The following is a 115,343-nucleotide window of genomic DNA, read 5'->3' as shown; positions in this document are numbered from 1 at the left end:
GGCCATCATCCAAGGGCGTCTGACGGCGGGAGACTACGACGAAGGCTATATCCACTTTGTGATTTCCTCGGTGCGCGCCCAGGTGAAAGCCGGCAAGGTGAAGAAAGAAGGCGGGGCAGTATTCAAAGCCCTGACTGATGGGTACCTGCTGCCTGCCTACCAAAAAGCTCAGCAGGCCCCGGTTAAGGCCAAGCTCAAGCCCGCCGCGCTGGCCAAGTACAAGAAGCTGGAAAGCCAACTGGACGATGCCCGCATCAGCTTGAACTTCGTGCAAACTGCCGTTATCTACAACGACGAAACCCGTCCCCCCGCCGTTGAGCGTGTGCAGCTCATCATTAGGGACCTGGAGCAACAGTTGGCACAGTTGGTCGCTTAGCCACAGGTTGTAAGTTAGCTTTAGGTATTACGTGCTAAATTGCTTTTAAAGAATCTCATAAGGTAGAAATATAGGTGGCTGAATTCTCTTCCCAAGTTTAGTCGTCGCCTGCCACACTGGGCTGCAGCGTCTGGACGGTGTGTTGAATGACGGCATCCATCGCAGCCTTGCGAGTGGCCGGATACTCCCACAGGAAGGTGGTAAGCGTGTTGTTTTTGAGCACCGTTTTCTCGTAGAAAATCGTGCCCTGCAGCTGTCCGGAAAGGACGTAGCCCGTGCGCGTGAGCTGGTCGAGGGTGATGGTGGCGTGCTTCTTCTGCCAGCTCTGCCGGGCTATTCTTCGGTCTGCGGCCAGGCCTTCATCCAGAACGTTGTAGCCGGCGTAGGCGCTGAGCACGGTCTGCCCATCGGCCGACACAAAGCGACGACCGTCGCCGTTGCCAGCCTCGGGTTGGGGGCGGAGGTCGGCCGGGTAGTCAATGCGGTAGCCAAAGCGCTGGTTATAATAGGTTTTGTAGGTAGGCGGAGCCAGGCTGGTGAGTGCCAGAGTGACCCCTAGTAGGAGGAGCTTATGCATCAGCAGCTTTGTAGTTGGAAGGAGATGGTGGCGGGGTCGTGGCCATCCACACAGAAATAAAGCAGGCCGGAATCGCCCCAGGCAAAGTCCTCGGTGCTATCGAATTGCAGCCAGAATGTGCCCGTGGGATAGGCTCCTTGCAGCCATTTCGCGTAGCCGCCCACCCAGGAACCCAGGTCGGGCTCCCCAGCCAGTTCCGTTACGGCTTGTTGATAGGCCTTGCGCCAATTTTTGGGGCGCAGTTGCTCACATAGGGCCTTCAAAGCAGGGGAGATGTCTTCCAACTCGTCTACGTCGGGTAGGGAAGGGGCTGCCTGGGTGCGGATATGGCTGAATTCAATGGGCGGCAGCGCGACGGGCCGGGGTACCTGAATCAAGTGCTCGGGCCGAATGCGGGGGTAGGTTTTTACGCGGAAGTTATGCGGGTCACCATCATCAAACGGCAGTTCGCCCCAGTGGTAATTCTGGTAGAATTGCACTACCTGCGCTTCAAATGGCCAGGGCATGGCCCCATCAGGGTTCACCAGTTGAAAGATGAGTTCCAGGGGTTGGGCGGTATCGGGGTTGGTGGGCCAGGTTTCGCCGGTTTCAAAGTAGGGGTCACCACCGATGTGCGAAAATAACTGTGAAGCGGCTGGGCGTTCGGCCGGCGCTATCTGTAGTTGCTGCTTAGTAAGCAATAGGCTTTGCAATTGGGTGCGGAGTTGTTCGCTCAGAAGGGTTTCGGGGGACATATAGCAAGGCTTGAAAAAGCTCTGATGGTATGAACGTGTGGGCTTTAATGCACGTGCCGACGAGGTGCGGAACTTGCCTAAAAGCTACCCTGAATAGGAAGGTTATTTAGCCAGCTAAAGTAACGCTGTGGTTTTCGATGCAAATGTATGCCGGTCATTTGGCGGCGTTATGCCCGTGGCTCATTTCGATTAGCAAAGGAAAGGCGGCTTATTAACACTAGCAGGTCTCAGCTGCGGCCCGTGCTGTATTCCCGCGCCGTATCGCTCAGCACCAGTTATTGCTGTGGTCAGTTGCGCCGGCGCAACTGACCACAGCAACAATAGCATCGCTCTAAAGAGCCACTCCAGCAGTCTTTTTAATTTGCAAAATTATAAATACATTAATTTTTTAAATAATTTTGCTCAGAATTAAACCTGGGCCGGAGCCCATCGGGTATACACGGCCGTATCCAGAAATTGGCCCCCGAAGTAGATGTTTTCGCGAAACAGGCCTTCGCGAACAAAGCCGTGCTTTTCCAATAGCCGGATAGAGGCGTCGTTCCCCGGGTCCAGATGCGCCTCGATGCTATGCAGCTTCATGGTCTCGAGGCCGAAACGGACCACGGCGGCCATTGCCTCACTCATCAGCCCCTGCCGGCTGTGCACCGGGTGCAGCCCATAGCCGATTTCGGCCCGATAATTTTCGGGCTGCAGGTTCCACAAACAGATGGTACCCAATAGGTCCGGCTGGTTGGGCCAGCTCAGTCCCCATGTAATAGATATGTTGTTCGCCCAATTATCGTGCAACAGTTGGATATGCTCTTGGGCCTGTTGCATGGAAGGTTCCGGCTCGCGGGGCACATAGCGCAGGAATGCTGCATCGGAGCGAAAGAACTGCACTGCGGGGGCATCATCGGGAGTGAGCTGCCGCAGGATGAGTCGCGGCGTGTGCAATACCGGAAACGGCGTGAATTGAATAGCAAGCATGGGAATTTACGATGCGCTGTTTACCATCAGCTACGACTGTGTAAACAAGCAGATGGAAGCTTCCAAACCGGTGGTGCTACCCCGGATTAGCAATATTAGCGTGTGCCCGCCAGCAATGCGAGTGTCGGCCCAAAAACCACCCTCCCAAGCCTGCTGCCAAGGCCAATTTCTTCTGATGCATTAGGTTGCAGCTGGCGCCCCGTATGTGTGGGCCGGCTACATAACTCAGCATGCTCAGGTCAGAAAACAGAAAGATGGCGGTAAATAACTGCCTGCCACAGGTCAAATCGGTGAACCAGGGTAGGCCAGTAGCATTCCCGCTAACTCTTTGCATTAGCGCACACCTGTGATGCCTCATGAGTAACAGTAGGCAATTAAACCAGGTCTAATTGAGCAAGGCGGTGGTTCAGAAGGGTGTGAAATTGCTCCTTGAGTTTCTCCGGCAAAAAGCTAATGTCGATAAACTCCTGCCAAGCTGGTTTTGCCTTGGTAAAGCGCGTGAGCATACCGGTCACCACTTTATCATCAATGCCGGCCCGCTGTGCGGCCTGCCGGAAGTCTGACTGCCGCAGCCGCTTCTTCTTGCCGTTGAGGGTGAGGGCCAATTCCTCTGTGTCAGTGGGGTTGACCAGCGCGGTGGCCACCAGGTCATAGGCCGGGGCCAGGCCATAGCCCAGGCCGGGCGTTTGGAGCAGCGAGAAATTCTTCAGGTGCATGTCGGCATTGCCGGTCAGAAAGCAGAAAAGCACCAGCTCGTAGTAGTTGACTACGTCCAGGCCGGGGTTAGCCGAGTGCTTCAGAATAACTTTGGCCACCTGTTCGTGGGAGCCGTCGTACTTATTTTCCGTCAGGCGCTCGGTGAGTTGGCACATGTCTTCCATGGCCAGTTTGCGGCCCTTCTGCCGGTCGATGCGGCGCGTGACATAGGCCAGCGCTCCACCTTCGAGGCGCAGCAGCCCGTGGGGTACCGTATGCAAGCGGGCCAGCGTGGCCAGGTGCATGGTCAGGTCTTCCACTTCGGGCAGGTGCGGGTAGCGGGCCGTGGGCGGCTTAAGAATGTATTCGCCGTCGAGCGCCCCGACAATGGTGAAGCGGCCGGACTGCCCGGCTGCTCCCGCCGGCGCTACGGTCAGCGAAAGCTTGGGCTGCACGCCCGTTACGGTGATGTGCTGGCGCACAACGGCTTCGGCCAGGGCTAGCATCTCGGCCTCGGTGTAGGGAAACGCTGGCGGCAGGGCTCTGCCAAATAGTTTGCGACTGCATGCCGAATGGTACGCGGGGCTGTCGGGGGCGGGCAGGGGCTGGTAGCAGTAAAGGCAGCGGTTCATGCGTCGGCGGTTTCGAGCGGGTAAATACTCACTGCCCCGATGCAGTCGCGGCAGCAGGCCAGCAGCAGGCCCATGCGGTCGCGGGCGTTGAGCTTCCAGTTCTTCTCGGCCACTTCCAGCAGCCAGCCTTCGGGAATCAGCCCATCAAAAAAAGGAAACAGCACCCGCTCTACGTAGGCCGCGGAGCGGAGCGGCAACGTCAGGCTCACCGGCTCCGGAGCGCTGGTGAGTAGGTAAAGAGGCGAATAGGCGAAGGTGTAGCCTTGCTCGTCCTGAGTAAGGTGCCCCGCCAGCTGCCCGTGCAAGTGTACTTCGGCCTTTTTCATGCCTCTTGGATAAGATGAGTACGGTCTAGTGGAGCAGGAGCCAACTCATGGCCAAACAAGCGCAACACCAGGTTCACTTTATCCAGCCGCAACGTGGCTTTGCCCTGTTCCAACTCCCGCACGAACCGCAGGCCTACACCAGCTTTAGCAGCTAGGTCCGGTTGGGACAATTGGAGCAGCTTGCGCCGCTGCTTGACGAATGCAGACAGAGGGTTGAGCATAATGTATACCCGAACGGGGTTATTTAGAACGCAAATGACTTTATAGCACCCGTTCGGGTATAAATATACGTCATGGCATTGACCTTATACCCGAACGGGTAGCCTTGATGCATGTATCACCGCTAAGTAAAGGCAATTCGAAGCTTTTCGTGCGAAGGAATACTTTACTTATACTCAACAAACACACGCTATTTGTTAACAGACAAACAACGTGCTCACAACAGCAGACGCTTTGCATAAACCCAACTTTGTGGTTCCAAAGCATTAGCAATCAGCCGGTATTTTGAAAAATGCTGGCGAGCTGGTGCCTTCTTAATTACCGGTTCGCTCACCATGGCCAAGCTTCTGCTGCATACCCCTTTGCAACGTTGGCAACTGCGCACGGCCGCGGGTTTGTTTGTGGGCTACAGCGCCTATTACCTGTGCCGCTCGAATCTGGCCGTGGCCGCTCCGCTGCTCATCCGCGAGTTTGGTAGCCAGGGGCTCAATAAGGAAGTGATGGGGCAGATTGCCTCGGTGGGGGTGCTTTTTTATGCCGCTGGTAAGGTGGTAAACGGGGTGCTGGGCGACTTCCTAGGCGGTAAGAAAATCTTCCTGCTCGGCATGGTGGGGGCCGTGGCCGCCACGGTTGCATTTGGGCTGGGGCAGGGGGTGGCGGTGTTTTTTGTGGCCTGGGCGCTCAATCGGCTGGTGCAGGCAATGGGCTGGGCGGGCCTGGTCAAAATCACGGCGCACTGGTTTTCATACCGCTCCTACGGCAAGATAATGGGTCTGCTCAGCCTTAGCTACTTAGTGGGTGATATTGCCGCCAAGCTGCTGCTGGGCCAGCTGCTGGTGCTGGGTATGGGGTGGCGGGGGCTGTTTGGGGTAGCGGCAGCTATCCTGGCCCTGGTAGCGCTGGCCAACTGGTTTACGCTGGCCAGCACACCCGCCAGCGTGGGCCTAACGGCACCACCCAGCAACCCGGACAGCCTGTTCGAAGCTGGCCTGGCGGCTAAGCAGCCGGCTTCACTCGGGGCACTGTTGGGGCCTTATTTCCGCAGCCCGGCCTTTTTGCTGTTGCTGGTGCTCTCATTTGGCCTCACTGCGCTACGAGAAGCCTTTAGCTTCTGGGTGCCGACTTATCTGGTGGAAGCCGCACACCTCTCCGAAAGCGCGGCCTCGCAGTACAGCGCGCTGTATTCGGCCTTTGGGATGCTGTCGATTCTAGGTGCAGGCTACCTCTCCGATACTTGGCTGCGGGGGCAGCGCGGCCCCTTGCTGCTGGCAGCCTGCCTAGGGCTGGTGCCCGTGCTGGTGCTCATGGCCCAGCCAACCAGTGGCGGCCTGCTACCGCTGGTGCTCATTTCGCTCGTTGGGCTGCTTTTGTTGGGTCCCTACTCTTTTTTGGCCGGGGCCATGGCACTCGATGCGGGCGGGCGGCAGGGCGCGGCTACGGCGGCGGGCCTGGTCGATGCCGTGGGCTATGTGGGCGGCACGGGGGCGCTGTGGCTCACCGGCCGGCTGGCCGAGCACCAGGGCTGGAGCGGAGCCTTCCTGGCATTGGCGGCACTAGCGGCAGCAACGGCGGTAGCAGCGCTGGTTTTCTATAGCACCCAGGAAAGGCCGCTAAGGCCGTCAGCAGCCAATGTAGCAGCTGTGGTCGTTGACCTATATGAAAAACCAGGCTACAATTAGGTAACGATTTGGTGATTAATCAGCGACACGCGCCACACAGTTGGCGCAGAACTTTGCCAGCAGTTAGCAGAGCCTCTCAGACGGCTGATTAATGCTGATTTAAATAACGGCCTCCTCCCACCCAGCCGTTTTTCGCTGCCTGCGGGCTGGCATGGCTACAGCACTGCGCTGCCCCCTACCCGCTTTTTGGATACAGAAATGCTCGTGAAGGGCTTACCTGGCTTTTTCCAACCTCATTTTTTGCGGCATGATTGCCAAACAGTTACTCACTCCTAAACAGGCAGTGGCGCAGGTTTTCGGCCTGTACCAAACCTTGGGCCACGCCGACTACATCGGTGAGCCCGTGTCGCAGCTGGAGCACATGTGGCAGGCAGCGGTGCTGGCCGAAATGGCTGGGGCCGACGACGAGGTGGTGCTGGCTGCCTTCTTCCACGACCTGGGCCACCTGTGCGCCGCCCAACAGGCCGACTCGATGGATGGCTACGGAGTGGTGAACCACGAGAAGCTGGGAGCCGACTACCTGCGGGAGCTGGGCTTTTCGGAGCGGGTGACCCGGCTGGTGGAAAGCCACGTGCAGGCCAAGCGCTACCTCACGCACAAGTACCCCAGCTACCTGCGCCAATTGTCGCCGGCCAGCCTGGCCACGCTCGCTTTTCAGGGCGGGGTGATGAGCCCGGGCGAAGCAGCGGCCTTCGAGCGAGACCCGGATGCCCACCTCATGCTGCAGTTGCGGCAGTGGGACGAGCAGGCCAAGGAAACCAACCAGCCGGTGGGCAGCCTCGGCTACCTCAAGGAGCTGGCCCTGCGGCACTTGCTGCAGCAGCAACGCTAGCCCCTTCGGTCAATATCATGCGTGACCAACTGGTGCGCTTTTCCTGATTTTCACCCATCTCTCCTTACTCATGAGAAGTATTTACAGGCAATTCCAAGTGCTAATGTTGGTGCTGCTGTTTGGGCTGGCCCCCGGAATAGCACGGGCACAAAATCCCATCAGCGGCGTCGTGACCGACGATAAAAAGCAGCCGCTGCCAGGCGTGAGCATTGTTATCAGGGGCACCAGCCAAGGCACATCGACTGATTCGGACGGCCATTTTACGCTGAATACCAAGCCCGGTGATGTGTTGACCATCAGCTTTTTGGGGACGGTGGCGCAGGAAGTGACCGTGGGCAGCCAGAGCAGCCTGACTGTGGCGCTGCTGCCGGATAATAAGCAGCTCGACGAAGTAGTGGTGACTGCGCTAGGCGTGAAAAAGGAGACGCGCAAAATTGGCTATGCGGTGCAGGAAGTAAACGGCGAGGACATTGTGAAGGCCCGCGACCCCAACCCCATTTCGGGCCTCACGGGCAAGGTAGCAGGCCTTTCGGTAGGCCCTTCGGCCGAGCTGTTGCGGGCACCCAACGTGCTGCTGCGCGGCGGTAGCGTGTCGCTCTACGTGGTCGATGGCTTCCCGATTAACACAGATACTTGGAACATTAGCCCCGATGATATTGAGACCTATACGGTGCTGAAAGGGCCAGCGGCAGCGGCGCTCTACGGCAACCGCGCCTCGAACGGGGCCATTCTGATTACCACTAAGAAAGGGAACAGGAACAAGAAGGGCTTCACGGTGGAAGTGAACAGCAGCAACGTCATCCAATCGGGCTTCCTCGCGTTTCCGCGCTTGCAGGACTCGTACGGTGCGGGCGAAAACACGCAGTATCAGTTTGTGGATGGCAAAGGTGGCGCCCCGGGCGGTGTAGATGGCGACTACGACGTGTGGGGACCCTACTTCGCGGGCCAACTGATTCCGCAATACGACTCGCCCATTGTGAATGGGGTGCGCCAGGGGACGCCCTACGTAGCACGGGGTGCCAACAACCTGAAGAACTTCCTCCGCACCGGCTTCCAGACCAACAACAACATTGCGCTCAGCGCCAATGGCGACACCTATACCACGCGCTTCTCGGTGTCGCAGCAAACCCAGAACAGCTACATCCCCAACAACGGGCTCAACATTATCAACTTCAACCTCTACGGCGCTTTTAATCCCACCCCGCGCTTCCGGGTGGAAGCCAATGTGAACTTCAACCGCCAGTTTACCGATAATTTTCCGGACGTGGATTATGGTCCTAATAGCCTCATCTACAGCTCGGCGGTGTGGACCGGGGCCGACTGGGACGTGAATGCACCCGACATCCGGGGCATCTGGCAGCCGGGGCAGGTGGGCGTGCAGTCGGTGTTTGCCGAGTATCAGCGCTACCACAACCCTTGGCTGATGGTGGAAAAATGGACGCGCGGCCACTACAAAAACGACACCTATGCCTATCTAACCGGCAACTTCAAGATTGATAACCACCTGAGTGCCACCCTGCGCACCCAAATCAGCACCTACGGCCTGCTCCGCACCGAGAAGATGCCATTTTCGGCTCACCCCTACGGCCGCGAGGGTAACTTGGGCGACTACCGCGAAGACCGCCGCAACTTGTTCGACAACAATGCGGAGGGCTTTCTGAACTTCAGCTATGACTTGGGCGAAAACAAGTTTCTGAACTTCTCGGGCCTACTAGGTGCCAACGTGCGCAACATGACCTACAACTCAAACTGGACGTCGACCGACTACCTAAACGTGCCGGAGGTGTACGCCTTCAGCAACTCACTCAACCCGGTGCAGTCCACGAGCTTCAACTCGCAGATGCGGGTGCTGAGTGCTTATTACTCGATTGATGCTGCCTTGGGCCGCTACGCCACGCTGTCGTCTACGGGGCGCGTCGACCGGTCGTCAGCCTTTCAGCAGGCCACCAATTACTTCTACCCCAGTGCCTCACTGGCCACAGTGGTATCGGACTACATTGGCCTGCCCCACGCCATTTCTTTCCTGAAGCTGCGGGCTTCCTACGCCAACATTCGCACCGATGCCACGTCGCCCACCATCGGGCCGGCTCCGTTCAGTTCCATCACGGCGCTGGGTGGCAGTGCAGGCAACTCCCTCTTCACCAATCCGCTCGGCTACGGCAATACCTACCTATCGCCCTACAACGGCCCCGATTACTCGCTGCAATCCAACTACTCAACCAGCAAGCCTTACAACAACCAGACGGCCGGCTACGGGACCAACAACCTGCTCGCGCCCGGTCTGAAAACGTCGACCCGCGTCAACTACGAAGAGGGCATCGACGTCAAGTTCCTGCAAAACCGGCTGGGTCTGAGTGCCACCGCTTTCCAGTACATCGATGGCCCTACGATACTGCCTAACCCACTGTCGTCGGCTACGGGCTACACCACGGAGTACATCAACGCATTGAAAACGACGCGGACCGGCTATGAGGTCAGCCTGACTGGTTCGCCGGTGCAAAACGCCAACGGCTTCGGTTGGGACGTGCTCGTGAACTGGTCGACTTACAAGCAGGTGTACAGCGAGCTGCCGCCCGGCCAGGAGGTGTACCAGACCTTCTACAAGCAGGGCGACCGGACGGACAAGTTCTACGGAACGGCTTTCGTGCGCAACGCTAACGGCCAAATCATCAACGACGCGGCTGGCAAGCCCCTCGCCAACCCGGTGCTACAGTACCTGGGCAACCTGAACTCGGACTACAACTGGAGCATCTACAACAAGGTCCACTATAAGTCGCTGAGCCTAGGCTTTCAGTTCGACGGCGCGGTGGGCGGCGTCACTACCGACTACATGTTCAACAAAACCATGCGCGGCGGCCGCAATGCTCTCACCGCCGAGGGTGCCTTGGGTGAGGCCCGCTACCAGGACTGGCTGAATTACGGCAAAACCGGCTATAGCGGCTCCTACGTGGGCGAAGGCGTGGTCATCACCAACGGCGGCAGCATCAACTACGACTCCCAGACGGGCGCAATTCTTAACGCGGAAGCCTTGCAGTTTGCCCCCAACACCACGGCCACGTTTGTGCAGGACTACGTGAGCAAGTACTACAATGTGCAGGAATCGAACCTGATGAGCAAGACGTTTGCCAAGCTGCGGGAAGTTACCATTGGCTACGACGTGCCCAGCTCACTACTTGGCAAGGGCTTCATTCAGAAATTGTCAGTGTCGGTCGTCGGCCGCAACCTGCTCTATTTCTACGGCGACAAGCGCTTCAAAGACGTGGACCTGGACCAGTACAACGGCGCTATTTCCGTCACGGGCCTGCAATCGCCCACCGTGCGCAGCTACGGCCTTAACCTGAACGCTACTTTCTAACCGTTACCGCCCCAATTCGGATGAAAAATATCTTTAAAACCGGCGGCTTGCTCGTGGGCCTCGCCCTGGCCAATACGGGCTGCAACAAGACCCTGGACGAGCTGACCATCAACGAGAACAAGCCCAACAGCCTGCCCGCTTCCTTGCTCTTCACGGGCATCCTCAACGATGCCTACGAGGCACCCAACGGCAGCTATGAGTACTGGGACCAGTACTACCTCAACAACTACGACTACTATGGCAACAACCGCTACGACTTCGGCAGCGGCACCATCTACTACACCACCCTCAAAAACGTGGGCCTCATGGAGCAGCAGGCCACCAAGGCCGGCTCGCCCGCTGTGAATCCCTACGAGGCGCTGGGCAACTTCTTCCGCGCCTACCTCTTCACCCGCATGAGCCTGGAAATGGGCGACCTTCCGCAGGCGCAGGCCTTGCAGGGACTGGGAGCCATCACGCCGGCCTACGACCCGCAGAAAGCCATTTTCGTGCAGTCCTTTAAGTGGCTGGAAAGCGCCAATACCGACCTGGCCAGCCTCATTGCAGGCGGGACCACGACAGTAGCCGGCGACATTTACTTCAATGGCGACCTGCGGAAGTGGCAGCGTGTGGTGAATACACTGCGCGTGCGCCTGCTGCTGAACCTGAGCAAGAGAACGGGCGACGCCGACCTCAACATCGCTGGGCAGTTTGCCGACATACTGAGCAACCCCACCAAGTATCCGCTCATGACCAGCGGCGCCGACAACATGCAGTATGTGTACGTGGCGACCACCAACAACTTCTACCCCAACAACAACCGAAACTTCGGCCAGGACGGCTCGCGCAAAAACATGTCGGCTACCTACGTGGGCTTGCTCACCCAGCTCCAGGACCCGCGCGTATTTGCCACCACCGAGCCCGCCCGCTACTCCGTCGACAACCTCAACCAGAGTCCCACCAGCTTTGCCTCTTTCATCGGAGCCGATGCCGGCCTCGACCTGGGCGTGATGTACAACAACGCTGGCCTGCAGAAATATTCGTTTCTGAACCGCAAGCGCTATTTCTCCACCCTCATTGGTGAGCCCACCATCCAGATTGGCTACCCTGAGCTGTGCTTCAACATCGCGGAGGGCATCAACCGGGGCTGGGCCACCGGCAACGCCGAAACCTGGTATACAGCCGGTATTCAGGCCTCGATGGGCTTCTATGGCATCCCCGCCAGTGGTACCTACGTGGCTTCGTTCTACCGCCCCGGCTCGACGGACGTCACCGCAGCTTCGAACTACGACACCTACAACATCCCCGTCAGCTTTACTACCTACTATGCCCAGCCCAGTGTGCAGTACACGGCCGACGCGGCTGGCCTGACCCGGATTTTGCAGCAAAAATACCTTGCCCTGTTCCGCCATTCGGGCCTGGAAGCCTACTACAACTTTCGCCGCACCGGCGTGCCTACCTTCACCACCGGGCCCGGTACCGGCAATGGTGGCCGCATTGCGCAGCGCTTCCAGTACCCCACCTCCGAGCGCACGGCCAACACCGCCAACTACCAGTCGGCGTTGCAGCGGCAGTACGCCGGCAACGACGACATCAATGGCCTGATGGAAGTGCTGAAGTAGCGGATTATTGGTGCAGCGCCAGCATTTCCTGCAACTAGTCATGCCGCCCGAAAGGCTTTGGACTGCTTATACAATTACGTTTTAAGACGGGCTCCCGGCCCTGCTGCTGTGCTTCGGCTAAAGACTGGGAGCCCGTGCATTACTTACTCGCTTTCTCCATGCGTCCACTCACTGGTTTTCTCACTGCTTGCCTGACTGGGCTGGCCCTCACCGCCCCGGCCCAAACGCCCAAGCTCCGTACCGAAAACGTGGTGCTCATCACCCTGGATGGGATGCGCTGGCAGGAAGTATTTGGTGGGGCCGATACGGCGCTGTTTCGCCAGACCAAGCAGTACTACACCGACCGGAAGCGCTTACAAAAAGACTTCGGCCAGGGGACGCCCAAACAGCGCCGCCAGACGCTGATGCCCTTCCTCTGGAATACCGTGGCCAAACAAGGGCAGCTCTACGGCAACCGCCCGGCCGGCAGCCTCGTGAACGTGACCAACACCATGCGCTTCTCGTACCCGGGCTACAACGAAATCCTGACCGGGGCTGCCGACGACGCCCGCATCCACAGCAACGACCCGCTCGACAATCCCAATGCCTCGGTGCTGGAAGTGCTCAATCAGCAGCCCGCTTTCCGGGGCAAGGTGGCGGCCTTCGGCTCCTGGGATGCCTACCCGTACATTCTCAACGAAAAGCGCAGTGGCCTGCCCGTCAATGCCGGCCAGCGCCAGGCCACTGGTGCCCACCTAACGCCCGGCGAGATACTGCTTAACCAGTTGGAAGTGGCCTCGCCCAGCCCGTTTGGCGAGGAGCGGCTCGACGCTTTCACCTACGGCTACGCGTTTGAGTATTTGAAGAAAAACAAGCCCCGCGTGCTCTACATTGGCTTCGGCGATACCGACGACTGGGCCCACGGCGGCGAGTACGGGGCCTATCTGCACGCCGCACAGTACACCGACGACTTCATTCGTCAGCTCTGGGCCTACCTGCAAAGCGACCCGCAGTACCGCGGCAAAACCACGCTGCTCATCACCACCGACCATGGCCGCGGCATAGAAGGAACCCAGTGGCAAACCCACGGCCGCGATGTAGTCGGGGCCGACCAAATCTGGATGGCTGCCCTCGGCCCCGATACGCCCGTCCTGAGCAAGCTCCCTACCGGCCAGCTCTACCAAAATCAGGTGGCTGCCACTCTGGCCCAGCTGCTGGGTCAGACCTACACGCCCACGCCCGCCACTGGCAAACCCGTAGAGGCTATGCTAGGGCGGAAATAGGGTAGGAGGGTGTAACGCGCAGAATGCTTGGCATGACCATTTTATTTATGAAAATTCAACTTATGTTTCTGCTGGGCCTGCTAAGCCTTGGCGCAGCGCACGCGCAGTCGCGCAGCCGCAAGGTGGTGTTCATTATTGCCGATGGCATCCCGGCTGACGTGCTGGAAAAGGCAAATACGCCGAATATCAAAAAAGTTATTGCGGCCGGCGCCTACCTCCCGGCCCACGTTGGCGGCGACCTGGGCACCTACACCCAGACGCCTACCATCTCAGCCCCCGGCTACATGGACCTGATTACCGGCACCTGGGGCTACAAGCACAACGTGTGGGACAACGACGTGAAAGCGCCTAACTACTCCTACCAGAATATCTTTCGTCTGCTGAAAGCCCAGCAGCCCCAGAAGAAAATCGGCATCTTCTCCACCTGGCTCGACAACCGCACCAAGCTGGTGGGCGAGGGCCTGCCCGCCGCTGGCAACGTGAAATTTGACTTCAAGGCCGATGGCTATGAGTTGGATACAGTGGCTTTTCCGCACGACAAAGGCAGTCTCTATACCCACAACATCGACGAAAAAGTGGTAGCCGAAGCCACAAAATGTCTGGCACAGGATGCTCCGGACCTTTCGTGGGTTTACCTGGAATATACCGACGACATGGGCCACCGCTACGGCGACAGCGAGCAGCAGCAACGCGCCGTGGGCTACGTAGACGAGCAGGTGGGGAAAATCTGGGCCACCATCCAGGCCCGTGCCCAACACCATCCCGAAGACTGGTTGCTGGTACTCACTACCGACCATGGCCGCGACGCGAGTACGGGCCGCGGTCACGGCGGGCAGTCGCCCCGCGAGCGCACCACCTGGCTGGTGCTGAGCGACAAAAATATGAATGACTACGCCCAGCGCAGGCAGGCCAGTATCGTGGATGTACTGCCCACCATGGCTCGCTTTATGCAGCTGCCCCTGCCCCAGGCCACCCAACGCGAGCTGGATGGTGTGCCCCTGATTGGCCCGGTATCGCTCATGCAGCCCAAGGTGTGGGCCACCCCCGACAGCCTGCATCTGAGCTGGACCGCCCTGGCCAGCAAACCTGAGAAGGTGAAAATATGGGCGACGACGACCAATAATTTCAAAACTGGCGGCGTGGACAAATACGTGCTGCTCGGGACCATGCCGCTGGCCCGTCAACGGGCGGCATTCAGCCGCAGCGCCTATCCGGCTCCCTTCTACAAAATCGTGCTCGAAGGGGAGCACAACACCCTAAATTCCTGGCTGATGCCAACTGGTGTACCCAAGCCCGGCAGCACCGAGTAGGAACGGATATCCAATAACATCACGCCCGGAGCAGTGCCGGTTGGTGTACGGTTTGGCCGGGTTCGACTGCGGACCCAGCCCGCCAATCCTCAAGAGCGGTTCCAGCACCTTGTGCATCGCGGAGCGAAGCAGGTCGAACTCAATGAGCCCCACTAGGTCAACACCAGCTCCTTTTCCAGTAGCTGCTGCAACTCAGCCAGCGAGGCCAGCAGGCCATCGTTCGGACACACCGCCAGCTGCTCGCGAGTGTGGGTGCCATTGGTGAGGCCCAGGCTGTACCGACAGCCCGCCTGACGGCCCGATTCAAGGTCAGATGGTGTATCGCCCACGTTGATAACTTGCTGCGGGTCAGTGATACCAAACACCTGCATGGCTTTTTTAATCATCAGCGGTGCGGGGCGGCCGACAGCCACTTCATCGCTGGCAATTGAAAGGTCGATAATGGCGTGCTCGTTGCCCCGGTACTGTGCGTCGAGGCCCTGGTCCCAGCCCAGGCGATGCAGAATAATATCCGTCACCTTCCGGTAGAAGCCCGTGGTGAGGGCAATGCGAATGCCCCGACTTTTGAGAAACGCCAGCAACTCCCGGCAGCCCTGGGTGGGCAGCACCGGCTGGGTGCGGTAGTGGGTTTCCAGAACGTCCTGGAATATCTGGTACGAGTGGTCCACGCAGGCCGTCAACTCTTCTGCCTGGGCAGCTGTGCCCAGCTGTTCCAACCAGAGCTGCTCAAACACAGCACGCTTGGCCTGGCCTTGCGCGGCCAGAATGCGGCTGGCCGTGGCCTGTAGGCCGGTAGCGGCGGCAGCCTGGGCAAAGCAGGCTTCTACTTCGTGCTGGTCGCGCACGGTGGTACCGGCCATGTCCAATACCACGAGTTGCAAAGGGCCCATAAAAGCGACGGTGTTTTGTTGACTAATATGCAACAAAGGTAATCATGCGAAAACCCGCTTCCTGTTCTCTCCAACCTCACTTTTACGTTATGGTTTTATGCCGAACTTGCTCCCATGAAGCACGATAAGTTGAGTTTAATCGGCCTCCGCATCCTGGAGTTGCGCAAAGCCAAAAAGATGAGTCTGCGTGAATTGGCTAAACGTAGTGGCTTATCGGCAGGCCTGCTATCTAAAATCGAAAACTTCCGCACCGTGCCCTCGCTCTCTGTACTGGTCGAAATTGCCAACTCACTGGAGGTTGACGTGTCGGTGCTGGTCAAGAATATCAACGGCGACCCGGCTACGCCCTACCTCCTGGTTCGGGCTGGCGAGGGCCGCCCCGAACAGCGCGACGACTCCAAGGGCCTGCTTTATAACTACCTGCTCTCGCAAAACCTGGCCAATTACACGTTGCGTGTCAACGAAGTCCACCTCAGCCCACAAACGTATCGCAAGCCCCTTTCCACGAATGCCCTAGAGCTAGTGCATGTGCTGGAGGGCGTGGTGCAATACGGCTTTAAAGACGAGGAAATAAGCCTGGCTCCCGGCGACACCTTGTACTTCGATGGTTTGGCTGCCCACTCAGTACGCAACGATACTACCCAGATTGCGCGCCTATTTAAAGTGTACCTGTTACGCCATACCGATTAATTTCTGACGGCCGGATTCCGGCTTCGTTGCCCTCAGAAGTAACGCAGTCATAACGGCTATGCGGTTTCATTGGCGGCAACACTTGGCTAGGTTTGCAGCACGATATAAGACCAGCGCAACCGCCATGCACAACTCGTACGATTTAATAGTAGTGGGCGCTGGCGCCTTAGGCACTTTCCACGCCTATTTTGCCCTGCAACGTGGGCTGAAGGTGCTGTTGCTCGAAAAGGATGCCCGCCCGATGGAGGCCACCGTGCGCAACTTTGGTCAGATTATTACCTCGGGAATGGCCGAGGGCGAATGGTTCGACTACGCCCGCATAGGCCTCGAAACCTACCAACAGATTCAGGCCGAATATGACATTTCCATCCGGCAAAATGGCTCGCTTTACCTGGCTTCGACAGCCCTGGAAATGCAGGTGCTGGAGGAAAAGCATGCCCGGTACCAAGCCATTGGCTACCCGTCACGGGTACTCACAGCTGTGCAGTGCACCCAGCGCCTGCCTGCAGTGCGCGCCAGCTACTGCGTGGGCGGCCTCCTGTTCGAGCAGGAAGTGACGGCCGAGCCCGACCAGCTCATTCACCGGTTGCTGGCCTACTTGGTGGCCCGCTACGAACTCGACTACCGCCCGGCTACCCCGGTGCGCGAAGTCACGGCCGGCGCAACGGGCGCAACCGTTGTCGATGCTCGCGGCCAAGTCTACACGGCGGCCCAGGTGCTGGTGTGCAGCGGCCGCGACTGCAAGCTGCTCTTTCCTGAAGTATTCGCCCAGAGCGACTTGCAACTGTGCAAGCTGCAGATGCTGGCCACCTACCCGCTGCCTCAGGTTGCGTTGCCGGGCTCGGTGCTCACGGGCCTGAGCCTGCGGCGCTACGCGGCTTTTAAGTCGTGCCCGTCGTTTGGCGAGCTGCTGGCCGAGCCGATGGTTGCTGATTTGCGCGAGTGGGGCATTCATATCCTGTTCAAGCAGGCCGTGGATGGCTCCATCATCATCGGCGACACCCACGAATATGCCGACTTAGCTCAGGCCGACAACCTGGACTTCAACAACGCCGACCAGCTCAACCAGCTCATGCTCCGGGAAGCCCGGCGCATCATCGATTTGCCCGACTGGCGTATTCAGCGCACTTGGAACGGCTACTACACCCAAAGCAAGTCGCGGGAAATCTTTCAATATTCGCCCGACCCGCGCATTCACCTCGTCACCGGCATCGGTGGCAAGGGCATGACCAGTGCCTGTGGCTTTGCCAAGCAGCACCTGACGCAGTTGGGGTATCAGGCCTGAATAGGCAGCGCGGACCCATCATAACAAGTAAGCCCCAGTGGAGCGGCACCCGTTTGATGAGTGCCGCCCTACTGGGGCTTAATTATAAATGCTATGGTCTTAATTACTTAATCAGCAAGCTTTAGCCAAAGCCAAAGAGGCGACTAGCGAGTGGTGCTACCCGAAGTGCTGCCACTGGTTCCGGAGCCGCTGGTGCTGCCCGAGGTGCTGCCGCTTGAGCCCTGGCTATGGCTGCTCTTACCACGCCGGCCACCCGAACTGCTGCCGCTGGTAGAATTGCCCCGCGAGCCTGAAGTGCTGCTCGTGGAGCCGGAGGTACTGCCCATGGAACCCGACTTAGAGCCGGCTGTCGACCCCGTCGAACCGGAGGAGCCGCTCATTGAGCCCGAAGTACTGCCGCTGGTTGAGCCGGCGGTGGTGCCCGAAGAACGGCCACTGGTCGTGCCCGAAGTGCTACCAGAGGTACTGCCACCGCTAGTGGTTTGACCATAGGCAGTGCTGGTGGCCAGGCCTAAGCCCAGCAAAAAGGCCGCCGTCCGCAACGGCTCTAAAAGGTGCTTTTTCATAAGTTATAGAGAGAAAGGATGGGAAAAAGACAGTTTATCAACTAGCTCTTATTGGCCTGTGGTACCGCTCGTGCTGCCACCCGCGGTAGTGCCACCGGAAGTAGTGCCGCCCGCCGTAGTGCCTCCAGTGCTGCCGCCGGATGTAGTGCCGCCAGCGGTGCTGCTGCCAGAGGTATCGCCGGTAGTGCCGCCCATAGAGCTGCCCGTAGTGGCTCCTCCGCCTGTGCTGGTGGCCGAGCTGGCAGTGCTGCTGGCGTTGCCCCCATCAGTAGAACCACCGCCACCGCTCATCTCACCGCCGCCAGCCGTTGAGCTGCCGCTACCGCTCATGTCGCTGGTGGTATCAGCGCTGGCTTCGGTGCCGGAAGCGGGAGAGTCGCCGGCCGTATCAGAGCCTTTGTTGTTGCTGCATGCGGCTAGTTGGGTGCCAACAAGTGCCAGGCCCAGCAAAGCGAGCCGAAAAGATGATTTGTGCATGGTATGCTTAATAAGTAAGGGGAGATGTGTGAAAGGATGTTTGGCTATTATACGATTGACAATGAATGGGAAGCGGCGGGAATACCACGTATTTTGGCAAGGAAATACGTAAGGAAAAACACGGTAAATGCATCTAAGTAACCGTGCCTATTCACACTGCACTGCTGCCGCTAGTCCCTGCTTTGAATTGGAAATCCTTTCCTGTCGCCTGCCCATCGCTCTTGCGTGGAGAGCTGCGCTCCGCTTGCGCGAAAACTGCTGATTCGGGAGTAACTAACGCGTATTTGCTTACTGCGTATTTCCTACGTATGCCCGGTTGGCAAGCGAGAGGCAAAGTGCTCAAATATTTAATAGTCAATAATCTATCGGTCTTATAAAATGCGTTGAGTAAACCAGGACAGGCATTGGCACAATTAACATCGCCGCAAACAAGGACGTATGAAATGAGGCCGATAGCACCAGGATATCCTGGCAATCTGCTCATTTTCCACCCTTTCTACTCTCCTTATGTTTGACAAACTCGAAACCCTCGACGACCTGTTTGAAATGCAGCTCAAAGACCTGTACAGCGCCGAAAGCCAACTCATAGAAGCCTTGCCCCTCATGGCCGAACGCGCCAAGGACGGCCGCCTGCGGGCGGGCTTCACCAAGCATTTGCACGAAACAGAAAAACAACTTCAGCGCCTCGAAAAAATTGGCGAATCCCTGGACCTTGACCTCGACGGTCACACCTGCCAGGCCATGAAAGGCCTTATTGCCGAAGGCCAGGAAACCATGTCGGAACGTGCGACCGAAGAGGTGATGGATGCGGCCCTTATTGCGGCCGCCCAGCGCATCGAGCACTACGAAATATCGGGCTACGGCACTGCCGCCCACTTCGCCGAGCGTCTTGGCCACGACCAGGCTGCCGAACTGCTACGCCAAACCTTGGACGAAGAGCAACTCACCGATACCAAGCTCAACGACTTGGCAAAGAACTACATCAACCAGAAAGCAGTGTAACTAACACTCATTCAACACAGTATTGCCTTGAAGAAATAGCTTGCGCTATACTTATTCCTGTCCACGGTATTCTATTGTATCAGCTATAAAAATGCCCGCGCTAGCGGGCATTTTTAGTTAAACCCCTGCTTACGGCTTTCCCGATTTGCGATGAAAACGTGCGATTCCGACCTTACCGCTGCCCGAGTTAAGCGCCAACTGGCGTCGCTCCGGCACCTTGATTTGCAGCAGCACACCATCGATGACTTGGTGGGGCGCGTGCGCGAACTGCTGGAGGGCCACCCACTGCGCTGCCTGGAATTTGCCCCTGGGCTGTTGCTCTACCGGGGCATTATGAGCGAGGGCCTGCCGGCGCGCCTCGCCGATGTGTCGTACCCGCCGGCCGACCGGGTGCGTCACGACCAGCGTGCCAACCGGGCCGGCGTGCCCATGTTCTATTGCAGTGCCACCTGGCACCCGCCCTTTTTCGAGGCCCACGTGCAGCCCGGCGACGGCATAGTTATCACGCGCTGGCAAACGCGGCAGCCGCTGCGCATCCTCAGCTTCGGCTGCGCCGATACCTGCGCCGACGACCCGCACTCGGACCGCGAAACGGCTCTGCGCAACGCTTTGGCCCAACTGCCGGACGAAACGCGCAGCATTGCTGCCTTCCTCACCAGCACCTTCACCAAAACGGTGGCCGACGACAACCAACACCACTACCGCCTGTCCATTGCCGTGGCCGAGGCCTGCCAACTAGGCCAGGCTTTCGATGGCTTGCTGTACCCCTCGGCTGCCATGGCCTCGCCGGCACATAACCTGGCCCTGCACCCCAGCTGCCTCGATGCCGGCAAACTGACGCTGGATTACGTGGAGCACCTGCGTGTTAACCACGTTTCGCCCGACACAGATGTGCTGGACGTGCGTTCGCTCGACATTGCCTACGGCGCCGGCCCCGATGGCCGCTTGCACTGGCAGGGCCGCCCCGGCAACTGGGTGCTGCGCGAGGGCAGCACCGCCACCGACTGCTGGCTTGAAGACGGCGAATGGCGCTGCTAGCACCCACCCTACAGGCGGCTATCCAGGGCGAACCGCTCGAACGCGGCCGTCACGGAGCCCGGGCCTTGCGCCACTAGGCCCACGCGTACGCCCCGGTCCCAGGGCGGCAGAAACTGGCCGCTGATGGCGCCGTTGTTGGCCAGCGGGTTGGTCCAGGATTTCCCGTCGGCGCTGTAGGCGAAGCGGTATTGGTTGCCCTCGCTCACCTGCACCCGTAGCTGCAGGGTGTTGGCAGCGCTGGTCGGCAGGTTAGTTTCGGCCAGGATGCGCTGCTTGCCTTCGCGCCGCTCCCAGAGTTGGAGCTTGCCGCCGCCTACAGTGAGCGCCAGCGTGTTGTTGGGGTCGCCGATGGCGGCCAGCCCGGCAGTGCTGCCGGCGGGTAGTGTGCTGGCAGCCAGCAGGGTGGTGCTGGCTGTGTAAGTAGCAGTGTAGATGGAGCGTCCCAGCGCGGCCCCGCCTTTGTCGGGGTGGGCGGTGAGGTGCAATTGGCCACTGCGCACGGCAAACTGCGGTTTGTCTTCTACCGGCCACTGCCAGCCCAGGGCCAGTGTTGGGCTGGTAAACTCGTCGGCAAAGGGCTGCGCGGCGGCCTTGTTGATGGCGGTGGGCTTGCTGTCGGTGGGCAGGAATTCGGGCCAGCCGGCAGTGTTCCATACAAACTCACTTAGCACGCCCTGGCGCCCCACATTCTCGAAGCTGCTGCCGGAATAGGCATGGTGCAACATAAACCAGCGCCCGTCGAAGCCCTGCGTAACGGTGCCGTGACCGGGACAGCGCCAGGCCGTGCTGGATTTGATAAGCGGGTTGGCAGGGTCTTTTTCCCAGGGACCGAGCAGCTTTTTGGCCCGGGCCACGCCGGCACCGTAGGTGCAATTGTGCCCGCAGCAGCCATTAGCGGCATAAAAAGCGTAGAAATAGCCGTCGTGCCGTACCACACTTACCCCCTCTACCAGGTTGCCCTCCCACGGTACGGAGTTGCGGAACAGCTCTGTTTTTTCGCCGGTGAGGGCAGTACGGTCGTCGTTCAGCGGCTGCGCCCAGATGGGCGTGGGCTGGTTCACGCTGTTGCCGTCTTCCTTCCAGATGAGGTAAAGCTTGCCATTTTCGTCGCGCATCGGGAAGGCGTCAATCGAGCCATCGGCCTGACCCACGAGCGGGCCGTGGTCACGGTAGGGGCCCTCGGGGCGGTCGGCACTGGCCACGCCCACAGCCAGGTTGCCGCCCTTTTTGTGCGCACAGTAGAACACGTAGGTTTTGTTGCCTTCCTGGGTTACTTCCGGGGCCCAGAAATAGTAGTCGGCCCAGTCGGGCAGCTTGTCCGGAAAGACGTAGCCGGTCAGCTGCCATTGGGTCAGGTTTTTGGAAGTGAGCAACGGGAAGACTGGACCCCAGTTCGACGACGTGGCCGACGCCCAGTACGTGTCGCCAATCTTGGTTACGGATGGGTCGGGGAAGTCGCCGGGCAGCACTGGATTAGCCAATACGAAGGCCGGTGGCGCGGCTGGGTCGATGACGCGGGTACCCTGGCCGGCGGGGTGCTTGGTAGGGTTGGCGGTTGGCGGCGCCAGTGGCTTACGAGCTTTTTGGGGTTGCTGACAAAGGCCGGGCTGGCTGGCTACCAAAGTGAGCAAGAGTATTTTATAGGCGAGTCGAAGCACAGGCGAAGCGTTTGGGGTGGGATTCTGGGAAGAGCAGTTTAGCAAGCGCTACATTTTCTATTCGCCACCCGGCCGGGGCAAAGCCGTGCCAACGGCTACCGGAGAGCCGAAGTCAGGCGTACCGTCGGCGCGGTAGGTGAAGGGCTGCATGCGGGGGCTGCGCAGGTCGCCGCAACCCTGACCGGTGAGCGGATTGGCATGGTAGAGTATCCAGCTCTGTTGGCCGTCTTTCGAGGTGAAAAAGCTGTTGTGCCCCGGGCCGAAGGCGTTGCCAGCCGTGTTCTTAACGAATACCGGCGTGGGCGACTTGCTCCAAGCCGCTGCATCCATGGGGTCGGCGGTGCTGCTAGCCGTGAGCATGCCCAGCGCATAGTCGTCGGTGCTGCAATGGCTGGCGGAGTAGATGAGGAATGTTTTGCCGCCGTGCTGCAGGATTTCCGGTCCCTCATTCACTTTGGGCGTCCCATTCAGCTCCCAGGCTAGCTGGGGCTGGCTCAGGCGTACCCGCGGACCAGTGACGGAAGAGGGCGTACTGAGGCGGGCGATGTATAGGTTCTGCTGCTCCGAGCCCACTTCCTGGCCCGACCACACGAGGTAGCGCCCACCGTTTTGCTCCAGAATAGTGGCATCGATGGCCCACAAGTCCTGGCCGGGCACAGCGAGCTGGCCTTTGTCGGTCCAGGTGCCGGTGGTGGGGTCGGCATTGGCGTTTTCGAGCACCCACAGGCGCTGGCCGCCGCAGCAATTGCCGGGACCGGCCGTGTAGTACACATACCACTTGCCATCCAGGAAGTGGAGTTCCGGCGCCCAAATGTCGCGCGAGTTAGGGCCAGTGGCCGGCGGCGTCCAGATAACCTTGCTCACGGCCGAGCCTAGCTCACTCATCCTGGCCGTTTTCCACAAGGTCAGGTTGCGGCCCGTGGTGTGCATGTAATAGTAAATGCCATCCTTCTGAGTCACCCACGGGTCGGGCCCGGAAGACAGCAGCGGGTTGGTGAAGGTAATGGCCGTGGTGGGCGGCGTCACCGGCGGATTTACGGCTGGCTCGGCGGCTTTTTTACAGCCGGCGGCGCTGAGCAGGAGCCAGAAAATCAGCAAAGAGCTGCGAGATAATAGCATGAGTGGGGGATTTAGGGGCCGCTTAATAAGGAACTCCCCTGGCTCCTAAGCAGAAAGGCGCCAGGGGAGTATTTTGCGGCTAGTAGCTAGGGTTTTGCTGAAGCTTGTTCAAATCAACTTCGGTCTGGAGTAGGGGTAGCAGGCGGGATTTGCCCACTACAAAATTGTTGAAGTCTGGGTCGTGGGCTTTGAGCATGTTCACGTCGGTTTGGTTCTCGAGCAGTCCCCAACGCTGCAGGTCAAACCAGCGTACACCCTCGCCGGCCAGCTCGGTGGCGCGCTCGTGCATAAGCTGGGTATGCAGCGTGGTCCGCGTGAAGCCCGAAGTGCTCAGCGGCGCTAGGCCCGCCCGCTGGCGCACCCGGTTGATGAGTGGCACGGCCGTGGCGGTCTGGTTTTGCTCATTCAGTGCTTCGGCTTGCAGCAGCAGGATGTCGGCGTAGCGAATCACGCGCTGGTTGATGGGCGAGTCGAAGTCCTCGAAGGTGCGGTAGTAGTCGGTCTGGTACTTGCGCCAGTAAACCCGCCCCAGGTTGCGTGAGTCGCGGCGGTAGCGGGTCACGAATCCCACGCCGTACACCGCAGTGTCGGCATCGATGGGCTGGGAGGTAGGGAATTGAGTCTGGTCGCGGCGGTTGTAGAACACAGTGGCCGCTAAGCGCGGGTCGCGCTGACCAGCGGCGGTGGGTTCCTGCAAGAACTCGCGCACCACCCAGGGCCGCACTTCGCCGTCGCCAAAGCCCGCCCCCGGGAAGCCCGTGCCGGGCTGGCCCGGTATTTCCGCAGTGCCGGGGATGCCCCAGAACTGCGAGCGCTGCCCGCCCTGCGACGACGTGGCATCGGGGCCGTTACCTGAATCATTGCCGCCCTTGTTCATATCCGAAAACTGCACCTCGAAAATCGACTCCTGGTTGTTTTCCGTCGTGTGGCGGAAGTTGTCGGTGTAAGCTGCGGTCAGGCCATAGCCGTAGGTTGGGGCATCAATGATTTTGGCAAACTGGGCCTGGGCATCGGCCCAGCGGTGGTTTTGCATGTAGGCTTTGCCCAGCAGCGCAATGGCCGCGCCTTGGGTGGCCCGGCCCACATCGGCGCCGGTGTAGCGCGCCGGCAGGTCGGGCTGGGCTGCCTGCAGGTCGCTGATGACCTGGGCCCACACCTGGGCTTCGGTGCCCTGGGGCGGCACCACGTTGAGGTCAGTGGCCGTGGCGAGCACCAGCGGTACGTTGCCGTAGAGCGAGGCGAGGTTGTAGTAGCACAGAGCGCGCAGGAAGCGGGCTTCGGCCAGCACCCGCTTTTGCAGCGTGGCATCCATGCCCTGAATGCCGGGCACTTTGTCTAGAACCTGGTTGCAGCGGAAAATGGTGCGGTAATGGTCGCGCCAGATGTTGTTCGATACCTCGAAGTCGTAGTTAACCTGGATGAAGTGCGTGAAGTCGGCCAGTTCGCCCCAGGGGCTTTGGCTGAAGCCGATGTCGTCGCGCAGGTCGAAGGCAAAGTTGAGCCAGCGCCGGTACATGCCCAGCCCTTGCAGACCAGCGTAGCAGGCGGTGGAAGCCCTCACCGCATCGTCGCTGGTTTTCCACGCCGATTCCGTGGTGGGCAGGTTGGGGTTGGTTTGGTCGAGCAGGTCTTTCTCGCAGGCGGTAGCGCCCAGCAGCAATGCGCCGGCCAGCCCCAACCTTGTCAGAAACGTAACTTTCATAGCAAAAGCGAATTAAAGTTGGAAGGAAAGGGCCTAGAAGCCCGCCTGAATGCCCAGCGTGAACGAGCGCAGGTTGGGGTAGGAGCCCTCATCGACGCCACGAGCCAGGTTATTACCCAAGGTGTTGAAGGCGCCGCTGCCTACGGTTTCGGGGTCGTAGCCGCTGTAGTCGGTCACCGTAAACAGGTTTTGGGCGGTGGCCACAATGCGCAGCGAAGCCAGGTACTTGGTGGCTTCGAGGGCAGTTTTGGGCACGGTATAGCCCAGTTGTAGGTTTTTCAGGCGCAGGTACGAGCCGCTTTCCAGCCAGCGCGTCGAGTTGAAGCGGGCGTTGTTGCCGGCCGCGTCGCCATTCTGCGGGCCGCCCGATTTAATGGCCCGCGGCGTGGTTGTGGAGGGATTATTGGGCGTCCAGGGGCTGAAGTCCGCGCGGTAGTTGCTGTTGTCGGCGGTGTTATCGGTTAAGAACTTCGAGAGGTTCATTACATCGTTGCCCTGCACGCCCTGGAAGAAGGCCGTCAGGTCGAAGCCGCTGTAGCCCAGGTTCAGGTTCAGGCCATATTGCAGCTTGGGGAACACCCGTCCCACGTGGGCCCGGTCCTTGTCATTGATGATGCCGTTGTTGTCCAGGTCCTTATAGCGCACGTCGCCCGGGGCCAGGCCGGCCGGAATGTTGGCATCGCCGGTCTGGTAAATGCCGTCGAATTGGTAGAGGTAGAACGAGCCCACCTCGTAGCCCACTTCGGTGCGGGTAATATCGCGCGGGCCGCCGTTAAAGAAGTTGGCCGCGCCGCTGCTTTCGCCGCCAGCGGTGCCCAGGTCCAGCACCGTGTTTTTGATGGTGGTGAGGTTGGCCGTGGCGCCGTAGCGGAAGGGATGGCGGTCGTCGTTGTAGCCCAGCAGGAACTCAAAACCTTTGTTTTCCAGCTTGCCCAGGTTGCGAAACGGGTTACCACCGGCGTTGCCGAAGGTGAGGGGCAGATTGGGATTAACGAGGGCATGATAGGTCTGCGACACGTAGTAGTCGGCCGACAGCGTCAGGCGGTCCGATATAAAGCCAGCGTCGAAGCCCACGTTGGTTGTGCGGCGGTCTTCCCATTGAATGCCCGTGCTGGCATAAGCCGTCTGAATGGCGCCGTTCTGAACGCCCCCACCCAGCACGTAGTTGGAGTTGGTGTTGATGAAGCCCTGTGTTAGGTAGGAACCCCCGTAAGCGCCCGCTAGTAAGTCGTTGCCCAGGCGGCCGTACGAAGCCCGCAGCTTGAGATTGGAAACGCTGGTGATGCCCTCAAAGAAAGCTTCCTTCGATATCCGCCAGCCCACCGAAGCTGCCCCGAAATTACCCCAGCGGTGGGCCGGCTCGAAGCGGGAGGAACCATCACGGCGGAAAGCGGCCGTAAGTAGGTAGCGCTGGTTGTAGTCGTAGGTGGCCTGCGCAAAAAATGACTGCTTGGCCCACTCGTATGACGAGCCGATGGCCTGCGGCGTCTGGCTGCCGGCATCCAGCGCCCAGTAGTAGGTGGGCCCGGTGCCGTAGCCAAAGTTCACGGCCCGCGTAAACTCCTGGCGGAAGCGCTGCTGGCTGTAGCCGCCCACCACGGTCACGTTGTGGTTGCCAAAGCTCTTGTCGAAGGTGAGGGTGTTTTCGGCCATGCCGAACAGCTCGTTGCCCTGGTCTTCGCCAAAGTTGGACAGTTGGGTGATGTCGTTCTGGCGCCAGATGCCGTATTTCCGGCGCTGCTGGTCGTGGAAGGCGTGGAATTCGGTGGCCAGGTTGAGGCGGTAGCGTAGGAAGTCGAAAATCGACACCTCGCCATACACGTTGCCTTGCAAGCGGTTCGAAGTGCCTGTATCATTCAGCAGGTCCTGCGACGCGATGGGGTTCAGCCCGAAGGTGCTGGCGTTGCCATTGCCGATGCCAAAGCCGCCCGGCACCGTGGGGTCGTATACGGGGTTCACGGGCAGCATCTGCACCACGTTGTAGAAGGGCGAGCCGTAGCTGGGAATGACGTTCAGCCGGTTTTGGTTGGTGCGCGAGAGCATGGCATTTTCGCCGAAGCGGAAGCGCCCGCGGTTGAAGCTCGTGTTCACCCGGAAGCTGTAGCGCTCAAACGTGGGACCCTGCACCGTGCCCTTCTGGTTGAAATAGCCGCCCGATACGTTGAATGTCGAGTTAGGCCCACCGCCCGAAAAGCCCAGGTTATAGTCCTGAATCGAGCCTTGCTTGAAGAATTCCTTCTGCCAATCGGTATCGATGCCGGCCGGGAGGTTGGCGGCGTAGGGCTGCCGCGCAATGCCGGCATTGTCGTACGCCTGATTGTTAACGGCCGCCCACTGCGCCGCATTCATCAAATCGAGGCGCCGGACCAGGTTTTGCACCCCGCCATTGGCGCTGAAGTTGATGGCCGTGGTGCCCGCCTTCCCTTTCTTCGTCGTAATGATAATAACGCCGTTGGCTCCCGATGCGCCGTAGGGCGCCAGCGAGGCGGCATCCTTCAGCACCTGCACCGACTCCACGTCGGCCGGATTGAAGTCGCGCTGGCCCCCCTGGTTCTGCACCCACAGCCCGTCGATGACGTAGAGCGGGCCGCTGCCGCTGGCAATGGTGCCCAGCCCCCGAATGTTGATATTGGGCGCCTGGCCCGGCTGCCCGGAGTTGGTCACCTGCACGCCCGGCAGGCGCCCCTGAATGGCCTCGCCCACGCTGGCCACCGGCGCCCGGCGCACGTCCTGGGCGCTCACCGTCGCCACTGAGCCGGTCACATCCTGTCTGTTTTGGGTGAGGTAGCCCACCACCACCGCCTCGCCGAGCTGCTGCACGTCCTGGCGCAACGTCACGGTCACGGGGCCGCCGGTGAAAGCCACCTCCTGTGCCACGTAGCCCACCGATGAGAACACCAGCGTGGCGCCCGTCGGTACATCCAGCGTAAACTCCCCGGCGGTGTTGGTGGAAGTGCCGTTGCCGGTGCCCTTAACGAGGACTGTCACGCCGGGTAGGCCTTCTCCTTTTTCATCGAGCACGCGGCCGGTTATTGGGGCTGCTGGGTGGGCGCCAGCGGTGGGCAGCAGGGTCGGGGCCGGGCTAGCCATCAATTGCTCTGGCGAGAAGCCGAGCAGCGCTGGCAGCATGACCCCCAGCGCAGCTCCCCTTAGTAAGTTGTTTTTCATGGAAGAGAGTGGGAATGGTTTTTAGTAAAACTAACCGCCATTTTATCTCTCGCAAACGTTTGTGGTAATGCGTCGCTTTATGGTTGAGGTTGCTATTTTGTCATTATTAAGGATACTTGATTCGAGTTAATTTCAGAATCTGTCAATAAGCCAAATATCAACTAGCTCAGCAATAGATTCTATATAGCATAAAACCATAAATGCTTGACAAATAATGCGAGGCTGATAACATCATCAGCAAGCTTATGCGTCAGCCCCGGCTTCAGAACCGCCTTCTATTAGCGTAATTAGTAAAATAACGGGGCAATGGTTTTTGAAAGAAAATCAACAAATTTTTCTATTCACCATTGATTACCCCGATTTTGCTCTGAAATTCAGCAATCGTTTGCAGGGCATGGCACTACCACCAGGCCTCTTTTTCCTGTTAACTGAGGACATCATGCTTAGGTGCTTTGCTTGACAGCTCAATGGCTGGATTGTCGTAGCAATGATGCCTGCTTTAGCGGCCACTCAGCTTTTTAATCAGCTCCGTTTCATCGCGGCGGTAAGGGCTGCCATCACGGCGGAACACCTCGTGGAACCACTCGTTGGGCTCGCTGCCATCGGCCAGCGGAGTTTCCCAGGCGTACTTGGTATTGGTCTTGCCCTCGACCAGGCCCCAGTTGATGGCACCCACATTTTCCTGTTTCAGCAGCGGCATGGTGTTAACAAAGCGGCTGTTGCGCGGGCGGGCCATGTACTCGGTGCAGAGCAGGGGCCGGCCGTGCGTGCGGAGCAGCTGAATGAGGCGCAGGTGCGTGGCCACTTCGTCGTAGCAGTGATAGGTGATGATGTCAGAATGCAGGGCTTGGTAGGTGTTCAGGGACCCCAGGTCCCAGGCCCAAAGGCCCACGCTCAACGGCTGCTCGGGGTTCACGGCGCGGGCCCAGGCGAAGACGTTGCGCAGCAGCGGTAGGGAAGTCAGGCGCTTCTCACTATTGCCCGGTTCGTTGTACAAGTCCCAGAGCAAGATGCGCTTGTCGTGCCCAAACCGCGTAAGCACCGCCTGCACATAAGGCTTAAGCGCTACGAAGGTGGCCGAGTCGCGCGAGGCCGGGTCGCCGGGGTCCTGCACCCAGCCGGAGTTGTGAATGCCGGTTTTTGGTGCGGGCTGCGTGCCGGGCTGGGGCCCCTTGTTCCAGCAGTCGTCGAAGAACACGAAGATGGTCTGGATGTGGTGCTTGTCGGCGATGCTCAGGTAGTTGTCTACCCGTTGCACGAAGCCAGCCGGGTCCTGCTGCCAGGCCATGCTGTGAAGAAACACCCGCATGGTGTTGAAGCCGATGCCCTCGGCCCAGCTTAGCTCCTGGTCGATGGTTTGCGGGTCGAACGTGGCGGCCTGCCACATTTCCAGCTGGTTGATGGCTGTGCTGGGAATAAAGTTGGCCCCGCTCATCCAGGGGTGAGCCCGGTACCAAGCATTGGCCTTTTCAATGGACCACACCTGCCCCGCTGGTTGCGTCTGGGTTTTGGTCTTGGTTTTTTGCCCGTGGGCCAGCGGGGACAACAGCAACAGCGCCCCAAGTAGTAGGTGTTTGATAGCCATGGCGAAGGCAGCGTAATGAACGAGCTTGACCGAGCTTCAGCCAGCTAATTCGGGTGGGAAAGGAGCTGGAAGGTAGGCTGTAAGCACTTGCTGATAAAAGTATTGGGATGATATTTATCCCGCTCGCAGGCCGCCTCAATCTCTGCCGCGGAGCGGAGATACCAGTTCTGCACGAATGGCTGTATCGTGAACTTCATGAGTTCGTGTGTTACGAAAGCTGCCTTCAAGCGCGGGGCCGCAGCGTCCACAGAGCAGCTCGCCACACTCCCCTGACGGTGGGGTTACCCGCAAGCACAATGCGTATGACAGTCAAGACATCTCCCTCAATCCCACCCATCTCTTGCCCATGAATCACTCGATGCTGCTGCCCAACCCCGCCGTTTCCCGCCGCAACTTCCTGCGCTATTTAGCTGCTGGTGGCCTGCTCACGCTGCTGCCGGCCGGCCCGGCGCAAGCTGGAGCCCGCACCTACATCAACCCGGTGCTGGCCCGCAACTTCCCCGACCCATTTGTGCTCAAACATGACGGCGTTTACTACGCCTTCGGCACCACCGGTGAGCACCGCACGACCGATGGCCTGATATTCAGCGTGCTCACCTCGCGCAATCTGGCGGACTGGAAGGATGCGGGTGGGGCCCTCATGCCACCGAAAGACAGCGAGGGCGCACAGTTCTGGGCGCCCGAGGTGGTGCTGCACGAAGGCACGTTCTACATGTACTACTCGCGGGGTGGCGGGGCCATTGCGGCCACCGTGGGCCACCGGCTTCACGTGGCCACCAGCAAGACCCCGCAGGGCCCTTACACCGAAATAGCCCTGCTGGACGTGCCGCAAAGCAAGTTTACTATCGACGCCCACCCCTTCCGCGATACCGATGGCCAGTGGTATCTCTTCTACGCCCGCGATTTTATTGACACCGACAATGGCTACCTACCCGGCACTGGCCTGGCTGTGGACAAGCTCACGAGCATGACCCAGCTGGCTAACCAGCCCCACACCGTGATGCGCGCCCGCCACCCCTGGACGCTCTTCGAAGCCAACCGCACCATGCCGCTCTACGACAACCGCACCTTTACGCAATGGCACACGCTGGAAGGTCCGTTTATGCGGCGGCACAACGGCAAATACTATTGCTTCTACAGTGGCGCCAACTTCCTGACCGAGCGCTACGGCGTCGACTACTGCGTGGCCGACAACCTCCTCGGGCCATATTCCGATGCCGGGGCCGAAAAGGGAGCCCGCGTGCTGCACGCGGTATCGGGCCACGTGCGCGGCCCGGGTCACCATTCCCACGTCCTCGGGCCCGATGGCAAAACCGAATACCTCGTCTACCACGCCTGGAACAAAGCAATGACTGAGCGTCAGCTCTGCATCGACCCGCTGGCCTGGACGGCGCAGGGCCCCCGCTGCCAGGGCCCGACGTACACGCCGCAGCCATTACCAAAATAACCGACCTTGTACCCCGAATTTCCAATTCGGCACGCGTTACGCAGGTAATTCAAACGCGAGCCAATTGAAAGTTCAGCCCAGTGGGCCAGGGAGTGGTCAGGTTATGCCCCCAGCACTGCGGGCTGCCACTCCCGTGCCTCGCAACGGGAGCAGTCTGCCGCCGGGGGGTGCGCGCTGGCCTGCAGGTGTCCGCAACTGGCACAGGCAAACTGGCCGTCAGCCTTTTGCTGCTCGTTCCGAAAGGCCTCGTCCACAGCAGGTAAAATGGAAAGGCCGGGGCGGAGCTGTTCGTCATCGAAGGTGAGAATGGAGAAGTTGCCGTTGGCTTCCTGATAGGCGCGGCGCACTTGGCCCAGGTTGCCCACGCTCTCTTTGCGTAGCTGGGCAAATAGCTGATTGCGGGCCAGCACAACTTCCTCCAGCTTGTCGAGGTTCAGACGTCCGTCTTCCACCAAAATGGCCATGTCGTCGAGCAGGGCACTTTCGAAGCGCTTGCTGCGGAAGGCTCGCCAGGCAATGAAGCGCTGGTAGGCAACGACAATAATGGCGATGACGACCACCGGCAGCAGGCCCCGGTCGGCGGCCATAAGGGCCACCCCATTGGCTGCCGCCAACGACACCATGGCAATCATCTCGTTGCGGGTCAGGGGCGAGCCCATGCGGTTGCCCATCAGGCGCATCGACACGACAAGCAGCAGGTAAATGAAAACGATGCGGAAAACGGCCTCGATGTAGAAACTGCCGGGCACTTCGCCCACCAGAATGCGCATCCAGTCGCTGAGGTGAATGTCTTCGGGCTTCATGACAATGCGGGTTCAGGTTGGGGCTGGGCTTCTTTGCGGGGCTGTTTGAGCTGCACGGCCTTGGTCCAGGTGCCACTGTCGCAGCGGGAGCAGTTGCCGGGGTGCTGGCCGGTGGGCTCGGTATGGCCGCAGCGCTCGCAGGCTTGCTGCTGCATATCGGCGGGCTCGGCAAAATGCAGGGCCGTATCCTTATCAGGCAGCACCGAGAGGCCGGGCTTAGGCGGTTGCTGCTGGTAGATGCTGAACTCGCCGTTGGCTTCCATGTACACGCGCTTCACCTGGCCAAGGTGCTGGATTTTGGCCTTGCGCAACTGGGCAAACAGCTGTTCGCGGGAGAGCCGGGCATTGGCCATGGCTTTTAGGTCCAGCTCGCCATCGGCAACTACCTGTTCCAAGTCGCCCTGCACAAGACGCTCGACGGTTTGGTTTTTGAAAGCCAGCCAGTTGATGCCGCGGTAGAGCACCAGCATGCAGCCCAGGGTCATGATGCTGTGGAGCAGGCCCCGGTCGGGCAGCTGCATGGCCACCGATACAATGCCCCCAAGCATTATCATCACCGATAGCTCCACCACGTTGAGCTGGGCGTTCATGCGCTTGCCCATAAAGCGCATCAGCAGTAGCAGAAACAGGTAGATGACGATGGTGCGAATGGCAACCTCCAGCAGAAATTCGCCGGGGTTGTTGCCAATGAACAAGCGGTGCCAGTCACCGAAGTGAATTTCCTCTTTTTTCATACGTAGCAGGTTGTTATGTGCCTTTGGCGGCGTTTTCATCCCGGTTTGCCAACCCACCTCAATCCTGAAGCGGAATGCCACGCCCGGCCCACAATGAGCGGTTCCGGAGGGCAATGCCTGATTTACCCCATTGCCAGACAGAGGGTTATGGAGGGGCTTAAGCCTGCTGAAGTAGAATGATGAAGCGGCATCCAGCTAATAACCAGCTGGTTGGATGGAATACTCAGAGGGGCTTCCGTAGAAGTACGGAGAAAACTAAGTGCTGTCAACGCGCTAAAATCCGTGTTTTTTTCACCGCTGCCAGAACCTTGGGCACCGTTAAAAAGCCTGACCTCTCTTCCCATGCCTAGCTATGAATCCCGAAACAACTTTGGCCGAGGCAGCCGTGCTGACCTTGCCCTCCGCGACCACGTTTGCCGTGCGTCGCTCCACTGAAATACCCGGCTACCACGAGCTTTCCCTGGCCGACGACCACGGCGGCTGTGCTCACTGGGTCATTACGCAGCCCCTCAAGCAGCTCAACAAGCGGCCTGTGCTGCTGTGGCTGCTGGCGGCCTCGCCCCTGATGGGGTCCCTGTCCTGCGTCGAAACCGGCACCACGCAACTGGCCCCGGCCCGACTCGGCGCCACCACCGACCTCAACACTGAGCTGAAGCATGGGGTGCTCCGCCTAAATTTCAACGGCCAGCTGCTGCGTGGCTACTACCGCCTACAATGCCTGCCCACCGGCTGCGGGCAGCTCTGGCAGTTTACACCCATTGGCCACGTATAAGTATGAGCACCTACGCCCTTGTAATTCACGGCGGTGCCGTGACGATGAAACCCGGCGAACTGAGCCCGGAAGAAGAAGCTGCCCAGCGTGAAGGTTTGGCCCAGGCCCTACAAGCTGGCTGGGAAATCCTGCACCGTGGCGGTCCCGCCCTCGATGCCGTGGAAGCTGTCGTGCGTAGCCTCGAAGACAACGAGCACTTCAACGCTGGGCGCGGCAGTGGCCTCACCCAGCAGGGCGAGGTCCGGATGGATGCCGCCATCATGGATGGCCGGAACCTACAGGCCGGCGCCGTGAGTGCGGTGCCTTACGTGCAAAATCCCATCAGCCTGGCCCGCGCCGTGATGCAGCGCAGCCCGCACGTTTGCCTGTCCGAAACGGGCGCCTTGGAGCTAGCCCTCGAACAAGGCTTGGCGGTGAAGCCCCCCAGCTATTTCCTAACCGAGAAAACCCAGCAGCAGTGGCTGGAAATCGTTCAGCAGGAAGGTACTGAAGCCATGCACGACACCGTGGGTGCCGTGGCGCTCGACCAGGCCGGCAATCTGGCCGTGGCCACTAGCACCGGCGGCATTGAGGGCCAGTTGAAGGGCCGCGTGGGCGACAGCCCCATTCTGGGGGGCGGCACCTACGCCAGCAACGACTCGTGCGCCGTGTCCTGCACCGGCGACGGCGAGGTCATCATGCGCGGCGCACTGGCCCACGAGGTTTACGCGCTGGTCAAATACCAGGGCCTGCCAGTGGCCGCCGCCTGCCAGGCCGCCCTTCAACTGCGCGACGACGAGCTGAAGGGCGACAAAGGCATGATTGCCATCGACAAAGACGGCAACATTGCTTTGGAGTTCAACACCAACCTCATGCGTCGTGCCTACCGCGTGGGCGATGGCGAGCCGGTGGTAGCCATGTGGCGGGATGAGTAGAAGGGAAACCGCTTCCGCCTCCTGAATACGCACTAACCGAAAGCCAAAATCCGTATTTCTAGCACTTCTGGGCCTTTTTTGGCGCCGTAGAAAACAATTAGCTTATCGCTGCCAGCCTACAGTTAGGGCGGCGGTGAGCGGGGCCTTTTGCGGTATTCTACCTGCTGCTTTGGCCCCACTTACTTCCACACACGCTCCGTTGGGGCGTGTGGGCCGGTTAACGCCGGGACTTTCTTCATTTTTCCTTCCTTTCATGCCCAATACATTCCCCACACCTAAAGGCAAACTGCTGGTTATTGGCGGCCACGAACAACGCGAGAAAGACGGCCCCTCGCACGAACAGTCGCCCGAGTTCATTTTGCAGCGCTTCGTCGACGAACTGCACAAGAAGGATACCATTGTCGTCATTCCTACTGCTTCGGAAGAGCCCGACGAGGCCGCCCAGGATTACGTGAACGTTTTCTCTGACCTTGGCATCAAGCACGTCGAAGTGCTCAACATTCAAAGCCGGGAACAAGCCAACAGCATCGAAGCGCTGGAAATGCTTAACCGCGCCGATGGCGTGATGCTGACGGGCGGCGACCAGCTGCGACTAACGGCCATACTCGGCGGCACGCTGGTGCTGGAGCGTATGACCGAGCGCTACCAGCGCGAGCCGTTTGTGGTAGCGGGCACCAGCGCGGGCGCCACGGCCATGAGCACGCCCATGATTTACCAGGGCCGCAACGACGCCGGTTTCCTGAAGGATGAAATCCACATCACCACCGGCCTGCAGCTGCTGCGCGATGTGGCCATCGACACCCACTTTATAGCCCGTGGGCGCATGGTCCGCATGGCCCAGATTATTGCTACGAACCCCGGCTGCATTGGCTTGGGCCTGGAAGAAGACACGGCCGTGCTGGTCACCAAAGGAGCCGAGCTGGAGGTAATTGGCAACGGTATTGTGGTGCTGCTGGACGGCCACGAGTGCACCGGCAACACCATTTACCAGGTGCAGCCCGGCGAAGTCTTCTCTATTCGCGACCTGCGCCTGCACCTGCTTGCCAAGGGCCAGCGCTTCACCTTGCCTGGCTTCGCCTCAACCAAAGCCCCGCTGGAAAAACCGGAGTAAACCCCACTCCTGGGGTGACGGCTTCGCTGATTTTTTCTATCAGTATCAATCCATGTCCAGAACCATTATTATTTCTAACCGCTTGCCCACCAAGGTGCAGCGAACGGCCAGTGGCCTCAGCTTCCAGCCCAGCGAGGGCGGACTGGCCACGGGCCTGGGCTCCATCTACCGGGCCGATGGCAACGTGTGGGTGGGCTGGCCCGGCTTGTTCGTGGACGACCCCGCCGAGCAGGCGCACGTCACCGAGCAGTTGCAGGCCGACAGCATGGCCCCGGTATTCCTGACTGAGGCCGAAATCCGTGATTTCTACGAAGGGTTCAGCAATGGGACGCTGTGGCCCACGTTTCACTATTTCAGCGAATTCTCGCTGTACGAGCAGGCCCATTGGGAGGCGTATGTGGCCGTGAACGAGAAATTTTGCCAAGCCGTGCTGGCGCTGGCGGGCCCGGAAGACACCATCTGGGTGCACGACTACCAGCTGCTACTGCTGCCCGAAATGCTGCGCCGCGAGCGCCCGGAAGCCACCATCGGCTTCTTCCTGCACATCCCCTTTCCGAGCTACGAGCTGATTCGGGTGCTGCCTTGGGGAGCCGAGCTATTGCGCAGCATGTTGGGGGCCGACCTCATCGGCTTCCACACGTACGGGTATATGCATCACTTTCTCAGTGCGGTAGCCCACCTGCTGGGCTTGCCCAACCACAATGGGCAGGTGGAGACGCCCGACCGCACGGTGCTCGTCGATGCCTTTCCGATGGGCATCGACTACCAGCGCTACGCCGAAGCCGCGGCCTCGGAAGTGGCGCAGGCCCACGAGCGCACCTACCGCGAATACCTGGGTGAGACCCGCGTGATTCTGAGCATCGACCGGCTTGACTACACCAAGGGCATTGCCCAGCGCCTGCGGGCCTTTGAGGTGCTGTTGCAGCGGCATCCCGAATGGGTAGGCCAGGTCAGCCTGCTCATGATAGTGGTGCCCTCGCGCGACCAGGTGGCACAATATGCGGGGCTGAAGATGGAAATTGACGAGCTGGTGGGCCGTATCAATGCGCAGTACCGCACCATTAGCTGGAACCCGATTCTCTACTTCTACCGGTCTTTTCCGTTTGAAGAGCTGGCGGCTTTTTACCGGCTGGCCGATGTGGCGCTGGTCACGCCCGTGCGCGATGGCATGAACCTCGTAGCCAAGGAGTTTATTGCCAGCAAAACCGACCAGCGCGGGGTGCTCATTCTCAGCGAGCGGGCCGGCGCGGCCCAGGAGCTGGCCGATGCCCTCCTCATCAACCCCACCGATACCGGCCAGCTGGCTGAAGCCCTGCACGAGGCCCTGCAAATGCCGCCCGAGGAGCAGGCCAGCCGCATGGTTGCCATGCAGGCACTGGTGCGGCAATACGATGTGTTCGCCTGGACCGAGCTGTTTATGAACCGCTTGGCTTACAGCAAAATCAAGCAGGAAACCCTGGCCACCGACGCTCTCAATGCCAACGCCCAAATCCAGCTGCTGGCTGACTACCAGGCCGCCCCGCGCCGCCTGCTGCTGCTCGACTACGACGGTACGCTGATGCGCTTCAGCCCCAACCCCCAGCGCGCTCAGCCCGATGCCGAGCTGCTGGAGCTGCTGGCTGCGCTGGCCGCCGACCCGCAAAACCAGGTCGTCATCATCAGCGGCCGCGACCGGGGCACGCTGCAAACCTGGCTGGGACACCTGCCGCTTGACTTCATTGCCGAGCATGGCGTGTGGCTGCGGCGGGCCGGCGCGGAGTGGCGGCTGTTTCAGGAAGGGTTGCGGGCCGACTGGAAGCGGGACTTCAAGCCGGTGCTGGACCTGTACGTGCGCCGCACGCCGGGCTCCTTCATCGAGGAGAAGGACTACTCGCTGGTGTGGCACTACCGCCGTGCCGATGCCGAGCTGGGCAACGTGCGTGCCCGCGACCTCATGAGCCACCTTACCTTCATGACTTCCAATACCGACCTGCAGGTGCTGGAAGGCAACAAGGTGCTCGAAATCAAGAATGCCGGCCTGCACAAGGGTACCGCCGCCACCCGTTGGCTTACGCCAGAACCGCCCGAATTCATCCTGGCGCTGGGCGACGACCGCACCGACGAAGATACCTTCGGCGCGCTTCCGCCCACGGCTTACACCGTGAAGGTGGGGCGCGGCACCCGCTCGCTGGCCCGCTTTTCCCTAAGCACTGTGGCCGATGTGCGTCGGCTGCTGCGGAGCCTGACTGCCACCGAAGACGAGGCCCGCAATCAGCCACGGCATTCGGTGGCAACAGAAAAAGAACCTGTTGAGGGGTAAACCGTGCCTACGGCAGCTTTTTCTTTTGGAATTGCAGGTCGCTGCTCATGGCCTCGTGTTTCATGATGGAATCGTGCACCACGCGGGCCTGCTTGCCGGTCTGCTCGGCTTTGCGGGAAAACAGGTCGGCTACTTTCGGCTCCTGGTTCTTGGTAAAATAATCGGCGAGGTTGTTTAGCAGCATCTTGGTTTCTTCCAACCCGCGCATGCTCTGGTAAAGCATGCTTTCCACCGATTGGGTGACTTCCGAGAGCAGGGCGTTGACGGTGTAGGCGTGGCCGGTGTGGCAGCGGTACCGCAGCATTTTGCCTTCTACCAGCTGGGTGAGGGCACCGTGGCAATCGGGGCAGGTGAAGGGCGTCAGCTCGCCTTTTTTGATGATGCCCATTTCGAACGCATTGTCGTGCTTGGCAATGGTCAGCTCAATTTGCAGCAGGTCCAGCTCGCTTTTGGTGACGTGGGGCTTGGCCGGAGCTGGCTCCAGGGTCAGGCGCGTGAGCAGGGTACTCATTTCGGCCAGCGGCACTACGTGGTCGGCTTTCACGAACTCCAGCGCGTTGGCAGGCATGGCGGGGGCTTCGGCATCGTGCGGGTCCTGCACCACCGTCACGCCGCCCATTCGCTGCACCGACCACAGCCCCGAAGTGCCGTCGTCGAGGTAGCCGGTTAGCACCACACCAATCACGCGGGGCCCGTACGTATAGGCCGCCGAGCGAAACAGCGCGTCAATGGACGGCCGGAACCGGTTTTCCTTGGGGCCCCGCGTCACGAGCAGGGTGTCGCCTTCCATGAGCAGGTGATGGTCGGGTGGGGCGATGTAAATGGTACCGGGCTCAATGGAGTCGCCATCCTGCGCATGCCGGGCTTTGAGCGGCGATACCCGGCTGAGCAGCTGGGGGAGAAAGCTCTGGGCATAGGCCGCCACGTGCTGCACGATGAGAATAGGAGCCGGAAAATCGTGCGGCAGGGCGGCTACCAAGTCGAGCAGGGCCGTGACGCCCCCGGCGGAAGCACCAATAACAACGATGTCCCGGTGGTGGCTTTGGGGGTGGTGCTGCGTCATGTTGGGTGCCAGTACATAAGAGGCCTGACCAAAGCAAATACGGTAGAAACCCCATTGAGTAACGAATACCGGCCACCAGCCTGCCGCTGCACTACCCCGGCGGCCGGATAGCCAAATTCAGTGTAAAGACCCAGTCAACTACGTAGAAGCCTGCATCATACCATTTGCAAAATCCGTATAAATCACCCTGCTGACGGGTAAGTTCCAACCGTATAAACAGGCAGGGCAGGCTCAAAAAGTCGTTCGATAAGCGGCTTGCCCGCCGTAGTTCCGCTGGAATTTCAGCTCCGTTATTCCTTCCGTTCCTCGTTTTATCTACCAGTAAATCACACTCCTTCATTCTTCGCCTATGGAAACCAAACCGACATCTCTGCCGCCGCAGCACCAAGACCAGCAGCCCGGCCTCGAAACCGAAATGACGCCGCAGCCGGAATACATCCGACCCAATTACCGAGGCAGCGGCAAATTGCAAGACAAAGTGGCCCTCATCACGGGCGGCGACTCTGGCATTGGGCGGGCCGTGGCCGTGCACTTTGCCCGCGAAGGCGCCGATGTGGCCTTCACCTACAAGCCCGAGGAAGAGGAAGACGCCTACTCTACCCGCCAGCTGGTGGAAGCCGAAGGCCGCCGCTGCCTGACCCTGGCCGGCGACCTGCGCGAGCTGGGCTTTTGCGAAAGCATTGTGAGCCAGACGGTGCAGGAGCTGGGCAAGCTCAATATTGTGGTGAGCAATGCCGCTGAGCAGTTCGTCAGCACCGACGTGGCCGAGCTGTCCAATGAACAGTTTGAGGACACGTTTCAGGTCAACTTTTTTGCCATGGTGCGGGTGGTAAAAGTCGCCCTGCCACACCTGAGCGAAGGCGACTCCATCATTGCTACGTCTTCTATCAATGCCTACCGGGGCAACCAGCAGCTTGTCGACTACACTGCCACCAAAGGGGCCATCACGGCCTACATCCGCTCCATTGCGCAGCAGCTGGCGGAAAAGAAAATCCGGGCCAATACGGTAGCGCCCGGCCCCATCTGGACGCCGCTCATTCCAGCCAGCTTCCCACCCGAAAAAGTGGCCAGCTTTGGCAAAGACACCACCATGAAGCGCCCCGGCCAGCCTTCCGAAGTAGCGCCCGCTTACGTGTTTCTGGCCTCGGAAGATGCCTCCTACATCACCGGTCAGGCCATTCACCCCAACGGCGGCGAGGTGCTGAACACCTAGCGCCCCAAACCCATATCGCAATGGAACGCCCAACAAACGTAGAAATCTGGGGCGGAGTGGAGTGCACCTGCCGGCGGGTAGGCGATGACTATTCGGACCAGCTCACGCGCAACGGCCACCGCCATCGACTGGATGACCTGGACCGCTTTGCTGAGATGGGCCTGCGCACCCTGCGCTACCCGGTGCTCTGGGAGCACGTGGCCCCCGAAAGCCTCGACCAACCCGACTGGCAGTGGTCCGATGAGCGCCTGGCCCGACTGCAAGCCCTCAAAATAGAGCCCATTGTGGGCTTGGTGCACCACGGCAGCGGCCCCCGCTACACTTCCCTGGCCGACCCTGGCTTTGCTGAAAGCCTGGCCCGCTACGCCGGCATGGTAGCCGCGCGCTACCCTTGGGTACGCTACTATACCCCCGTAAACGAGCCCCTCACCACTGCCCGCTTCAGCGGCCTTTATGGCCTGTGGTATCCGCATGGTACCGATGACGCCACCTTTGTGCGCCTGCTCTACAACCAGGTACGGGCCACCAAACTGGCCATGCAGGCCATTCGGCGCGTAAACCCCGCCGCCCAGCTCGTGCAAACCGAGGACTTGGGCCAGGCCCACAGCACGCCGGCGCTGGCCCGGCAGGCTGAGTTCGAAAACCACCGCCGCTGGCTCAGCTTCGATTTGCTGAGTGGTGCCGTAACCGCACAGCATCCGCTGTGGAACTACCTGCGCACCAACGGCCTCAGCGCAAATGAACTGGCCGAGTTTCGCTTTGACCCCTGCCCACCCGACATACTGGGCATCAACCACTACGCAACAAGCGAGCGGTATCTGGACGAGCGGCTGACGCACTACCCCGGCCTGGGTGCCGTGCCCGCCACCAGCCGCCGCCCCGCCTACGTGGATGTGGAAGCCCTGCGTGTGGCCGGCGTGGCCACCCTGGGCCTCGAAGGCGTGCTGCGCGAAGCCTGGACGCGCTACCGCCGCCCGTTGGCCGTAACGGAATCGCACCTGGGCTGCACCCGCGAAGAGCAGATGCGCTGGCTAAACCAGGCCTGGGCCGTCACGAACCGGCTTCGCGCCGGCGGCATGGACGTGCGTGCCCTGACGGTGTGGGCGCTACTGGGAGCTTTCGACTGGGACAGTCTGCTCACCCGCGACGGGGTTTCCTACGAGAGCGGCGTGTTTGACGTGCGCGCCGGGCAGCCCCGGCCCACGGCCCTGTTCCGAATGGTGCAAAACCTGGCCCGGCACGGCCACCACGCGCACCCTGTGCTGCAGGGGCCCGGCTGGTGGCAGCGCGACATGCGCTTTTCCTATTTCCCACCTAAGCAGCTTGCATGAAAAATACGCACTCCACCTCCGAACCGGCCCAGCTGCCTGCCGCACCGCCCTTGCTCATCACGGGTAAAAACGGCACGCTGGGCCAAGCTTTTCAAACCCTTTGCCAGTTGCGGGGCTTGGAAGCTGTATGCCTAAGCCGGGCCGAGCTCGACATCACGGATGAAGCGGCCATTGCCCAGGCCCTGCGCCGCTATCAGCCTTGGGCTGTGATAAACACCGCCGGCTATGTGCGGGTCGATGACGCCGAAACCGACGCCGCCCGCTGCTACCGCGAAAACGCCACCGGCCCTGCGCTCCTGGCCCAAGCCTGTGCTGCGCAGGATATCCCATTTCTCACTTTTTCTTCCGACCTGGTTTTCGACGGCGGCCAGGCCCGCGCCTACCTCGAAAGCGACCGGGCCCACCCGCTCAACGTGTATGGCCACAGCAAGCTGCTGGCCGAGCAGGCGGTGCTGACGCGGCACCCCAGGGCGCTGGTGGTGCGCACCAGCGCCTTTTTCAGCGCCTGGGACTCGCATAATTTCGTCCATCATGCCTTGGCGGCTGCCCGTAGCGGCCAGCCCTTCGCGGCCGCCGACAACGTGGCCATCACACCCACCTACGTCCCCGACCTCGTCAATACCGCCCTGGATTTGCTGCTGGATGCTGAACGGGGAATTTGGCATCTCACCAACCAGGGCACCTACACTTGGGCTGAGCTCGCCCGCCTAGCGGTTGGCACTGCCGGCCTCGATGCGGCCTGTGTGGTGCCAAGGCCGTTAGCCGCCTTCGGCTGGGCTGCCACGCGGCCCCACTACAGCGCGCTCAGCAGCCAGCAGGGGCTGCTGCTGCCCACCGTCGAGAGCGGCCTGCACCGCTATCTGGCTGATGAGCAACGCTTGCGCACCATCGAGCCCATTGCTGCCCTCGTGGCGTAGGAGCCTAAAAATCAGAAAAGAACGTCATGCCAAGGGTAGCCGGGGCATGACGTCTCTTTTTCTGGGCTACCGATTAGCGCATGATTTTGCCCCGGTTGTCCCAGTGGCTGGATTTTACTTCCAGGCTGCCGGGCTGGCGCTTGATGGTGCGGGTGTAGCGCTCGCCGGCAATGAGGCCATCGGGGCGGCGCTTGCCGAAAAACAGGGTCACGGGCTCGCCGTGCTCATTGGTTACAAAGGTGATGTCGTAGCCTTTGAACACATCATCGATGCTGGTTTTAGGCTCAAAGGTCTTGCTCAGCTTTTTGTCTAGTTCCGGATGCAGGGGCATAGTTTTAGGGAAATAGTGAGGCCGGGGCTAATTGCTGGCAACAGCCGCATCTGGCCCAGCGGCGGAGTGATTATCAACTGGGCTTGCCCAACTCAGCGTAACGTTCTTATCACGACGTGGCTTCTTTCCCGTTGCCGTGCTGGGCGGCCCGGGCCTGGATGATTTGCAGGTCGGCCTGGTCGAGGGGCTTGTGCAGCAGGCGTTCGACCAAGGGGTATTGTTGCGCCCGGGTTACGTCGAAAGGAGCCAGCGAAGACGTGAGGATGTAAACCGAGCACCGCCCCAGCAGAGCAGCTTCCAGGGGCTTGCATGCTTCCAACACGTCCCAGCCGCTCATCAGCGGCATGTTCAAATCCAGCAGGATGACCTTTGGCGGCGTACCAGCCTGCACTTGCCGCTCCAGAAAGTCAATTGCCTCGGCCGGCGCTTGAAAGCAGGTAAGGGCCTCGACCAGGCCAGCGCGCTCAAAAAGGCGTTCGGTAAAAAAGACAATGGTGGGGTCGTCGTCGATGAGCAGCGTGTGCATAGCCGGCGGGGAAAAAGCGTAAAGGATTAGGGCAGGAAAATGGAAAAGCGCGTGCCTTCATCGACCCGACTTTGCACACTAATGTGCCCGCCCATGCTCTCCACATGGGTTTTGACCAAGTATAGCCCCAGCCCGCGGCCCGGGTGGTTGGGATGGAACCGCTTGTAAAGGCGAAACACGTCGGCCCCGGCCCGCTCCTGGTCGAAGCCCGAGCCATTGTCGGCCACACTGATGCACTGGCCCCTTTCGCCTTCGGGCTCGGCTGTGATTTCCACGCGCAGGGGGCGCTCGGTGGCGCGGTACTTGATGGCGTTGGTGAGCAGGTTGAGGAAAATGCTGTGCAGGTAGGCGCGGTTGGCGCGCACCCGCGCGGTGGCCGGAATAGCTACCTGCACCGTGCCACCGGCCTGCGTCAGCACGTCGGCCAGACCGTGCACCACCTGCTGCACGGCCTCGGCCAGGGGCACAGCCTCGGCGGCCCCGAGGTGCTGCTGGTCGCGGATGGTGAGAATGGTGTTCATGTCGCGCAGCACCTGGTCGAGCTGCTGCAGGTTCTGCTGTAGGTGGGCGTGGGTCGGGGCAAAGTAGGGCGAGTCCGGCGCCTCGGTGCGCAGCAGCTCAACCAGGCCCAGGGCGTTGGCCAGCGGCGAGCGCAGGTTGTGCGAGACAATGTAGGTAAACTGCTGCAGGTCCTGGTTTTGAGTGAAGATTTCCTGCTGGTTTTTCGTTTTCTCGGTAATGTCCCGGGCAATCATGTGCACCCCCACCACCCGGGCCTCTTCCCAGAGCGGCAGCTTCACCACATCCCAGTGCCGCGTCTCGCTGGCTCCCTGCGAGGTGGCCATGTCGAAGCGCACGGTTCGGCCCGAGCAGGCTTCGCGGAGCTTGTCGCTGAACATGGGCCGGACTTCGGGGGGCAAAAACTCGTTGTATTCGCGCCCAATCACCAGCTCTTTGGGCAGCTCGACCAAGGCCAGAAAAGCAGGGTTTGCATCGAGGATGGTACCTGCTTCATTTTGGTAAAGAATGATTTCCGGGGTGTTTTCAAACAAGGACCGGAAGCGGATTTCGCTGGCGGCAATGGGTGCATCCGAAGCCATACGGGACAACTGCAATGGGGAACAAGGGCGGGCGGCGGCCTCGCACACGCGGTCCACCTGGCAACTCGTCATACGGCCCTTTCCGGCCCGAGGATGGTCATTTTGCCAGCAGCAGAACGGTAAAAAGAGCCACCTGCCGCCAGATAAGGTTCTTTTTTATTTAACAGAATCAGCCAACCGCAACCCCCTGCTTTGGTGGTAGGCGCACAGCCCGGCCCTAGCGGCTTACGTTTTACGACGCGGCCCATTGCTCGCGTTGGTTTAAGCAGGCAGTCGGGCAGCCGCCATCTGCCTGCCGGGAGCAGTTCGCGGCATACAAGTAATTCGGCCAGCCGTACAAGGGGGGCGTTTGAATGAGCCGGTAATTTTGCCGAGAGCGCTGCCAGTCCGTATTCGGGCTGGTAAACGGGGCAGGTTCTGCTTCTGACCATTCATTTTTTACGACTTACACCAATGGATAAAATCGCACTTGTAGTGGGCGCCAGCGGCATTGTGGGCAGCAACCTGGCCCGCGAGCTGCTGGCTACGGGCTGGACTGCCTACGGCCTGGCCCGCCGCCCCCAAACGGATATCGTGGGCCTGCGCCCGGTAGCCGCCGACCTGCTGGACCCCGCCAGCCTGGCAACGGCTCTGGCCGATATCAACCCCACGCACGTCTTTCTCACGAGCTGGCTGCGCAACGACACCGAGGCCGAGAACATCCGCGTCAACGGCGCCATGGTGCGCAACCTGCTGGCTGCGCTGGCCCCCAGGCACTCGGTGCAGCACGTGGCACTGGTCACGGGCCTCAAGCATTACCTGGGGCCTTTCGACTCGTATGCGCAAGGCAATGCGCTGCCACCCACCCCACTGCGCGAAGAGCAGCCCCGCCTCGACCTGGAGAATTTTTACTACGCCCAGGAGGATGAGGTGTATGCTGCCGCGGCTCGGGATGGCTTCACCTGGAGCATTCATCGCCCGCACACCATCATCGGCAAGGCCGTGGGCAACCTCATGAACATGGGCACTACGCTGGCCGTGTACGCCAGCATCTGCAAGGAAACGGGGCGGCCTTTTCGCTGGCCCGGCTCGCAGGCGCAATGGGAAGGCCTTTCCGACGTAACCGATGCGCGCGTGATTGCCAAGCAGCTGGCCTGGGCCGCCACCGCCGAAACCGCTCGCAACGAAGCCTTCAACATCACCAACGGCGACTACTTCCGCTGGAGCTGGCTGTGGCCGCGCCTGGCTGCCTGGTTTGGTGTTGAGGCCGCGGGCTTCGATGGCACGGTACATCCGCTGGAAACTGAGCTGGCCGACAAAGCCCCGCTTTGGCGCGACATCGCCACCCGTCATCATTTGGCTGAGCCCGACCTCGACCGCCTGGCCTCGCCCTGGCACACCGACCTGGATTTGGGCCGTCCGATTGAGGTAATGACTGATATGTCGAAGAGCCGCCGAGCCGGCTTCCACGTGTACCAGCGTAGCGACGAGTCGTTTTTCGACCTGTTTGCCCAGCTGCGCACCGACCAGCTGATTCCTTAAAAACCGCCACTATGCACTATTTTCAGGCAAAACAAAGCCCATCCGGGTCACGGATGGGCTTTGTTTTGCCTGACAGAAAACGCCGCTAGATTTCGGGTTATTTCGCAGCCAGTTTGCTGGCAATCTCAGCCGTATGCCGACCCTGGAAGCGGGCGCCTTCCAGTTCGTTTTCACTGGGCTGGCGCTCGCCCTGGCCACCGGCCACGGTGCTGGCGCCGTAGGGCGTGCCGCCGGTTACTTCGCCGTGGCCCATCTGGCCCTGCCAGGCGTAGGGCAGGCCCACAATAACGAAGCCGTGGTGCAGAAGCTCGGTGTGGAAGCTGCGAATGGTGGTTTCCTGGCCGCCGTGCTGGGTGGCCGTGCTCACGAACACGCCGCCGACTTTGCCTACCAGTGCCCCCGTCGCCCACAGGCTACCGGTGCTGTCCATAAACGCCTGCATTTGCCCGCAGAGGTTGCCGTAACGAGTGGGCGTGCCGAAGATGATGGCATCGTACTCGACCAGCTCGCCGGGTGTGGCAACGGGCACGTGGGCGAAAGCCTGCTGGGCCCCGGTCGCGCCGGTTTTATCCAGAACGTCCTGCGATAGTGTTTCGGGCACGCGCTTCACCACTACTTCGTTACCAGTTACTTCACGGGCGCCTTCGGCAATGGCTTCGGCCAGTTTCCATACGTGGCCATAGGTGGAGTAAAACAACACAAGAGTCTTCATGAGAAAGGGAATAGATGGTTGCCGGGCCCGGCAGTACGCCAAGCGCTACGGCTTAGCGCTAAATACGTAAGAGCAGCCCAATTGTCACATATTCCCCAAATCTTAGCCTGCATGGAATACTCTGAGTGAACGAATGCTCCCACAAAGCATACTTCGCTAGTACAGCTTCCAAAATAGACTCTGGCAGTACCCGCTACTCCAAGAACAATAATCGGCCTTTCCCCAATAGCTGCCAAATACTAGGCCTGCTTGGCTATGCCATCACCGGCTCCGGTTTCAGCCAGTCCACGCCCTGCCGGAGCCACTGCTGCGACGCTGCTTCCGGCGAGTCGGGGGTGGGCTCCAGGTTGTAGTGCCACTCGGCCTGGGGCGGCAGGCTCATGAGGATGGATTCGGTGCGGCCGCCGGTTTCGAGGCCGAAGCGGGTGCCCCGGTCGATGGCCAGGTTGAACTCGGCGTAGCGGCCGCGCCGCACCAGCTGCCAGTGCTTTTCGCGCTCGGTGTAGGGCAGGTCGGCATTCTGATGCATAATGGCGCTGTAGCTGCGGCCGTAGAGCTCGCCCACGTCCTGCACGAAGGCAAACAGCTCCTCAAACAGGCCGTCCTTGCCCACGGTGAGGCGGTCGAAAAACAGGCCCCCCACACCCCGCGTCTCGCGGCGGTGGGGCAGGTAGAAGTAGTCGTCGGCCCACTGCTTGAAGCGCTGGTAGTAGCTCCCGTCGTGGCGCTGGCACACCTCGTGCAGCTGCTCATGAAACTGCCGGGCCTGCACCACATCCACATAAATGGGCGTCAAGTCGAGCCCGCCGCCGAACCAGGCCTCGCCATTGCCGGCCTCGAAATAGCGCACGTTCATGTGGGAAATGGGGACGCGGGGGCTGCGCGGGTGCTGCACCACGCTCACGCCGGTAGCAAAGTAGCGCCGGTCGGGCATGAGCAGCTGGCGGGCGGCGGCCTCGCTCATCTCGCCCCACACGGCTGAGAAGGCGACGCCGCCCTTCTCCAACACATCACCCTGCTGAATGACGCGGGTGGAGCCGCCTCCGCCGCCCTCGTGGTGCCAGTCGTCGCGGCTGAAGCGCACGCCGCTGCCGTCGGCCGCCTCCAGCCGGTGGCACAGCCAGTCCTGGAACTGACGCATCCAGTGTTCGACCACCGCGCGCGCTGGGGCAATGGGTAAGAAAGTTGAGCTAGTCATGTCCGTAAAGCAATTGCAGTGAGAAATCAGGCAAAAAAGTGGCCCGCGCTATGCTGGCAACGCGGCGCGGTAAGCAGCTGGCAACTGGCTGGTTTGGGCTTCGCGGCTCAGACGCTCAGCGCAGCGGTCGCAGCAGGACGTGGTGGGAGCGGGGGCGGCCGACCGCACCACCAGCAGCGGAATGCGGGTGTGGTAAGCACTGGTGGCCCGGTAGCAGCCATCGAAGTAGCGCAGCAATTCGGCCGTGCTGCCGGGCGCAATGACCAGCAACTGAGCCTGCACCCGGGCGCAGAACTCGCCGATGCCTTCCAGCGGCGCGTCGTCTTCGAGCAGGTGCGAAGCTGTGGTGGTCCAACCAAGGTGCGATGAGGCGCGGCGCAGCCCTTGCAGCAGTTGCCGCCGACGGGGCCGCTCAGTGGGCGCGTAGAACTGCACCAAATCCAGCGGGGCCGGAAAAGCCGCTTCCAGGGCTGCCAGGCGGGGCAGGATATTCAGCCCCAGCGTAGTGAAATTGGCACAAAAGGCCAGGCGCGTGGGCAGGCTGCGGCGCCCGGGTGGCACCACTAGCACCGGGCAGCTCACGCGCTCGGTGATGGCGGCGGCATGGTTGCCAGGGGCTTCCTGCCGGTCGCAGTCGATGTGCTCCAGGCCCATCACCAGCAGGTCGGCGGCGCAGGTCAGGGCTTCGGTCTGCACGTGGTCGTGCAGGCAGCCGGCTAGCACCCGGTAGCGGTAGCGAATGCGGCGCCCGTCGTGGCGGGTGAGCTGCTGGTAGCGCAGGCGTTCCACCAGGCTGCTGAGGCGCTGCTCCTCGAACATCAACACGGCCGCCGACGCTTCGGCATCGGGGTGGCAGTAGAGCACCACGATTTCGGCCGGCCAGCGCACGGCCAGCTTGTTGGCATAGGCCAGGGTTGCTTCGGCGGCGGTGTGGTCGAGGGGAACGAGGATGGTTTTCATGAACAAGGGAAGTTGCGAAAGAGAGATTGGTATTAGGCTGATTTAATGGCAGTAATGAACGGTGAGAGGCGGACGCTTTGCAGGAACAGCTGTTGCACTTAGCTGCGGGCTCAGGTAGGGAATGCCCAGCCCGAGCCCGCGGACAATGAACAGCACCGCCAGCAGCGCCGCCGTGTAGGGCACTGCCTGCCGCATCCGGGTGCGCCAGGCCAGCGGCACCAGTCGCCCGCTCAGGCTCAGGCCCAGCATCAGGGGTAGGGTACCCAGGCCGAAGCAGGTCATGTAGGCCGCCGCGCCCGCCACGCCTGGTGCACTCAGCGCCCCAGCCAGCGCTAGGTACACCAAGCCGCAGGGCAGCAGGCCGTTGAGCAGGCCCGTGGCGTACATGGCCCGGTTCGAGGGCTGCTGAAACAGGCCGGCCAGCGTGGTTTTCACCCAGGCCAGGGGCCGACTCAGGCCAAGAGTGGCGGCCAGCCGGCTGCTGTAGCGCTCCGGCACGGCCACCAGCACCAGTATCAGCACGCCCGACGTCATGGACAGGCTTTGCTGCACCCCGGCCAGCCGCAGCCCTTGCCCCAGCAGCCCCGCGCCGGCGCCGAGGGTGGCGTAGGTGCTCACGCGGCCCAGCTGGTAGAGTAGGCGGCCGCTGGCCTGGCCGGGCAGTGCCAGCGCCAGGGCCCCGCACATGCCCACGCAGTGGAAGCTACCCAACAACCCAAACAGAAAGCCAGCCCAGAACATAGTTTTACTTGATAAGCAGTTCTTTTTCGACGAAATAGGCTTGCTCGCCAGCCGTGAAATCGAGCCGTACGCGCCAATAGCCGGGCCGCATGGCAGCGGTGCTGAGGCGTTGCTGTAAGTCGGCACTCAGCTGCAAGGGCAGCAAGAAATCCAGCTCCTTATCCGAAGGCCGAAAAAAGTGGAACTGACCCTGTACGGCTTGGCCGGCCAGGGCAGCGGGTAGCTGCAGCTCCACCTGCCCGGCGGCATCCTGAGTCAGCTCCACTGGCGCGGGCAGGGCGGCGGTGCGGGCCACACTTTTCATGCGCTGCCCGTAGGCCAGCTCCTGCTGGTAATAGTCGGTGCTCACCAGGTCGACGGTCGTGCGCATGGCCTGCTGCACCATGTAGCCGATGTAGCCGGCGAAAAGCACGAACACGGTAATGATGGCATAGGGCCAGGTAGTGCGGGTGGGGGAAGAGGGAGTCATTGGGGAATATTTCAAAACGTCATGCCGGGCGCAGCCGAGGCATCTCGCTCGCGCCGTTTGACTCGGTATTGATTAGTTACAGCACGCGAGATGCCTCGGCTGCGCCCGGCATGACGGTCTGTTTTTGGACCGGGCATTACTGCACCGGTCCAAGGAACTTGGTGGTGGTTTCGGCCACCAACTGCCCGTTGCTGAACAGGCCGATGCGAATTTTCTGGTTGGTGCGGTGCAGGGCCAGGCGGGGCAGCTCGGCAAAAAACACGCCCTCCGTAATGCCCTGGGCGGGCAGCGTGAGGCCGGTGCTGCCCACCAGCGAAATGCGGCCCTGGGCCGGCTCTAGCACGCGGAGGTTGATAGGGTAGGGCCGGTTGGTTTTGTTGATGACCGAGATGTTGTAGAGGTTGGTGATGGTGCCGTGGCTGGTTTTCTGGAAAAGCTGGCCGGGGGTGCGCAGCACCGTGGCTTCTACATTGGAGCGCGACACCAGCAGGCCGGTGAGTACCAGCAGCAGCGCGGCCAATACCCCCGAAAGCGCCTTCACGCGGCCGGTGAGGCGAAACTTCGTGCCGGTGGCGATGCTGTTGACCGTGGCCGGACGAATCAGGCCTTCGGGCTTGTTGATGAGGGCCATGATGTTGTTGCAGGCATCAATGCAGGCGGTGCAGTTGATGCACTCAAGTTGGGTGGCGCCGTTGCGGATGTCGATGCCGGTGGGGCACACCTGCACGCACTGCTGGCAGTCGATGCAGTCGCCGGCGGTGCGCGCTTGGTTCTTACGCAGCTTCTCGCGGGGCTCGCCGCGCTGGTAATCGTAGGCCACCACCAGGCTGTCCTTATCCAGCAAAACACCCTGCAAGCGGCCGTAGGGGCACACAATGGTGCATACCTGCTCCCGAAACCGGGCAAACACGGCGTAAAAAACACCCGTGAACACCGTGAGTGCCGCCAGCCCGCCCAAGTGGGCTGCGGGCGTGTCCGTCACCAGCTTCCCCAACTCCTCCGAGCCGATGATGTAGGCCAGAAAGGTGTTGGCAATCAGAAACGAGATGAGTAGGAACAGCGCGTGCTTGGTGGTTTTGCGCCAGAACTTGTCCCAATCCAGCTTGCGACGGTCGAGGGCCTTTTGCTGGGGCGCGTCGCCTTCCAGCCAGTACTCGATGCGCCGGAACACCATCTCCAAAAAGATGGTCTGCGGGCACACCCAGCCACAAAACGCCCGTCCATACACCACCGTGAACACGATGATGAACACCAGAAACGTGAGCGTGGCCAGCAGCAGAATGAAGAAATCATGGGGCCAGAAAATCTGCCCAAAGACGATGAACTTCCGCGCCGGCAGGTTGAGCAGCAGCATCGGCAGCCCGTTAATCCGCAGCCATGGCCCGGCAAACAACAGCGCCAAAAACCCGTAGCTGAGCCACTTGCGACGGTTGTACAATCGGCCGGCAGGCTTTTTGGGGTAGAGCCACACCCGCGCGCCAGCCGCGTCTATCGTGGCGATAGAGTCGCGGTAAGAATCATCGGGTTTGAATTGGGTGGCGGACATGGTAGGCATTGTGGAATGGCGCGAGCGGGGGAACCTCACCCCCGGCCCCTCTCCCTAGGAGAGGGGAGCCACGGCGGCGCGGATATTGGTTGAAAGTGGAGTGTAGAAAAGTCGTCAGGCTCCCCTCTCCTGGGGAGAGGGGCCGGGGGTGAGGTTTCCGGTGGCTGAGCCCGTTTGCTACCGGCTGGCCAGCGTCTTGGCTGGGGCTTCCTTCTCGCCTTGCGGTGGCTTGGCATTGGCCGGCTTTGTGCCTTGCAGGCTTAGCACATAGGAGGCCACCTGCAGAATCTGCTTGCCCGAGAGCTTGCCTTTCCAGGCCACCATGCCCTTGCCATTCACGCCGAACTTGATGGTTTTGTAGACGTGGTTGACTTCGCCGCCGTGCAGCCAGTATTCATCGGTGAGGTTGGGGCCGACTTTGCCCTCGGCGCTGGCTCCGTGGCAGGGGGCGCAGTTGGTGGTGAAGAGGCTTTTGCCGCTGCTTAGCTCGGCTGGCGTATTCAGCACAGTGTAGGTGGTGAGCTTGTTGGGGTCGTCGGGGGTGGCGGCGATGAGTAGGGCGGCTTGCTGCATTTCCGTAGCGTATTCGGCCCCTTGCAACTGGCCGGTTTTGGCCACGTGGTAGTAGCTCACGTAGCACACGGCGAATATGGCGGTGAGCACGAAGCCGTATTTCCACCAAGGCGGCAGGTCATTGTCGAATTCGTGGATGCCGTCGTAGTCGTGGTCCAGTAGCTCGTCGCGCACCTCGCCTTGCACCAGGCGGGCATCGCCCACCAGCAGGCCCAGCACGCGGCCGCTCCAGGTGTTGTGCACCGTGGGCAGGTCGTAGAGCTGGCGCAGCTGCGGCCGCATCCAGGCAATCAGGGCCACAAAAAACACCCAGAAAACTAGCATCACAAGCAGCAGCGTGCTCAGTAGAAACCACAGCAGCGGCAGTTTCGGGTCGGCGGTGGGGGCGCTGGCCTCGGCAGTCTGGGCCAGCGCCGGGTGGGCGGCTAGCAGTGTCGCGCCGGCCGTGTACAGCGCTTGGCGGGCAAGTCTCATGCGTAAACGGCTTCCTGAGTGGCGATTTTTTTAGGGGTAGCTTCAACAGGTGCGGCGGAGCTGAAAACCGGTTCGGGAGCTGCGGCGGGCGTGACCGGCTCGGCCTGCTGCGCCAAGTAGCGGTGCTGGGCCGCTGACGTCACCGAAGCGCCAGTGATGATGGCCATAAGCAGCACCACGCCGGCCAGCCACCATACCACCCAGCTCAGAACGGTAGTGGGCGTGGGGCCGGAAGCAGCAGATTGGGCAGCGGCCGCGAAGCCGGTGAGCAGGCCCAGAAAAGTCAGCGAGAAGGAGCGGAGAGTTAGCATAATATGTCGTGGTTGAGGGTGGATTTGATAGTGGCTTTGTCGTCGAGCAGCGGCAACTGGCTCATGGTGTTAATGTGGTGGCGGTTGGCGACCAGCACGTACACCGCCAGGCCCAGGAAGAAGAGAAAGAAGATGGCGAAGGAGATGACGGGGTAAATCGCGACGCCGTCAATGGATTGCAGGACATTCTTTTCCATGGTAAGTAGCGTGGACTTTGTGAGTTCGCGTGGTTGGTGGTTGACAGTCATCTGGGCACGGACTCGCCGCGTCCACGCTACTGCGCTGCGGCCGTGGCGGCCTGCTCTGGTTTCACCTTGATGTCGGTGCCCAGGCGCTGCAGGTAGGCAATGAGAGCTACAATTTCCTTGTCGGACATTACCTCAATTTCCTCCTTTTTTAGCTCGGCCACAATGCCTTTGGCTTGCTGCCGGGCATCGTCCACGGCCACCTGGTCGAAGCCGGCGGGGTAGGGTGTGCCCAGGTTGCGCAGCACCTTGATTTTCGAAGGCAGGATGCGGTAGTCGATGTCCTGCTCGAACAGCCAGGGGTAGGGCGGCATGATGGAGCCGGGCGACATGCTGGTCGGGTCCATCATGTGGTTGTAGTGCCAGGAGTGCGGGTATTTGGCTCCCACGCGCTGCAAATCGGGCCCGGTGCGCTTGCTGCCCCACAGGAAGGGACGGTCGTACACGTACTCGCCGGCTTTGGAGTACTCGCCGTAGCGCTCGGTTTCGGAGCGGAAGGGGCGCACCATCTGGGTGTGGCAATTCGAGCAGCCCTCGCGGATGTAGAGGTCGCGGCCCTGCAACTCCAGCGGCCGGTAGGGCTTGACGGAAGTAATGGTGGGCACGTTCGACTTCACCAGGAAAGTCGGAATCATCTCCACCGCGCCCCCAATTAGAATGGCCACCGTGGCGCCCACCGCCAGCTGGAAGGGCCGGCGCTCCAGCCAGCGGTGCCAGTGGCCGCCGTGGGCGTGCGCATCCTGCGCCTCAGGAAGCAGCGCGGGGGCTTGGGCCTTTTCATTCACCAGCAGCGAGCCCGCCTTCGCAGTCTGGTAGAGGTTGAACATCAGCAGGAATACACCACTCACGTAGAGTAGTCCGCCAATGCCGCGCATGTAGTACATGGGCACGAGCTGCAGCACCGTCTCCAGGAAATTGGGGTATTGGAGCATGCCCTCGGCGTTGAACTGCTTCCACATCAGGCCCTGCGTGAAACCGGCCCAGTACATCGGAATGGCGTAGAACAGGATGCCCAGCGTGCCCAGCCAGAAGTGGGTAGTGGCCAGTTTTTTCGAATAAAGCTCGGTGCGGTAGAGGCGCGGCCAAAGCCAGTAAAGCACAGCGAAGGTGAGGAAGCCATTCCAGCCTAGGGCGCCCACGTGCACGTGCGCCACAATCCAGTCGGTGAAGTGCGCAATGGCATTCACGTTCTTCAGCGAGAGCATGGGGCCTTCAAAAGTGGCCATGCCGTAGGCTGTGATGGCCACCACCATGAACTTGAGCACGGGCTCCTCGCGCACCTTGTCCCAGGCGCCGCGCAGGGTGAGCAGTCCGTTTATCATGCCGCCCCAGCTCGGCGCAATCAGCATCACGGAGAAGGCCACGCCGAGGCTTTGGGCCCAATCGGGCAGGGCAGTGTAGAGCAAGTGGTGCGGCCCGGCCCAGATGTAAATGAAAATCAGTGACCAGAAATGGATGATGCTCAGGCGATAGGAGTACACCGGCCGGCCGGCAGCTTTGGGCAGGAAGTAGTACATCAGGCCCAGGTAGGGCGTGGTGAGGAAGAAGGCCACCGCGTTGTGGCCGTACCACCACTGCACCAGGGCATCCTGCACGCCGGCGTAGGCCGAGTAACTCTTCAGGAAGCTCACCGGAATTTCCATCGAATTGACGATGTGCAGCACCGCAACCGTCAGGAACGTGGCAATGTAGAACCAGATGCCCACGTACAAATGCCGCTCGCGCCGCCTGGCAATAGTGCCGAACATGTTCCAGCCAAATACCACCCACACCAGCGTAATGGCGATGTCAATTGGCCACTCCAGCTCGGCGTATTCCTTGCTGGTGGTAAAGCCCAGCGGCAGCGTGGCCACCGCAGATACTATAATCAGCTGCCAGCCCCAGAAGTGAATTTTGCCCAGGAAATCGGAGTACATTCGGGTTTTGCACAGGCGCTGCAGCGAGTAGTAAACGCCGGTGAAAATGCCGTTGCCGACGAAGGCAAAAATCACGGCGTTGGTGTGTAGCGGCCGGATGCGCCCGAAGGTGGTGATGGCTGTGCTCATGTTGAGCTCGGGCCGGGCCAGCTGGAAAGCGGCCAGCACGCCCACCAGCATCCCGATAATGCCCCAGATAACGGTGGCAATGCCAAAGTCGCGGACAATCTTGTTGTCGTAATAAAAGGTTTCCACCCGCTGCTCGGGCACAGTGGGAATCAGGGGCGTTCGGGGCGCGGCAGCGGGGGCGAGGGGTTCGGCCTGCATCGTCGGAGAAGTAGATTATTTACTGCTCCAAAGGTCCGGAAAGGCCTTTTCAGGGTATCTGACGAAAATCAGACGGACAACTGATTGATGTCAGGCGCGGGGGCGGGGCCCGGTTTCATCTGAGGTCAATTCGTCCTCAAACAGCATGCGCACCGAGGGCGTGTAGTCGTCCTCGTACTGGCCCGAGCGCACCGCCCATAGGAAAGCGCCTAGGAAAGTAAGGGCCACAACTAGGCTGATACCGATGAGCAGAAAGATGATAGTCATTATTGGGATGGCTTTAGCGGATGGCGCGGGCCTGAGGCCCGTGCCTATTATTAGCGGGCCTCCGGCCCGCGCCATTAGTAACGATATAAATCAGTTTGTACAGATGCCGCAGGCCGGAGGCCTGCTAGTAGACGGCACGGGGCGCAGCCCCGCGCCATCCGTTCGGTTTTAAAGGTCTCGCCGCCACGCGGCCAGCCGTACTAGCAACGTTGCCAATACCATCACACTTAGCGAGCTAATGGGCATGAGAATGGCTGATACGATGGGCGTGAAACGGCCTTGCACAGCCAGCGCCAGGCCAATACCATTGTAACAGAACGACAGCGCGAACGTGGCCAGCACGATGCGCAGACAGGCGCGGGAGAACTCCAGAATGGTTGGCAGCCGTGCCAGCGAGCCGGCTTCCAGGATGGCGTCGCAGGCAGGGGAGAAGTTGGTGAGCGAATCAGTGAGCGCAAGGCCAGCGGCAGCTTGCTGCAGCGCGCCCGCATCGTTCAGGCCGTCGCCCACCATCACGACGGTGCGACCCTGCTGCTTGAGGCGAGCAATGTAATCGAGCTTAGCCTGCGGGGTTTGGTGGAAGTGAAGCTCAGCCGCTGGCCCGAAAAGCACTTGCAGTCGTTCCCGCTCGGCGTCGTTATCGCCCGAGAGCACCGCTAGCTGGTAGCGCTTGCTGAGCGCAGTCAGGGTTTCGTGCAAGCCCTCCCGGTACACGTTGCGGAAGACATAATGGCCCCCGAACCGGCCATCGAAGCTGAAGTAAACGCGCGATTGGTGGACCTCCGCTGCTGTATCAGTGCCATCCGGCAGCCCCACGAAAGCCGCCGCGCCCACCGCCACGACCACACCCGCCACGGTGCCGCGCAAGCCCTCACCGGCCACTTCAGCAAAGTGAGCAACGGGCAGCTGCGTAGCCGGTAGCGCCGTGACTAGGCGCTGACTAAGTGGGTGTGTGGAGTGGCGCACCACGGCCGCCAGCGCCTCCTGCTGCCATTGGCTAAGCGCGGGGCCAACGTATTCTACTTCGGCTTGCCGCACATCGGTGAGGGTCCCGGTTTTGTCGAACACGATGGTATCGGCGCGGCCGAGGGTTTCGACTACGGTCGAGTTTTTCAGGTAGAATTTCCAGCGTCCCAACACCCGCAACGCGGCCCCCAGCGCGAAAGGCGTGGCCAGCGAAAGAGCACAGGGACAGGCAATGACCAGCACCGAGGTGAAGGCGCGCAAGGCCATTTGCGGGCTCTGCGGATACCAGTAGAGCACCGCACCCAGCGACAGCAGCAGCGTGAGTGCCACGAAGTAGCGGCCCACTTTGTTGGCGTAGGTTTCCAGTGTTGGGCGCTCTTCCTTCTGGAAAACCGGGTTGTTCCAGAGCTGGGTAAGGTAGCCCTGCGACACTTCACGCACTACTTCCAGCTCCACGGCCTCGCCGGTTTGCCGGCCGCCGGCGTAAATAATTTCACCCGCTGCTTTGGCTACCGGCGCGCTTTCGCCCGACACAAAGCTGTAGTCAATCTGGCCCGCACCACACAGTAGCACGGCATCAGCCGGAATGATTTCCTGGTGGCGCACCCGGATGCGCTGGCCGGGTTTTAGCTCCTTCACCGACACCGATTGTTCGACGCCGCCCTGGCCAATCAGCGTCACGGCTACCGGAAAATAGGCGGTAAAGTCGCGGTCGAAGCGGAGGGCATCGTAGCTGCGCTGCTGCACCCATTTGCCGATGAGCATGAAGAACACCAGGCCCGTAAAAGAGTCGAAAAACCCCGGCCCGCGCTGGGTCACGATTTCGAAAACGCTGGTAATAAACAGCGCCGTGAGCCCCAGGCTGATGGGAAAATCGAGGTTGATGTAGCGCTGCCGCAACCCTTGCCAGGCCGACTGGTAGAAGCCGCGTGCGCTCACGAGCAGCACCGGCACGGCTAGCAACAAACTCAGCCCGCCAAAAAAACGCCCAAACGTGCTCTGCAGCTGCGCGGTGAAGGAAAAATAGTCGGGCAGGGCCAGCAGCATCACGTTGCCAAAAGCGAAGGCCGCCAAGCCTAACTGGTAGTAGAGCCTGCGGTTGCCGGGGTGGGGCTGGGCGCCCAGTTCGGCCAGCGTAATCTGGGGTTCGTAGCCCACGGCGGCCAGCAGCTTCACCACTTCTTTCAGGGAAACCGCTTCGGGCTGGTAGCTCACGGCCAGCTCCCTGCGCAGAAAGTTGACCCGCGACGTTCCGATGCCAGGATTCAGCCGAAATAGATTTTCCAGCAGCCAGATGCACGAGGCGCAATGCATCTGCGGAATGTGAAAGGTCAGCTGCGCCCGGGTGGGCGAACGGAAGGCCAGGAGCTGGCTTTGCACGGCTTCGGAATCGAGGTAGTCGAAGCGGCCGGGCAGCTCTACTTCCTTGATTTTCTGGCCGGGATGCTCATCCAGTCGGTAGTAAGTGCACAGGTTACTGGCGTCGAGCAACTCGTACACGGCCCGGCAGCCCGCGCAGCAAAATGGCAACTCTGGCTGCGCGGCTAGATGCAAGGGCTCGTCGGGGCAGGCGTCGCCACAGTGGGCACAGGCGACATGGACAAGGGTTTCGACAGGAGTAATAGGCACAAGGAATGGGGCTGGTGGCACCCACAAAGCTCCATCCCGCCCGCCCGGCTGGCCCTGACGAATGTCAGCCCCGCGCCTGATTCCGCTCAGTGAGCTGCCAAGCGGCCGGCCGAACCTTTGGGGGCGAAATCCAGTTGAGGACCACTTTCTCAGCCATTTTCGGCTTATCATGAATCGTACGCATACCACGGGCTCGCTGCTGCTGGTGCTGGCCCTGTTTGTGTGGGCTGGCCTGGTAGTGGGCATTTCGTTTATTGAAGCGCCACTCAAATTCACGGCCCCGCACATCACGGTAGCGCTGGGCCTGGGCATTGGCCGCATCGTATTTGCGGCGCTCAACAAACTGGAACTGGTGCTGGCTACCGTAGGGGTGTGCTGTGCTTTGTACCTACGGGTGCCACTGTCGCTTGGTGTGGCGCTGGGCTTGCTAGGGACAGTCCTCCTGCTGCAAACCTGCTGGCTGCTGCCCGCGCTGGATGTGCGCGCCACGGCCCTGTTGGCGGGCCACCCACCCCTGCCCAGTAATCTGCACAAAGCCTATATCGGCTTGGAAATCATCAAGCTATTCACGCTTATTCTGGCCGGCAGCTGGGCCTTTCAATGGGCGCTACGGGTAGCCTGCGAGCAAACCCACCGCTCGCTTGCTGCCCAGACGCCGGCCGGCATTGCCCCCTGATTTCCCTCCAGTCATGACCGAACTCCGCCCTGATATTACCAGCGAAGCCGACGTCCGGCTACTGGTCGATGCCTTTTACGCTGCCATAAACCACGACACGCTGCTGGCCCCGGTGTTCAATCACGTGGCCCGTGTCGACTGGGCACGGCACCTACCCATCATGTACGATTTTTGGAGCAGCATCCTGCTGGGCTCGGCGCGCTACCACGGCCGGCCCTTCCCCAAGCATATCCCCCTTCCTATCGAAGCCACCCACTTCGAGCGCTGGCTGGAGCTGTTCGATGCTACCGTGAACGAGCTGTTCCAAGGCTCCAAGGCCGAGGAGGCCAAGCTGCGCGCCCTCAATATTGCCCGCATGTTTGAGTACCGGCTGCGGCAGCGAGGCCCGTTGAACGTAATATAGGCGGTTCCCTCAACCTTAAAGCCAATCAAAAAGCCCACTTGCCCCTTCGCAAGGGCAATTAGCGGGTGGGCTTTTCCGATAAAGCAACAAGGGGCTAGCGGAAAATCAGAATCCGGGCGTCGTCCAGACAGTGCAAGGAATGGGGTGCTCCGGCAGGAATAATGGCGTAGTCGCCGGCCGTTACGGCGGTAGGCTGGCCCTCTTGGGTGATGATAAGCCGGCCCACCAGCACCGCTACAAACACGTCGACCGGCGCGTGGTGGGTAGGCATGACTTCGCCCGCCCTAAACGTTTTGTACAGCACTTTTTGCCCGGACTTGTCGAGCAGCACCAGCGCTTTCTGCTCGCCGGCCGGACTGTGCTGGCCCGCCAGCAGGCTGCCAGCTTTGAGGAGTGGAAATGACATAAAATAAGGAGGTTATGGCGTTGATTGACTGCTGAAAAACCAGCCAGTTGCGGGTCAAAGCTAATGGGCTGGTCTAGCGCCGACCCTGATAAATGTCAGGCAACTGGATGATTCCCATTAGGGCTTGGCGGGGCGTTGCGCCGGATTTTTGCCTCGCTGCCCATCGGAATTGTTGCAACGAGCGTAAGCGGCCTATTCCCACCTTTTCAACCTTCCTTTCATATGACAACGCGCCTGCTTCCTGACATCCAGACCGAGGCTGACATCAACACGCTCCTCAATACCTTTTATGAGAAAGTGGGCCTCGATGAGCTGCTCGGCCCACTTTTCCAGGCCGATGCGCAGGTGCACTGGCCCCAGCCTCTAGTCACGATGCAGGCCTTCTGGAAGCGTGTGCTGCTCAACACCGGTGGCCAGGACGGCTGGCCGCTGCCCAGCAGCGTGGTGCTGCCCAGTACGGGGGAACACCTGCAGCGCTGGCGGCAGCTGTTTCTAGCCGCCGTGGAAGCCAATTTTACTGGCCCCATTGCCGAAACCGCCAAAAACGTAGCACAGGAAGTTGCCCGTCGGTTCGAGTATAAGCGCCAGCCGCGCCCGCTGCTCAGCTTCCTGAACAGATAAAGTAGTGGGCCGGCCGGGCGGCTGCTCCGGTCCGACGGCGCAGTACTCCGACCAGTTATTAAGCTTGCTATTAGAGCCGTTTTGGTATCAATGTACCCGCCGGGCCGTAGCGCGAACTTTCAGTTCGCGTCTTGGAACGACTTCCAGGCGGCCTAGGGACACGAACTGAAAGTTCGAGCTACTCGCCACCAATGCTGAAACTGCTCTAGGAAGTTGCCACGAACTTCTATTTAACAGCAAGCGGACCAACTTACCAGTGTGCCCGGCGTAGCTTCTCCGGTTGCAAAAGCTGAATTCCGGCGGTTGTCTGCTCGATTAGCCCGTCTTGCCGAAACTCGGTCAGTGTCCGAATCAGCGACTCGGAAGCGGTGCCAACCACAGCCGCCAGGTCTTCGCGGGAAAGCTGGATGAAGGCTTCGGCATTACCGCCAGCCTGCTCGTGCAGGCGTAGCAAGGTGTCGGCCACCCGGCGGCGCAATGAGCTGTAAGCCATGCCCAGTAGCTGCTGTTCCCGCTCATTCACGCGGCCGGCCAGCAGGCGCACAAATTGCTGACTTACGGCCGGATGCCGGTGCAGCAGCTGGGTAAAATCCTCCTTCGGAATGTAGAGCACCGTGGCCTCTTCCACCACCACGGCGGTATCGGCGTGGGGCTTTTGCTCCAGCAGCGGCAGGTAGCCCAGAAACTCGCCGGGACCATACACGCCGGTAATCAGCTCTTTGCCGCCGGGGTTGCGGCGTATGGTTTTTATCCGGCCGGCCTGCACGAAATAGAGTCGTGCGGGCTCGTCGCCCTCGGCATATAGTTCCTGTTTCTTGCGTAGCTGGTGCGGCCGGCGGTCAGCCGTGAGCCCTTCAAGGTGGGCCACGGCCTGGGCATCGCTAAGAAATTCGCCCAGTGCTTCGGGCTGTTGCAAGTCGTAGTCGGGCCGCAGCTGGCGCACCCGGGCCAGGCGGCTGGCAATGGCACTCAGCAATTCGGTTTCCTCAAAGGGCTTGGTGATGTAGTCGTCGGCGCCCAGTTCCATGCCCCGGCGCAGGTCGGCGCGCTCTGTTTTGGCGGTGAGGAAGATAAAAGGCACACCCGCGAGGCGCGGGTTCTGGCCAAAAATGTGCAGCACGCCGTAGCCATCGAGTACCGGCATCATGATGTCGCACACCACTAAGTCGGGCCGGGTTTCCAAGGCTTTGGCCACCCCGATTTTCCCATTTTCGGCCGTCAGTACCTCGTACCCGGCCAGCTCCAGAATCTCGGCCGTGTTTTCGCGAATAATGTCGCTGTCTTCAATCAGCAGGATGGTTTTCATAAGGAATAGTCAGGGTGACGGTGGTGCCCACATTCAGTCGGCTGTGCAGGCTGATGGTACCGCCCAGTAGGTCCAGGTACCGGGCAATGATGTAAAGTCCCAGGCCCGTGCCGGGAATATTGGTGGCGTTACGCGCCCGGAAAAAACGCTCAAATAAGTGTTCCTGGTCCTCGGCCGAGATGCCAATGCCCGCGTCCTGCACGCTGAGCGTGAGCCGGCCCGCGCCCCAATTGGCCCGCACGGCCACGGTGGTATGCTCGCCCGAATATTTCAGAGCATTCGATAGCAAATTGACCAGCACCTTGCGCAGCAGCGAAGCATCCAGCCACAATGGGTCTGTGTTATCGACCTGCATTTCAATGCGCTGGCTATGTTTGCGCAATCCTTCTACGTCGGCAATGGCCTCTCGCAGCAGCGCGGGCAGCTCCACGCGGCTGGCCTGGGCTTGCACCCGTCCTTCCTCGATGCGCCCCACTGAGAGAAACTCTTCCAGAATGTCAGTCAGGTGCTTCACCGAGGTGCGGATGCGCTCCAAATGGCGCAGACGCTTGCCCTGCTGCTCAGTAGCGGGGTATTTCTCGATGAGTGTGGCCGAGGTGAGCACTGCCGTTAGTGGCGTCCGAAACTCGTGTGAGGCCATGCTCACGAAACGGGATTTCAGCTCGCCCAATTCCTGCTCGGCGGCCAGGGCCTGAGTTAGCTCGCGGGTGCGCAGCTCCAGCTGGGCTAGGGTGGCTTCCAGGGCGTGGGTCCGGTCGGTTACCTTCCGCTCCAGCTCGGCGTTGAGGTGCTCTACCCGCTGGCGCTGGGCAATCAACTCGCGTTCAGCATCTTTTTTGAAGGTAATATCGATGATGTAAGCAACCACAAACAGCTCGTCTTCTAGTTTGAAATGGCTCAGGCTGACTTCTACCGGAAACTCGGAACCGTCCTGACGGCGGGCTAGCAGGTCGCGGTTGTGGCCCATGGCCCGCACCTGCGGGTTGGCGTTAAAGGATTCCCGTAGCCGCTCGTGGTGCCCGCTCACGGCCGCTGGCACCAATGCCTCAATGCCGAATTGCAATAACGAATCGGCCGGGTAGCCAAATTGCTGGTGTGCCTGCTCGTTGGCCAGCACAATTTGACCCTGCCGGTTGCACACGATAATGCCGATGGTGGCATGTGCAAACACTGCTTCAAAGCGCCCCACGCTCTGGGCCAGGCGGCGCTCGGCCATGTGCAGGGGCTCGGTACTGGTGAGGCGCACCAGGAAATATGCCTTACCATCGAGCGTCAGACTGGTAAGGTCCATCAGCGCCCAGAATGTATCGCCTGATTGCGGCCGCATTTCCACTTCCACCGCATAGCGACCTTCGCGCTGCACCCGCTCGCGGAGATGATTCCATTCTTCGGCCGTCAGTTGTTCGGTCCGTAGGGTCCGGGCAGGGTCGTCGTACAGCGCCTGCGCCGATGGGTAACCCAGTAGTTGATATCCGGCTGTGTTGACCTGCGTGAACCAACCCTGGGCCAGGTCATAGAGACCTACAAAGCCCGGGGCTTGGTCGAAGAGAATTTCCGTGAGCGGATTGCGGTACAGCGTAGTGGGCATCTATCTTAAGCAGCCATTCTGATTGGCCGGGCAAATTACGGGTTTGCCGCTCTCCCTTTTGTTTCTCCAGATTCGTCGCCTCCATCCGGAGCCGTGTGGTAGGCTTCATCACCGACCTGCTATTTAGTTTATCACAAACCGTTCCTCAACGCAAGGCCCATCGCGCAGTTCCAGATGACAGAGTACTGAATTAACCAACAAATTTAATAACATCCGATAAATCTTACTTATCGGATGTTATTAGAATCTCCGCTTTCAAGCTGAGAAAAGCAGGTTCCACTCCTTTATATATAGGTCGCACAGAAAACAATCCGGTTACCCCAATTCCACGGACTCGTCGGCAGCGCTAGCGCACCTAGTCGCGCACACCACCCGCTATGTGAAGGCCGGACTGAGCGGCCCGGCCTCCACGGCCAAAGCTCAATTCTCAATTGGTAACTTGGAATGCTCTGAAGTCTTTCGCCACTCATCGCTGGCCGTGGCTAGACATGGAAAACGGTTGCCAAACCAAGTCCATAAATGGAGCTAAGGCTAGGGCGACGTATTTTAGAACTCTGTCATTGTTCCTTCTTCAAATGGCTTGCTCGCGATTTCATGGTTGAAGGCGTATAAAAAAGGCGAGCGGTGGGGTCCAATCTTCCGGCGCTCCTCTAGCTGCGTGACCAGGCCAAGCGCAAGCAGCTTTTTGCGAAAGTTGCGGCGGTCGAACTGCCGGTCTAGGATGGCTTCATATAAGGAGTGAATTTCCGGCAGCGTGAATTTCTCCGGCAGCAGGTTTTGCCCAATGGATTGCTGGTAAAGCTGCGAGCGAAGCGTGACCAGGGCCCTGTCGATGATTTCATTGTGGTCATATTGCAGCTCCGGCACGCTGTTAATGTCGACCCAGCAGTACCCTTCCACCAAAAACTCCGGGGTGATGGTGACCTCCTGGTAATCAACGAGGGCATAATACCCAATCGAGAGAGTGCGCTCGGCCAGCCAGTGGTCCTCATCGATGGCGATGTTGGCCTTCGCGTACACCTTATTATGGTTGTTCTGAATTTCAATGCGGTTCAACCGGGTGGGACTGTCGCCGAAAATGTAGAACTGCTGCAAAAACAGGTTGGTCAGCTGCGTCTTCTCATACAGAATGCGGTGAGCGGCCGCCGTTAAGGCTTCATGACGCTCCACAAAGCCGCCGGGCAGGCTCCAGTTTTCTTGGTCATGGTAACGAATTAGCAAAAGTTTTAACTGCTGGTCATGATAGCCAAATATGACACAATCGATGGATAGGTGCGGTAAATAGCGCTTGTGCCCGTTGTGCACGAAATCAACTACGTCTTGGGGGTTGTTCATAAAACGAAAAAATTTATTGTGTAAAGTAAACGCATTAGAAAATTGTGTTTACATTTACCCTGTAAATATCGCAGAAAAGGTGTAGGCCCTACCCCGCTTACCGCCCTTTACCAATTCAGGCCCACTGCTGCCACCCTAGTCTAAGGCCGTTGCCGACGATTCCTTAGCGTTGCCCTTCCACTCCAGTCACGCGCCTAGCATCCGCTCACTTTCCGATAGCCAATTTCCACAATCGTTTTCTGCCCATACGCGCTAAGCTCAATACGCTTTAATGCTTTGCAACTCATTTTTAGTAAAGAGTTTGCACTGAGCTAGTGTGGTTTTTTCAGACGGGCCAGAATTTGTTTCCAGGGTGCTTCCAGCATCCGGCTCGGCTTGCTTATTGGCCATTGGCTGGTGTCCAAAGCTTCGTTTTTCAACAAAATTCCCACTTAATCCCAAACGTATGCTTCCAATCTCCTACAAAAACCTTTTGCAGGGTGCAGTCCTCCTTTCGGTGGGTGGTCTGCAATCGATTTCGAACCCTGCCGTTGCGAGGCCAAACGCGCCGGTCGCCGCATTGTCGCGCCACCCGGTCGCGGATGTGACCGTATCGGGCCGCGTGACGCAGCCCAATGGCGAGGGCCTGCCCGGCGTAACGGTGCTCGTGAAGGGCTCCTCCAACGGTACCTCTACCGGGCCCGATGGCAGTTTCAGCCTCAGTGTGCCCGAAAACAGCGTGCTGGTTTTCAGTTCAGTGGGCTTTGTAAAGCAGGAAGTGCCGGTGACCGGTGCTACCACAAGCCTGTCAATTAAGCTAGTTGATGATACCCAGGCGCTCAAAGAAGTAGTTGTGGTAGGCTACGGCACGCAGGAGCGCCAAAGTGTGACGGGTGCGGTGGCGTCCGTTTCGGGCCGCGAGATTGCATCGCAGCCCGTGGCCGATGCGGCCCAGGCCATTCAGGGGCGGGCTGCAGGCGTGACGGTGGTGTCTAACTCCGGGGCACCGGGCGGTATGGGCGGTACCTCCATCCGGGTGCGCGGCATCACGTCGGCAGGCAACAACAGTCCGTTATATGTAGTCGACGGTTTCCCACTGCCCACTGCCGTAGATGGCAATGGCAACGCCAGTGGTACCGAGCTGAGCAGTATCAATCCTAATGATATTGAGAGCATTGATATTCTAAAAGATGCTTCGGCTACTGCTATTTATGGGGTGCGGGCGGCCAACGGCGTGGTACTTATTACTACCAAGCACGGCAAAGCAGGCACGTCCAGCATCGGAGTGGATGCTTATGTGGGCACACAAAGCGCCTGGCACCTGGTGCCGCTGCTCAACGCCCAGCAATACGCGGAGCTTAATAATGAGGCCCGTACCAACTGGAACAACCAGAATGCGGCCGACCCTTCGTTCACGCCCGTTCAACTGAACTCTCGCTTTAATACACCGGCCAAAATTGCGGCGCTGCCCTCGACCAATTTCCTGGACGAGATTTTTCAACCGGCTACGATTCAGAACTACTCCGTTTCGGCTACGGGCGGCAGTGAAAAGGCGCGCTACGCTGTAAGCGCGGGCTATTTTAAGCAGGATGGTACCATCATTGGCTCAGGTTTTCAGCGCTTTTCGCTGCGTACCAATGGCGAAGTCAACCTGAGCAAGATTTTGAAACTAGGCAGCAACCTCGCGCTCAGCCACCAGGAAGAGCGGCCGCTGAACGGCGAAAACGACGAGTTTGGCGGACCCATTCAGCTGGCAATCCAGGCCCCGCCTTTTCTGCCGGTTCGCAATCCGGACGGCAGCTTTTACGAGTTTGGCAGCACCCGCGAAGACAATTTTGGGGAGGAAAACCCCGTCACGAAGGCATTGCGCGCCTCCAACAAAAACAACCGTAACCGGGCCACTACCACGCTTTACGTAGAGCTGGAACCACTGAAAGGGCTGCGCTTTCGCACCAATATCGGGGCCGACCTGCAGTTCAACCAGAACGACCAGTTTAATCCTTCCATCCAGGGCTCTTCCAAGTACACGCCCCAGAATGCATCGGCGAGCAGCAGCACTAACTACAGCCCCAGCTACCTGATTGAGAACACGGCGATGTACGACCACCTGTTTGCCGAAAAGCATCAGGTGAGCGTGCTGGTTGGGCAGTCGGCCCAGCAGTTCGACAACTTCTACCTGAGCGGCAGCCGCACCGGCTACGCCACCAACACCCTGCAGATTATCGACCGGGGCCCCATTAATTCCCTGATTAGCAACGCGGGCAACAACAGCCGTACCCGCCTAGAAAGCTACTTTACTCGGGTAAACTACGAGTTTGCTGGTAAGTACCTGCTCTCGGCCATTGCCCGTTACGACGGCTCTTCAGCCTTTGGTGACGGCAACAAATTTGGTTTCTTCCCTGGCGTATCGGTGGGCTGGCGCTTGTCGGAGGAAAGCTTCTTCAAAGACATTCATAACCTGAGTAACCTGAAGCTGCGGCTGGGCTACGGCAAAGTGGGCAATCCGCTCAATGCCGGTACGTTCGGCTACACCTCGCTCATCAATTCCTCTACGAATGGCGCCACTGGCAACAACACCCTGGGTACGGGCTACGTGTTTGGCACGGGCTCTCAGAGCCAGGTAATCGGGGGCGTGCCCACCCGGCTGGCAAACCCCAACATTGTGTGGGAAAACAACGAGCAGTACAACCTGGGGATAGATGCCGGCTTCCTTGAAAACCGCATCACTGCCTCGATAGACCTGTACAAGCGCACCTCGCCCAACCTGCTGCTCAACGTAGTACCAACCTTCATATCGGGCACCAGCGACCCGGTGCCGACCAACGCGGCCTCCTCCACCAACCGCGGCGTGGACCTGGCCATCACCACCAACAACTTCGTGAGCGCCGACAAGGGCTTTACCTGGTCGACCACCCTGAACCTGTCGGCCTACCGCAGCGAGATTACGGCGCTGGGTGAGGGTAAACCGTTTGCCGGACAAAGCATCCGCGGAGGTGGCACGCTGGTACGCTACGACGTAGGGCAGGCGTTCGGAGCGTTCTACGGCTACGTGGCCGACGGCATCATCCAGACCGCCGACGAGCTGGCGGCGCTGAATGCTAAGTCGCCCACCCGGTTTTACCAAAGCTCGGGCACGGCGCCCGGCGACATCAAGTTCAAGGATTTGAACGGCGACGGCGTGGTGAACGACGCGGACCGCACCTTCATCGGCAATCCGAGCCCCAAGTTCACGTATGGTCTGAACAACACCTTTACTTTCCAGGGCTTCGACCTGAACGTGTTCCTGCAAGGCTCGCAGGGCAACGACGTGTACAACCTGAACCGCTATTACCTAGAAGGCGGCCTGGCGGCGGCCTCCAATGCCGGCACCATTGCGCTGGACCGCTGGACGGGTCCCGGCACGAGCAACTATGTGCCCCGCGCCGTATTCAACGACCCCAACCAGAACAACCGCGTGTCGAGCCACTACGTGGAAAATGGCTCCTACATGCGCATCAAGCTGCTCACGCTGGGCTACACCCTGCCCGCCTCGCTGCTCACTACCCTGCACAGCCAGCGCGTACGCATCTACGTGACGGCGCAAAACCTGCTGACGGTCACCAAATACAAAGGATTCGACCCCGAGTTGGGCAACCAGGGCAACAGCCTGGGGGTTGACCGCGGCATCTATCCGCAGTCGCGCGTCTTCCTGGCCGGTGTCAACATAGGCTTTTAAGCCCGACGACACCAATTCCCACACCCCTTAAATTCCTTTGTTATGTTGACGAATTCCATCGTTCTAAAGAAGAAAACCCTGGGCGCCACTTTGCTCGCGCTGGGCCTGCTGACCAGCTGCAGCAAAGATTACCTGGACCTGACGCCGCGCAACGCGGCGTCGACCGAAACCTTTTACCAGAGCCAGACCGATGCCATTCAGGCCACCAACTCGGTGTATTCGCAGCTGCAGCAGACGGGCATGTTCAACCACGCTCTGTGGGGCATGGACATGATGTCGGACAACTCCTTCGTGGGCGGCGGTGGAGCCGGCGACGGCATCGAGTTTCAGCAGCTCGACAACTTCACCATTCCGAGTAGCAACCCTGTCATCACCGAGCATTTTCAGCGGGCTTACCTAGGCATTGGCGCGGCCAACCAGGTGCTGCTGCGCGTGCCGGGTATTTCGATGGATGCCGCCATCAAAAACCGCTGCCTGGGCGAAGCCGAGTTTCTGCGGGCCCTGTACTACTTCTACCTCGTGCGGGCCTACGGCGACGTGCCGCTGGTACTGACTCCCGCCAAGAGCCCGGCCGAAGCGTCCAGCGTGACCCGCACGCCTGTGGCAGCAGTATACACGCAGATTGTGGCCGACCTGACCGATGCCATCACCAAGCTGCCGAACTCTTACACCGGCGACGACCTGGGCCGCGCTACTAAATGGTCGGCGGCCGCGCTGCTGGCCAAGGTATACCTGACCCGGGGCACTCCGGCCGACCTGGCCAATGCGGCTACTCAGGCACGGGCGGTCATCGCGGGCTCGGGCAAAAGCCTGTGGCCGAACTACGCCGACAACTTTAAGGTGGAGACCGAGAATGGGCAGGAGTCGCTGTTCGAGGTGCAGTTCAAAAGCGGCCTGAATCAGTACACGCTCGATGGGCCAGGCTCGGCCATCAACGAATTCTGGGGCGCCCGCTTCTTCGGTAGCCCCTACGTGGTACCAAGTGGCGGCTATGGCTTCAACATTCCCGAAAAGGAGTTTGTGGATGGCTATGAGACCGGTGACCTGCGCAAAGCAGCCACGATTTTCGTGCCCGGTGACCGGTACCCCGACGGCCAGATTCAGCCCGCCAGCCTCGAAGGCGACCCCAATGGCTACAACGTGCGCAAGTTCTACGCCGGCAACTTGTCGACCATCTGGGACTCACCGCTGAACGTGCCCGTGCTGCGCCTGGCCGAAGTATACCTCATTCTGGCCGAAGCCGTTGGGCCAACGGCTGAAGGCCTGGAAGCCATCAACAAGGTGCGCCGCCGCGCCTTTGGCCTGCCCATTGGCTCGCCCTCGGCCAAGGACCTGAGTGCCTCCACGCCCAACTTCACGGCGGCGGTGCTGCGCGAACGGCGCTACGAGCTAGCCTTTGAGATGGACCGCTGGTACGACCTGAAGCGCACGGGCGAACTGTTCCGCCTGCCCAGCCTGATTGCCAAGGGTGTAAAATCGACCAGCGGGCTGCTGCCCATTCCGCAGGCCGAACGCGACATCAACCCCGGTCTGACGCAGAACCCCGGTTACTAAGGAGCCACAATGCCTGAGCGTCAACACAGAGAAAAGCGCGCTCAGAAACCCATCAAGCGGGATATCGGCAATGCCCCCCGATGGCTTGCAGCTTTGGCATCCCCCGCTTTTGACCAATAGTGATTAAAAAAACGGAACCGGCCAGCCGCCGAATGGTGGGAACAATGAATCGGCTGGCCGGGGAAGTTTTTCAGTTAATTCCAATCCTCATTGACAGTGGGGCGGTAGCTACCGCTCCACTTTTTCCCCTTACTGATGCGCCGTAAATTTTCCCGAACCCCAGTTTTTTTGAGTGCTTTCTATTTCACACTGGTGGCAAATAGCCCGGCAGCGGCTCAGCAAAAGCCCGCGCCCACGGCGATGGCCAACAAACAGGCCGCCCTTACAGCGAATGAGGCCAAAGTTGACGCGCTGCTCAAGCAGATGACGTTGGAAGAGAAAGTCAAGATGATTCATGCCAACTCGGCCTTCGCGGCCGGCGGCATCCCGCGCCTGGGTATTCCCGAGCTCATGACCTCGGACGGTCCGCATGGCGTGCGCCCTGAGCAGGGCCGCGATTGGAAAGGCGTGAAAGACGCCAACGACGCCGGCTCTTACATGCCCACCAACAACGCGCTGGCTTCGACCTGGAACCCTGAACTGGGCTACGCCTTCGGTACTGTGCTGGGCAGTGAAGCTAATGCCCGCGGCAAGGACATCATCCTGGGGCCGGGCATCAACATTATGCGCGCGCCGCTGAATGGCCGCAACTTCGAGTACCTGAGCGAAGACCCGTTTCTGGTGTCGAAAATGGTGGTGGGCTACATTCAGGGGATACAGTCGCAGGGCGTATCAGCCTGCGTGAAGCACTACGCCGCCAACAACCAGGAGGTGCACCGTGACGACATCGACGTAGAGATGAGCGAGCGGGCGTTGCGCGAAATCTACCTGCCCGGCTTCAAGGCTGCGGTCCAACAGGGCGGCGTGTATTCGCTGATGGGCTCGTACAACAAGTTTCGGGGCACCTACGCTACGGAAAACGCCTACCTGATGAACGATATTCTGAAGGGTGAATGGGGCTTTAAGGGCCTGGTGATGAGTGACTGGGGCTCGGTACATAATACCCAGAACGCCCTGCGCAACGGCACCGACCTCGAAATGGGTACCGACTTGGTGCTGATGAGCAAAGGCATTGACCAGAGCGCCACCGCTTCAGGCGAAACCGGCCAGCCCGACTTGGTTAATGGCAGCAGCAAAGACCTGTACGAACGGTTCTTCTTGGCCAATACTGCCCTGGAAGCCATAAAGAAAGATGCTACCCTGGTACCGCTGCTCGACGACAAAGTCCGGCGCATTTTGCGGGTGATGTTTGCCACGCACATGCTGGGTGGCACCAAGCGCCAGCCCGGCGCCTACAACACGAAGGAACACCAGGCCACGGCCTTGAAAGTAGCCGAAGAAGGTATTGTGCTGCTGAAGAATGATGGCATCCTGCCCCTCAAAAAGTCGGTGAAAACCATTGCCGTGATTGGCGAAAACGCGACCCGCGCGAACTCCATGGGCGGCGGCAGCGGGCAGGTGAAAGCCAAGTATGAAATCTCGGCTCTGCAAGGCCTGAAGAATGAGTTGGGCAGCAACACGGCCATTACCTACGCCCAGGGCTACAAAATTGCCCGCGGCCAACAAGCCGATGCGCAGCTGATTGCCGAAGCGGTGGCCGCTGCCAAAGCGGCCGATGTGGCCATAGTGGTGGGCGGCTCCATTCACGGCTACGACTACAGCAAGTGGAGCGACAACGCCTACGACGCCGAAGGCGTGGACAAGCCCGACCTGAAAATGCCCTTCGGCCAGGACGAGCTGATTAAGGCCGTATTGGCCGCCAACCCCAACACTGTGGTGGTACTGCTGGGCGGCGGGCCCATTGAAGTGTCGGCCTGGGCCGGCCAGGCCAAGGGCATTGTTGAGGCGTGGTACCCGGGCATGGAGGGCGGCAACGCATTGGCCCACATCCTGTTTGGCGACGTAAATCCCTCGGGCAAGCTGCCCGTGACCTTCCCAGTGAAGCTGGAAGACGCGCCGGCCCACAAGCTGGGCGAGTACCCCAGCACGCCCGGCAACCCGCTGAAGCAGACTTACAAGGACGACATCTGGGTGGGCTACCGCTACTACGATACCTACAACGTGGCGCCGCAGTTTGCCTTCGGCCACGGCCTGAGCTACACCACCTTCAAGTACGACAACCTGAGCGTGACACCCGGCACCAAAAGCGCCACCGTGAAAGTGCGCGTGACCAACAGCGGCAAAACGGCCGGCGCCGAAGTGGTGCAGGTATACGTGCACGACGACCAGGCTTCGGTGAAGCGGCCTGAAAAGGAGCTCAAAGGCTTCCAAAAGGTCTTTCTAAAGCCCGGCGAAAGCAAAACTGTGACCGTGGCCCTGGATTCGGAAGCCTTCCAGTTTTACAACGAAGCCCAGAAGAAGTGGGTGCTGGAGCCCGGCAAGTTTGACGTGCTGGTTGGCAGCTCCTCGCGCGACATCCGCCTCAAGGGCAATGTGACGCTATAATTGACTACCAGTTCGTTGTAACGTAGGGATGGGTCGTACCCACTCGTCGTTGAACGGAATCAGCGGTTTTGAGTGAACGAAGGGCGGGGACAAGCCTTACTGGGTACGACCCCGCCCTTACGTCACGAGCTCCGAAACTGCGCTAAGCTGGCATTGCTATTCTCTCCCGCAAAAATCCCACCCATACCGATGCTCACCCTTTGCTGTCGTGCCTTTCTGCTTGGCTGCGGAAGCCTGCTCTTAACGGTTACGGCCGGGGCACAGACGGTGCGGGTGGACAAGCAGGCCGACGGTGTGCTGATTCATCTGCCGCAGCCGCAGCCCAACGCGACTCGCACGTTGCGGCTGCAGGTAGTATCGAGCAAGATTGTGCACGTGCAGGCCAGCCCGCTGGACTCGGTTTCAACCCTGAAAAGCCTGATGGTGGTGCCGCAAACCGGCCCGGCCGCCAAGTGGCAATACCGCGAAAAGAAAGGCCAAGGCATCATCAGTACCGACGACCTCACGGCCACCGTGTCGCTGACCACTGGCGAAATCCGGTTTGCCGATTCTAAGGGGCGGCCCATTCTGCAAGAGCGAGCCAATGGCGGCAAAGCCTTTACGCCGGTGCTAGCCAACGGGCAGCAACTGTACCAGGTGGAGCAGGTGTTCGCCTCGCCTGCTGATGAGGGCCTCTACGGCCTGGGCCAGCATCAGAACGGCACCATGAACTACCGCGGCCAGCAAGTGGAGCTGGCCCAGAACAATACCGAAGTGGCCGTGCCCTTCCTGCTTTCGAGCCGGAACTACGGCATTCTGTGGGATAATTACTCCATCACCAAAGTCAGCGACACACGCGACTACGAGCCATTATCTACCCTCAAGCTGTACGCGGCCGATGGGCACGAAGGCTGGCTGACGGCCACCTACACCCAGAAAAAGAACCCGCAGGATGTCATCGTGCAGCGGCCGGAATCGGCGCTCAACTACGAGTTTCTGGAAGACCAGAAGAACTTCCCAGCCGGGCTGAAGCTGGACCAGGTGCTGGCCACTTGGGAAGGCAGTATTGCCACGGGCGTGGCCGGTAAGCACCATTTCTTGCTGAAGAATGCGGGCTACTGCAAGCTCTACCTCGACGGCAAACTCGTAGTAGACAAGTGGCGCCAGGCCTGGAACCCCGGTACCTCGGTGGTGGAACTGGACATGGTGCCCGGCCGCAAATACCCGCTCAAGCTGGAGTGGAACCCCGACGGCGGCGAGTCCTACCTCGGGCTGAAATGGATGGCTCCGCAGTCGGCCCAACGCCAGCTGGAATACGGTTTCAAGTCCGAGGCCGGGCCCGACTTAAATTACTATTTGGTGCACGGCAGCACGCCCGACGAAGTCATTGCCGGCTACCGGCAGCTGACAGGGCCAGCGCCCATCATGCCCAAGTGGGCGCTGGGTTTGTGGCAAAGCCGGGAGCGCTACAAAACCCAACAGGAGCTACTGAACGTGGCCGCTGAATTCCGCAAGCGCCGGATTCCGCTCGATAACATCGTGCTCGACTGGTCTTACTGGAAGCCCGCCGAGTGGGGCAGCCAGGAGTTCGACCCCAGCCGCTTCGCCGACCCCGACGGCATGATAAAGACCCTGCACGAGCGGGACAATCTGCACTTCATGATTTCAGTGTGGGCCAAGATTTACGAGGGCATTCCGGTGTACCGCGACTTCAGCGCCAAGGGCTACCTCTACCCGCGCAACATTGCCAACCGCACCAAAGACTGGATTGCGCCGGGCTACACGTCCACGTTCTACGACGCCTTCAACCCGCAGGCCCGCACCGCCTTCTGGAACCTGATGAACAGCAAGCTCTTCACCAAAGGCATCGACGCCTGGTGGATGGACGCTTCGGAACCCGACATCTACTCCAACACCAACGTGCAAACCCGCAAGGAACTCATGAACCCCACGTTTCTGGGCTCCTCCACGCAATACTTCAATGCTTTCCCGCTGCAAAACGCCAAGGGCATCTACGAGGGCCAACGCCAGACGGCGCCCAACCAGCGCGTGTTTCTGCTCACGCGCTCGGGCTACGCGGGCTCTCAGCGCTACGCGGCGGCCATCTGGAGCGGCGACATTGCCTCGCGCTGGGAAGATTTCAAAAACCAGATTCCAGCCGGGCTGAACTTCGCCATGTCGGGCATCCCGTACTGGACCACCGACATTGGCGGCTTTGCCGTGGAGCGCCGCTACGAGCACCCCAACCCCGCGGACCTGGAAGAGTGGCGCGAGCTAAACACGCGCTGGTACCAGTACGGGGCCTTTTGCCCGCTATTTCGGGTGCACGGGCAGTTTCCGTACCGCGAGATTTTCAACATTGCCCTGGAAATCCACCCGGCCTACCAGAGCATGCTCTACTACGACCAGCTGCGCTACCGGCTTATGCCCTACACCTACTCGCTGGCCGGGCAGGTGCACCACCAGCACGGCACCGTAATGCGCGGCATGATGATGGATTTCGGGGCCGACCCCGCCGTGCGAAATATCGCCGATGAGTTCATGTACGGCCCCAGCCTGCTGGCCGCGCCCGTCACCGATTACAAAGCCCGCAGCCGCCCGGTATACCTGCCCACTGGCAACGGGTGGTTTGATTTCTATAGCGGAAAGCACTACGCCGGCGGCCAGCAGCTCGCTGTGGAAGCACCATTGGAACGCATGCCGCTGTTCGTGCGCGAGGGCTCCATTGTGCCGGTTGGGCCAGCGCTGCAATACGCCGCCGAGAAGGCTGCCGACCCGATTACCCTTTACGTGTACACCGGCCGGGATGCGCAGTTCACGCTTTATGAGGATGAAAACGTGAACTACAACTACGAAAAAGGTGCCTTTGCTACCATCCCATTCAACTACAGCGAAAAGACCAAAACGCTCACCGTAGGCGAGCGCAAAGGCACATTCCCGGGCATGCCGGCGCAACGCACTTTCAATATAATTTGGGTGGGTAAGGACAAGCTCACTACCTTCCAACCCGAAGCTACGCCGAACGCCGTGCTCACCTACTCAGGCAACGCCGTAACGGCCCAAATGAAATAATTTCCTGTTCCCGCCATACTTTCTAGTATCCTAAAATTCCCACATAATTGCCGCTGAACATGGACAAAAACACCTACGACGCCATCGTTATTGGGTCGGGCATCACCGGAGGCTGGGCAGCCAAAGAGCTGACGGAGAAAGGCCTCAAAACCATCATGCTGGAACGGGGCCGCAACATCGAGCACATCAAGGGCTACGTGAATGCCAACAAAAATCCGTGGGATTTCCCCCACCGTGGCGGCAAAACCCAGCAGATGATAGCCGACTATCCGGTGCTGAAACGGGACTACACCCTCAACGAAAGCAACCTCGATTTGTGGGTGAATGAGAAAGAAAGTCCCTACGTGGAGATAAAGCCTTATGACTGGTTCCGAGGCTACCACGTGGGCGGCCGCTCGCTCACCTGGGGCCGGCAGAGCTACCGCTGGAGCGACTACGACTTCGAGGCCAACGCCAAGGACGGCATCGCCGTGGACTGGCCCATTCGCTACAACGAGCTGGCGCCCTGGTACAGCCACGTGGAGAAGTTTGCCGGCATCAGTGGCTCCAAAGAGGGGATGCCGCAGTTGCCCGACGGTGACTTTATGCCGCCCATGGACATGAATTGCGTGGAAAAAGACGTCGCCGCCCGCCTCAAAAAGAGCTACGCGCACCGGCGCATGGTTATCGGGCGCACGGCCAACATTACGGTGGGGCACCACAACCGCGTGGCTTGCCAATACCGCAACAAGTGCTGGCTGGGCTGCCCGTTCGGGGCCTATTTCAGCACGCAGGCCGCTACGCTGCCGGCAGCTGTGGCGACCGGCAACCTCACGTTGCGGCCGTTTTCCATCGTCACCAAAATCCTCTACGACAAGGACACCAAGCGGGCCAAGGGCGTGGAAGTGCTTGATGCCGAAACCAACCAAACCTACGAGTACTTCGCCAAAGTGGTGTTCCTGAACGCCTCCACGCTGAACTCGGCCTGGTTGCTCATGAATTCGGCCACCGACATCTGGCCCGGCGGGCTGGGCAGCAGCAGCGGCGAGCTGGGCCACAACCTCATGGACCACCACCTGAAAGTGGGCGCCCATGGCGACGCCGACGGCTTCGAGGACCAGTACGTATACGGCCGCCGCGCCAATGGCATTTACGTGCCGCGCTACCGCAACCTGTTCGGCGACAAGCGCGACTACATCCGCGGCTTTGGCTACCAGGGCGGTGCCGGGCGCGAAGGCTGGAGCCGCGAAATCCCGGAAATGAGCATCGGTGGCGACTTCAAGGACGCCCTCACCGAACCCGGCAAGTGGACCATGGGCCTCGGTGGCTTCGGCGAGACGCTGCCCTATCACGACAACTACGCCTACCTCGACAAAACCAAAAAAGACAAGTGGGGCCTGCCCGTGCTGGCCCTCGACGTGCACATCCGCGACAACGAAAAGAAGATGCGCATCGACATGCAGCAGGACGCCGTGGAGATGCTCGAAAAGGCCGGCATCAAGAATGTGAAGGGCTACGACACTGACATTGCGCCCGGCGCCGGCATCCACGAGATGGGCGCGGCCCGCATGGGCAAAGACCCCAAAACCTCGGTGCTGAACAAGCACAACCAAGTGTGGGACGCCCCGAACGTGTACGTGACGGACGGCGCCTGCATGACCTCGGCGGCCTGCCAAAACCCCTCGCTGACCTACATGGCCCTCACGGCCCGCGCTGTGGACCACGCCGTGAGCGAACTGAAAAAGCAAAACCTCTAAGCCGCCCGCATCATGAACAGAAGAGACGCCCTCGCCCGAGTCGCCATCATCATGGGCGGCACCGTCATCGGAGCCGATTATTTCCTGACCAGTTGCTCCTCCCCCGCCAAGGACAAGGAAAACGCCACCACTGCCACCAAACAAGCGCCCGCCAAGGAGGAAGTTTTTCTAACACCAGACCAGGTAAATTTCCTGGACGAGGTGGGCGAAACCATCCTGCCCGCCACCAAAACGCCGGGTGCCAAAGCCGCCCATGTTGGCCAGTTCATGGCCGTGATGGTGCGCGACTGCTACGAGCCCAAAGACCAGAAAGTCTTCCTGCAAGGCATCACGCAGCTCGATGCCGACGCCAAGAAAAAGACCGGCAAATCCTTTCTGGAAAGCTCCCCGGCCGAGCGCACCACCTTCCTCACGGCCTTGGACAAGGAGCAGCAAGCCTACTCCGCCACCCAACCCAAGGACGCGCCCAACCACTACTTCCGCATGATGAAGCAGCTCACGCTATTAGGCTATTTCACCTCAGAAGTGGGCGCCACGCAGGCCCTGCGCTACCTGCCTGTGCCCGGCCGATACGACGGCTGTGTGCCCTACAAAAAAGGCGACAAGGCCTGGGCCACTACCTAGCATCAGGACCTCACCCCCGGCCCCTCTCCCGCAGAGAGGGGTGCCAGACGCGAGAGTCGTTGAACGCACCCCTCTCCGCGGGAGAGGGGCCGGGGGTGAGGTTGCAACACCAGAACATCATCCTTATTTCCCAAAATCCCACCCCAGCTTATGACTCCTGCTATTCGGTTTAAACTGTCGCTGATGATGTTTCTGGAGTTTTTCATCTGGGGCGCCTGGTTCGTAACCCTCGGCACCTACCTGCTGAAGAACCTGAACACTACCGGCACACAGGTCGGCGCGGCGTTTCTCACGCAGTCCATCGGGGCCATTGTGGCGCCGTTTATCATCGGGATGATTGCGGACCGGTTTTTCTCGGCGCAGAAAATCCTGGGCGTGCTGCACCTGGCTGGCGCGGCCCTGCTCTGGCTGGCCTCGCAGGCGGCCGATTTTAGCGCCTTCTACCCGTACATTCTTAGCTACATGATATTATACATGCCTACGCTGGCGCTGGTGAATTCCATCTCGTTTCGGCAGATGCAGAACCCGCAGAAGGAGTTTGCCACCATTAGAGTCTTAGGAACACTAGGCTGGATTATCGCCGGCCTTACCATCGGCTGGCTGAACTGGGAGCAGAGCGGCAACCTGGGGCTCACCTTCCGCATGGCGGCCGGTGCCTCGGCGCTGCTGGGTGTGTTCAGCTTCACACTGCCGCCCACGCCGCCCGTCAAAAAGGAGGGAAAAAGCACCCTGGGTGACATACTAGGTCTCGAAGCCATCGGCCTGCTGAAGAACCGTTCCTACCTGATTTTCTTTCTGGCCTCGGTGGCCATCTGCGTGCCGCTGTCCTTTTACTACGGCTTTACCAATCCCTTCCTCAACGAGGCCGGCATGAAATCCGCCGCCGGCGTGCAGAGCCTGGGCCAGGTATCCGAAGTGCTGTTCATGCTGCTGATACCGGTGTTTTTCATCCGGCTGGGCGTGAAAAAAATGCTGGCCATTGGCATGGCCGCTTGGGCCATTCGCTACCTGTTTTTTGCTTACGGCGACGGCAACTCCGCCTACTGGATGCTGATTGCCGGCATTGTAATGCACGGCATCTGCTACGATTTCTTCTTCGTAACGGGCCAGATTTACACTGATAACCTCGCCGGTGAGCAGTCGAAAAGCGCCGCCCAAGGCTTCATCACCCTGGCCACCTATGGTGTAGGCATGCTCATAGGCTCCCTCCTCTCCGGCCAGATTGTGGACGCCCACAAAACCACCGGCGACCTGCACGACTGGCGCACCATCTGGCTGATTCCGGCTGCTATCGCTGCGGCCGTGCTGGCTGTGTTCCTGTTGCTTTTCAAAGACCAGAACGCCCCGGCCACCGCCTCGAATGAAGAGCTAACCTTTACCGAGGCCCAGGCCCGGCTGGAAGTGTAAGGACTGAAAATAAAACAAACCAGAACGTCATGCTTCGGCTGCGCGGACGCTAGGTAAGCATGACGTTCTGGTTTGTAAACCTGCCTACTATAACCACCCTATGAAACTACGATTAGCCATGATTGGCGGCGGGCAAGGCGCCTTTATCGGCTCCATCCACCGCATGGCCGCCGCCCTCGACGGCTTGTATGAACTCACCGCCGGCGCCTTTAGCAGCGACGCCGAAAAGTCCCGCGCTACCGGCGTGCTTCTGGGCCTGCCGACCGAGCGCGTGTACGGCTCCTACCAGGAACTCATCGCACAGGAGCAGCAGCGCCCCGAAGCCGAACGCGTGCAGGTCATTGCTATTGTCACTCCCAACCACCTGCACTTCGAGCCGGCCCGACTGGCATTGGAAAGCGGCTTCCACGTCATCCTCGACAAGCCCATGACCTTCAATCTGGCCGAAGCCAAGCAGCTACGGCAAGTAGCTGCCAGCAGCAGCCGGAAGCTGTGCCTCACGCACACCTACACCGGCTACCCCATGGTGAAGGAGGCCCGCCAGCTCATTGCCGCGGGCACGCTCGGCCCCATCCGCAAAGTATATGTGGAATACCCGCAAGGCTGGCTCAGCGGCTTTGTGGAGGGCAGCGACAACAAGCAGGCCGCCTGGCGCACCGACCCCAGCCGCAGCGGCGTGGCGGGTGCCATGGGCGACATCGGCACCCACGCTTTCAACTTGCTCGAATACGTGAGCGGCCTGCAGGTTGAGAAGCTCTGCGCCGATATCAACGTGGTGGTGCCCGGCCGTCGGCTCGACGACGACGGCGCGGTGCTGCTCAAGCTCTCGGGCGGCGCCAGCGGGGTGCTGGTGGCTACGCAGGTGGCGGCCGGCGAGGAAAACAACATCCGCATCCGGGCCTACGGCGACCAGGGCGGCCTGGAGTGGCAGCAAGCCGACGCCAACACCCTGCTGGTGCGCTGGCTCGACCGGCCCGCCGAAATCCGCCGCACAGGCACGGGCTACGTCAGCTCTTTCGCGCAGCACAACGCCCGCACGCCCGCCGGCCATCCCGAAGGCTACCTCGAAGCCTTCGCCAACCTCTACCGCAACTTCGCCCTAACCTTGCAGGCCGACATGGCCGGCCAACCCGCCCCGCCCGAAGCCTTGGACTACCCGGGCTTGGAGGAAGGCATCCGGGGCATGGCCTTCATCGAAAACGTCATTGCCTCGGGCCTATCCGTCACCAAATGGACCGAGTTTACCGTCTGAGCCCCGCATGAAAACAATCAAAGGACCCGCCATTTTCCTAGCCCAGTTCATGGGCGACGCCGCCCCGTTCAACAGCCTGGAAAGCATCTGCTCCTGGGCCAAAAACCTCGGTTACAAAGGGGTGCAGATTCCGACCACCGACCCGCGTTTCATCGACTTGCAAAAAGCCGCCGAAAGCCAGACCTACGCCGACGAAATCAAAGGCATCGTAAATGCCGCCGGCCTGGAAATCACGGAGCTTTCCACGCACTTGCAGGGCCAACTCGTCGCCGTGAACCCGGTGTACGACCAGCTATTCGACGGCTTCGCGCCCGAAGCCTACCGCAATAATCCCAAGGCCCGCCAGGAGTGGGCCGTGCAGCAGCTCAAGTACGCTGCCAAAGCCTCCCAAAACCTGGGCCTGAACGCCCACGCCACCTTCAGCGGGGCGCTGCTCTGGCCCACGGTCTACCCCTGGCCCCAGCGCCCGGCGGGGCTGGTGGAAGCCGGTTTTGCGGAACTCGGCCGCCGCTGGACGCCCATCCTCAACGCTTTCGACGAGTGCGGGGTGGATGTTTGTTACGAAATCCACCCCGGCGAGGACCTGCACGACGGCATCACCTACGAGATGTTTCTGGACGAGGTGCAGCAGCACCCGCGCGCCTGCCTGCTCTACGACCCCTCGCACTTCGTGCTGCAGTGCCTCGATTATCTGGAGTACATCGACATCTACCACGAGCGCATTCGCATGTTCCACGTCAAGGATGCGGAGTTTAACCCCACGGGACGGCAGGGCGTGTACGGCGGCTACCAGAACTGGATAGACCGGGCCGGCCGCTTCCGCTCGCTGGGCGACGGGCAGGTCGATTTCAAGGCCATTTTCAGCAAGATGGCGCAGTACGACTTTCCCGGCTGGGCCGTACTGGAGTGGGAATGCGCCCTCAAGCACCCCGAAGACGGTGCCCGCGAAGGTGCGGCCTTCATCCGCGACCACATCATCCGCGTCACCGAAAAAGCGTTCGACGATTTCGCCGCCACGGCCCCCAACCCCACCCTCAACAATACCTTGCTCGGCATCTAGCGCCCTTCCTCATGAAAAAAACTGCCCTCCTGCTCAGCCTCTGCGCCCTGCTGGCCGCCTGCGACAGCGGCTACAAAAAAGACGGCCCCGACGAGGCCCGCACCCAAACCGAAACCAACAAGCCCGAAGGCGACAGCGCCGCCGCGGCCAACTTAGCCGCCGTAGCCCAGCAGCCCCAGATTGATACCAGTGTCACCAACATTGGTACCGAGCACCCCAATGCCGGCACGGCTAGCGTGGCTAATGGTGCGAAGCTGATAGCCGGCTCCGACTGCCTGAGTTGCCACAAAGACAACGAGAAAGTGGTAGGCCCATCTTACACTGCCGTAGCCGAAAAATACCCCGACACCGAAGCCAACATCGCCATGCTGGCCGGCAAAATCATAAAAGGCGGCGCTGGCAACTGGGGCGCCGTGCCTATGACGCCCCACCCCGGCCTTTCTGAAGCCGATGCGCGGGAAATGACAAAGTATATTCTGAGCCTGAAGTAATGGCTTGGAATGCGCTATATTTTACTTAGCAGCGGCAATTAACCTCACCCCCGGCCCCTCTCCCGCGGAGAGGGGTGCCTAACGATTGCAGATGGTTGCGCCTCCGTAGTTCCCCTTCCGCAGGAGAGGGGCCGGGGGGTGGGTTCCCCATATGAGCTTTCCAACTGCTATCTTCCTCTATCCTCCCCAATCCTCTCGCCATGCCCTCGCCAACCAACCGCCGAACGGCTCTTAAAAACATGCTGGCAAGTACCGCCGCAGTTGGCGCTGCAGGAGCATTGAGCGCCTTTCTACCCGCAGAAACACCGATGGAACAAGTGGCGCTAAAGGGCAATATCAATCATTCGGTGTGCCGCTGGTGCTATCAGGACATTCCCCTAGAGCAGCTGTGCGCTGCAGCCAAGAGCATGGGCATCAAGGGCATTGACTTGGTAGGCCCGACCGACTGGCCCACGCTGAAAAAGTACGGCTTGGATTCACCAATGTGTAACGGTGCCGAAATCAACCTGACCGACGGCTTCAACGACCCGAAATTTCATGCGACGCTGCAGAAAAACTATGCGGCGATGATTCCAAAAGTGGCCCAGGCCGGTTACAGCAACCTGATTTGTTTCAGCGGCAGCCGGCGCGGCATGGACGATGCCACTGGTCTTGCTAACTGCGTGACGGGCCTCGCGCCGCTGTTGGAACTGGCCGCCAAGCACAAGGTGGTGCTGGTGATGGAGTTGCTCAACAGCAAAATCAACCACAAGGACTATCAGTGCGACCGCACAGCCTGGGGCGTGGCACTCGCCAAAAAGCTGGGCTCAGAGCAGTTCAAGCTGCTGTACGACATCTACCACATGCAGATTGACGAGGGTGATGTCATGCGCACGCTTACCGATAACCACGCCTACATCGCGCACTACCACACCGGCGGGGTGCCCGGCCGCAACGAAATTGACGACTCGCAGGAGCTGAATTACCCGGCCATCATGCGCGCCATCAAAGCCACTGGGTTCAAGGGCTATGTGGCCCAGGAGTTCATTCCCAAGCAACCCGACAAGCTGGCCTCCTTGCGGAAAGCCGTGCAGCTGTGCGACGTGTAGCCAGTTCCTGCTTCCTTCGCCCCACGTACCAACACGCTTCCCTCATGCATCTTCGACTGTTACTCACCACCTTTCTCGCTGCGGCCGCTGGCGCGGCACATGCCCAGCAGGTCGCCAAACCGGAGGATACCGAGGTGTGGGAGCCCATTCCAAAAGTTGTAACACCGGGCAAGACCAGCGTTGACGCCCCGTCCGACGCACTGGTGCTATTTGATGGCAAAAACCTAGACCAGTGGGTATCAACTGAGAACCGCGACGCTCCGGCCGCTTGGACGGTGGCCAATGGGATACTGACGGTGAACAAAGCGGTGGGCAACATCGAGACCAAGCGCAGCTTTGGCAACTACCAGCTGCACCTAGAATGGCGCGTGCCGGCCAACATAACCGGCACTGGGCAGGCACGCGGCAACAGCGGCGTATTCCTGGCCTCGCTAGGCAAAGGCGACTTGGGCTACGAGCTACAAATTCTGGATGCGTACCAGAACAAAACCTACGTCAACGGTATGGCGGGCAGCATCTACAAGCAGATTATTCCACTGGCCAACCCGGCGCGCAAGCCCGGCGAGTGGCAGACCTACGACGTGGTATGGACTGCGCCTACTTTTACCGCGGGCGGCGCTATGGCAACGCCGGCTCGGGTCACGGTGTTTTTCAACGGCGTGCTGGTGCAGAACAACGTGACCCTGAGCGGGCCTACTGTCTACATCGGCAAGCCCTCCTATCAACAGGCCCACGGCCCGACGCCCATCAAACTGCAGGCCCACGGCGACAAAAGCGAGCCGCTGAGCTTCCGCAACATCTGGGTGCGGGAGCTGCCGTAGGTAAGCAGCGTCAACGCGGCTTTCATTAAAAAAAAAACGCGTTTGGAACGTCGAGCCGTAGTTGTTTTAGGAGTGAATTATAATTCCGGCCGCTATGGGCTGCATTAGTAACCAGGGTTTTGTTCTGTCTGGCGCTGCTCGTTGGTGAGGGGCTGGCCGTTCCGGAAAATGCGCTCCAAGTGCGTTTGTGGAATGGGCCGGAGCTTGAACTTGGCCACGATGGCCGCCGCATCAGGGTTGAAGTAGGGTGCTCGCACCAGTAGGGTTTCGGTGCGCACCAGGTCTTCCCAGCGGTGCAGCTCACCGTACAGCTCGCGGGTGCGCTCGTTCAGGATGAAGTGAATGAAGCGGTCGGCCGTGGAAGTCACCGCGGGCGGATACAGCTCCTTGGGGTCGTTGGTCGTGAAGCTGGCCGTGGTCACCGTCAGGGCGGGGTACGAGCTGGTTACGTCGCCGCGCGTACCGCCGTCGTAGCGGTAGGTGGAGTTAGGACGTGCCTCGTTGACTTTGTAGGCCGCACGAGCTCGCAGAACATTGATGTATTCCAGGGCCTTGGTGTAGTTGCCTTTGCGGCCGTAGGCTTCAGCGCCAATCAGGTAGGTCTCGGCCAGGCGGGCCAGGATGCCGTCACGTGTGCCGGCTTCGTCGGCAGCACTGGTACGGAAGGGGTCGATGTACTTCGAGATTTGCGGAAACTTGTTGCGCAGGCCCACGTCAGCCGTGGGCGAATAGCCAGCTACTACAGCTCCGGCGGCATTGCGCACGTAACGGGCAAAAATCTTGTAGCGCGAACGGGTGATGGTGGCCTGCGGCACGGGGTTGGCCGTGGTGTTCACCACTACCAGGAAGGCCGTATCGCCTACAGCGTACTTACGCTGACCCACCTGCGCGGGCGTGGGAGCATCAGCAGCGGTCCAGATGGGAATGCTGCCGGCGGTGTTCGAAATCCAGGCCGTTTTCATCGTTTTGTAGAAGCGCGAATCGTTGCGGCGGTCGTAGATGTCCATGGCGTAGTTGGTGGGCATCACGCGGCGGAAAGGCCGGTCGTTGAGCAGGTCGCGGGCCATGCCGGGCTCGTTGTCGTACTGCAGCGTCATGTAGGAGTGCACGCGGTTGCCGAAACGGCCAGCTAGGGCGGGCACGTTCACAAACTGCGACGAGAAGATGATTTCGCGGCTGGTTTGGGCCGTGACGCTGTTGGCGTAGCTCGAAATATCAAACAGCTTGGCGAAGTCGTTTTCCAGTGCGTAGCGCCCCCCAGTAATCACCTGGTCGGCGTAGTAGGCTGCGCTGTCCATGTCGGTGGTTTGCTGGCCGCGCTGCTCGGTCACGGCACTGCCGCGGGTGAGGTATACCTTGGCCAGGTAGTGCTGGGCCGTGCCTTGGGTGGCCCGGCCAAAGTCGGCGGTGGTGGGCGCCAAGTTGGTTACGGCGTAGCGCAAATCGGAAATGATGGCGCGATACACGTCGGGCACGGGGGCGCGGGTGTATTCCAGCTGCACGCCCTCGGAGGGCTGCAGCACCAGCGGAATAGCGCCGAACTGCTGCACCAGTTGGAAATAATAGTAGGCCCGCAGGAAGCGCAGCTCGGCCAGGCGCTGGGTTTTCTGGGCATCGGTGCGAAGCGTGGTGGTACCCTGGATGCCCGGGATGTAGGTAATGCCGGTGTTGCAGCGGTTGATGCCGTCGTAGTCGGCCGTCCACACGCCGTCCACGAAGCCGTCGGAGGCGTTCAGACGGCTGTCGTAGATGTTCCACCAGTAGTAGTTCAGCTGGTCGGCGTGGGTCATTTCATCCACTCCGAAGTTGAACATGGAGTAGGAATGCTCGTTAGCGAAAAGGTAGCGGGTTTGCTCGTAGCTGGATTTCACCAGGTCTTCCAGGCCCTGTTCTGTTTTAAAATAGTCGTTGGTGAGGGTCGAAACCAGCTCTTCCTTGAGGTAGTCTTTGCAGGAGCTCAGGCTCAGCCCGAGGGTTGCCGTGAGTCCGAGCATGCGGAGGGTAGCGGAAATCTTCATGTCAGTGCATCAAGTAAAAATCTCGGATTAGAAGCCCAGGCGCACGCCTACGGTCAAGCTTTTGGTGCCCAGGTTGCGGGCCTGCGCCAGCTCGCCGGAGGAGCTGCCGATGTCGGTGGCTTCCGGGTCGAGCCCCTTGTATTTGGTGAACAGGAAGTAGTTCACCGCATTCACGTACACGGCCAGGTTGGTGGCATGCACCTTCGCGCTGATGTTCTGTGGCACGGTATAGGTGAGCGAGATATTGCGAATGCGGGCGAAGCTGCCGCTCTGGAACTGGTAGCCGCTGTTGTTTTTGGCGGCGTCCTGCCCGATGGCCGGGCGCGGGTACTCGTTGCTCGGGTTGGTAGGCGTCCAGTAGTCCACCTTCATGCCGGGGTAGCGGCCGCCCAGGCCGGGCGCGTAGCCCGTGGCCAGCAGCTGACCAATGCGGGCATACACCAACACGCTCAGCTCAAAGCCCTTATAGCTAACGGTGTTGTTGACGCTGCCACTCCACTTGGGCCGGTTCGAGCCCAGGACCTGGAAGTCGTTGGCGTTGATGACCTTGTCACCATTCACGTCCACGATTTTGATTTCGCCGGGCTTGGCGCCGTACTCGGCTGCTGCTGCGGCTTCTGAAGTTTGCCAGATGCCGTCGTTGCGGTAGTTGTAGTACACGCCCAGCGGCTGGCCGATGAACCAGCGGTTGCCGATGTCGTCGTTGGCACCCGAAGCCAGGCTCACGAACTCCTCCTTGTTGCGGGTGTATACAAAATCGGTGGTCCAGCGGAAGTTTTTGGTTTCCACGTTCACCGTAGTCAGGCCCACTTCTACGCCCTGGTTGCGAGTGGCACCCACGTTTTGCAGAATGCTGACCACGCCGCTCACGCCTGGCAGCGCACGGGGCAGTAGCAGGTCGGTAGTGTTGGCCCGGTACACTTCCAGCGAGCCCGAAATGCGGTTTTTGAAGAAGCCGAAATCAAGGCCGGCGTTGAAGGTGGTGGTGCGCTCCCACTTCAGGTCGGGATTGCGCAGGCCACCCAGCGTGTTGGGCAGCGTGCCCGGCGTGGTAGAGTAGCCGTAAGCGGGGGTTTCGTTGAAGGCGTAAGCTGACTGCTGCAAGGTGCCGCCGGTGGTGTAGGGGTCTACCGAAGCTTGGCCCACGGTGCCGTAGCCGCCGCGCAGCTTTAGCTCGGTCACGGCCGGTACGTCGCGCAGGAAGCTTTCCTGCTGGATTTTCCAGGCTACGGCCAATGAGGGGAAGAAGCTCCACTTGTTGCCGGGGGCCAGCACCGACGAACCGTCGGCCCGGCCAGTGGCCGTGAGCAGGTAGCGGTCCATAAAGCTGTAGTTCACGCGGCCCATCCATGACATAAGCGTGCGTTGCGAAAAGCTGGAGCCGAAGCCATTGGCCGCCGCCTTGTAGGTCGAGCCGATGTTGTACCACTTTTGGCTGTCATAAGGCAAGTTCAGCGCGCTCACTGAGGAGCCTTCGCCACGGTCCTGCTGGGCGCTTTGCAGCGCCGTCAAACTCAGGTGGTGGTTGGTGCCAAAATCCTTGTCGTAAAACAGCAGGTTTTCGACCACGTAAGTAAAGTTCTGGCCCTGGTCGTAGGAGGCCGACGACACCGAGTTCGGCCCGCCCGCATCGCGCCCAATGGCCAGCGCCGACTGAAACTGCCCGGTGCGGTTGTTGCGGAAATCGGGCCCCACGTTCAGGCGGTAGCGCAGCCCCTTGGCCAGGTTCAGCTCGGCGTAGAAGCTGCCGAAGAAGCGCGTCACGCGCCGTTCATTAAAGGCGTTGTCGACTTCGCGTAGCGGATTGAAAATCAATGGGTCGCCGCCTGGGTTGGCCAGAAACGAGCCGTCGGCCGCATATGGCGTAGCGTAGGGCAGCTGCCCGGTGGCCCGGCCGTAGATATCCGGCCCGTAGTTCTGAATGGCCAGGCTGGCGTTGGTCGAAGCGCCCAGCGTTACCACCTTGTTCACTTTGTAGTCGAGGGTGGTGCGGGCGTTGTAGCGCGTGAAATCCTGCCCTGGCTGAATGCCTTCCTGCTTTAGGTAGCCCACCGACATGGAGGCCCGAAGCTTGTCGGTGCCGCCACTGGCGCTGATTTGGTGGTTTTGGGTGTAGCCCGTGCGCAGGGCCAGCTTTTGCCAGTCGGTGGTGCGCACCTTGCTGGGGTCATAAATCGGAATTTGGGTTACGCTGGCTCCGTATAAGGTTTTTTCAGCGTCGGTGGTGGGGCGGGTGGCCACCACGCGGTTGGCGCGGTCCAGCCACTCGTAGCCGTCGGCAATGCCTTCCCAGGCGTTCAGGTCTTTCGAGCCGAAGAGGGCAAAGTCGCGGGCCGGGTCGGCGTACAGTGGAACATAGGTGCCGTTGGTACGGTTGGCCTCGCGCTGCACTTCCAGAAACTCGCCGCCGTTGAACAGGTCCAGCGTGCGGTTGGCCCGGTCGGCGCTGGCGTAGCCGTTGTAGTTGATGCTGAACTTGCCTTCCTGCCCGCGCTTGGTGGTCACAATGACCACGCCATTGGCCCCGCGCGAGCCGTAAATGGCGGTAGCCGAAGCATCCTTCAGAATCTCAACCGACTGAATGTCCTGGGGGTTGAAGTCGTTCAGGCCCGTGCCCTGCGCCAGCGGAATACCATCCACCACGTACAGCGGCTCATTGGAAGCCCGCACCGAGCGGTTGCCCCGGATGCGAATGGCCGGCACCTCGCCGGGCCGAAAGTTGGCCCCGGCCACGTCCACGCCCGCGGCGCGGCCTTGCAGGGCCTGCGTCAGGTTTTGGGTGGGCACCTGCTGAATTTCCTTGGCCGACACCGACGACAGCGCCCCGGTTACGTCGCTCTTTTTCTGTGAGCCGTAGCCGACTACCACTATCTCATCCAGTCCCTTTGCTTCGGCCTGCAAGCCCACATTAATCACCGACTGACTACCAATCGCAACCTCCTGCGTGGCATAACCAACATAGGAGAAAACCAGCATGCCGGAGCCACCAGCCGGTACCTCTAACGTGAAGGAACCATCGGGAGCGGTGCCAGTTCCGGTACTGGTGCCTTTCAGCAAGACCGTTACGCCTGGCAATCCCTCTTTGCCGTCGGCAGTAGTCACCTTGCCCGTAATAGGTACGCGCTGGGCCTGGGTTTGCGTTTGGGTTTGGGCCAGTGCGGTGGGCATGCTCAAGCCAGGCATGAGCCATAGCAGATGGCTGAGATGGTAAATCTTGCGCATAACAGCAAAATGAGTGATTAAACAGGTGAGTTAGTAAGTGCTTACTTTACTTAACAGCCGAAAAGTACCGTCATCGTTTTGACGTGCTTTCCTGCACTCACCTGTTCTTCATTTTATTGCTTTGCTGCCCCTAGCCTGCATTGCTCTATCTTCTTTCCAACTCATCGGCCTCCGGCACTAGCATCGCCAACATGCCCCATGTGTTGGGCACCGTTTTAGACTGCATAGGCAACCTGCCTCGAATGCGACGCACTAACCGAAATACTACCCTTCAAATTCATGTCTGGCAATGCTTGCCGAAATAGAAGGACGCGTTTCTCTTCTATTTCGGCAAGCAAATTCAATGACGTATTTCCTGATAAACAGCGTCGATACGACGAGTTATCCAGGCGTGCAGTTCTGAATGGACGTCTTCAGCTATGGCGGCCGAAATTTCGATTGAGTTTTACTAATCCTTTGGTCGTCCAAAGTTCGCCCTAGCGCTTACACTAAGTTTTTCTTGATGTAGGCGATGCTTTTCGTCACGCTGTCGTAAGGGGAGCCAGGCGTGCTGTCCTGCTCCACAAAGAAGTATTGCAAACCGGCCTCCTGGGCGTGCGCGAATATTTTCTTGAAGTCGATGCTACCGTTGCCTACTTCAGTGAAGGCGCGTTCGGGCGTGCGGTCCATGTCTTTCACGTGCCAGAGCGGGAAGCGGCCGGGGTGCTGCTTGAAGAGCGCCAGCGGGTCCTTGCCGGCTTTGGTTACCCAGTAGAGGTCCAGCTCCATTTGCACCAGTTTCTTGTCGGTGGCCAGCAGCAGGTCGTAAGGCAGTTGGCCATCCTGGGCCTGGTATTCGAAGTCGTGGTTGTGGTAGCAGAGCTGCAGGCCGGCTTTCTGGCAGCGCTCACCGGCTTTGTTGAGCTGCTCGGCCACGTACTTGTAGTGCTCAATGTTGCCGCGCTCGGCCTGTGAGAGATAGGCGCACACCATGTACTTCACGCCGGCGGCAGCGGCATCGTCCACGGCACGGTCCCAATCGTGCAGCATGGTGCCCATTACGGGGGCGCCGTTGGTTTGCTCTTCGCCCAGGCGGTAGTGGCTGCTGGGCATAATCAGGCCGTTTTGTTTGAGCACAGCGGCAAATTCTTTCGGCGTCATGCCGTAGAATTTCTGGCTGCCTGTGTAAGTCGCGCCTTCCACTGAATTGTAGCCGATTTTAGCCAACTGAGCCAGGGTACCGGCCGGGTCCTTCGCCATGGCGTCGCGCACGGTGTATAGCTGCAAGCCAATGTATTGCTTCTTGGGAGCCGCGAGCAGCGAAGGTGCTACCAGAATGCCAGCGGAAAGCAGGGCGGCCGAAGCCAGAAAGTCTCTACGGGAAGTCATGTTGGGTGGGGTTGGGTTTAGGAAAGATGGAAAAAATGAAGTCGAGGCTCAGCTAGACAAGATTCGGGATGACAGGTGGTGCTTTAAGTAGTAAGCCATTTTAGGGCATCGTTTACTATAACCCTGCCAGCTTGGGCGATACTAGTGGCAGCACCCAATCGAGCAGCAGCACGCCAAGCAGGCCCACCACCGAAACAATGGTTTCCATGACCGACCACGAGCGCAGCGTGTCGCGCACCGAGAGGTTAAAATATTCCTTAAAGAGCCAGAAACCGCTGTCGTTAAAGTGTGAAAACAGCAGGCTGCCCGCCCCAATGGCCAGTACCATGAGGTTGGGGTTGGCACCCGAATGGGCCATGGTGGGCAACATTACGCCAGCCGCCGTGAGCCCCGCCACCGTAGCCGAGCCGATGCACACCCGGATAAGCCCCGCCAGCAGCCAGCCCAGCACCAGCGGTGGCAGGCCCGTGCCGCGCAAGCCGTCGGCAATAGCCAGGCCGGCGCCGCTTGCGACCAGCACTTCCTTCAGGCACCCCGCGCCGCTGATGATGAGCAGCAGCATGGACACGTCGCGTACGGCCGCGCTGTAGGTTTCCATCACCGCCGTCATGGTTTTTCCCTGGCTACGCCCCAGGCTGAAGGTGGCTACTACTACCGAAAGCAGCATGACTACACCCGGGTCAGCCAGGAAGGAAAGTACCGGAGCCAGCGGGCCGCCGGCCGGCAGCACCGCCTGCAAGCCCAGCACGATGGCCAGCACCAGCACCGGCAGCAGCGACGAGAGAAAGCTGTTCAGCCGCCCCGGCAGCTCATCGGCAGGCCGCGGCTCGCTGGCAAAGCTTGCTAATGGCTGCGACACAATGCCCCGCAGCGTGCGTGCATACAGCGGCCCGGCTAGCACCACGGCGGGCACTGCCACCAGCAGTCCGTAGGCGAAGGTCAGCCCTACGTTCGCGTGAAACAGGGCCACCAGCGCCGTAGGGGCCGGGTGTGGGGGCAGGAAGCCGTGCAGCACCGAAAGCGCCGCCAGCATGGGCAAGCCCACGTACACGGCCGGCAGTCGGTACTGGTACACCACCGAGAATATCAGTGGTATCATCAGCAGGAAGCCCACGTTGTAGAACAGCGGGATGCCGATGATGAAGCCGGTGGTCATCATGGTCCACTGAATGTTTTTCGGACCGAACGCGCCCATCAGCACAGCAGCAATCTGCTGGGCCGCGCCACTTTCGGCCACCAGCTTGCCCAGCATGGCGCCCAGTACCACCACCAGCACCACGGAGCCCAGTGTATCGCCAAGTCCCTTTTGCACTGCTGCGAGCACTTGCGTGGACGACAAGCCCAAGGCCAGCCCTGCCGGAATCGTTACCAGCAAAAACGCCAGGAAAGCATTCACCTTGCCCCAGCTGCTCAGGGCGATGAGCGCCAGAACGGCCAGTAGAATGATGAGTAGGGTCATGCCTGGCGAATGTAGGTAGGGGCAGCAGTAGAATAAGCTGGAATTGGCCGATAATAACCGGCGTTGCAATTACTTGAAATACTGGGCGTACTCCGCCGGCATGGCCTTGAGAGGCTTGATGAGCATACTTTTGTAAAAGACCTCAGCTGCTTCGCTTTGCAGTTGGATTTTGCCGTGTGTTAGCGGCTGGGGCTGGCCGTTGGCAATGTGGCGCGAGTTATTTACCACCATCACCACATGGCCATTCACGAGATGCACGCTTTGGCCGTTCACGTTTATCAGCTCGAGCTCATTCCATTGGCCGTTGGGCAACTCATAGTTCGCTGCGGCTTGGCAGAACATGCGCCCACCCCGGCCCACCACCATGGGCGCGGCCGTAGGGTTAAACTTGATAGTATCTTTACTGGCATTGAAAGCCGCCCGAATATCTCCGGCCGAGCTGGCAATGCCCCAGAAGTCACCCATCGCGTTGCCCTTCTCGTGCTCCGACACCTGGAACTCCTGACTGAGCATCCAGCTATGCCAATAGTCCACGCCGCACTCGCCTTGGCTGTTGTAGAGGATGCCGCTGTCACGAGGCTCATCGAGCCGGGGTACCCATTTCTTGGTGCCCCATTTTACTTTCAGTTTAAGGTCGTAGTTGGTGTAATCCTGCCGGGTTAGGACGCAGCCGTAAATTTCCCCGCTAATGCGCAGCACCGGCTCGCCATCCTGCATGACTACTGAAAATACATTCGCCTCGTTTTTGTCGTAGCCAATGGGCGGTACTGGCCGACCCTGGGCGTCGGTGGGCGTTTGGCCCCGGTAGCCCAACTGGTGGCGGTAGCTCTCGAAAGTTCGCCACTTGCTCAAATTTTTATCGAGCAAAGGCTCCCAATCCGGAGCAGGGTGAAACGAGGTAGTCGCTCCCAGCAGTGCCGTTCCCAGCCCCACAATTAGCCATTTTTTCATGCGATGATGCTTTTGTGCGTATCACTCAGAAGCCAAATCTAGGCATTAATCCGTAATATTTACACAATGAAAATAAGTAGCACATAAAGCTATGAACTGCCAACTAGGTGAAGGAGGTATAAACCCTGATAAAAGCCTAGTTTAAGCCGAGGAATCGAACAGAATCGATGAAAAATCAAGTCTAAATAAGCACAAAATTTTAATGCGTTTTTTACCTTTTTATACCGGCTTTTATTCCTCAAAAGCACCTTTTGGGATAGCCGCTATTCTTCCACTTGTTGCCCAAACTTCAGTGCATAACTCATCCCAAAGTCACTGACAGCGCTGAGCAGCGGCGCCAGAGTCTGGCCGAAGTCAGAGAGGCTATATTCCACTTTCGGCGGCACCTCGGGGTACACTTTTCGGGTGATTAAACCTGCTTTTTCCAATTCGCGCAATTCGCGGATGAGCATTTTTTCGGAGATGGTAACGATGCGCTTCCGGAGTTCGGTGAAACGGAGCGTATCGCCTTGCAGGTACCATAGAATAACGCCCTTCCATTTGCCGCCCAATAAGTCCATTGCCAGCTCGACCTGGCAGTAATACCGCCGACTGTTGACGTCGAGTAAAACGCTCTTTCCATTTTTCAGCATCGGTTGAAAATTAAGCGGTTGATAACCAACTAAACTTACCCCTGAGGCAGCTACTGACATATATATCAGTACTTCCCTGAGCAACAGCAAGCTACTACATTCGACGCATGAACGCTGAAAAGACTACGCCATTCGTTGTGCCTTCGCTCTATACCTGGGCCGGCGGCCAACCGGCCCTGGAACGGTTGACCGCCGTGTTTTATGCCAAAGTAGCGCAGGACGAACTACTGGCTCCCTTGTTTAGCTCCGCCAGTCACTCCCACGCAATTCATGTGGCCCACTTTCTGACCGAAGTGCTGGGCGGCCCGCCTCTTTATACTGCCGGCGACGGCGGCAGCCACGCGCAGATGGTGATGCACCATCTGGGACGGCACCTGAGCGAAATACAGCGCCGCCGCTGGCTGAATCTGCTGCTCGACAGTGCCGACGAGGCAGGCCTGCCCACCGACCCGGAGTTTCGGGCGGCTCTGGTTGGTTACCTGGAATGGGGCAGCCGCCTGGCAGTGCTCAACTCCCAGGATGGAGCCCCGGCACCAGACCCCGCTGCCGGCATGCCCCAGTGGGGCTGGGGTGAGCCCGGGGGTCCTTACCAGCCACCTTCCTGATGCCTTCATTTCACCTAATCCATCTTTTCCATGGTTGCTGAATACATCCGTTACCAAGTTGCGGCAGACCAACGCGAGGCGCTCCTCGCGGCCTACCGCCAAGCCGCAGCTGAGCTAGACGCTGCCCCCGAGTGCCTGGGTTATGAACTGAGCGAGTGCGAAGAAGAGCCTGGGCAGTTTATTTTACGCATCGAGTGGACCTCAACGGAAGCGCACTTACAAGGCTTCCGCAAGGGGCCACAGTTTGCGGGCTTCTTCGCGCATGTTAAAGGCTTTTATACCAGCATTCAGGAAATGCGGCATTACCACCCAACGGAGGTAGCACGAAGCAAGTAGAGCCCGCAAAATCCCTGCGTAGCTCCTGCCTGTCTGGGATGAGCGGGGTACTCTCCATATCATTTTTGTTTCGCTCTTATGTACGTTAGACGCGCTATCCGGCCGGCGTTGATGCTACGCTTTGCCTGGAAGAACCTGCTGGTCTTTACCTGTTGGGCCAGTGTGGTGGCTGGGGGCTACGCGGCTTTGCTGGCGCAAGGCCTCGATGTTCGCCTGCCGTTCCTACCCCTAAGCACCATTGGCATTGCGGTAGCCTTTTATCTGGGCTTTAAAAACAGCCAGTCTTACGACCGGTTCTGGGAAGCGCGTAAGGCTTGGGGCGGCATCATAAACCAGAGCCGGGTGTGGGCCAGCCAAGTGTGCAGCTTTTTGCCCGACCACCCGGCTGCCGGCGCCCCAAACAAAACCGAACCCCACGCCATCCGCCAGCAGCTCGTGTACCGCCAGTTGGCCTGGGCCAATGCCCTGCGCGAACAACTGCGCCGCACCAGCTTGTATGCCACCCACCACGTCGGCCGCTGGGTGACAAGCCACGCGCCCAGTCCAACCCACACTGCCGACGCCACCGAGCCGCAAACCGCCCGGTTTTTGGCCTTCGCCGAGTACCAAGGCGTATCTGGCAAAGCCAACCCCGCCGCGCAGCTACTACACGCCCAGGCTCTGGCAGTGCAGCAACTGTTAACAGTAGGTGAGTTCGACGATTTTCGCCGTCTGGACCTGCTGCACACGGTGAAGGAATGCTACGCGCTACAAGGCGTGTGCGAGCGGATTAAAAACACTCCGTTTCCACGCCAATACGCCCACTTCAGCACAGTCTTCACTTGGATTTTTGTGGTGTTGCTACCGCTGGGGTTGGTGGGCGAGTTTGCTAAGCTGGGAGCCGGCACGTGGCTAATGGTGCCCTTTTCGGTGTTGATTTCCTGGATTTTTACCACCATCGAATCAGTTGGTGACAACTCGGAGGACCCTTTCGAGAATTACATCAACGATGTACCAATGACGGCCCTCTGCCGCAGCCTGGAAATCGACTTGCGTGAAATGCTAGGCGAAACCGAATTGCCGCCCCGTCTCCAACCCATCAACGACATTTTACTTTGACGCTGGAAACCGGACAGGACTGTATTATCTCAGGCAAAACCAATTAAGAATCTAATAAGCACATAGTCTGACGTTCGAATAGTAATGCGTTCGACACGATGTGCGTTTTAGAGGTGGACGTTTTGCTCAATATTCCGCCTCTATGGGCTGCTTACCTGAATAGTAAGGGCGCGAACAGATACAAATCGTGCCGCCACACGGGCCAGGTATGGCCGCCGGGGTATTCGCTGTAGGCGTATTTGATGCCCAACTCATCGAATTTGGCGCGCATGATTTTGTTGTTGGCGTAGGCAATGTCTTCGGGCCCACCCATCGAAAGCCAGAGGTGTTTCAGGTTCTGGTTGATGGTGGCATTATTGGTTTTCATGAAGGCATATTGCGGGTCGGACAGTTTGGCGTTGTTGGCAAAAAAGCCGGAGCTGAACACGCCCAAGGACGAAAACATATCGGTGTTGCGCGCCCCTGCATACAGCGTTTGCAGGCCGCCCATCGACAGGCCCGCCAGGGCCCGGTTGTTGGCCCCGGGCGCCACCCGAAAGTTGCTTTCCACTAGCGGAATCACGGTTTGCTTGAGTTCTCTTTCGAAGGCTTGCAGGGTGCTTTCCGAGAAGCCGGCGAGGCCGCCGGGGCCGCCCATGTTGCCGTCCATCATCACCACCAGCATGGGCTTGGCCTTCTTCTCGGCCAGCAGGTTGTCCAGTATCAAATCGGCTTTACCCTGCTTGGCCCAGCCGCTTTCGTCTTCGCCGCCGCCGTGCAGCAGGTAGAGCACGGGATACTTTTCGGCAGGGCTGGCGTCGTAGCCGGGCGGCGCGTAGATGTAGGCCTGCCGCCACGAATTAGTCACGTTTGAATAGAATTGCTTGACGCGAATGTCGCCGTGGGGCACGTCTTTAAGGGCGTAAAATTCGCCGTCTCGGTTGGGAATTTCGATGCCGCTGGCCATGCGCCCCATGCCGTAGAAGGTATCGCTGGCGGGGTCGGCCACGGCCAGCCCGTCGATGAGCAGGGAGTAGTAGTGCAGGCCGCGGCTGATGGTATCGGTGGTGACAGTCCAGAAACCGCTGCTGTCTTTCTGCATGTCGTATTTGCGGGCTAGGTCCACTTGTACTTGTTGGGCAGCAGGGGCTTTTAGGCGGAAAACCACCCGATTGTCGGGCAGAATCTGGGGGTATTTGGCGTTGCGCACGTTGGTGGCGGCCGGCGTGCCCAACACCGTGTAGGTGGGCAATTTCGCCGCATCGACGGGCTTGAACAGGAACTGCGAAAACATGTACAGCCCGTTTTTCCAGACCTTGAAATCGTGGCCGCCCGCTTCGAGGTAATAGATATGCGGCACGCGGTGCTCGTACAGGTAGTCGTGCGTGCGCTGGCTGATGGAAACCAGCCCGTCATTGTCGCCGCACGAAATCCAGAGCAGCTTCAGCAGCTTGCGGGCTTTTTCCGGGTCGGGCACCAGGGCTTCGGGCTTTTTGGTGTTGGGGGCCGAGGAAAACCCACCTACCCAAGCAAACTTATCCAGGTTACTCAAGCCAAAGTTCAGCGACTGCCCGCCGCCCATCGAGAGCCCGGCAATGGCCCGGTTCTCACGGTCCTTCAACACCTTGTACTTCTTCTCGACAAACGGAATGAGGTCATTCAGCAGGTCTTTTTCGAAGTTGGCAAAGCCCGCTACTTTCTCGGGGCTGTAGATGTTACCCACGGCCCGGTCGTCTTTCAGGGCCCGGCCATTGGGCATCACCACCAGCATGGGCTTTAGCTTGCCCTCGGCATACAGGTTGTCGAGAATCACCTGCGGCCTGCCACCTTTCAGCCACTCCTTTTCATCGCCCCCGATGCCGTGCAGCAGGTAAAGCACGGGGTACTTCTTGCCTCTGAAGTATCCCGGTGGCGTGTATACCAGGGCCTCGCGCACCGTGCCCACGGTGGCGGAGGGGTAACTGATGCTGTCGAGCCGGCCGGTGGCAATGCCGGCTTTGGGCTGGTCGAAGCCCTTGGGAGCTTCCTTCACCGTGGGTTGGGCCAGTACGGTATGGGCAGCCAGCAGCACGAGGCCAGCGAGCAGGGAGTATAGCTTTCGCATGGGTGGAGAGAGGGTGGATTTTGAATCGTAATGCTTAATAAAAACGCCTGTCATGCGGAGCACAGCCGAAGCATCTCTACTGCTTCGCTGCAACGTCTAAACCTCACTCCCAGCCCCTCTCCCGCGGAGAGGGGAGCCTGACGAAGCGGTAGAAATGCTTCGACTGCGCTCAGCATGACCGTTATTTCAGTTGAGTTAGTCTATCGTCTTGGTAGCTCCCGTTAGCAACAGGTCTGCCTGCTGCACGCGGCCGGCTTTCACGGCGGCCGTCAGCGGCTGGCCGCCGCCCACGAATACCTGCACTTTTCCGGCCTGCTCCACGCGGCGGGCTTGCGCATCGAGGCGAGAGAGCTGGCGCGGCGACAGGGTGAAGGTCACCGTCTTTTTCTCGCCGGCTTGCAGGCTTACCCGGCGGAAGCCTTCCAGGGCGTGCCGGGCCACGCGGCCCGAGGCGCCGGAGTGGCGCACGTAGAGCTGCACTACTTCGTCGCCAGCACGTGAGCCGGTGTTCTGCACTTGCGCGCTCACGCTGATGGGTTGCCCAGTCACGGGTTTTGATAGCACCTTGACGTTGCTGTACTGGAAGGTGGTGTAGCTCAGGCCGTGGCCAAACGGAAACAGCGTTTCGCCGGTGAAGTAGCGGTAGGTGCGGCCGTCCATGCTGTAGTTGTCGAAAGCCGGCATCTGCGTTTCCGACTTGTAGAAGGTGACCGGGAGGCGGCCGGCGGGGTTATAATCGCCAAAGAGCACATCGGCCAGGGCCGTCCCCGCCGACTGCCCGCCGTACCAGCTCGTGAGCATCGCCGGCAGGTTGGCGGCCTCCCAAGGCGTGGCCAGGGCGCTGCCCGACATCATCGTGAATATTACCGGCTTGCCGGAGCTGTGCAGCACCTTCAGCAGGTCGGTTTGCACCTGGGGCAGGCCGATGGTAGTACGGTCGCCGCCGCTGAAACCGGGTACTTTCACGTTCATCTCCTCCCCTTCCAACTTGGGCGAAATGCCGCCCACAAACACGATGGCGTCGGCGTCCTTCACCTTGGCCAGGATATTGGCCGCGTTCATGGGCACCACTTTTGCGCCGGTAAATTTGAGGATGGTGCGGCGGTCGACCTGGTAGTACTCCAGGCGCAGGTTCAGTTTCTGGCCGGCGGTCACGTTGAGCACGTGCTGGTTAGTGGAGAAGCCGCGGCCTTTCCAAGCATCAATCACCAGCTTGTCGTCCACGTACAGGCGGTAGGCGTCGTCGCCGCTGATTTGCAGGGCCAGCTCCTCCGTCGTGGCCGGGGTGAACGTGGCCTGGTAGCGGGCCGAGAAATTCTCAGCGGGCAGGCCCGGGGCTACTTCCATTTTCACGTTGGCGAGGTAGCGGTCGAGGCCGGCCTCCTGGCGGGTGACCACGGCTGGGCCTTCCAAGTTGATGCCCTTGAAGTATTCGGCCTTAAAGCCTGGCTGGCCTTCGAAAGCCAGCTGCTTGTTAATATCGAGCGGCTCGTATACGGTGTTGCTGGCGTAGTCCACCCCTTGCATGTACATCACTTCGGTGCTCTTGCCCACCTTGGCCCGGATGCCTTCAAGCGGTGTCACGATGTCGGTCGGGAAGCCGTTGTAGTTGCCTAGCTGCACGCTTTCGTTGTCGGCGTTGGGGCCCATTACCACTATTTTCTTCATGTTTTTGCTCAGCGGCAGGGTGTTTTTCTCATTCTTGAGCAGCACCACCGACTCGCGCGCCATTTTCAAGGCATGAGCCTTGTGCGGGGCGCTTTCCACCACGCTCATGGGAATTTGAGCGTATTTCACGCGCTCCACCGGGTCGAACATGCCCAACTGAAAGCGGATTTTATAAAGGCGCTTCACCGACACGTTCAGCTGCTCCTCGGTGATGAGCTTTTTCTGCACCGACTCCAGCAGCGAGTTGTAGGTAAACAGCTTGCCGGTGGCGCATTCAATGTCGGTGCCGTGCAGCACGGCGTTGGCGGCGGCCGTAGCGGCGTCGGGGTCGGTTTTGTGGTGCTGCCAGAAGTCGTTGATGCCGTCGCAGTCGGAGGTAACGTAGCCCTTGAACTGCCATTTCTTGTAGAGAATGTCGTTCATCAGGATGTCGCTGCCGCAGCAGGGCTGGCCGGCATAGGCGTTGTAGGCGCACATCACGCCGGCCACTTTAGCGTCCACAATCAAGTCGCGGAAGGCCGGCAGGTAGGTGTCCCACAGGTCGTAGTCACTGATTTTGGCGTCGAACTCGTGGCGCGACGACTCGGGGCCGCTGTGCACGGCAAAGTGCTTGGCGCAGGCCGTGATTTTCAAATATTTTGGGTCGTCGCCCTGGAAGCCTCTCACCAGCGCCGAGCCCAGCTGCCCGGTCAGGTAGGGGTCTTCGCCGTAGGTTTCCTGGCCGCGGCCCCAGCGCGGGTCGCGGAAGATGTTGATGTTGGGCGTCCAGAACGTGAGGCCTTGGTAGATGCCGCGCTCGCCACGCCGCACGTACTCCTGGTGCACGGCCCGGGCCTCATCGGAGGTGATGGTAGCCATTTGCAGCATGGCGTCCTTATCAAAAGTGGCGGCCATGCCGATGGCCTGCGGAAACACCGTGGTTTTCATACTGGTGCGGGCCACGCCGTGCAGGGCCTCGTTCCACCAGTTGTAGGCCGGGATACCCAGCCGGTCAATGGCCGGCGAGGCATTCAGCATCTGCGACACCTTTTCGGGCAAAGTCAGACGCCCCACCAAGTCATCCACGCGCTGGTCAATGGGCAAGTCGGGATTCTGGAACGGGAATTCGGCAACCGGGCCACGGGTGGGATTGGTAGCCGGCTGGGCCCCGCTGGTGAGCAATAGCAGGCCAAGTAACGCAGTAGTAAGCTTCATAAAAAGAGGGATAGGAAAATGGATTCAATCAGCTTTTCAGTGTACCTGCGAACGATGTAGGGGCGTGGGCAAGCCCTGCCCCTACATCGTTCAACTTACTCAAAGCGCACCCAGTCAACTTCCACGGCTGCCGTCGAGGACTTCGGCGCCACATACAGCGCGTGGATGCCGGGCTTGAAGCTGGTGACCGGAGCTTTTACTTCCTGCCAGGTGCTGCCCTTCGGCACCGTTACTTCCGCCACAACGGGCCCCGTCGCATTATCCAGCCGGATTTGCAGGATGGCACCGGCTGTGGATATGCCCCGCAGTGAAACAGTTTTCGGCTTCTTTGAGCCAAACGCTACCCCGTTGTACTGCACCCAGCCGGAACCACCGGTGAAGTTAGTTTTCCAGCCCTGGAAGGTGTTGGCGGTGTCCAGGAAGGCAATGGCGGCGCCCTGCTTGCTCAGGTGGCTGTAGCGGTCGAGCTGGATTTTCTGCCTGGCATCGGTCAGGCCCACGCCGCGCAGGGTGGGCGTCACTTTCCGAATCGAGCCATCGGCGGCGAAGGACAAGCTGTCGATTCTAACCGACCGGTTCTTGTCGAATTTCGGCGACAAATCGTTGTGGTGGTAGAACAGATACCACTGGTTTTTGAATTGCAGCAGCGAGTGGTGGTTGGTCCAGCAGCCGGTCGGCGACTCGTCCATAATTACGCCCTTCACCGTGAACGGGCCCAGCGGGCTGGTGCTGGTGGCATATTCGAGGCGCTCGGTCTTGTTCTCGACGTGCGGATACGTGAGGTAGTAAATCCCCTTGCGCTCGAACACATACGGGCCTTCCTTCAAGCCTTTGGTGGGCAGCTCGCCCAAGGTTTTGGGCTCGGAGGCCAGTTCCAGCATGTTTTCCTTCAGCTTGGCCCCGTAGATGTTGCCCTGCGACCAGTAGAGGTAAGCCTGGCCGTCCTTGTCGATAAACACATTAGGGTCGATGCCGCGCACGCCCTTAATGGGCAGCGGCTGCGGCACGAAGGGGCCAGTGGGCTTGTCGGCCACAGCTACCCCCACCGTGAAGCCCTTGCTTATGGTCGTATCACGCGGGGTAGTCGGGAAGTAGAAGTAGTACTTGCCGTTGCGGAACATGCAGTCGGGCGCCCACATGCTGTAGCTGTCGGGCTTCACCCAGGGCACTTTGTTCTGGGTCACAATCACGCCGTGGTCGGTCCAGTCGGTGAGGTTGGCCGAGGAAAACACGTGGTAGTCCTCCATCACAAACCAGCCGGCCCGCCCATGCCCGGGAGTGGCTCGAATGTCGTGCGAGGGGTACACGTATACCCGGTCGCCGAATACGCGGGCCGTGGGGTCAGCCGTGAATTGATTGGTGATAAAAGGATTCTGGGCGCTGGCGGAGTGCAGACCACTAAGTAGCAGGGCCGCCAGTAGCCAAAAAGGTTTCAGGTTGCGCATCGGGTTTCAGGGTTGGTAAGTGCGGAGGTGGGTTCCTACTTCGTCAGGTGGTCATCAATGCGGAAATAGTCGAAATCGGCGTACCCCCCCGCTGCTTGGGTAGCGTAGTTGAAAAGGCTGAACCGGTAACCAATGAAGTGCGGCAGCGTGTAGGCCATTTTGAGCGGGCCACCCACCGGCTGCCAGGCCTTGCCATCGAGGCTGTAGAAGAAAGTGGCGACGTCTTTACGGTCCTGGAAGTCGCAGGCAATTTTGAAGTACACCTTGTCCTGCGTCAGCGGCAGGCGCTGCAGCTCGACCGGCCTTTCCGACTCGGCACTGACCATCACAATGGCTTTGCCCCCTTTGCTGGCCTTCACGCCCACCAGGCCGTAGCGCCGCTGCAACACCCCGAGGCCGGCAAAGTCGCCGTCCTTTAGGTGCGACACGTCTAGGGCCGTGGTGCCGGTGCATGCCGGGCCGATGGTGCGCTGGGTGAGGGTGTTGCGGGCCATCACGAAGGACGTATCGACGCGCCCGGTGGTGAGGCGCAGGTAGCCGGGGCGCTTGGTTACGGACCACAGCGTATTGTCGGGGTTATGGTTCCACTGCCACACCAGCGGCAGGGCCGGCTCGCCCTTTTGCCGGGTGAATTCGTCCGAGTTTACTATCCCTGGAATCAGGGATTGGTTAGCAGGCAGCGGCAGGGTTTCGGGCACCTTACCCGCCGGACTTCCCTGCACCGGCCAGCCATTCTCCCACTGCACCGGCACTAGGTACGGAATGCGGCCCACGGCGCCATAATCGCGGAATAAGTAAGAATACCACTTGCCGTCGGGCGTATCGATGAGGCCACCCTGAGCCACGCCTAGGTCTTGCAGGGCTACCCGGCCCTCGTAGGGACCCGTAATCTTGTTGGCCCGGTGCACGACGACCGTGCGCATCCCGCCTTTGGGCCAGGTGATGTTGAAGAGGTAGTATTTGCCGTTGACTTTGAACAGTTGCGAGCCTTCGGCCGGCAGGCCGAGGTTGGGGCCGGCGGGGGCGCTGGCATTCTCGATGATGACCTGCGGACTGGTGCCCGGCTTCAAGCCCGACACGTCGGCCGTGAGCTCGGCCAGTTGCAGCTTGCCTGTGCCGTACACCATGTACACGCGGCCATCATCGTCAAAAAACAGCGAATGGTCGTGCATGCTGGGCCGGAAGGAAACAGCTTTCCAGGGGCCTTTTTCAATGTTTTTGGTGAAATACACGTGGGTACGGCCCGAGGTCTGGGCAAACGTGCTGACGTAGTAGGTGCCCTGGTGGTAGCGCAGGCTGCTGGCCCAGGAGCCGCGCCCGTAGGTGCTTTTGCCGTTGGCCAGCGTCATAGCATCGACGTTGGTGAGGGTATCGTAGGCGTAGCTCACCAGTTTCCAATTCACCAAATCGGTCGATTTCATGATGGGCACGCCGGGGCTCATGTGCATGGTGGTGCTGCTCATGTAGTAGGTTTTGCCCACCCGAATCATGGACAGGTCCGGCACATCGGCATGCACAATGGGGTTGTGGGCCTGCGCCCACACGACCGGCCGTAGCCCCAAAAGGCTCAGGCTGACCAACAACAGCAACAAGTAGTTCTTCATAGGTAAGCTTCGTGGTTAGTGCGTTTGGGGCTTAATCACCTGGTACTTGCCGCTCAGGTGCATCAGGCTGAACAGGTAGAGCAGGCCGTCGTAGTAGGGGTCGAAATAGCCGTCTTCGTAGGGCGCCAGCTTGGCGTTCCAGAGGGCGTGCACAAAGTCGAGCTGCGGCGGGGCGGGACGCATAAGCGAGGCCGACGCCGAGGTAGCCACCAGGCCCAGCGAGTGCCGCAGCTTCTTTACCTTGCCTGCCGGCAAAATGAAATCCGGCAGCGAGCCGTCCACATTGAACTGGTCTTCGAAGGTGTTGAGGCCTTTGGTGCGCAGGAAGTCCTGGAAGCGCTGCGCGTACTGCTGCTGCCAGGTCCGGTCCTTGCCAAACCACACGTAGTCCATGGCGATGTTCATGGGCACGCGCCAGGAGTCGTAGCGAAACGCAGCGGGGGCCCACCGGGTGGAGTGGGGCTTGCCGCTAAACTCGGTGTAATCGTAGTTGAGGCCGGTGGGGGCGGCGCAAGCGCGGTGCAGAAAGACGCGCGACGTATCGGCGCAGTCCCGGTAAAACTGCGCGTGCCCGTCCTTGGCGTAGGTGGCCCACACTTCCAAGAAAGCCGGCACGTGGTACGATGGGTCGGTCCAGTTGTACATGTCGCCCACCGGCACGAAGCTTATCTGCTTGGCCTTGGTGTTGAAAAGGTTGTGCACATCGCCGGTGCCGTTCTTTTTCCAGGAGGCGTCCAGAATGCGGCGGGCTTCCTGGTAGTAGTTGATGCCCGTGGCGTTACCCCAGCGGTTGGCAGCAAACAGCAGACTGGTCACGAAATACAGTTCGCCATCGGAGGCCGGCCCTTCGGAATTGCGCTTCATCGTGGCCGTATTGATGCTCCAGGCAAAGTAGCCTTCCAACGGCCCGCTCTGGTGCTGCAAATACTTCTTCGACCAGCGCCAGAGCCGGTCAAACACCTCCTTTTTGTTGAGTTGCACGGCTACCATCATGCCGTAGGAAAGGCCCTCGGTGCGGGCGTCCTCGTTTTTCACATCCGATACATAGGCCATGGAATCGCCCACCGCGAAGTACACCTTATTCGGCCCCTCAAACACGTCGTGGTACGCTTGGGCCACTTTCCGGTCGATGTCGGCCTGGTTGTAACCTGCTTCCCGCAGCAGGTTGGGGTAGGCATTGGTGTAAGCAGCCGCGGTGCTGGCCGGCTTCTTCTGCGGGCTGGAATGCTGGCCGTAGCCGGGAGCAGCACCCGCGAAAAGCAGGCCCACCGCCAGGAGGACGTGCTTACTACGGTGCATAAGAGCCAGACAGGTAGTCATAAAGCTGCTGTGGTTTCGGGGAGTAGCTTAGTCGTTTAGCGGCGTGCCGTACACGGCCAGGGCAAAGTCGTAGCCGTGCTTGTCGTTCAGGAGCACGAGTTGACGGTTTTGGTAGGCGCTGCCGCCAGCATAGGTATCCTGCCGGCTTACTCGCCAAAACAGCGGCGCCGACTTCGCTACGCCCTGCAGTTCCAGCGCGTAGCGGTGGCCGGCCCGCAACGTCACTTGGGGGCCAGTAGCAAAATCGAATTGCAGGATGCCAGCAGCTTGGGGCGTATAGTTGATGCTCAGTCCATTGGCCGCACCCAGCAGGTTGGGGCCGTCCGGGTAGGTGGGTGCGTCGGCGGCGAGGCCGGTAACTGGCCCCAAGTCGTAGAGAGCCAGGGCCACGGGCTGCTTGGCGTCCGTGCCAAGGCCGTCGCCGCCGAATAGGTCAAGGCGCGTGAGCCGGCAATCGGCTTTCACCTCAAACGTTTGCCCCAGGTTGGTAATGCCCTTGCTATGGTTGAAGCTCAGGTTATCGAGGGCCAGCGTGGCTGGGTCGGGCATGGTGCTGAAAACAGGGTTGCCGGGCCACTGCGCGGGCCGGGGCTGAGTGTTTTCGGTGAGGGCGATACCAGGGTTTGCCAATGGGGGCGTGGCCGCAGCCGGAACCGCTGGCGGGCGCTTGGGCGGGGCCGGCTGGGGGCCTTTGCGGGGCGGCACGCTCAGGCCAGCCACCGTGTGGGCAATGGGCTGAATCGTGCCGTCGGAGTTGTAGTAGAGGTACTCGGCGCACACGCTGCGCCGGCCCAGCGCCCCGCTTTCGCCGGTGGGCAGCGTGAGGGTCGCGTTGTGGTAAAACAGGTACCACTGCTTCTTAAACTCGACGATGCCCGGGTGAATGGTATAGCTGTTTTTGGCCTGCTCGGTGAGGATGCCCTGGTAGGTCCAGGGGCCGGTGACGCGCGGGGCGGTGGCGTAGCAGAGCTTCTCCCACATGCCCTGGTGCGCAAAGGCGGCGTAGGTGAGGTAGTAGGTGCTGCCGCGCTTGTGCAGCCAAGGGCCTTCGGTGTAGTTGGGCACTTCGATGCGCTGGATGGGCCCGTCCAGCTCGGTCATGTTGGGCTTGAGCTTGGCCAGGTAGCAGTTGGGGTTGCCCCAGGCCAGCCAAGCCGTGCCGTCGTCATCCACGAATACGGTGGGGTCGATGTCGTCCCAGTTGTTGGGGCCGGGCGTGGTTTTGTCGGAGACGAGAGCCGAGCCGCGGGCATCTACAAAGGGGCCGGTGGGGCTGTCGGAAACGGCTACCCCGATGGCCTTGGCGTTGGCCGGCGCCCCCTCCTGCACCGCCGAGTAGAAGTAGAACTTGCCGTTGTGTGCCACCACCTGTGAGGCCCAGGCGTCGCGCACGGCCCATTTGAAATCGCGCACGCTCATTACCGGGCCGTGCGCCGTCCAGGTTTTCATATCGGTGGAAGAGTAGCACCGCCAGTCGTTCATGTTGAACATCTGCCCCTCCTTGGCCTCGTCGTGGCCCACGTACAGGTACACCTTATCCTTATATACCAGGGGGGCCGGGTCGGCGGTGAAGACGTCGCGCAGGATGGGGTTTTCGCCCGGCTTAGGGCTGGCCTGACCGTAGCTGCACGGGGGCGAAACGGCTAGCGCAAGTGCCGTAACCAGGGCTACAGATGAAAGGAATTGGGGCATAAATGCGAGGGTGGGAAATGACAAGGCAGGCGGCTCGTAAGTGGCCAACGAAGCCAAGAGAATAACTAGGGCTGTCGAATCGGCCGCGGCGAGCGGGGCGGCATGTCGTTGGCAATGAGGGTTTCCAAGGTGTGCATGGGCGGCTCTACAGTGGCCTGAATAGGCAGGTGGCTGAACTGCTGAAAGTAGAGCAGGCAGGCGTCTTTCCACACCACGGCGTTGCCGCTTTGGGTGCGCAGCTTGGCTTGCACCGCTCCAAACCGCTCGGCGTCCACGTAGGGCTGGGCCTGGTCCCAGGTGCGCTGAAACTGCCGCACCTGCTGCACGCCGTGGTCGTAGTGCAGGGCCAGTTCGTCCCACAGGGTGCGGCCGCTTTTCATCTTGAAATCCCAGGGCAGGTGGTGGAACCAGAGCAGGTAGGCATCGGGGCAAGTGGCGGGGTCGTTGAACTGTGAGGCCAGCGGCTCGTGGTACTGGCTCACGGCGTCGCTGCCGGTTTTGGTGCGGTCGAAGCCCACGCCGTTGGCCGCGGCTTGGTGGTAGTAGGGCGGCGTCCAGTCGGCGCGCATCCCGGGTGGGGCCCACCAAGGACCGGGGCCGTAGTGCCCATGAGTGGCCGACATGATGTGGTGCAAGCCCAGCGGCATAGAATAGTCAACGATGGCCTCGCGGCTGGCCAGCATCAGCTGCGTCACGGGCGCCAGAAAGTTGGTATTCCAGGCGGCAGTGTTCGCAGGCTGAGTGGCCGCACCAGCTGCGTTGTGGAAAGTCAGTTTGAGCCACTCCTCGGCCAACTGGGCACTTTTGGCGCTGCTGTTCCAGGCCAGCCGCCCGAAGGCGTACCAGTTGGCCTGGGCGAAGTCGTTCCCGCACCAGTTGGTGTCCAAGCCCACATTGGACACGCCGGCCATCGCCGAATGCGCCTGACGGTACACGCTGCCGTTGGTGCAGCGGGCCACGGTACTGCCGGGACCGGCCTGATAGGTGTCGCTTTGCAGGCACTCTTCCCACATCGGCGCCAGATACGCTAGGTCGATGGCGTGCCCGAGGTACTCTTGGGTAATCTGAAACTCAGGCATTACGGCCGTCTTTTTCAACGCCCCAAACAGCGGGCTGAACGGCTCGCGCGGCTGAAAGTCAACCGGCCCGTTTTTAGCTTGGATAATGACGTTGTCCCGGAATTTGCCGTCTAAGGGTATAAACTCGTTGTAGGCCTGCTTGGCGCGGTCCTTATCGTTGGGGCTGTACACGAAGGCGCGCCACATCACCAGCCCGCCGTAGGGCTTCACGATGTCGGCCAGCATGTTGGCGCCATCGGCGTGGGTGCGGCCGTAGTCCTGCGGGCCGGGCTGCCCCTCGCTGCTGGCCTTCACCAAAAAGCCACCGAAATCCGGCACCTGCTGATAAATCTCCTTAGCCTTCCCTTGCCACCATTTGATGACGGCCGGGTCCAGCGGGTCGGCGGTTTTGAGGCCGCCCAGTAGCACCGGCGAGGAAAACTTTACCGATAAATAGGTCCTTACGCCATACGGCCGCAGCACGTCCGCAATGGCTTTCACGCGGCCCAGGTACTCGGCGGAGAGTATCATAGGCGAGGCATTCACATTGTTGAGCACGCTGCCGTTGATGCCCACCGAGGCGTTGGCACGGGCGTATTCCTGCCACAGGGTTTTGTCGCGCTTGGTCACGACCAAGGCGCTGTCCTTGCGCCAGAAAATGGACTTGCCGGCGTACCCCCGCTCCACCGACCCGTCGGGGTTGTCCCAGTGGTTGAGCAGGCGAAATTCATACGACGGATTAGAAGCCTCATCGGCCGCCGGCTGGCCGGTTTGCTGACGCCGCAGCAGCTCAAAAACTCCGTATAGAATGCCCCGCTCGGTAGCAGCCTGCACGCCCTGCGCACTCAGCCGGAACCCGTCGTATTTGATGGTTTTGTCTTTGTTGAGGGTTAGCGTGACGGTGGCCCCAGCACGGCCCTGCCAGCCTTGCTGCAACTCCTGCTTCGCCGTGGCGAGCAAAGCCGAGCTTTTGGCAGGCGCCATCACCGTGACGGGCACGGCCGTGTGCGGGCGCAGCCAGAGCTGGTGGCCGTCTTCGGCACGCAGCTGCAAGGCGGCACTTGCTAATAGAATACTTAGAAAAAGCTGTTTCATATCGTTGATTTCAGGCGCAGAAGGCAGCTAGCGCTACCGTTTAATTGTCAATCGTTTACCGACGTACACCACTTGTTGCTGAGGCGTGCCAAATGCTGCACCTAGTCCGGTAGCTTCGCTGGGCCACACTAGGTTAAACACCCGCCGCGACAACGCGCCGGGGTAAGTACCCTGCCGCGGACCGATGGTAAGCGTCTGGCGCTTCTCGTTCCAGGCGAAGTCAATAAGCGTGTGTTGGCCCTGCTCGTAGCGGTAACTATCGCTTTCGTCCTCGTAGAGGGCAAAGCGGCCGTCGGCCCCAGCGTACACTCTGATTTCCAGCGTGTCGGCCGACTTCTGGCCGGTGTATTGCAGGCGTTTACCCAAGGGCACAATGGCGCCGGCTTTCACGAAAACTGGGGTGGTAGCCGCAGGTGCGGGCGCCACCACGGTTTGCCCGCCCGCGTGGCGCTGGCCGGTCCAGAAGTTGTACCACGTGGCCGCTTTTGGCAAATACACCGGCCACTCCGTTACACTAGGTTTAGTGACGGGCGCCACCAGGAAAGCGGGGCCAAACGAGTACTCGTAGGCCTGGTGCGTAGCCGCCGTATCAGTGGCGAAATCCATCGCCAGCGGGCGCATCAGCGTCGAGCCGTTGGCGTGCACCTGCCAAGCCTCGGAGTAGAGATAGGGTAGCAGGCGGTAGCGCACATCGAGCAGCTGCCGGATGTTGGCTTCCACCACCGGGCCGTTTTTCCAGGGCTCGGTTTCGGTTTGGTAGCCGTGCACCCGGAAAATGGGCGTGAAGGCGCCCCACTGGTACCAGCGCATCAGCAGCTCGTTGTACTGCGGGTCGGTGTACTGCCCGGCGCCGGGCCGGAAAAACCCGCCGATGTCGGTGGTCCAGTACGGCTGACCCGTGATGGTGAAGTTGAGACCGGCCGGAATCTGGCGCCTGAACGAGTCCCAGGTGCCGCCAATGTCGCCCGACCAGTTGATGGTGCCGTAGCGCTGCTGCCCCAGAAAAGCCGAGCGCGTGAGGATGCACACGCGCTTATCCTGGGTGGTAGCGCGCTGCCCCTCGTACACGGCCTGGTTGACAAAGAGCGGATATGTGAGCCGGTAAAAGTCACCCGGCCCCACAAATAGCTTTTTGCCGTGCAGGGCGTCGTTTTCCGGCTCGGTAGCGTCCAGCCACCACGAATCTACGCCGTAGCGGAACAGGTGCTGGTTGATGGCCGCCCAGTGGGCCGGGCGGGCGGCGGGGTTGGTGAGGTCCAGCCACGGACTGTCGGCGATGTAGAAGTTGTTGGCCAGATGGCTTTTGCCGATGGCCGATTCCTTGTTCAAATTCTCCCACACCGAGATGTTGAAGCGGGCGTGCTGGGCGTGCAGGTTCTGCATCAGGGCCGCCGGGTCGGGGTACTTGGTTTCGTCGAACTGCATCACGCCCCAGCCGTATTTGCCCCAGTACTGCCAGTCCTGCACAATCACGTCCATCGGAATCTGGCGCCGCCGAAACTCCTGCACCGTCTCGGTTAGGTGCGCGCTGGAGGTGTACCGCTCGCGGCACTGCCAAAAGCCGTAGGCCCACTGCGGCAGCAGCGGCACCTGCCCCGACAGGTTACGGTAGGTCTGGATGACGGCCTCGGCCTGCGGCCCATAGAACACCACGTAGTCCAGCAGTTGGGCGTTGGGTGAGCGAAAGGTGGTGAGGCCATCCACCCGCTTGTAAGTCACGCGTGGCGTGTTATTCGCCTTACACACCACCCGAATGGTATGCGCCCCCGCGGGCAGTTTCACCTTGGCACTGGCCGTGGGCGGCAGCCAGAAGTTGCTGTGGTCGATATACGCTGCTCCATCAATGGTCACGTAGTGCCGGTTGCCCATCGCGCCCAAATCGAGCATAAGCGAATACTCCCCCGCTGCGGGCAGCGTGAACGTGCCGGTGTAGATGGACTGGTCCTGGGCTACTTTTTGGGTGCCGGTAGCGGTGGTAGCATCCACAGCCTGGCCGGGTTGCGCTGCAGCTAGCACCTGCTTTTCCAGCGCAATGGGCGAGTCAGCTGGGTTGAAGTCGGTGAGGCCGTATTGGTGCCAGAGCAGGCCGTAGCCTTTACTGGAATAGAGAAAGGGCAGGGCCGTTTGGGTGTTCACCTGCGTGAGTTGCCGGGTGATGCCGCGCAGGTTGAAGTGCCCATCTTGAAACTGTCCCAGGCCCAGCAGCAGCTCATCGGGCGCGGTTAGGAATTGCTGTTCGGCCACCACGTTGGCTTCGCCCAGCACGGGCGGGGCGGCCCGCAGGCGGGTGGTGGGCTGCTCTTGTAGAAACACGAGGCCAGTGCGGTCAGCGTAGCGTAGGGCGCCGGTGGCTTTGTCTACCAGCACCTTCACTTGCTTGGTGGCCAGCTGCACAGTGGTATTCGTTTCCGTTACCTTGAATGCCGGCATCGCCGCCGGGCTCGTCAGCACCAGCTCGGGCAACGTCGGCCGAAGGGCTTGGGTGAACTGCACCCGTATGGCATTCTCTGCTAAAGGCCGCAGCACCAGTTGCCCATCGGCCAAGGCAATTGTCACCCGGTCGGTGGCCTGGGTGTAGCGCTGCACGCGCTGCCCGAAGCTAGCCAGCGGCCAGCTCACTGCCAAGAGCACCACAAGCAAGGTGCCTTTGCGCAGAAGACTATTCAAGGTAGGAGTGTTGCTCATCATCAACCCATTAATTCCTGCGGAAGCTTTCTGGCGGACCGAGTGGCGCGACTGTGCTTTGCCAGACGCGCGTGGATACAAAATCTCCTCGGCACGGCTTACTGCCTGAACTGCCACCAGTCGAACCGGAGTTGGTTGTTACTGGCCGCTTTGAAGACAAAATACACGTCGTGGATGCCGCTCTGCCGGCTGACTTTGCACGACTGCACCATCCAGCTTGCCAAGCTACCGGTGTTCTTTACTTTCAAGGTCCCCAGTAAAGCCCCCGTGGGGCTGTCCAAGTGTATTTCAATGGCTGAGCCGGCAGCAGTGCTGGCCACCGAAGCCATAAATTCCTTTGCGCCCTTCTCGAAATCAACGCCTTTGACTTTGATGTAATCGCCGTTATCGATGCTTGTTACATACATGCCGTTAGGGCCTTTGCTGGTTTTTAGGCCCTGGCTCCCGGCAATGGTTTCCGCTTCGGTGCGCTGGTAGGGGTTCAAGGTTGCCACGCGCTCTACGCCCTCTTCCGACCAAAACGGCAGCTGCTGGATAGTGCCGTTCGGGTTGTATATCAGCTTGGCCACGCACACGGAGCGCCGCTCGGTGTGCGTCGGTGACAAGGCTTTGGAAATGGCGTAGTTGAAGCCGAACAAGTAGGAATTGCCTTTGTAGTCAATGATGCCCGGGTGGTTGCCGTTGGACCGACGGTCGTGGTCCATGAGCGTGCCGGTGTAGTTCCAGGGCCCCGTGGGGCTGGTGCTCATGCTGTAGCCGATGCCCTCTGGGCAGCAGGTAGAGGCATACGCCACGTAGTACTTGTCTTTGCGCTTGTAAAACCACGGGCCTTCCTGGTAATCCTTTGGCTTGGTGGGCGACTTAACAATGCCACCCGAATAGGAAATCATATCCTCGTTCAGCTTGACGTAGTACAGGTTCGGGTTGCCCCAATATAGGTAGGCCTGGCCGTCGTCGTCGATGTAAACGGTTGGGTCAATATCGTCGATGCTGTTCTGAATCAGCGGCTTGCCCAGCGGGTCGGTGAAGGGGCCGTAGGGGCTGTCCGCCACCAGCACGCCGATGCCCTTGACGTGAATGGGGCAATACAGGTAGAATTTGCCGTTGCGCGCGATGCACTGCGGCGCCCACGCCCCGTTTTGCGGCGACCAGCTGAAGCTCTTGGTCGAGGCGACCGTGCCGCGGTCGGTCCAGTTCACCATGTCGGTAGAGGTGTAGAGCAGCCAGTTGTACATCTTAAACCCCTTGGCATCGTCCTCGTCGTGGCTGGTATACAGAAACACGGTGTCCTGGTACACCATCGGCGCCGGGTCGGCCGTGAACTTGGTTTGGATGATGGGGTTCTGGGCCTGGCTGACCAAGGCGGCCGAGAACAGGAAGGAGATAAGTAAGCAATAGAAGACCGTTTTCATATTGTCCGATGTAGCAGTCAGTTAAGCACTTTGCTACTTTGTCTGTTATGCGTATTTGATGGCCTAAACCTTTTCGCGGCACCGGGGGCTGATGAAAGCGCCTGGCTGCTGTTCAAGGATAAAAAAGCCGCGCCCTATTCCTTGCGGAAGCTCTCGGGTGGGCCGAGGTAGCTTTCCTTCAACCCGCCCGTGTCGAGCACCAGCTTCTGCAGCACGATGCCAGGCGTGACGACCCAGAATTTCAGGGTGTGTCCCCCCGGCGCCGCCAGCTGGTGGGTAGATTCTGCCGTGCGGATGTTGTCCATCATGGCCGTTTCCGAGTTGTCGTTCACCCAGGCCTCGCCGGGCCGGTGCTGGCTGATATTGAGCAATTGAGGCGTTTCATCATCGAAGGCCACGGCATACATCAGGCCCCCAGCGTTGCGGAAATCGATGGTGGGCGTGAGGTAGGCGCGCAGCTTCACCGGGCCCGCTTGGTGCAGCAACACCTTGTACTCCAGGTGCGGGGCGCTGGCCGTGGTTTCCTGCCGGGGGGCCGTGCCCGGTACCAGGGTAATGCCAGTGGAAGTGCGCCCGTAGTTATTGAGCACCTGCCAAGAAGTAGCCTCCGCCTGCACCGCCCGGCTATAGTGCGGCGCGCTAATCGACACGTAGCCATTGCTCTCCACGTGGCCCTTACCATTCAGCGCCGCCTGCGGGGTGCTGTTGTCAACGGGTACCTGGACCACAATGCGCTGGCCGCCGGGGCCGCTGAGCGTGACGGGCACCTGCCGCCGGCCGGCTGGAGCTGCGGCCCAGTCCACATGCAGCCAAAGGCGCTCCTGTTCGGTGATAGTACCGCTCGGCTTGTCAATTTTCAGCCACGGCACCGGGCTCGTGGCGGTGTAGGCGAAGGAGCCTTGGCCTCGGTTGAAGATTTCTAGGTAATGCGGCTGGTTTTGCCAGGCGTTCAGCTCCGGCAGCACGGCTGCTTCCTGGGCCAATGGCCACCAGGCGGTGCTTCCCTCCACGGCCACGGCCATTTCGGACTTGGCTTTCAGCGTCGCGCTTAGCGTGGCCGGCAACTCGTCTTGGTGGTCGGGGCCGCGCCAGCCTTTGTAAAACACGTGCGGCTGGTCCATCATGTGGTTCCACTTGCCGTTTTGCAGCAGGTGGTTGTACTTATAGGAAAGCAGCGAATCCTGCACGTAAAAGCCCTTCACCTGCCGGGCCATCTGGGTGGTGGCGGCTCGGCCCTGACTGGCGTAGAGCTTGTTTTTAGCCAGTGCCAGGTGCAAATCCATGAGGGTTGTAATGCCTTGAATGGGGTGCAGCACTACCTGAAAATAAGTATCCCGATACGCTGGGTCCAGCTGTTTATCCACCTGCTCGGCCTGGTCGCGCAGCGCGTGGTAGCGCTCCGTCAGGCGCTCAAACTCCTGGTAGTTGACGAGGCTGAAGGCATTGCGCGACAACAGTTCCGGCTTGCGCACACCGTTGTAGTCGTTGTAGGTCGCCAGAAGGTCGGCTATCTGCCGGGCGTGGGCGGGACCAAACTGCTGGCTGGCCCACTGCCGCGTAAACTCGGGCAGCTTCTCGGCGGGCCACTGCGTGGGGTCCCAGGCGTATTTGAAGTAGAAGCTGATGGGAAATTCCATTGGTTTCAGGTCACCCACGTTCAGTATCCAGATGCGGTCCACGCCGTGGGCGTAAGCCTGGTGGAACTGCTCCCACACCTTGGTTAGCTGGTTGGTGTTTATCCACTTATAACTCCAGGGGCCGCCGTTGAAATCGAGGTGGTAGTACACGCCGTAGCCGCCGGCCCGCTTGGGGTCGGTGGACTTGGGCAGGCGCCGGATGTTGCCGTAGTTGTCATCGCACATGAGCAGGGTCACGTCGTCGGGCACGCGCATGCCTTGGTCGTAATACTGCTGCACTTCGGTGTAGAGCGCCCAGAGCTGCGGAATGGTCTCGACGGGCCGCTTGGTGACATTGGCCAGAATGGTGCGCTGGTCGCGCACAATGCTTTCCAGCAGCTTGATGTTGGTGCCGGCCGCCATCGGCACGTCGCCGTCGCCGCGCATGCCCATGGTCACGATGCTTTCCTTGGTGCCCATGTTCTCAATGCCCTGCCGCCAGAATTTCTGCAATTCGGCGGGGTTTTGCTCGTAGTTCCAGGGGCCTTTGCCGTAGCGCTGCCATTCCTTTTGCGAGCGAACCATGGGCTCGTGGTGCGAGGTGCCCATCACCACGCCGTACTCATCGGCTTTCACCGGGTTGAGTTTGTCGTCGTCGTTGAAGGCATTGCCCCACATGGCGGGCCACAGGTAGTTGCCCCGCAGCCGCAAAATCAGCTCGAACATCTTCTCGTAGACCTGATGGTTCGCCCCGCCGAATTTCTCCTTCGCCCAGCCCGAAAAAGCAGGCGCTTCGTCGTTGATGAAAATGCCCCGGTACTTCACCGCCGGCTCGTGAATGAGGTAGGTACCCGGCCGCACGGATACCGTTTGGTGGCGCACCACCGGCACATCGGCCCACCAGTACCACGGCGACACGCCCAGCTGCTCCGACAGCTCGTAGATGCCGTAAATCGTGCCGCGC

Annotated in this window: 91 protein-coding genes (2 of these 91 running past the window's edge); 38 read left to right on the top strand and 53 right to left on the bottom strand. The window is 60.2% G+C overall.

What is annotated here, in order from left to right:
• Positions 1–376: the 3' end of a replication initiation protein gene (locus J4E00_RS19870; protein WP_208177015.1), read on the top strand. 779 nt of this gene lie to the left of the window's left edge; only the last 376 of its 1,155 coding nucleotides appear in the window; the start codon falls outside the window, past its left edge; the stop codon is at positions 374–376.
• A gap of 97 nt (positions 377–473) precedes the next feature.
• Here J4E00_RS19870 and J4E00_RS19865 read toward each other — a convergent pair whose 3' ends face one another.
• The 7 genes from J4E00_RS19865 to J4E00_RS19835 form a co-directional block, all read right to left on the bottom strand.
• Positions 474–953, bottom strand: a complete 480-nt coding sequence (locus tag J4E00_RS19865; RefSeq protein ID WP_208177014.1) for a hypothetical protein — start codon at positions 951–953, stop codon at positions 474–476.
• Complete coding sequence (locus tag J4E00_RS19860) at positions 953–1,687, bottom strand: DUF1963 domain-containing protein (RefSeq protein WP_208177013.1); 735 nt, start codon at positions 1,685–1,687, stop codon at positions 953–955. The genes J4E00_RS19865 and J4E00_RS19860 overlap by 1 nt, the downstream gene beginning before the upstream one ends.
• Positions 1,688–2,095: 408 nt before the next feature.
• Positions 2,096–2,653: a GNAT family N-acetyltransferase gene (locus J4E00_RS19855; RefSeq protein WP_208177012.1), complete on the bottom strand. Its 558-nt coding sequence runs from the start codon at positions 2,651–2,653 to the stop codon at positions 2,096–2,098.
• 76 nt (positions 2,654–2,729) lie between these two features.
• A complete protein-coding gene (locus J4E00_RS30315) occupies positions 2,730–2,987 on the bottom strand; it encodes a DUF4260 family protein (protein ID WP_208177011.1) in 258 nt (85 codons plus the stop codon).
• A gap of 40 nt (positions 2,988–3,027) precedes the next feature.
• Positions 3,028–3,981, bottom strand: a complete 954-nt coding sequence (locus tag J4E00_RS19845) for a HipA domain-containing protein (protein ID WP_208177010.1) — start codon at positions 3,979–3,981, stop codon at positions 3,028–3,030.
• Positions 3,978–4,307 carry a HipA N-terminal domain-containing protein gene (locus J4E00_RS19840; protein WP_208177009.1) on the bottom strand — a complete coding sequence of 110 codons (330 nt, stop codon included), beginning with the start codon at positions 4,305–4,307 and terminating at the stop codon, positions 3,978–3,980. The genes J4E00_RS19845 and J4E00_RS19840 overlap by 4 nt, the downstream gene beginning before the upstream one ends.
• A complete protein-coding gene (locus tag J4E00_RS19835) occupies positions 4,304–4,528 on the bottom strand; it encodes a helix-turn-helix transcriptional regulator (RefSeq protein WP_208177008.1) in 225 nt (74 codons plus the stop codon). Before J4E00_RS19835 ends, J4E00_RS19840 begins: the two co-directional genes overlap by 4 nt.
• Positions 4,529–4,861: 333 nt before the next feature.
• On the opposite strand from J4E00_RS19835, the gene J4E00_RS19830 reads away from it, so the two are divergent.
• From J4E00_RS19830 to J4E00_RS19805, 6 genes are all read left to right on the top strand, one after another.
• Positions 4,862–6,205 carry an MFS transporter gene (locus tag J4E00_RS19830; RefSeq protein ID WP_208177007.1) on the top strand — a complete coding sequence of 448 codons (1,344 nt, stop codon included), beginning with the start codon at positions 4,862–4,864 and terminating at the stop codon, positions 6,203–6,205.
• A 247-nt stretch (positions 6,206–6,452) separates the two neighbouring features.
• Positions 6,453–7,037 (top strand): phosphonate degradation HD-domain oxygenase, encoded by a 585-nt coding sequence (locus J4E00_RS19825; protein ID WP_208177006.1) that lies wholly within the window; start codon positions 6,453–6,455, stop codon positions 7,035–7,037.
• A gap of 70 nt (positions 7,038–7,107) precedes the next feature.
• On the top strand, positions 7,108–10,392 hold the full coding sequence (locus J4E00_RS19820) for a SusC/RagA family TonB-linked outer membrane protein (protein ID WP_208177005.1): 3,285 nt from the start codon (positions 7,108–7,110) through the stop codon (positions 10,390–10,392).
• A 20-nt stretch (positions 10,393–10,412) separates the two neighbouring features.
• Complete coding sequence (locus tag J4E00_RS19815; protein ID WP_208177004.1) at positions 10,413–11,993, top strand: SusD/RagB family nutrient-binding outer membrane lipoprotein; 1,581 nt, start codon at positions 10,413–10,415, stop codon at positions 11,991–11,993.
• Positions 11,994–12,151: 158 nt separating this feature from the next.
• The gene (locus tag J4E00_RS19810) at positions 12,152–13,255 is read left to right on the top strand and encodes a sulfatase-like hydrolase/transferase (protein ID WP_208177003.1); all 1,104 of its coding nucleotides are present in this window, start codon (positions 12,152–12,154) and stop codon (positions 13,253–13,255) included.
• Positions 13,256–13,302: 47 nt separating this feature from the next.
• Complete coding sequence (locus J4E00_RS19805; RefSeq protein ID WP_208177002.1) at positions 13,303–14,565, top strand: alkaline phosphatase family protein; 1,263 nt, start codon at positions 13,303–13,305, stop codon at positions 14,563–14,565.
• A 152-nt stretch (positions 14,566–14,717) separates the two neighbouring features.
• Here the strand turns inward: J4E00_RS19805 and J4E00_RS19800 are convergent, their stop codons facing one another.
• Positions 14,718–15,455 (bottom strand): HAD family hydrolase, encoded by a 738-nt coding sequence (locus J4E00_RS19800; RefSeq protein WP_208177001.1) that lies wholly within the window; start codon positions 15,453–15,455, stop codon positions 14,718–14,720.
• 114 nt (positions 15,456–15,569) lie between these two features.
• On the opposite strand from J4E00_RS19800, the gene J4E00_RS19795 reads away from it, so the two are divergent.
• A complete protein-coding gene (locus J4E00_RS19795) occupies positions 15,570–16,145 on the top strand; it encodes a helix-turn-helix domain-containing protein (RefSeq protein ID WP_208177000.1) in 576 nt (191 codons plus the stop codon).
• Between the two features lie 124 nt (positions 16,146–16,269).
• Entirely contained in the window at positions 16,270–17,430 is a 1,161-nt protein-coding gene (locus J4E00_RS19790; RefSeq protein ID WP_208176999.1) for a TIGR03364 family FAD-dependent oxidoreductase, read from the top strand.
• A gap of 143 nt (positions 17,431–17,573) precedes the next feature.
• Here the strand turns inward: J4E00_RS19790 and J4E00_RS19785 are convergent, their stop codons facing one another.
• On the bottom strand, positions 17,574–17,996 hold the full coding sequence (locus tag J4E00_RS19785) for a hypothetical protein (protein ID WP_208176998.1): 423 nt from the start codon (positions 17,994–17,996) through the stop codon (positions 17,574–17,576).
• A gap of 48 nt (positions 17,997–18,044) precedes the next feature.
• The gene (locus J4E00_RS19780; RefSeq protein WP_208176997.1) at positions 18,045–18,473 is read right to left on the bottom strand and encodes a hypothetical protein; all 429 of its coding nucleotides are present in this window, start codon (positions 18,471–18,473) and stop codon (positions 18,045–18,047) included.
• A gap of 507 nt (positions 18,474–18,980) precedes the next feature.
• Here J4E00_RS19780 and J4E00_RS19775 point away from each other — a divergent pair.
• Both J4E00_RS19775 and J4E00_RS19770 read left to right on the top strand, forming a co-directional pair.
• Entirely contained in the window at positions 18,981–19,475 is a 495-nt protein-coding gene (locus J4E00_RS19775; protein ID WP_208176996.1) for a ferritin-like domain-containing protein, read from the top strand.
• A 150-nt stretch (positions 19,476–19,625) separates the two neighbouring features.
• Complete coding sequence (locus tag J4E00_RS19770) at positions 19,626–20,513, top strand: RES domain-containing protein (protein ID WP_208176995.1); 888 nt, start codon at positions 19,626–19,628, stop codon at positions 20,511–20,513.
• An 8-nt stretch (positions 20,514–20,521) separates the two neighbouring features.
• Here the strand turns inward: J4E00_RS19770 and J4E00_RS19765 are convergent, their stop codons facing one another.
• From J4E00_RS19765 to J4E00_RS19745, 5 genes are all read right to left on the bottom strand, one after another.
• Positions 20,522–22,171, bottom strand: a complete 1,650-nt coding sequence (locus J4E00_RS19765; protein ID WP_317196649.1) for a family 43 glycosylhydrolase — start codon at positions 22,169–22,171, stop codon at positions 20,522–20,524.
• 57 nt (positions 22,172–22,228) lie between these two features.
• Positions 22,229–23,290 carry a family 43 glycosylhydrolase gene (locus tag J4E00_RS19760; RefSeq protein WP_208176994.1) on the bottom strand — a complete coding sequence of 354 codons (1,062 nt, stop codon included), beginning with the start codon at positions 23,288–23,290 and terminating at the stop codon, positions 22,229–22,231.
• Between the two features lie 79 nt (positions 23,291–23,369).
• The gene (locus J4E00_RS19755) at positions 23,370–24,992 is read right to left on the bottom strand and encodes a RagB/SusD family nutrient uptake outer membrane protein (RefSeq protein WP_208176993.1); all 1,623 of its coding nucleotides are present in this window, start codon (positions 24,990–24,992) and stop codon (positions 23,370–23,372) included.
• 33 nt (positions 24,993–25,025) lie between these two features.
• On the bottom strand, positions 25,026–28,160 hold the full coding sequence (locus J4E00_RS19750; RefSeq protein ID WP_208176992.1) for a SusC/RagA family TonB-linked outer membrane protein: 3,135 nt from the start codon (positions 28,158–28,160) through the stop codon (positions 25,026–25,028).
• A gap of 499 nt (positions 28,161–28,659) precedes the next feature.
• Positions 28,660–29,745, bottom strand: a complete 1,086-nt coding sequence (locus tag J4E00_RS19745) for a cellulase family glycosylhydrolase (protein ID WP_208176991.1) — start codon at positions 29,743–29,745, stop codon at positions 28,660–28,662.
• 346 nt (positions 29,746–30,091) lie between these two features.
• On the opposite strand from J4E00_RS19745, the gene J4E00_RS19740 reads away from it, so the two are divergent.
• The gene (locus J4E00_RS19740) at positions 30,092–31,192 is read left to right on the top strand and encodes a glycoside hydrolase family 43 protein (RefSeq protein WP_208176990.1); all 1,101 of its coding nucleotides are present in this window, start codon (positions 30,092–30,094) and stop codon (positions 31,190–31,192) included.
• 101 nt (positions 31,193–31,293) lie between these two features.
• On the opposite strand, the gene J4E00_RS19735 is transcribed toward J4E00_RS19740, so the two are convergent.
• Together J4E00_RS19735 and J4E00_RS19730 are read right to left on the bottom strand one after the other, a co-directional pair.
• Positions 31,294–31,995: a DUF421 domain-containing protein gene (locus J4E00_RS19735; protein WP_208176989.1), complete on the bottom strand. Its 702-nt coding sequence runs from the start codon at positions 31,993–31,995 to the stop codon at positions 31,294–31,296.
• Positions 31,992–32,729, bottom strand: a complete 738-nt coding sequence (locus tag J4E00_RS19730; protein WP_208176988.1) for a DUF421 domain-containing protein — start codon at positions 32,727–32,729, stop codon at positions 31,992–31,994. The genes J4E00_RS19735 and J4E00_RS19730 overlap by 4 nt, the downstream gene beginning before the upstream one ends.
• A gap of 352 nt (positions 32,730–33,081) precedes the next feature.
• Between J4E00_RS19730 and J4E00_RS19725 the strand changes: the two genes are divergently transcribed.
• The 4 genes from J4E00_RS19725 (at position 33,082) to J4E00_RS19710 (ending at position 37,825) form a co-directional block, all read left to right on the top strand.
• Positions 33,082–33,501, top strand: coding sequence for a hypothetical protein (locus tag J4E00_RS19725; protein ID WP_208176987.1), 420 nt, complete (start codon positions 33,082–33,084; stop codon positions 33,499–33,501).
• Between the two features lie 2 nt (positions 33,502–33,503).
• Complete coding sequence (locus J4E00_RS19720; protein WP_208176986.1) at positions 33,504–34,415, top strand: isoaspartyl peptidase/L-asparaginase family protein; 912 nt, start codon at positions 33,504–33,506, stop codon at positions 34,413–34,415.
• Between the two features lie 253 nt (positions 34,416–34,668).
• A complete protein-coding gene (locus J4E00_RS19715; protein ID WP_208176985.1) occupies positions 34,669–35,526 on the top strand; it encodes a cyanophycinase in 858 nt (285 codons plus the stop codon).
• Positions 35,527–35,578: 52 nt separating this feature from the next.
• Positions 35,579–37,825, top strand: a complete 2,247-nt coding sequence (locus J4E00_RS19710) for a bifunctional alpha,alpha-trehalose-phosphate synthase (UDP-forming)/trehalose-phosphatase (protein ID WP_208176984.1) — start codon at positions 35,579–35,581, stop codon at positions 37,823–37,825.
• A gap of 7 nt (positions 37,826–37,832) precedes the next feature.
• Here J4E00_RS19710 and J4E00_RS19705 read toward each other — a convergent pair whose 3' ends face one another.
• Entirely contained in the window at positions 37,833–38,888 is a 1,056-nt protein-coding gene (locus J4E00_RS19705; protein WP_208176983.1) for a chemotaxis protein CheB, read from the bottom strand.
• A 349-nt stretch (positions 38,889–39,237) separates the two neighbouring features.
• Here J4E00_RS19705 and J4E00_RS19700 point away from each other — a divergent pair, with 349 nt between their 5' ends.
• From J4E00_RS19700 to J4E00_RS19690, 3 genes are read left to right on the top strand one after another with little or no spacing between them, the layout of a single operon-like run.
• Entirely contained in the window at positions 39,238–40,101 is an 864-nt protein-coding gene (locus J4E00_RS19700; protein WP_208176982.1) for an SDR family oxidoreductase, read from the top strand.
• A 20-nt stretch (positions 40,102–40,121) separates the two neighbouring features.
• Positions 40,122–41,432, top strand: coding sequence for a family 1 glycosylhydrolase (locus tag J4E00_RS19695; RefSeq protein ID WP_208176981.1), 1,311 nt, complete (start codon positions 40,122–40,124; stop codon positions 41,430–41,432).
• Positions 41,429–42,349: an SDR family oxidoreductase gene (locus tag J4E00_RS19690; protein ID WP_208176980.1), complete on the top strand. Its 921-nt coding sequence runs from the start codon at positions 41,429–41,431 to the stop codon at positions 42,347–42,349. The genes J4E00_RS19695 and J4E00_RS19690 overlap by 4 nt, the downstream gene beginning before the upstream one ends.
• Before the next feature lie 73 nt (positions 42,350–42,422).
• On the opposite strand, the gene J4E00_RS19685 is transcribed toward J4E00_RS19690, so the two are convergent.
• The 3 genes from J4E00_RS19685 to J4E00_RS19675 form a co-directional block, all read right to left on the bottom strand.
• Positions 42,423–42,680, bottom strand: a complete 258-nt coding sequence (locus J4E00_RS19685; RefSeq protein ID WP_208176979.1) for a hypothetical protein — start codon at positions 42,678–42,680, stop codon at positions 42,423–42,425.
• Positions 42,681–42,789: 109 nt separating this feature from the next.
• Positions 42,790–43,206: a response regulator gene (locus J4E00_RS19680; RefSeq protein WP_208176978.1), complete on the bottom strand. Its 417-nt coding sequence runs from the start codon at positions 43,204–43,206 to the stop codon at positions 42,790–42,792.
• Positions 43,207–43,232: 26 nt separating this feature from the next.
• Entirely contained in the window at positions 43,233–44,321 is a 1,089-nt protein-coding gene (locus J4E00_RS19675; protein ID WP_208176977.1) for a sensor histidine kinase, read from the bottom strand.
• Positions 44,322–44,759: 438 nt separating this feature from the next.
• Here J4E00_RS19675 and J4E00_RS19670 point away from each other — a divergent pair, with 438 nt between their 5' ends.
• Positions 44,760–45,827 carry an SDR family oxidoreductase gene (locus tag J4E00_RS19670; protein WP_208176976.1) on the top strand — a complete coding sequence of 356 codons (1,068 nt, stop codon included), beginning with the start codon at positions 44,760–44,762 and terminating at the stop codon, positions 45,825–45,827.
• Between the two features lie 97 nt (positions 45,828–45,924).
• Here the strand turns inward: J4E00_RS19670 and wrbA are convergent, their stop codons facing one another.
• The 12 genes from wrbA to J4E00_RS19610 form a co-directional block, all read right to left on the bottom strand.
• Complete coding sequence (wrbA, locus tag J4E00_RS19665) at positions 45,925–46,539, bottom strand: NAD(P)H:quinone oxidoreductase (protein ID WP_208176975.1); 615 nt, start codon at positions 46,537–46,539, stop codon at positions 45,925–45,927.
• A 253-nt stretch (positions 46,540–46,792) separates the two neighbouring features.
• Positions 46,793–47,737, bottom strand: coding sequence for an oxygen-dependent coproporphyrinogen oxidase (gene hemF / locus J4E00_RS19660; protein WP_208176974.1), 945 nt, complete (start codon positions 47,735–47,737; stop codon positions 46,793–46,795).
• Between the two features lie 48 nt (positions 47,738–47,785).
• Positions 47,786–48,697, bottom strand: coding sequence for a universal stress protein (locus tag J4E00_RS19655; RefSeq protein WP_208176973.1), 912 nt, complete (start codon positions 48,695–48,697; stop codon positions 47,786–47,788).
• 42 nt (positions 48,698–48,739) lie between these two features.
• Positions 48,740–49,438: a sulfite exporter TauE/SafE family protein gene (locus J4E00_RS19650; protein ID WP_208176972.1), complete on the bottom strand. Its 699-nt coding sequence runs from the start codon at positions 49,436–49,438 to the stop codon at positions 48,740–48,742.
• Positions 49,439–49,442: 4 nt separating this feature from the next.
• Positions 49,443–49,907 (bottom strand): FixH family protein, encoded by a 465-nt coding sequence (locus J4E00_RS19645; RefSeq protein ID WP_208176971.1) that lies wholly within the window; start codon positions 49,905–49,907, stop codon positions 49,443–49,445.
• A gap of 136 nt (positions 49,908–50,043) precedes the next feature.
• The gene (gene ccoG, locus J4E00_RS19640) at positions 50,044–51,453 is read right to left on the bottom strand and encodes a cytochrome c oxidase accessory protein CcoG (RefSeq protein WP_208176970.1); all 1,410 of its coding nucleotides are present in this window, start codon (positions 51,451–51,453) and stop codon (positions 50,044–50,046) included.
• A 177-nt stretch (positions 51,454–51,630) separates the two neighbouring features.
• Entirely contained in the window at positions 51,631–52,500 is an 870-nt protein-coding gene (locus tag J4E00_RS19635) for a cbb3-type cytochrome c oxidase N-terminal domain-containing protein (RefSeq protein WP_208176969.1), read from the bottom strand.
• Positions 52,497–52,811, bottom strand: coding sequence for a hypothetical protein (locus tag J4E00_RS19630; protein WP_208176968.1), 315 nt, complete (start codon positions 52,809–52,811; stop codon positions 52,497–52,499). The genes J4E00_RS19635 and J4E00_RS19630 overlap by 4 nt, the downstream gene beginning before the upstream one ends.
• Entirely contained in the window at positions 52,805–53,008 is a 204-nt protein-coding gene (locus tag J4E00_RS19625; protein WP_208176967.1) for a hypothetical protein, read from the bottom strand. The genes J4E00_RS19630 and J4E00_RS19625 overlap by 7 nt, the downstream gene beginning before the upstream one ends.
• 77 nt (positions 53,009–53,085) lie before the next feature.
• Positions 53,086–55,299, bottom strand: coding sequence for a cytochrome-c oxidase, cbb3-type subunit I (gene ccoN / locus J4E00_RS19620; RefSeq protein ID WP_208176966.1), 2,214 nt, complete (start codon positions 55,297–55,299; stop codon positions 53,086–53,088).
• A gap of 90 nt (positions 55,300–55,389) precedes the next feature.
• Complete coding sequence (ccoS, locus tag J4E00_RS19615; RefSeq protein WP_208176965.1) at positions 55,390–55,566, bottom strand: cbb3-type cytochrome oxidase assembly protein CcoS; 177 nt, start codon at positions 55,564–55,566, stop codon at positions 55,390–55,392.
• Between the two features lie 168 nt (positions 55,567–55,734).
• The gene (locus J4E00_RS19610) at positions 55,735–58,161 is read right to left on the bottom strand and encodes a heavy metal translocating P-type ATPase (RefSeq protein ID WP_317196648.1); all 2,427 of its coding nucleotides are present in this window, start codon (positions 58,159–58,161) and stop codon (positions 55,735–55,737) included.
• Positions 58,162–58,330: 169 nt separating this feature from the next.
• Between J4E00_RS19610 and J4E00_RS19605 the strand changes: the two genes are divergently transcribed.
• Together J4E00_RS19605 and J4E00_RS19600 are read left to right on the top strand one after the other, a co-directional pair.
• Positions 58,331–58,837: a hypothetical protein gene (locus J4E00_RS19605; RefSeq protein ID WP_208176963.1), complete on the top strand. Its 507-nt coding sequence runs from the start codon at positions 58,331–58,333 to the stop codon at positions 58,835–58,837.
• A gap of 13 nt (positions 58,838–58,850) precedes the next feature.
• Positions 58,851–59,240, top strand: a complete 390-nt coding sequence (locus tag J4E00_RS19600) for a group III truncated hemoglobin (RefSeq protein ID WP_208176962.1) — start codon at positions 58,851–58,853, stop codon at positions 59,238–59,240.
• Between the two features lie 94 nt (positions 59,241–59,334).
• Here J4E00_RS19600 and J4E00_RS19595 read toward each other — a convergent pair whose 3' ends face one another.
• Positions 59,335–59,646, bottom strand: coding sequence for a cupin domain-containing protein (locus J4E00_RS19595; protein ID WP_208176961.1), 312 nt, complete (start codon positions 59,644–59,646; stop codon positions 59,335–59,337).
• 222 nt (positions 59,647–59,868) lie between these two features.
• Here J4E00_RS19595 and J4E00_RS19590 point away from each other — a divergent pair, with 222 nt between their 5' ends.
• Entirely contained in the window at positions 59,869–60,267 is a 399-nt protein-coding gene (locus J4E00_RS19590; RefSeq protein ID WP_208176960.1) for a group III truncated hemoglobin, read from the top strand.
• A gap of 250 nt (positions 60,268–60,517) precedes the next feature.
• Here the strand turns inward: J4E00_RS19590 and J4E00_RS19585 are convergent, their stop codons facing one another.
• The 3 genes from J4E00_RS19585 to J4E00_RS19575 form a co-directional block, all read right to left on the bottom strand.
• On the bottom strand, positions 60,518–61,573 hold the full coding sequence (locus J4E00_RS19585) for a response regulator (protein WP_208176959.1): 1,056 nt from the start codon (positions 61,571–61,573) through the stop codon (positions 60,518–60,520).
• The gene (locus tag J4E00_RS19580; RefSeq protein ID WP_208176958.1) at positions 61,551–63,161 is read right to left on the bottom strand and encodes a sensor histidine kinase; all 1,611 of its coding nucleotides are present in this window, start codon (positions 63,159–63,161) and stop codon (positions 61,551–61,553) included. The genes J4E00_RS19585 and J4E00_RS19580 overlap by 23 nt, the downstream gene beginning before the upstream one ends.
• A 546-nt stretch (positions 63,162–63,707) precedes the next feature.
• Complete coding sequence (locus J4E00_RS19575; protein WP_317196647.1) at positions 63,708–64,466, bottom strand: NUDIX hydrolase; 759 nt, start codon at positions 64,464–64,466, stop codon at positions 63,708–63,710.
• A gap of 475 nt (positions 64,467–64,941) precedes the next feature.
• On the opposite strand from J4E00_RS19575, the gene J4E00_RS19570 reads away from it, so the two are divergent.
• From J4E00_RS19570 to J4E00_RS19515, 12 genes are all read left to right on the top strand, one after another.
• A complete protein-coding gene (locus J4E00_RS19570; RefSeq protein WP_208176956.1) occupies positions 64,942–68,190 on the top strand; it encodes a SusC/RagA family TonB-linked outer membrane protein in 3,249 nt (1,082 codons plus the stop codon).
• Between the two features lie 42 nt (positions 68,191–68,232).
• Positions 68,233–69,744, top strand: a complete 1,512-nt coding sequence (locus J4E00_RS19565; RefSeq protein ID WP_208176955.1) for a RagB/SusD family nutrient uptake outer membrane protein — start codon at positions 68,233–68,235, stop codon at positions 69,742–69,744.
• Between the two features lie 288 nt (positions 69,745–70,032).
• The gene (locus J4E00_RS19560; protein WP_208176954.1) at positions 70,033–72,288 is read left to right on the top strand and encodes a glycoside hydrolase family 3 C-terminal domain-containing protein; all 2,256 of its coding nucleotides are present in this window, start codon (positions 70,033–70,035) and stop codon (positions 72,286–72,288) included.
• Positions 72,289–72,477: 189 nt separating this feature from the next.
• On the top strand, positions 72,478–75,339 hold the full coding sequence (locus J4E00_RS19555; protein ID WP_208176953.1) for a TIM-barrel domain-containing protein: 2,862 nt from the start codon (positions 72,478–72,480) through the stop codon (positions 75,337–75,339).
• A 59-nt stretch (positions 75,340–75,398) separates the two neighbouring features.
• Positions 75,399–77,075, top strand: coding sequence for a GMC oxidoreductase (locus tag J4E00_RS19550; RefSeq protein WP_208176952.1), 1,677 nt, complete (start codon positions 75,399–75,401; stop codon positions 77,073–77,075).
• Positions 77,076–77,087: 12 nt separating this feature from the next.
• Positions 77,088–77,699, top strand: a complete 612-nt coding sequence (locus J4E00_RS19545; RefSeq protein ID WP_208176951.1) for a gluconate 2-dehydrogenase subunit 3 family protein — start codon at positions 77,088–77,090, stop codon at positions 77,697–77,699.
• 150 nt (positions 77,700–77,849) lie between these two features.
• Entirely contained in the window at positions 77,850–79,106 is a 1,257-nt protein-coding gene (locus J4E00_RS19540; RefSeq protein ID WP_208176950.1) for a nucleoside permease, read from the top strand.
• Between the two features lie 100 nt (positions 79,107–79,206).
• Positions 79,207–80,358 carry a Gfo/Idh/MocA family protein gene (locus J4E00_RS19535; protein ID WP_208176949.1) on the top strand — a complete coding sequence of 384 codons (1,152 nt, stop codon included), beginning with the start codon at positions 79,207–79,209 and terminating at the stop codon, positions 80,356–80,358.
• A 7-nt stretch (positions 80,359–80,365) separates the two neighbouring features.
• Positions 80,366–81,418, top strand: a complete 1,053-nt coding sequence (locus J4E00_RS19530) for a sugar phosphate isomerase/epimerase family protein (protein ID WP_208176948.1) — start codon at positions 80,366–80,368, stop codon at positions 81,416–81,418.
• A gap of 11 nt (positions 81,419–81,429) precedes the next feature.
• Positions 81,430–81,909, top strand: coding sequence for a c-type cytochrome (locus J4E00_RS19525; protein WP_208176947.1), 480 nt, complete (start codon positions 81,430–81,432; stop codon positions 81,907–81,909).
• A gap of 200 nt (positions 81,910–82,109) precedes the next feature.
• Complete coding sequence (locus J4E00_RS19520; protein WP_208176946.1) at positions 82,110–82,997, top strand: hydroxypyruvate isomerase family protein; 888 nt, start codon at positions 82,110–82,112, stop codon at positions 82,995–82,997.
• A gap of 44 nt (positions 82,998–83,041) precedes the next feature.
• On the top strand, positions 83,042–83,818 hold the full coding sequence (locus tag J4E00_RS19515; protein WP_208176945.1) for a DUF1080 domain-containing protein: 777 nt from the start codon (positions 83,042–83,044) through the stop codon (positions 83,816–83,818).
• 104 nt (positions 83,819–83,922) lie between these two features.
• On the opposite strand, the gene J4E00_RS19510 is transcribed toward J4E00_RS19515, so the two are convergent.
• The 6 genes from J4E00_RS19510 to J4E00_RS19485 all read right to left on the bottom strand — a co-directional run bounded on the left by J4E00_RS19510 (position 83,923) and on the right by J4E00_RS19485 (position 93,528).
• On the bottom strand, positions 83,923–85,836 hold the full coding sequence (locus J4E00_RS19510) for a RagB/SusD family nutrient uptake outer membrane protein (protein WP_208176944.1): 1,914 nt from the start codon (positions 85,834–85,836) through the stop codon (positions 83,923–83,925).
• 27 nt (positions 85,837–85,863) lie between these two features.
• Positions 85,864–89,058 carry a SusC/RagA family TonB-linked outer membrane protein gene (locus tag J4E00_RS19505; protein WP_208176943.1) on the bottom strand — a complete coding sequence of 1,065 codons (3,195 nt, stop codon included), beginning with the start codon at positions 89,056–89,058 and terminating at the stop codon, positions 85,864–85,866.
• A gap of 483 nt (positions 89,059–89,541) precedes the next feature.
• Positions 89,542–90,426: a sugar phosphate isomerase/epimerase family protein gene (locus J4E00_RS19500; protein ID WP_208176942.1), complete on the bottom strand. Its 885-nt coding sequence runs from the start codon at positions 90,424–90,426 to the stop codon at positions 89,542–89,544.
• A gap of 115 nt (positions 90,427–90,541) precedes the next feature.
• Positions 90,542–91,885, bottom strand: coding sequence for a gluconate:H+ symporter (locus tag J4E00_RS19495; protein ID WP_208176941.1), 1,344 nt, complete (start codon positions 91,883–91,885; stop codon positions 90,542–90,544).
• Positions 91,886–91,954: 69 nt separating this feature from the next.
• Positions 91,955–92,836, bottom strand: coding sequence for a DUF1080 domain-containing protein (locus tag J4E00_RS19490; RefSeq protein WP_208176940.1), 882 nt, complete (start codon positions 92,834–92,836; stop codon positions 91,955–91,957).
• A 263-nt stretch (positions 92,837–93,099) separates the two neighbouring features.
• Positions 93,100–93,528 (bottom strand): winged helix-turn-helix transcriptional regulator, encoded by a 429-nt coding sequence (locus J4E00_RS19485; protein WP_236049967.1) that lies wholly within the window; start codon positions 93,526–93,528, stop codon positions 93,100–93,102.
• 47 nt (positions 93,529–93,575) lie between these two features.
• Here J4E00_RS19485 and J4E00_RS19480 point away from each other — a divergent pair, with 47 nt between their 5' ends.
• The 3 genes from J4E00_RS19480 to J4E00_RS19470 all read left to right on the top strand — a co-directional run bounded on the left by J4E00_RS19480 (position 93,576) and on the right by J4E00_RS19470 (position 95,507).
• A complete protein-coding gene (locus J4E00_RS19480; RefSeq protein ID WP_208176939.1) occupies positions 93,576–94,073 on the top strand; it encodes a group II truncated hemoglobin in 498 nt (165 codons plus the stop codon).
• 30 nt (positions 94,074–94,103) lie between these two features.
• Positions 94,104–94,409: a putative quinol monooxygenase gene (locus J4E00_RS19475; RefSeq protein WP_208176938.1), complete on the top strand. Its 306-nt coding sequence runs from the start codon at positions 94,104–94,106 to the stop codon at positions 94,407–94,409.
• 78 nt (positions 94,410–94,487) lie between these two features.
• Positions 94,488–95,507 (top strand): bestrophin family protein, encoded by a 1,020-nt coding sequence (locus J4E00_RS19470; protein WP_208176937.1) that lies wholly within the window; start codon positions 94,488–94,490, stop codon positions 95,505–95,507.
• Between the two features lie 151 nt (positions 95,508–95,658).
• On the opposite strand, the gene J4E00_RS19465 is transcribed toward J4E00_RS19470, so the two are convergent.
• From J4E00_RS19465 to J4E00_RS19420, 10 genes are all read right to left on the bottom strand, one after another.
• A complete protein-coding gene (locus tag J4E00_RS19465; RefSeq protein WP_208176936.1) occupies positions 95,659–97,590 on the bottom strand; it encodes an alpha/beta hydrolase-fold protein in 1,932 nt (643 codons plus the stop codon).
• A gap of 195 nt (positions 97,591–97,785) precedes the next feature.
• Positions 97,786–100,452, bottom strand: a complete 2,667-nt coding sequence (locus J4E00_RS19460; protein ID WP_208176935.1) for a glycoside hydrolase family 3 C-terminal domain-containing protein — start codon at positions 100,450–100,452, stop codon at positions 97,786–97,788.
• A 95-nt stretch (positions 100,453–100,547) separates the two neighbouring features.
• On the bottom strand, positions 100,548–101,897 hold the full coding sequence (locus J4E00_RS19455; RefSeq protein ID WP_208176934.1) for a family 43 glycosylhydrolase: 1,350 nt from the start codon (positions 101,895–101,897) through the stop codon (positions 100,548–100,550).
• Positions 101,898–101,932: 35 nt separating this feature from the next.
• Entirely contained in the window at positions 101,933–103,501 is a 1,569-nt protein-coding gene (locus J4E00_RS19450) for a glycoside hydrolase 43 family protein (RefSeq protein ID WP_208176933.1), read from the bottom strand.
• Positions 103,502–103,516: 15 nt separating this feature from the next.
• A complete protein-coding gene (locus J4E00_RS19445) occupies positions 103,517–104,800 on the bottom strand; it encodes a glycosyl hydrolase family 8 (RefSeq protein ID WP_208176932.1) in 1,284 nt (427 codons plus the stop codon).
• A gap of 48 nt (positions 104,801–104,848) precedes the next feature.
• Entirely contained in the window at positions 104,849–106,513 is a 1,665-nt protein-coding gene (locus J4E00_RS19440) for a glycoside hydrolase family 43 protein (protein ID WP_208176931.1), read from the bottom strand.
• A 65-nt stretch (positions 106,514–106,578) separates the two neighbouring features.
• Complete coding sequence (locus tag J4E00_RS19435) at positions 106,579–108,666, bottom strand: alpha-glucuronidase (RefSeq protein WP_208176930.1); 2,088 nt, start codon at positions 108,664–108,666, stop codon at positions 106,579–106,581.
• A 33-nt stretch (positions 108,667–108,699) separates the two neighbouring features.
• Positions 108,700–111,333, bottom strand: coding sequence for a TIM-barrel domain-containing protein (locus J4E00_RS19430; protein ID WP_208176929.1), 2,634 nt, complete (start codon positions 111,331–111,333; stop codon positions 108,700–108,702).
• Positions 111,334–111,449: 116 nt separating this feature from the next.
• Positions 111,450–112,763 (bottom strand): glycoside hydrolase family 43 protein, encoded by a 1,314-nt coding sequence (locus tag J4E00_RS19425; protein ID WP_208176928.1) that lies wholly within the window; start codon positions 112,761–112,763, stop codon positions 111,450–111,452.
• Positions 112,764–112,897: 134 nt separating this feature from the next.
• A protein-coding gene (locus J4E00_RS19420; RefSeq protein WP_208176927.1) for a glycosyl hydrolase 115 family protein crosses the window boundary here: on the bottom strand, positions 112,898–115,343 show its 3' portion. 437 nt of this gene lie beyond the right edge of the window; only the last 2,446 of its 2,883 coding nucleotides appear in the window; its start codon lies off the right edge, out of view; the stop codon is at positions 112,898–112,900.

It is taken from the genome of Hymenobacter negativus, from assembly GCF_017571495.1.
GTDB classification, from domain to species: Bacteria; Bacteroidota; Bacteroidia; order Cytophagales; family Hymenobacteraceae; genus Hymenobacter; species Hymenobacter negativus.
This window is presented reverse-complemented; position numbering and strand designations above follow the sequence as displayed.

Excerpts from the sequence above, each read along its gene's own strand:
- J4E00_RS19590 (WP_208176960.1), top strand. The coding sequence starts at position 59,869 with ATGACAACGCGCCTGCTTCCTGACATCCAGACCGAGGCTGACATCAAC.
- ccoG (WP_208176970.1), bottom strand. The coding sequence starts at position 51,453 with ATGTCCGCCACCCAATTCAAACCCGATGATTCTTACCGCGACTCTATC.
- J4E00_RS19425 (WP_208176928.1), bottom strand. The coding sequence starts at position 112,763 with ATGAAAACGGTCTTCTATTGCTTACTTATCTCCTTCCTGTTCTCGGCC.
- J4E00_RS19690 (WP_208176980.1), top strand. The coding sequence starts at position 41,429 with ATGAAAAATACGCACTCCACCTCCGAACCGGCCCAGCTGCCTGCCGCA.
- J4E00_RS19685 (WP_208176979.1), bottom strand. The coding sequence starts at position 42,680 with ATGCCCCTGCATCCGGAACTAGACAAAAAGCTGAGCAAGACCTTTGAG.
- J4E00_RS19755 (WP_208176993.1), bottom strand. The coding sequence starts at position 24,992 with ATGAAAGTTACGTTTCTGACAAGGTTGGGGCTGGCCGGCGCATTGCTG.
- J4E00_RS19810 (WP_208177003.1), top strand. The coding sequence starts at position 12,152 with ATGCGTCCACTCACTGGTTTTCTCACTGCTTGCCTGACTGGGCTGGCC.
- J4E00_RS19855 (WP_208177012.1), bottom strand. The coding sequence starts at position 2,653 with ATGCTTGCTATTCAATTCACGCCGTTTCCGGTATTGCACACGCCGCGA.
- J4E00_RS19460 (WP_208176935.1), bottom strand. The coding sequence starts at position 100,452 with ATGAAGCTTACTACTGCGTTACTTGGCCTGCTATTGCTCACCAGCGGG.
- J4E00_RS19440 (WP_208176931.1), bottom strand. The coding sequence starts at position 106,513 with ATGCCCCAATTCCTTTCATCTGTAGCCCTGGTTACGGCACTTGCGCTA.
- J4E00_RS19600 (WP_208176962.1), top strand. The coding sequence starts at position 58,851 with ATGACCGAACTCCGCCCTGATATTACCAGCGAAGCCGACGTCCGGCTA.
- J4E00_RS19555 (WP_208176953.1), top strand. The coding sequence starts at position 72,478 with ATGCTCACCCTTTGCTGTCGTGCCTTTCTGCTTGGCTGCGGAAGCCTG.
- J4E00_RS19480 (WP_208176939.1), top strand. The coding sequence starts at position 93,576 with ATGAACGCTGAAAAGACTACGCCATTCGTTGTGCCTTCGCTCTATACC.
- J4E00_RS19830 (WP_208177007.1), top strand. The coding sequence starts at position 4,862 with ATGGCCAAGCTTCTGCTGCATACCCCTTTGCAACGTTGGCAACTGCGC.
- J4E00_RS19790 (WP_208176999.1), top strand. The coding sequence starts at position 16,270 with ATGCACAACTCGTACGATTTAATAGTAGTGGGCGCTGGCGCCTTAGGC.
- J4E00_RS19745 (WP_208176991.1), bottom strand. The coding sequence starts at position 29,745 with ATGGCTATCAAACACCTACTACTTGGGGCGCTGTTGCTGTTGTCCCCG.
- J4E00_RS19505 (WP_208176943.1), bottom strand. The coding sequence starts at position 89,058 with ATGCGCAAGATTTACCATCTCAGCCATCTGCTATGGCTCATGCCTGGC.
- J4E00_RS19800 (WP_208177001.1), bottom strand. The coding sequence starts at position 15,455 with ATGGGCCCTTTGCAACTCGTGGTATTGGACATGGCCGGTACCACCGTG.
- J4E00_RS19805 (WP_208177002.1), top strand. The coding sequence starts at position 13,303 with ATGAAAATTCAACTTATGTTTCTGCTGGGCCTGCTAAGCCTTGGCGCA.
- J4E00_RS19845 (WP_208177010.1), bottom strand. The coding sequence starts at position 3,981 with ATGAACCGCTGCCTTTACTGCTACCAGCCCCTGCCCGCCCCCGACAGC.
- J4E00_RS19565 (WP_208176955.1), top strand. The coding sequence starts at position 68,233 with ATGTTGACGAATTCCATCGTTCTAAAGAAGAAAACCCTGGGCGCCACT.
- J4E00_RS19625 (WP_208176967.1), bottom strand. The coding sequence starts at position 53,008 with ATGGAAAAGAATGTCCTGCAATCCATTGACGGCGTCGCGATTTACCCC.
- J4E00_RS19655 (WP_208176973.1), bottom strand. The coding sequence starts at position 48,697 with ATGAAAACCATCCTCGTTCCCCTCGACCACACCGCCGCCGAAGCAACC.
- J4E00_RS19770 (WP_208176995.1), top strand. The coding sequence starts at position 19,626 with ATGAAAACGTGCGATTCCGACCTTACCGCTGCCCGAGTTAAGCGCCAA.
- J4E00_RS19520 (WP_208176946.1), top strand. The coding sequence starts at position 82,110 with ATGCCCTCGCCAACCAACCGCCGAACGGCTCTTAAAAACATGCTGGCA.
- ccoS (WP_208176965.1), bottom strand. The coding sequence starts at position 55,566 with ATGACTATCATCTTTCTGCTCATCGGTATCAGCCTAGTTGTGGCCCTT.
- J4E00_RS19860 (WP_208177013.1), bottom strand. The coding sequence starts at position 1,687 with ATGTCCCCCGAAACCCTTCTGAGCGAACAACTCCGCACCCAATTGCAA.
- J4E00_RS19650 (WP_208176972.1), bottom strand. The coding sequence starts at position 49,438 with ATGTTCTGGGCTGGCTTTCTGTTTGGGTTGTTGGGTAGCTTCCACTGC.
- J4E00_RS19510 (WP_208176944.1), bottom strand. The coding sequence starts at position 85,836 with ATGAAGATTTCCGCTACCCTCCGCATGCTCGGACTCACGGCAACCCTC.
- J4E00_RS19835 (WP_208177008.1), bottom strand. The coding sequence starts at position 4,528 with ATGCTCAACCCTCTGTCTGCATTCGTCAAGCAGCGGCGCAAGCTGCTC.
- J4E00_RS19750 (WP_208176992.1), bottom strand. The coding sequence starts at position 28,160 with ATGAAAAACAACTTACTAAGGGGAGCTGCGCTGGGGGTCATGCTGCCA.
- J4E00_RS19695 (WP_208176981.1), top strand. The coding sequence starts at position 40,122 with ATGGAACGCCCAACAAACGTAGAAATCTGGGGCGGAGTGGAGTGCACC.
- J4E00_RS19840 (WP_208177009.1), bottom strand. The coding sequence starts at position 4,307 with ATGAAAAAGGCCGAAGTACACTTGCACGGGCAGCTGGCGGGGCACCTT.
- J4E00_RS19445 (WP_208176932.1), bottom strand. The coding sequence starts at position 104,800 with ATGCACCGTAGTAAGCACGTCCTCCTGGCGGTGGGCCTGCTTTTCGCG.
- J4E00_RS19815 (WP_208177004.1), top strand. The coding sequence starts at position 10,413 with ATGAAAAATATCTTTAAAACCGGCGGCTTGCTCGTGGGCCTCGCCCTG.
- J4E00_RS19700 (WP_208176982.1), top strand. The coding sequence starts at position 39,238 with ATGGAAACCAAACCGACATCTCTGCCGCCGCAGCACCAAGACCAGCAG.
- J4E00_RS19545 (WP_208176951.1), top strand. The coding sequence starts at position 77,088 with ATGAACAGAAGAGACGCCCTCGCCCGAGTCGCCATCATCATGGGCGGC.
- J4E00_RS19725 (WP_208176987.1), top strand. The coding sequence starts at position 33,082 with ATGAATCCCGAAACAACTTTGGCCGAGGCAGCCGTGCTGACCTTGCCC.
- J4E00_RS19455 (WP_208176934.1), bottom strand. The coding sequence starts at position 101,897 with ATGCGCAACCTGAAACCTTTTTGGCTACTGGCGGCCCTGCTACTTAGT.
- J4E00_RS19720 (WP_208176986.1), top strand. The coding sequence starts at position 33,504 with ATGAGCACCTACGCCCTTGTAATTCACGGCGGTGCCGTGACGATGAAA.
- J4E00_RS19605 (WP_208176963.1), top strand. The coding sequence starts at position 58,331 with ATGAATCGTACGCATACCACGGGCTCGCTGCTGCTGGTGCTGGCCCTG.
- J4E00_RS19775 (WP_208176996.1), top strand. The coding sequence starts at position 18,981 with ATGTTTGACAAACTCGAAACCCTCGACGACCTGTTTGAAATGCAGCTC.
- J4E00_RS19760 (WP_208176994.1), bottom strand. The coding sequence starts at position 23,290 with ATGCTATTATCTCGCAGCTCTTTGCTGATTTTCTGGCTCCTGCTCAGC.
- J4E00_RS19705 (WP_208176983.1), bottom strand. The coding sequence starts at position 38,888 with ATGACGCAGCACCACCCCCAAAGCCACCACCGGGACATCGTTGTTATT.
- J4E00_RS19540 (WP_208176950.1), top strand. The coding sequence starts at position 77,850 with ATGACTCCTGCTATTCGGTTTAAACTGTCGCTGATGATGTTTCTGGAG.
- J4E00_RS19450 (WP_208176933.1), bottom strand. The coding sequence starts at position 103,501 with ATGAAGAACTACTTGTTGCTGTTGTTGGTCAGCCTGAGCCTTTTGGGG.
- J4E00_RS19680 (WP_208176978.1), bottom strand. The coding sequence starts at position 43,206 with ATGCACACGCTGCTCATCGACGACGACCCCACCATTGTCTTTTTTACC.
- J4E00_RS19670 (WP_208176976.1), top strand. The coding sequence starts at position 44,760 with ATGGATAAAATCGCACTTGTAGTGGGCGCCAGCGGCATTGTGGGCAGC.
- ccoN (WP_208176966.1), bottom strand. The coding sequence starts at position 55,299 with ATGCAGGCCGAACCCCTCGCCCCCGCTGCCGCGCCCCGAACGCCCCTG.
- J4E00_RS19710 (WP_208176984.1), top strand. The coding sequence starts at position 35,579 with ATGTCCAGAACCATTATTATTTCTAACCGCTTGCCCACCAAGGTGCAG.
- J4E00_RS19715 (WP_208176985.1), top strand. The coding sequence starts at position 34,669 with ATGCCCAATACATTCCCCACACCTAAAGGCAAACTGCTGGTTATTGGC.
- J4E00_RS19490 (WP_208176940.1), bottom strand. The coding sequence starts at position 92,836 with ATGAAAAAATGGCTAATTGTGGGGCTGGGAACGGCACTGCTGGGAGCG.
- J4E00_RS19825 (WP_208177006.1), top strand. The coding sequence starts at position 6,453 with ATGATTGCCAAACAGTTACTCACTCCTAAACAGGCAGTGGCGCAGGTT.
- J4E00_RS19530 (WP_208176948.1), top strand. The coding sequence starts at position 80,366 with ATGAAAACAATCAAAGGACCCGCCATTTTCCTAGCCCAGTTCATGGGC.
- J4E00_RS19570 (WP_208176956.1), top strand. The coding sequence starts at position 64,942 with ATGCTTCCAATCTCCTACAAAAACCTTTTGCAGGGTGCAGTCCTCCTT.
- J4E00_RS19820 (WP_208177005.1), top strand. The coding sequence starts at position 7,108 with ATGAGAAGTATTTACAGGCAATTCCAAGTGCTAATGTTGGTGCTGCTG.
- J4E00_RS19465 (WP_208176936.1), bottom strand. The coding sequence starts at position 97,590 with ATGCGAAAGCTATACTCCCTGCTCGCTGGCCTCGTGCTGCTGGCTGCC.
- J4E00_RS19595 (WP_208176961.1), bottom strand. The coding sequence starts at position 59,646 with ATGTCATTTCCACTCCTCAAAGCTGGCAGCCTGCTGGCGGGCCAGCAC.
- J4E00_RS19435 (WP_208176930.1), bottom strand. The coding sequence starts at position 108,666 with ATGAAACAGCTTTTTCTAAGTATTCTATTAGCAAGTGCCGCCTTGCAG.
- J4E00_RS19515 (WP_208176945.1), top strand. The coding sequence starts at position 83,042 with ATGCATCTTCGACTGTTACTCACCACCTTTCTCGCTGCGGCCGCTGGC.
- J4E00_RS19740 (WP_208176990.1), top strand. The coding sequence starts at position 30,092 with ATGAATCACTCGATGCTGCTGCCCAACCCCGCCGTTTCCCGCCGCAAC.
- J4E00_RS19795 (WP_208177000.1), top strand. The coding sequence starts at position 15,570 with ATGAAGCACGATAAGTTGAGTTTAATCGGCCTCCGCATCCTGGAGTTG.
- J4E00_RS19475 (WP_208176938.1), top strand. The coding sequence starts at position 94,104 with ATGGTTGCTGAATACATCCGTTACCAAGTTGCGGCAGACCAACGCGAG.
- J4E00_RS19780 (WP_208176997.1), bottom strand. The coding sequence starts at position 18,473 with ATGCACAAATCATCTTTTCGGCTCGCTTTGCTGGGCCTGGCACTTGTT.
- J4E00_RS19470 (WP_208176937.1), top strand. The coding sequence starts at position 94,488 with ATGTACGTTAGACGCGCTATCCGGCCGGCGTTGATGCTACGCTTTGCC.
- J4E00_RS19785 (WP_208176998.1), bottom strand. The coding sequence starts at position 17,996 with ATGAAAAAGCACCTTTTAGAGCCGTTGCGGACGGCGGCCTTTTTGCTG.
- J4E00_RS19550 (WP_208176952.1), top strand. The coding sequence starts at position 75,399 with ATGGACAAAAACACCTACGACGCCATCGTTATTGGGTCGGGCATCACC.
- hemF (WP_208176974.1), bottom strand. The coding sequence starts at position 47,737 with ATGACTAGCTCAACTTTCTTACCCATTGCCCCAGCGCGCGCGGTGGTC.
- J4E00_RS19865 (WP_208177014.1), bottom strand. The coding sequence starts at position 953 with ATGCATAAGCTCCTCCTACTAGGGGTCACTCTGGCACTCACCAGCCTG.
- wrbA (WP_208176975.1), bottom strand. The coding sequence starts at position 46,539 with ATGAAGACTCTTGTGTTGTTTTACTCCACCTATGGCCACGTATGGAAA.
- J4E00_RS19580 (WP_208176958.1), bottom strand. The coding sequence starts at position 63,161 with ATGCCCACTACGCTGTACCGCAATCCGCTCACGGAAATTCTCTTCGAC.
- J4E00_RS19485 (WP_236049967.1), bottom strand. The coding sequence starts at position 93,528 with ATGTCAGTAGCTGCCTCAGGGGTAAGTTTAGTTGGTTATCAACCGCTT.
- J4E00_RS19500 (WP_208176942.1), bottom strand. The coding sequence starts at position 90,426 with ATGACTTCCCGTAGAGACTTTCTGGCTTCGGCCGCCCTGCTTTCCGCT.
- J4E00_RS19630 (WP_208176968.1), bottom strand. The coding sequence starts at position 52,811 with ATGCTAACTCTCCGCTCCTTCTCGCTGACTTTTCTGGGCCTGCTCACC.
- J4E00_RS19645 (WP_208176971.1), bottom strand. The coding sequence starts at position 49,907 with ATGACTCCCTCTTCCCCCACCCGCACTACCTGGCCCTATGCCATCATT.
- J4E00_RS19730 (WP_208176988.1), bottom strand. The coding sequence starts at position 32,729 with ATGAAAAAAGAGGAAATTCACTTCGGTGACTGGCACCGCTTGTTCATT.
- J4E00_RS19635 (WP_208176969.1), bottom strand. The coding sequence starts at position 52,500 with ATGAGACTTGCCCGCCAAGCGCTGTACACGGCCGGCGCGACACTGCTA.
- J4E00_RS19525 (WP_208176947.1), top strand. The coding sequence starts at position 81,430 with ATGAAAAAAACTGCCCTCCTGCTCAGCCTCTGCGCCCTGCTGGCCGCC.
- J4E00_RS30315 (WP_208177011.1), bottom strand. The coding sequence starts at position 2,987 with ATGCAAAGAGTTAGCGGGAATGCTACTGGCCTACCCTGGTTCACCGAT.
- J4E00_RS19535 (WP_208176949.1), top strand. The coding sequence starts at position 79,207 with ATGAAACTACGATTAGCCATGATTGGCGGCGGGCAAGGCGCCTTTATC.
- J4E00_RS19585 (WP_208176959.1), bottom strand. The coding sequence starts at position 61,573 with ATGAAAACCATCCTGCTGATTGAAGACAGCGACATTATTCGCGAAAAC.
- J4E00_RS19495 (WP_208176941.1), bottom strand. The coding sequence starts at position 91,885 with ATGACCCTACTCATCATTCTACTGGCCGTTCTGGCGCTCATCGCCCTG.
- J4E00_RS19735 (WP_208176989.1), bottom strand. The coding sequence starts at position 31,995 with ATGAAGCCCGAAGACATTCACCTCAGCGACTGGATGCGCATTCTGGTG.